The organism is Hymenobacter sp. BT559, from assembly GCF_017571525.1.
GTDB lineage: Bacteria > Bacteroidota > Bacteroidia > Cytophagales > Hymenobacteraceae > Hymenobacter > Hymenobacter ginsengisoli.
The window spans coordinates 1-115,343 of sequence record NZ_JAGETY010000009.1 but is presented as its reverse complement, the minus strand read 5'-3'; the positions used below and the strand labels follow the sequence as shown (position 1 = coordinate 115,343).

The following is a 115,343-nucleotide window of genomic DNA, read 5'->3' as shown; positions in this document are numbered from 1 at the left end:
AACGACCAAGCCGCCTATCGCGGGCACCACAATGACCCACAGGCCCAGGTGGTTATCGGCGGGGCTATGGTAAGCCAGGGAGGCTTCCCCGTGAAAAACGAGGTTGGTAACCAGGTTAATCAAATAAACCAATGCCCGCGCTACTACGCTGATACTGAGGGCCACCAACACCGCCAGCGCCGAAATGCGAATCAACCGCTGCTTGTTGGGTGCCACCCGCGGCCGCACGCCGTCGTCGGCTAGGGTAGCATCAAGAGATGGCGCAATGGGTATGCCCGTGTGGACTAGGGTAGGATGTCGCATAACACAAAAGTCTACGTAAGCCCAGTACTTAAAGATGAAGACCACTTGATTGACTGCACTAAGCGGCACCTTGCTCGTAGCAGCACCGGCAGATAATGAATCGGTTAACCATTAAATAGTTTCGGGCACGTGCACCGTGCCGGCCCACTCGCGCAGCGGCCGGCCCTGGCGCCCACTGTGCTGCGCCTGAATCTCGGCCACGATGGCGAGGGCAATTTCCTCGGGCGTTTCGCTGCCCAGGTCCAGGCCGATGGGGCTGTGCAGGCGCTCGCGCAAGTGCTGCACGTGCGCCGCCGGAAACGTATCCAGCTCATCGAGCAGGCGCTGGGCCTTGAGGCGCGGGCCGAGCAGGCCGATGTAGGGCGCCGGCGAGGCAAGCAGCGTTTGCAGCGCGGCTAGGTCATAGGCGTAGTTGTGGCTGAGTAGCACGTGGTAGGCCAGCGGGTCGGGCGTCTGGGTTTCCAGCTCGGCCACGGGCACGATGCGCACCGCCGCGGCTTCGGGGAAGCGGAGGGGGGTAGCGAGGTTGGGCCGACCATCGACCACGGTAATGTGCCAGCCCAGCGAGGCGGCCAGGTGCACCAGCGGCTGGGCATCGTTGCCGGCGCCGTACACCACCAGGCGCAGCGGCGGCACCAGCACCTCCAGCGAGGCCCGCACCGTGCCGGCCGCGGTTTCAATATCCAGAATCTGAGACTGCCGCCCGGCCAGTGCGGCACGCGCAGCCTCGGCTAGCGGCGCCGCCAGCAGGGGCGTGCCCCGCACTATCCCCGTTTCGGAAAGCAATACGCGCTGCCCCACGGCGGCTTTCAGGCCGCCGGCATCGGTGGCAAACACGGTAGCCAATACGGCCGGTGTGGGGTGCTGGGCAAAGCCGCGAAGCAGCTCCAGAGGGTTATCGGGGTTAGTAAAATCCAGCGGCTCCAGCAGGATGCGTACTACGCCCTGGCAGCCGGGGCCGAGGCCGTGGCGCGGGTCGTCCTCGTCGCGGGTGTCGTAGGTAACCAGCGCCGGCTCGCCCTGAAAAATGGCCCGCCGCGCCCGCTGCCGGGCATCGCCCTCCAGGCAGCCGCCGCTGATGGCGCCGGTTAGCTCGCCGTCTTCCGTCACCAGCATGCGGGCGCCGGGGCGGCGGTAGGCCGAGCCCAGCACTTCGACCACGGTGGCCAACGCGCAAGGGCGGCGGGTGGCGCGGTGCTGGTCGTAGGCTAGGAAGAGGCGTTGTAGTTCGGTCATGGTAAGGATGCGTCAGCTCGGCAGTACGCCCAGTGCCTGGGCGGAGTTATAGCAACCGCTTACCAGGGAGGGCGGTTCCGGGCTGCTAGCGCGCAAGACGGAGCCCGGCGCATATATTAGGGCCTACCCCCTCCTTTTTGCCCCAAGCGCCTTAACCGGCGCCGGGTGGGGTATCAGCCCTGCCCAATTTACCACGCTATGAGCGCCGCCATTCCCGTTTATCCCTTAGCTGCCCTCACCGAACCTGCGGCAAAGCCGGCGGAGATTTTCTTCCTTGGCCCGCAATCCGCGCCAACTCAGCTGCCCATCGAGCTGCCGTACCGCAGCAACTACTACAAAATCGGCATCTGCCTGCGCGGCCACGCCAGCCTCAAAGTCAACCTCGATACCTATGATATTGGGCCCGGCTCGCTCATGCTGCTGTCGCCGTACGTTATCAAGCAGTGGCCGTTTATGTCGGCCGACATGGAAGCGTTCAGCATCTTCTTTACCAAGGAGTTTATCACGGCCAACAGCAGCCTGAACCTGGATACGTTTGCGTTTTTTGAGCGCGATGCCCGGCACGTGCTGCCGCTGCCGCCCGCGCAGGCCGCGAGTATCACGGCCCTGCTGCGGGCCATCGAGCAGAAGTACGACGCCCCGCACGCCTACCGCGAGGAAATTTTGAAGAGCCTCATCCACATTCTGCTGCACGAAACCGCACCCATCTACAGTGTGCAGCACGTGTCGTCGAATGCCAGCCAGACCCGGAGCCAGCTCATTGCCGCCGAGTTCAAAAAGCTGGTCAACAGCCACTACGCTACCCAGCGCAGCCTGGCCTTCTATGCCGATAAGCTGTGCATCACCCCCAAGCACCTGGCCGAAACCGTGAAGGAAGCCACGGGCAAGCGGGCCCTGGAGTGGCTGGCCGAGGCCGTACTGCTGGAGGCCCACGTGCTGCTGCAAAACCCGGCCCTGACCATTGCCCAGATTGCAGATACCCTGCATTTTGCCGACCAGTCCACGTTCGGGCGGTTTTTCCGGAAGGGTACCGGTGCCTCGCCGGCCACCTACCGCCAGCGCTGTAGCAGCGGTGAGGTAGCGCGGACTTTCAGTCCGCAAGTTGGCCACACCTCCCCACTCGCGGACTGAAAGTCCGCGCTACCTCACCGCACTTTGGCCCAATGTTGCCGCAGTTTCGCCTTGTTGCCCAAGGGCCAGCCGCCCGAGCTTTGCCCTATGAAAATCATCGTAACAGGTTCCCTGGGGAACATCAGCAAGCCCCTCGCCACTGAGCTGGTGCAGCAGGGCCACGCGGTCACGGTCATCAGCAGCCAGCCCGACCGGCAGCCCGCCATCGAAGCGCTAGGGGCCACTGCCGCCATCGGTTCGCTGGACGACGCCGATTTCCTGGCTGCCACCTTCGCGGGCGCCGATGCCGTGTACACCATGGTGCCGCCCAGCTATGGCGAGCTTGATTCGCGCGCCTATTTCCAGCGCATTGGCCGCAACTATGCGCAGGCTATTCAGCAGGCAGGGGTAGGGCGGGTGGTGCAGCTCAGCAGCTGGGGCGCGCACCGCGACCACGGCACCGGTGGCATTCTCGGCTCGCACGACGTAGAAGAAATCCTGGCAGCCGTGCCGGGCCTCGCGCTCACGCACCTACGCCCTACCTCATTCCTTACCAACTACTACGGCTTCGTGGGCATGATAAAAGGTGCCGGTTTCCTGGGGGCCAACTGCGCCGGCAATTATCGGGTAGCGCTGGTGCACCCTCGCGACATTGCCGCCGCGGCTACTGAGGAACTTACCAAACCTGCCACTGCCGGCCGCATCATCCGCTACGTAGCCAGCGACGAGCGCACCCAGGACGAAGTGGCGCACGCGCTAGGGGCCGCCATAGGCCGGCCCGACCTGCGCTGGGTCGCCTTCTCCGACGAGCAGATGCGGGAAAACCTCCTCAAAAATGGCCTACCCCCCAGCACGGCAGCCGATGTTGTGGATATCTATGCCAGCATGAACAGCGGTGCCCTAGCTGAGGACTACGAGCAGCACAAACCCGCCTTAGGTAAGGTAAAGCTGGAAGATTTTGCCAAGGAGTTCGCGGCGGCTTTTCAGAGCGATAGCCAACGATAAGTGTACTGCCCTGGCGGGGGTGAGGCGCCCATGCTAGGGCAATAAATAGCAACTTATGAAACCAAAAGCGCCCCGCACCTAATCAGATGCGGGGCGCTTTTTAGAGTCGCTACATACGTTAAAACCAGGTAGCTAAATGGCATCCAGCCCCGGCAAGCTGAGCAACTCCGCGGCGCGGCGCGCTACGGTTTTGACACTGGCCACGTCCGGGCCGGTGATGGTCAGGTGACCCATCTTGCGGCCTGCGCGCGCTTCTAGCTTGCCGTATAAATGCAGGTGCGTGCCTGGCAAACGCAGCACGGCGTACCAGTTCGGCTCCTGCGGCTGGCCGTGGGCGTCAAACCACACGTCGCCCAGCAGATTGAGCATGATGGCCGGCGAATGCTGGCGCGGCTGCGGCAAGGGTAAGCCCGCCATGGCATAGACTTGCAGGTCAAATTGCGACGCGTCGCAGGCGTCTATGGTATAGTGACCGCTGTTGTGCGGGCGCGGGGCCATCTCGTTGACTACCAGGCCGCCGTGCTCGCTACCATCGGCGACCACAAAAAACTCGACGCACAGTACCCCGACATAGCCGATGTGCTGCGCAATGGCCACGGCCGCCTCGCGGGCCCTAGTGGCCAGGGCTAGGGGCATCGTGCCTTCATAGGCGTGGGTCACGGCCAAAATGCCCTCTACGTGCACGTTGCGCTGCGGGGCGAAGCTGACGACCTGTGCGTCCCAACCGCGCGCCACCAGTACCGAGCACTCGGCGGTGAGCGGCAGCATCTTTTCCAGCACGCAGGCCACACCGCCCAGCTCCGCCCAGGCGGCGGCCAGCTCGGCGGCAGTCTTTATGCGGACCTGGCCCTTGCCATCGTAGCCCATGCGCGCCGTTTTCAGGATGCCGGGCAGCAAATCTGTCCGCTCGGCCTGGACGGCCTGTAGCTGGGCCGGCGTTTCAATCACCGCATAGGGCGCGCAGGTCACCCCCGACACCTCGGCGCAGGCGGCGAAGTGGGCTTTCTCCGCAATGCGGTTTTGGGCAATGCTTACCACGGCCGCACTTGGCGCTACACGGCGAACTTGCGCCAGCGTGCGTAGCACCTGGGCCGGCACATTTTCAAACTCGGTGGTGATAGCCTGGCACAGCTGGGCCAGCTGCGCCAGCCCGGCCGGGTCGTCGTAGTCGGTCTGGATGTGGTGGTGGCTCACTAGTCCGGCTGGGCTTTGGGCGTCGGGCTCCAGCACGGCGGTGAAGTACCCCAGGCGCTGGGCGGCATGCACAAACATCCGGCCCAATTGGCCGCCCCCCACTACGCCGAGCGTGGCTCGCTGACCCGCGGGGTCTACACTGCCGGGAAAAATCGGGGTCATGGCTGTAACGTGACTATCGGCGCTCATACGGGCAGGGTCATGGCGCGGGCAGCCTCCGTTTGGGCGGCGCGAAACGCCTGCAACTTGGTCGCTAACTCTGGGTCGTGCAAGGCCAGCAGGCTGACCGCGAACAGCGCGGCATTGGCCGCCCCAGCGGTGCCAATCGCAAAAGTGGCTACTGGTATTCCTTTGGGCATTTGCACGATGCTGTGCAGCGAATCTACCCCTTGCAAATGGCGACTGGCCACCGGCACCCCTAGCACGGGCACCGTGGTTTTGGCGGCGAGCATGCCCGGCAGGTGGGCGGCCCCGCCCGCGCCGGCGATGATGGCCTGCAAACCGCGCGGGCCAGCCTGTTCGGCATACGCAAACAAGTCGTCGGGCATGCGGTGGGCCGACACTACACGCGCTTCGTGGGCCACGCCAAAATCCGCGAGAATTTGCACGGCGTGCTGCATGGTGTCCCAGTCGCTGCTGGAGCCCATGACTACGCCAACCAATGGCTGGCCTGGGGTAGCACTAGGGCTGGGAGCGTCGGAGGTAGAAGGGATACTCATGGTAAGTTTTATCGTAATGGGCAGGGTAGCCTTAAGTGGTCAAAAACGGGATTTTGGATGTGCGCGCGGGATAAAGCCCGCATAAGAGCAGCTTGCTGCTGAGTTACATATCATCCCGCTAGGGCAACGGGCACTTGCTGGGAAGCCCGTCACTACGGCCACAAAGTTACTGTGACAGCACAGGCGGCATCCTAAAAATCGGGGCCAATCCTGAAAAAGACAGGTTATAACTCGGACTCCCTGAAGGAGGTTAAGGATTAGATTAAACAAGAAAGCGCCCCGCAGCCAATCGGCTACGAGGCGCTTTTGCATTCAACTTAATCGAAGCTTACAACAGCTTGTCACTCGTCAGGGGCAACTCACGGACGCGCTTGCCGGTGGCGTGGTACACAGCGTTGGCAATGGCGGCGGCTACGCCCAGCATCCCGATTTCACCGACGCCTTTGACGCCGATGGGGCTAGCAATGTCGTCCTGTTCTTCCACAAAAATCACGTCAATTTTGTGGATGTCGGCGTTTACCGGAATGTGGTACTCGGCATAGTTGTGGTTCATGAAGCGGCCGAGCTCGTTGTTGAGGTAGGTTTCCTCCATCAGCGCCATGCTCAGGCCCCACACCGTGCCGCCCAGCACTTGGCTGCGGGCCGTTTTGGGGTTCATAATGCGGCCGGCGGCCACGGCATTTACCACGCGCGTCACGTGGATGGTGCCCAGGTCTTCGTCCACCTTCACCTCCACAAACACCGCGTTGTGCGAGTGCATGGAGTACTTCAGCATGTTGATGGGATTGGGGCCGGCTTTGCCGTCCGCCTCAATCTTCTCTTCGCCGCTGGCAGCCAGAATGTCGGCAATGGCCACCGAGCGGGTGATATCCTCGTTGGCGCGGATGTAGCCGTCCACGAACTGCGCATCCTCGAAGTCAACGCCGGCTAGGGGCGAGTTATCCATTTTCTGGGCTAGCTTGAGCAGTTTCTTGCCTATTCCCTGGCAAGCGTCCTTCACGGCCGCGCCCACCGAGTTGGCCGTCCAGGAGCCGCCTTGCACGGGGGCGGCAGGCATATTGGTATCGCCGAGGTTGAAGGTGACCTGCTTCATGGGCAGCCCCAGGGTCTGAGCGGCCATTTGGGTCATAATCACGTAGGTGCCAGCGCCTTGGTCGTTGGTAGCGCTGCTCACGGTGAGGTGGCCATCGGCCGATAGCACGGCTTTGGCGGCGGCTTTCTGCATGGAGGCATCCCAACAGCCGGCGGCCACGCCCCAGCCTACCAGCTGGTTGCCGTCGCGCATCGAGCGGGGCTCGGGGTTGCGCTGGTCCCAGCCAAAGCGGGCAGCCCCTTCGTGGAGGCAGTCGTCGAGGCGCTTGCTGGTGAAGGGCTTGTTTTCAATGGGGTCTTCGTAGCTGTAATTGCGCAGCCGGAAATCGAGCGGGTCGACATTGGCAGCGTAGGCCATTTCGTCGATAGCGCTTTCAAGGGCAAATGAGCCCGTGGCGGCACCCGGCGCCCGCATATCGAGCGGCGAGTACACATCGAGCTTGGCTAGCTGGTAGTCGAAGTTGGTGTTGGGGGAGGGGTAGAGCACGCCCGCCCAGTTTACTATCGTTTCGGTATAGTTCTCGAATTGCGAGGTTTCGTGCAAAGCCTTGTGCTCCAGAGCCTGAATCTGCCCTAGGTCGTCGGTAGCCAGGCGCAGCTTTTGCAGCGTGTGGGGCCGGTGGCCAAAGCTGAACATCTGCGTGCGCGTCATCACAACCCGTATTGAGTGCTTGAGCTCCAGGGCAGCCATCACGGCCAGAAATACCTGGTACTGCGGCCGCAGCCCCGAGCCAAAACCGCCCCCTGTAAATTTGGAGATAACCCGTGCTTCGTCGGTGCTCAGGCTGAAAATCTTCATCAGATACTGCTGCACGTTGGGCGCACCCTGGGTCTTGTCGTAGATTTTCATCTTCTTGCCATCGCCCAGCCAGTCTACGGTGGTGGCAAACATCTCCATTGGGTTCTGATGCTGCGCGCGGTGGATATACTCCCCCGCTATTTTGTGCGGGGCCTCCTGGTAGGCCTTATCCATATCGCCCTTAGGCTTAGGCGGGGGCATAAAGCCCGTTTTGCCCCTAGGCGCGTCGTAGGCTTCGCCAATAGAAGCCTCTAAGTCAGTGTTATGCTTTTCTACGTCATACTCAATGCGGAGCACCGAAGCGGCGTAGCGGGCTAGCTCGAAAGTATCGGCCACCACCAGCGCTACCGGTTGCAGGCTAAATAAGATTTCGGGCTCGTGCAATGGGCGGAAGGGCGAGCCGCCGGGGGCCACATCGTCCTTGTAATTGCGGTCGAACCAGGCTAGCGAGGGTACATTCTCGTGCGAGAAAATGTGTTGTACGCCCGGAATAGCCAGCACCTCATCGGCGTGGATTTTGGTGATTTTACCCTTGGCGATGGGGCTGCTCACGATGTAGCCGTACCACAGCGGGCCGGTCACACCAAACTCGGCCGCGTATTTGGCCGCGCCGCTCACTTTGGCCGGGCCATCGGTGCGGCTGATAGGTTTGCCAAGCACGTCGCTGTCGAGGCGCACGGTAGGCGGGGTAGCAATAGTTTGCGACATAGCAGCTTACGGATTAGAATTTAAAAACACATTCGGGTTCACTACTTGGCTCATCTCAGTGGCTTGCTTGAGCGCCCGCACAATGGCGCGCTTGCCCAGCTCAATCTTAAACGAGTTGTGCAGCGAGTCTTCACCGTAGCCCTTGGCCTCAGCAAATACCTTGGCGGCCACCTGGCGGAACAAGTCGGGCGAGGCCGTTTGGCCTTCCAGCATCTTCTCGGCCTCCTGGTCGCGCCAGGGCTTGTGGGCCACGCCACCCAGGGCAAAGCGGGCCTTTTCGATGGTGTTGCCGTTCATCTTCAGCCCCACGGCCACGCTCACTAGCGCAAACGCGTAGCTGCTGCGGTCGCGCAGCTTGAGGTAGGTGAAGTGGTCGGCGTAGCCTTCTTCGGGCAGGTCGATGGCCGTTACCAACTCGCCCGGCTTCAGGGTGTTGTCCTTTTCAGGATGGTCGCCGGGCAGGCGGTGGTAGTCTTCAAATTTGATGGTGCGCTCGCCATCGGGGCCTTGCACCCGCACCACGGCTTCGAGGGCGGCTAGGGCCACGCACATATCTGAAGGGTGGGTAGCAATGCAGCTTTCACTGGTGCCCAGCACGCCGCACACCCGGTTGGGGCCGGTGAGGGCCGAGCAGCCGCTGCCGGGCTCGCGCTTGTTGCAGGGCGTGGCCAGGTCGTAGAAGTAGTAGCAGCGAGTGCGCTGGTTGAGGTTGCCGCCGTTGGTAGCCACGTTGCGCAGCTGCGGCGTGGCCCCGGCCAAGATGGTCTGGCTCAGCAGCGGGTAGCGCTTTTCTACCTCGGGGTGCCAGGCGGTGTCGGCGTTGGTGGCTAGGGCCCCCAGGCGCAGGCCACCATCGGGCAGGCTCGTGATATCAGTAAGCGGCAGCAGGCCCAGGCTGGTGAGGTGGGTAGGCCGCTCAAGATTATACTTCATCAAGTCCACGAGGTTGGTGCCGCCGCCTAGGTAGGCTGCGCCGTCATGGCTGGTCAGGTCGCGCACGGCCTCATCAGTGGCCGTGGCTTGGGTGAGGGTGAAACTATTCATAAGGAGCGAAGGCTAAGAGTTATTCGGCCGAGCTGGCTTTGGTAGGCGCCACCGGAATGGTGATGAGCACGCCGTTATCGACCACAACATTGCCGTCGTGCAGCACTTCCATCACCGCCGACAAGATGTTGGTGTAAGCGCCGCAGCGGCAGAGGTTGCCGCTCATGTGCTCGCGCACCTCGTCTTCGGTCTTGCAGCGGCCCTCGTTGATGAGGCCCTGCGCCGAGCAAATCTGGCCCGGCGTGCAGTAGCCACACTGGAAAGCATCGTGGTCTACAAACGCCTGTTGCAGCGGCGAGAGATTGTCCTCCGCCCCTAAGCCCTCAATAGTTTGAATTTTCTTGCCTTGGTACACCGTAGCCAGGGCCAAGCACGAGTTAATGCGCTTGCCATCAACGAGCACGGTGCAAGCACCGCACTGGCCGTGGTCGCAGCCTTTTTTGGTGCCAGTCAGGTTCAGGTACTCGCGCAGGGCGTCGAGCAGGCTGGTCCAGGGTGCAATCTGGATGGTATGGTCTTCGCCGTTGACGTTGAGCGTCACGGCTTGGGCCGGCACCACGTGCGGCGCCGCTTTGTCCAGGGGCTCTTGGATGAAAGTTTGACTCATAGGTCAGTAAAGAAAAAAATAGTGATAAACGCTAGCTAATCAGGCGGCCAGTAGCTGGTAGGGTAGCTTAACGTCCTACGGCCGAGTATGGGCTTGCGATGTTTTTACTTAATCTAAATAGCCTGCCGAGGTAATTCTTCGAATAGCTGAGCCTTTGAGAATCAAGCTATCGGGACATTCTGAGGACTAGCGCTGCGCCAATAAAAAAAGCTTGCTCTCGGCAATTGTCAGGCTAATTCGCTGTATGCGAGCGGATATAGCGGTCCCGTCTAGGCCGATTGGGCGTTCCAGCTCGGCGATGCTGCCACCATGATTTTGCGTTGGGGCTAGCACAAGCCGGGCGGCGGCCATTACCTTTGCAGCACGCTCCGGCACCGGGGCTCTTATCCAGAAAGGCGGAGGGACAGGCCCGACGATGCCTTAGCAACCAGCAGCCATGCGAAGGTGCTAATTCCTGTTTCGAGATGCGGCCCCGGCCAGGTTTCGGAAGCAGATAAGTTATGAGAGGTAAGGCGGCCCTAGCGACCGCGTGGCTCTTCTGACTTGTCGGAAGGGCTTTTTTATGCCCTTTCGGTGAGGAGTTTTTGGATGGAGTGCGGGTGGTGCAGCGGGTTTTAACTGCTTATCCAGTACTTTTTTCTATGACTCGTACCGACCTCAACATTGGTCTTTTCGGCTTTGGCGTAGTGGGCCAGGGCCTGCACGCGGTGCTAGCCCGCACGCCCGGCCTGCGCGCGCGCATCGGCCGCATTGCCGTCAAAAACCGTGGCAAGGCGCGTTCGCTGCCCGCCGAGGTATTTACCTATGATAAGAACGACTTGCTGAGCGACCCTGGCCTGACGGTGATAGTGGAGCTCATTGACGACGCCGACGAGGCGTATCTTATTGTGAAAGAGGCGCTGCTGCGCGGCAAAGCCGTGGTAACGGCTAACAAGAAGATGCTCGCCGAGCATTTGCCCGAGCTGATTGAGATTCAGCAAACTACCGGCACGCCGCTGCTCTACGAGTCGGCGGCCTGCGCTAGCCTGCCGGTTATTCGCAACCTGGAAGAATACTACGATACCGACCTGCTCGAATCGGTAGAAGGCATCGTGAACGGCTCGACCAATTATATCCTCACGGCCATGCACCGCGATGCCCAGCCCTACGCCGCGGCCCTGGCTAGGGCTCAGGAATTGGGTTTTGCCGAAAGCGACCCGGCCCTCGACGTAGAAGGCCTCGACGCCCGCAACAAGCTGGTGCTGCTGCTGGCCCATGCGTTTGGCGCCGTGGTGGCCCCCGCCGAGCTGCTGGCGGTGGGCATCACGAGCATTAGCGAACTGGCTACGGCTTATGCCCGCGAACAGGGCCTGATAATCAAGCTGGTAGCCGAGGCGCGCCGGCTGCCGGGCGGCGGGTTGGCAGCGGCCGTGCTGCCCACGCTGGTGCGCCCCGGCCACGAGCTGGCGCAGGTGCACGATGAGTTCAATGGCCTCATCACCCAGAGCACGTTTGCCGACCGGCAGTTTTTTCTGGGGCGCGGCGCGGGTGCTTTCCCCACGGCGTCGGCGGTGCTCAGCGATTTATCGGCGCTCACCTACGGCTACCGCTATGCTTATAAGAAAATTCACCAGAATGCCCACCTGGTGCTGGCGCCCGACGCCGCTGAGGTAGACGTGCTCGTGACTTTCGACGACGCGAGCGGTGCGCCCGACCGTGCCGACTTTGTGGCCGTGCACCAGGAGTTTCGGTCGGCGCAGCGCGGCAATTACCTCACCGGCACCATCGGGCTGGGGCAGCTGGCGCGGGCTAGCTGGCTGCGGGCGCCGGGCGTGTGCGTAGTGCGGCTGGCTAGCCCCCTGCGGGCGGCCGTAGCCGTGCCAGCCGCCCTGGAAGAAGCTGCTGTGGCCTAGCTCCTCACGTTCTACATTTGAGCATGACTCCTTCTTTCGATTCTCCTATCGGGGCCGGGCTGCTGGCCTACGGCATGTCGGGCAAGCTTTTTCACGCGCCATTTCTGGTAGCGCACCCGGGCTTTGCACTGCGCGCGGTGGTTGAGCGCACCCAACAGCGCATGACCGCCGACTACCCCGGCATTCGCAGCTACCCGAGCACCGAGGCGCTGCTGGCCGACCCCGCCATCGAGCTGGTGGTAGTGAACACGCCCAACGACACGCACCACGACCTGGCGCGCCAGGCGCTGCTGGCCGGCAAGCACGTGCTGGTCGAGAAGCCCGTAGCCACCACCGTAGCCCAGTGGCAGGAGCTAACTGCTCTGGCCCGGCAGCAGGACCGCCAGCTGCTAGGCTACCAAAACCGCCGCTGGGACACCGACTTCGGCGCCGTGCGCCGGGTGGTAGCGAGCGGCCAGCTAGGCCAGCTTATCGAGGCACATTTCCGCTTCGACCGCTTTCGGCCGGCGCTGCATACCAAGGTGTTTAAGGAGGATGGCCGCCCCGGCTCGGGCGTGCTCTACGACCTAGGGCCGCACTTGCTCGACCAGGTTATCAGCCTGTTTGGCCGCCCGCTGTCGTTTGAGAAAACGGTGGGCTGCTACCGCGCGGGCTCGCAGGTCGATGATTTTTTTACGTACCGGCTGAGCTTTCCGCAGGGCCTGCACGTGTGGGTAACGTCGAGCCTGCTCGTGGCCGACCCTGGCCCGGCGTTTGTTGTGCACGGCACCCAGGGTAGCTACCAAAAAGAACGCACCGACCCGCAGGAAGCTCAGCTGCTAGCTGGCCTCAAGCCCACCGACCCCGCCTATGGCCGCGAGCAGCCCGGCCAGGAAGGACGCCTCGTGGTGGCCGACCCGGCCAGCCCTGGCCAAGTGCTGGCCCCGCAGGCCGACGAGGCCGCCCCGGCTACTTATATGGACTTGTTTGAGGCTGTATATCAAGATATTCGCCACGGACAGCCCTATCCCATTCGCGCAGAAGAGCTGACTTGGCAGCTAGAGCTGCTCAATGCTGAGCCCACCCGCTAGGGCGGAAACTTCAGGCTGCGCGCGCAAAAGGCGGGCTAGCCGATAGGAAATCTATCGGCTAGCCCGCCTTTTTTAGAGAAGCACCTAGCTAGCCAGCAGGTCGGCGTATTGCTGGTGGTGGCGCTGCACGTAGCCACTCATAAACTCGCAACTGGTGCGCACCTTCAAATGCTGCTGGCGGGCGTAGGCCAGGCCGGCCTGGGCCAGCTCGTCGGCTACGCCCTGGCCGCGCTGACTTTCGGGTACATAGGTGTGCACAAAATCAATGACGCCGGCGGCGGGCAATGAGTAGGCCAGCTCGGCCTGCTGGTCGGCCGGGCCAATGATAAATTCTTGATTTGCAGTGTCGTGCTGAACAGTCATGCGAATAGGGGAGGAGATAAAGAGCCGAAGTGGCGCCCTAGTGTACGTAAGCACACCGAAAAATGCGGCTTCAAAAAGCTACTACCAGCAACGCGAACCCGCAAACTACAGTAAACACCACCGCTGCCGGGCTAGCCCCGCGGCTTTCCCGAACTTCTTTTCTTCCCTCCCATGAGCACTACTCCAGGTTCTGATTCGGCCGACAACGACCAACTACCCGCCGGCCAGCGCCAGCGCGCCCAAGACGCTCACCTGAACCCCAACGAACCCGCCCGAGATGCCGAAGCCGGCACCCCGGCCTACGGGAACTTTGGCAAGCCCGGCGACAAGGAAGCCGCTTCGGCCCCGGCTGCTACCAGCACCAGCCGCAACGACGGCAGCCACGACAACCCCGACGAGTTCAGCGAGTTTAACAAGCCCGACCAGCACGTAGCCGCTCAGCCCAACGGTGAGCCCGAGTCTACGAGCACCGGCCCGCAGCGCGGCCACGTGACCCAAAATCAGGACCCTGCCGCCGTGCGCGATGCCCAGCACGCCGATACCGACGCGCAGCGCGCCGCCTGGTCGGACGATGACCCGCGCTATGCGGGCGGCAAGCAGCAAGCTACCTGGCAGGAAAATAACGATAAAGAACATTCTAAAAGCTAACACCTTATGGCTACTGCACCCCAAGCCGCGCCCGGCAACAACGATACTGACAAGGCAGCTGCCACGGCTACTACCGATGCCCTAGCCGACGCCTCTAACAACGCCCGCACCGAAACCGAAAAGGAATCGGATAGCTTTCTCGACCGCGAAACGGCTGGCCAGGTATTCGACGAAAACGACAGCGGCCAGCAAATGGCCGACCAGATGGACGACTCGATGCGCTCCGAGATGCAGGCGCCTACCGGCTCGGCCCCGCCTTCGGCCGAAAACGTGCCCGATGAGTTGGTGCGCCCTAGCGAAGCCAATTTTACGCTGCCCGAAACCCAGCACCAAGGCAAAACCCTGACCGCTGACGGCGACGAATAAGCTGACTTACTTCTTAGGAAAAGCCCGTGACCAAAAGGTAACGGGCTTTTTTATGCAGTTTGGGGCAAGCTGGCATCAGCTAGAGCATGCTGCCATTTCGCCGTTTCCCCTTAAGTCAGGTACTACCCTCGTGGTGGATGGTGCCGTGGTTTATGCTGCTGCTAGGCTTTTGCAGCACCCTATTTCCTGAGTTCGAAATACGCAGCTCGTCAGGCATTCAGTGGCCAATACACGATGGGGGCCTATGCACAGGTGGTATCATGCAGCTAACTATGCCTGCATGGAAACCAGTTGCTGAGTCAAGCCACTTTCGCTATTCCCAAAACCTATCTAGCATGCCGCAGGCTGAACTCGACAAAATCAGGCGCTGGCAAACGGTAGATTTTACAGGTAATGGAATTACTGATTTTATTGGTCTTGATAATACCCAGCAGTACCTGTGTGCGTTAGGGAATGATAGTTGCCGTGAAGCAGGAATACGCCTTAGATTCCATCACCAAGCCCGCTATGCTTGCTTTATGGAAGTGCTGTATAACGTCTGGGCTAAAAACGTATGGTATTGGCTTGACGTTCACCGTGAACCCATGGTGCTGTATATCGTAACCCCTCCCTTTCAGTCTCTGCCATACTATTAGTAGCTCTATCCTTGCCTGCCCTCACACCCGCCCTTCGCCGCGCCCTTTTCGACCTGCCGCAGAAAGAAAAAGACCAACTGCTAGCCCGCCTCGTGGCCCAGGATGCGGTGCTTACCGAGCAGCTGGCCTACCGCCTGCTCGAAGGCCCCGATGCTCTCGAAGCCCGCCGCGCCGCCCTGCGCCAGCAGGTCGATGACCCCGTGCGTGGCTACCACCAAACGCCTAACGACCTGCTGGTTATCCTGCGACAGCTGCAAGCCCGGCTAGCCTACCACGCCCGCATTACCGAAGATGCCTTTGGGGAAGTGGAGCTGAGCCTGCGGCTGTTGGCCAATGTGTTTGTGCATCAGCCGGGGCTAGTGGCGCGGCTGCACGGGCCTACGCAGCCGCTGCTTCAGCACCTGGTGCGCCGTGCCCAGCAGGCCCTCAAGCAGGCCTCAACCCTGCATCCCGACTACCACCTGGAGTTGGCTGCCGCCGCCAACGCGGTGCTGGCGGGGCTGTTTGCCTCGGGGGCCGCGCCGCTGGCTCGCGAGGCCGGCTTGCCGGCCAGCGTGGCGCACTGGGGCTAGCCAGGCAGTAGTTAAGGGAGCTGCAACTTGGAAAATTTCAAAAAGGGCTCCGATAGAAGAAGTAACGATTTGAAGGGAATTTTAAAGCTTTAGAAAAGCGTCCTTTCTCGCAAGAGGAGGGCCGCTTTCTTTCGTGAGCAAGGCTAGCGGAAGCCGTATCTTTACCCGTAATCCTATTTCTGTGTGTTGACTATGAGAGTACTTTATACGTTGCTATGGGTATGTGGCTGCCTGCTGGCCCTGCCGGGGCTAGCTGCGCCACCCACCATTCCGGGCCGGCTGGTGCTGAAGCTGCGCGAGGCGGCCGGCCCGCCTGCGGCCAGCTTGGTGGTGCTGCGCCCGGCCTTGACGGCGCTGCACGCTACCGGCTTGGTGCAAAAATTTCCTGCTAGCCAGCTCCCGAGCATCGAGCAGCCCGGCAGCGTCGACCTGCGCCAGGTGTATGAGCTTGCCGTACCGGCTGGCCTTTCGCTGGCCAAGGCGCGGGCATGGCTACTGGCCACCGGCGTGGTAGAGTACGTGGAGCCGCTCTATATCCGGGAGCCGCTCTACCAGCCCAACGACCCGCTGGCCGATTCTACCGCCCCCGGTAACCAGTACCATTTGCGCCTGACGCAGGCTTACCGCGCCTGGGATTTTACGAAGGGCGATACCAGCATCGTGATTGGCATGACGGATACGGGTATCCGCTATTCTCACGAGGACTTGGTGCGACAGGTAAAGTATAACTACGCCGACCCCCTCAACGGCAAGGACGATGACGGCGATGGCTACGTAGATAATTTCCGGGGCTGGGACTTTTCAAACAACAACAATGACCCGATGTATGAGGATTACACGGGACATGGCACGCAGTCGTCGAGCATTGCAGCGGGGCAGGCTGATAATGGCAAGGGCTTGGCCGGGGTGGGCTTTCGGAGTAAATTTTTGCCCTTGCAGATATTTCCGGGTACTACGACAGGCTCATTTGCGGGCTACGAGGCCATTGTGTACGCGGCCGACCACGGCTGCCGGGTCATTAATATGTCGTGGGGCGGGGCCGGGGGCTACTCCCGCTTTGAGCAGGATGTGTGCACCTACGCCGCCGTAAACCGCGATGCCGTGCTGGTGGCTGCTGCCGGCAACACGCCCGCCGACCTGCTATTTTACCCCGCTTCCTACGACCACGTGCTGTCGGTGTCGGCCACCGATGCCACCGATGCGAAAGCCAGCTTTGCTACTTATAGCCGTCGCATTGACCTCGTAGCGCCGGGCGTCAACATTGTCATTGCCTACGGCCGGCCCACCGTCACCGCCGCTGGCCCGCCCGATGCCGATTATTGGCGGGGCTCGGGCACCTCATTTGCCGCGCCGCAGGTGGCGGGCGCGGCGGCGCTGGTGCGGGCCCGCTTTCCGCAGCTCAATGCCGAGCAGGTATTGGCCCAACTGCGCCGCACGGCCGATGGCAGTATTTACGCTCTGCCTGCTAATACCAGCTACCAAGGCTATCTGGGCACCGGCCGCCTCAACGTGGCGCGGGCCGTGGCTGGCATCAGCCAGCGCGAGGCGCGGGTAGTGCGCAGTGCCTTCAGCCCGCCGGCACCCGCCGGCTACGCGCCCGGCGACACCATCCGGCTAGCCACCACGGTGCGCAACCTGCTGCTGCCCGTGATGGGCCTGACGGTGACGGTGCGCTCGCTTTCGCCCTACCTCACGGTGCGCCAGGGCACGTTTGCGGTCGGCAACCTCAATACGCTCTCGGAAGCCAGCAACGATGCTGCTCCCTTTCGGCTAGCCGTGGCAAGCGCAGTGCCGCTCAACACGACTGCCACGCTCAATTATCACGTAGTGGGCGATAATGGCTATGTATCGGACCAGTACGTAGACGTGCAGCTCAACCCCGACTACGTGCAGCTCGACGCCGGCGACATCAGTGTGAGCCTCACCAGCCGGGGCAACCTGGCCTACGACGACCCGACCGCCGCCGTGGGCCGGGGCCTGAGCTACCGCGGCAGCACCCCGCTGCTCAGCGAGGGAGGGCTGCTGCTGGCTACCTCGCCCACCCGCGTGGCCGACCACCTGCGGGCTGGCCCCGGCACGGTGCGGCAGGCGTTTTTTACCGTGGCCCAGGTGCGGCGGCTAGCCCCTGGCCCCCGCGCCGACCAGGAGGCGCACGGTGTATTTCGCGACTCGCTGCCCGGCTCTAAGCTGCCCCGCTCGGTGGGGGTGCGCGTGCGCCAGCGGGGCCAGAGCTGGGCTAGCCCGGCCACCCGCCGCAACGTCATTCTCCTCGATTACTCGCTGCGTAACCTCACTGCCGATACGCTCAAGCCCTTGTACGCTGGTTTATTTACCGACTGGGACCTGCCCGGCGATGCCACCCGCAACGTGGCCCGGTGGGACTCCGTCAACCGTGTGGGCTACGCCTACGACCCCGTAGCCCCGCGCTTTTATGCCGGCGTGCAGGTGCTGGGACCGCGCCCGGCGGGCAGCTACGCCATCGATAATAATGCGCCTGTCGGCACACCCATCTACCTCGGCGACGGCTTCGAGCCCGCCGAAAAATACCTGGCTCTAAGCGGCGGCTTCGGCCGGGCACATCGTCAGGTCGGCACCGATACGCAGGGAACCGATGTATCGCAGGTGGTAAGCACTGTGGTGCCCCGGCTAGCCCCCGGCGACTCGGCCACCGTGGCATTTGCTCTGCTGGTAGCCCCCACGCTAGCCGAGCTGCAAGCTGCTGCGCAGGCCGCCGCAGCCACGTATCAGCAGCAGGTGCTGGCCGAGCTGGCCACGGTGGAGTGGCAGGTATTTCCTAACCCCACCGCCGGACGTTTCTACGTGGCGCTTCCTGCCAGCATGGGGGCAGCCACGGTGCAGCTCCTGAATACGTTAGGACAAACGATGAGTACAGTGGCATTGCCCCCGAACGGCGGCGAAGTTAGCCTGGACGGTTTAGCGCGCGGGGTGTACATCCTGCGCGTGGTTGGCACGAAACTGTCGCGGCGGATAATTCGCAACTAGCTGCCTAGCAAAAGAAAAGTCCCGCTTCTGGTGAGAAGCGGGACTTTTCTTTTGCTGATGCCGTCAATTACATCGACGAGCGCATGGCGGCGCTATCGCGCATCATGCCTTTTTTGTGCATGCCTTTGTGGTGCATCTTCATGCCATCACCGTCCATTTTCATGTCGCCTTTGCGGGGCTTAGTGGTGGCTTTCATGCTGTTGCCTTCGTTGTCGCGGCCCTTTACTTTCATTTTGCCATCGTCGGCAACTTTGGTTTTTACCGTCATACCATCGGCCGTCGTGATAGTCTTATCGCCGCCGTCTTTGGTCTTGGTGGTCGGGGTCGTTTGCGCCAGTACCGAGGTAGCGGCCAGCAGGCCGAGTACCGCCGTGAACAGAGTCTTTTTCATAATCAGAAAGAATACAAGGTGTAGACGCTATACGGCGAGCCGCGGGGTGAGGGTTATGCAAGCGGCGGGCTAGGGCCGACGGTTCACCGCATTCAGGTCTTCGAAGGCCGACTTAAGGCGCGCCACAAAGGTTTTTTCGCCTTCGCGCAGCCACACGCGCGGGTCGTAATACTTCTTGTTGGGCGAGTCGGGGCCGCTAGGGTTGCCAATCTGGCCTTGCAGGTAGCCCTCGTTCTTCACGTAGTAGTTCTTGATGCCTTCCCAGAACGCCCACTGCAGGTCGGTGTCGATGTTCATTTTGATGGCACCGTAGCCGATAGCCTCGCGGATTTCCTCCTGCGAAGAGCCCGAGCCGCCGTGGAACACGAAGTCGATGGGCAGCTCGGCCTCAATATTGTGCTTGGTGCGCAGGTGCTCCTGCGAGTTGTGCAAAATCTTGGGCTGCAGCTTCACGTTGCCGGGCTTGTACACGCCGTGTACGTTGCCGAAAGCCGCCGCGATGGTAAAGCGCGGGCTGATTTCGCTGAGCTGCTCGTAGGCGTAAGCTACTTCCTCGGGCTGGGTGTAGAGCTTCGACGAGTCCACGTCGGAGTTGTCTACGCCGTCTTCCTCGCCGCCGGTCACGCCGAGCTCGATTTCGAGCGTCATGCCGATTTTGGCCATGCGCTTGAGGTATTCCTTGCAGATTTCGATGTTCTCTTCAATCGGCTCTTCCGACAGGTCGAGCATGTGCGAGCTGAACAGCGGCTGGCCGTGCTGGGCGTAGTATTTCTCGCCAGCGTCGAGCAGGCCGTCAATCCAGGGCAGCAGCTTTTTAGCGGCGTGGTCGGTGTGCAAAATCACGGGCACACCGTAGGCTTCAGCCATGAGGTGCACGTGGTGGGCACCCGAAATGCCGCCCGCGATGCTCGCCTGCTGCTTGTCGTTGGGCAGGCCCTTGCCGGCAAAAAACTGCGCGCCGCCGTTCGAGAACTGAATGATAACCGGCGAATTGAGGTCGCGGGCGGCTTCGAGCACGGCATTCACGGTGTCGGTGCCGGTCACGTTCACGGCGGGCAGGGCGTAGCCGTGGGTTTTGGCGTGTTGGAAGAGGGCCTGCACTTCGTCGCCGTGCAGCACGCCGGCACGCAGGCCGGTGAGAGTGGAATTTGCCATGAGTAAATAAGGCGAAGCGACAGGCTCCGCGCCCGCAAAGAAAACAGCTATCGGGTGGTTTTGATAGGAATAAGGCCCTGGCCCCCGAAAAACCCGCGCTAGCCCTATTTCCAGGTCACGGCCAGCGGCGAGGCCAGGCGCTGGGCAAATTCGGCCAGGTAGGCGTCCCAGGCGGCGGCCGAAGCAAACTGCCCGCTCTTCTGCCAGCCAAAGCCGGCGTAGAAAATGGCGGTGCCCTGCTGCGGCTTAGTTACCATGTACAGCTGGTTTTGGTCTTTTTCGGCGCTGCGGTGGTCTTGGTAATCAGTCAGGTAGCTAGGGGCTACGACCACGCCGGTGCCCAAGTACGAGTCGTCGATTTTCTCCCAGTAGCGGCACCAGCCGGCGGGGCGGTCGGCCTTCACCTCGCCTTTGGCCTCGTGCAGGGTCAGGCCGATGGTGCAGTTGGGTAGGGGCTTGTTGGCCGCAATGTGCTCTTCGTAGCGGGTCAGGTTCGAGCCCAGGTCGAGGCTGATGATTTTCTTCTCCGTTACCTGGCGGCCGTTGGCATCCCAGGGGGCGTAGGTCAACTCAAACACAGTGCGGATGGGCCCGGTAGCCAGCACTTTATAGCTGGTAAAGTTGCGCGAGGTGTAAAGCTTGCCGCCATCGAGCACGCCGGTGCCACCCACGCCGCGGCTGCTCCCCACGTGGTAGGGGTCGTAGCCCTCGCCGGTGTCGGTGTGGTAGGCAAAGGGCTTTTCGTGCACGTGGCGGCCATACCACTTGTCAATGATGGGGTACGACACGCGCTTCAGCCAGCAGTCCATGCCGCTGCTGAGCGTACCGGCGGGGTCTTTTTTGTCGTAGAGCTCCTGGGCATTGGGGCCGTAGGTACGGAAAGCCACGCGGTCGTTTTCCCAGGCAAAGTCGTCGGTGCGCTCGGGCACGAAGCGGGCGAAGGTGGTGAGGGGGCTAGCCGGCACGGCCTCGGTGCCAGCCGCTACCGTAAAGGTCAGGGTGGCGCTGGCCGGCACATCGGTTTGAAACAGCAGCTCGTCGGGCTTACCGTCGCCGTTGTTGTCTAGTAGCTGGCTCACCAGCAGCTTGTTGGCTTTTGCTTCGTGCACGCGCAGGCTAGCCGGCGCCAGCCCGCGCACGGCCGCGGACAGCTGGGCTAGGGGCAGGCTGATGGTTTCGGCCGGGCGCGCCAGCTTGAGCTTGTTGCGCACGGTGATAGTAGCGGTGGGGGCAGGCGCCAGCGCGGCACCCAGCCCGAGCGCCGCCAGGGGCAGGGCAAACAGGAACGGTTTCATCAGCAGAGCAGGCTAGCGCAAGTCGGCCAGGGCCACGGCATCCATGTCGGTATACTCCAGGTTTTCGCCGGCCATGCCCCAGATGAAGGCGTAGGCGCTGGTGCCGCAGCCCGTGTGGATGGACCACGGCGGCGAGAGGATGGCCTGCTCGTTGCTCACCCACAGCGGGCGCGTCTCGCTAGGCTCGCCCAACATGTGCAGCACGTGCTGGCCCTGGGGCAGGTTGAAGTAGAGGTAAGCCTCCATGCGCCGGTCGTGCACGTGGCTAGGCATGGTGTTCCACACCGAGCCGGGCTTGAGCTGCGTGAGGCCCATCACGAGCTGGCAACTGGCAATGCCTTCATTGAAGATGTACTTGTAGATGGTGCGCTGGTTGGCCGTTTCGAGGGTGCCCATTTCCACGGGCGTGGCTTCGGCCTGGGTGCGCAGGGTGGTGGGGTATTCTTTATGCGCCGGCGCCGAGAGCAGGTAGAACTTAGCGGGGCTAGCCGCATCCACACTGCGAAACTCGACCTGCTGGCTGCCCCGGCCTACGTAGAGGCAGTCTTGCAAGCCGAGCGCGTAAGTAGTGCCATCGACCACGATTTCGCCCGCGCCGCCTACGTTCAGGGCGCCCAGCTCGCGGCGCTCCAGGAAGTAAGTGGCCTTGAGGCTGCCGGGGTTAGGCAGGGCTAGGCCGGCTTCGGTGGGCATCGCGCCCCCGACAATCATACGGTCGTAGTGCGTGTACGTCAGCTCGATAGCGCCGGGCGTAAAAATATTCTCAATCAGGAAGTGCTGGCGCAGGCCGGCCGTATCGAGGCCGGCCGTTTCGCGCGGGCCGATGGCAAAGCGTTGGGTCATTTTTCAGTGAACAGTTAATAGTGAATAGTGAGCAGTTTTTCAGAAGTCGCAGGAACCGGACTGTTCACTGCTAACTGCTTTTAGCGGCCCATCCAGCCACCATCAACGGTGAGGATGGTGCCGTGCACGTAGTCGCTGGCCGCCGAGGCCAGGAATACGGTGGGGCCTTTAAAGTCGGCGGGCTCGCCCCAGCGCCCGGCCGGAATGCGAGCCAGGATGCTGGCCGAGCGGTCGGCGTCCTGGCGCAGGGCCTGGGTGTTATCGGTGGCGATGTAGCCCGGGGCAATGGCGTTCACGTTCACCCCGCGCCCGGCCCACTCATTGGCCAGGGCCTTTACCAGGGAGCCGATGGCGCCCTTGCTAGCCGCGTAGCCCGGCACGTTGATGCCCCCCTGAAAGGTGAGCAGCGAGGCCGTAAAGATGATTTTGCCCGCGCCCTGCGCTAGCATCCGACCGCCCACGGCGCGAGCTAGCCGAAATGGGCTGTCGAGATTAATACTCAGCACGGCGTCCCAGTCTTCATCAGTATGCTCGGCAGCCGGCGCGCGGCGGATGGTGCCAGCATTGTTAATCAGTATGTCAATACGCTCAAAGTCGGCTAAAACGCGCTGCGTAAACCCGTCGGCGCTGGTGCGGTCGCTGAAATCGGCCTGGTAGGCGTGAAACTGCCGGCCCAGCGCCCGCACCTGGCGGCCGGTGTCGCCGCCATCGGCCGCCATGCTGGCCGATACGCCGATGATATCGGCGCCGGCCTCGGCCAGCCCCAGGGCCATGCCTTGGCCAATACCGCGGTTAGCACCCGTGACAAGGGCTAGCCGGCCGGATAAATCAAATAAAGACTGCATTCGTGAAAAATAAGCTACTGATTTACAGCGCGTGGTCGGTGTGCACATCCTGGCCCGACCAGATGCGGCGCGCCGTCCAGTCTTGCGCCGGGCTCGCCCAGAACGCGTGCGTGGCCGGCAGGCCCAGCGGCAAAAACGCCGCCGTGCACAAATAAAGGCTACCCGTCGAGATATACGTTTCGCCGATGCCCGGCTGGTGGCCGCACAGGCCAATCTGGAGCCAGCCCTGTCCATCAAAGGTGCCCGGTGCTTCGAGGGTGCGCCGGATTACGGCCGTGAGGGCGCTACGCACCTGCCCGGCCGGCAGCCCCTCGGGTAGCAGCCCCTGCAACGTGCACTGCGCCAGGTGCTGAAACGCGCCGCAGCGGTAAGCCAGCGAGCGGCCAAAGGCGGCAAATGAGCCATCGGGCGCTACCAGGCGCTCCTGCACGGCCGCGTAGCGCCGGGCGCGGGTGCGCAGGGTTTCGAGCAGCTCGGGGCGCTCCTTGTTGGCGGCTACCAAGGTGCCTACCACATCTAGCAGCATCGGCTGAATGACGTAGCTGTTATAGTAATCCCAGTGAAAATCAGGCCCATCACCGTAGACACCGTCGCCCTTGTACCAGGTTTGATGCTCCCGAATGGCGTAGTCCATCCGCATAAGGTCGCCGCTGCCGGTAAACTTCAGCAAAGCGGCCTCGATAATGGCGCTGAACAAGAGCCAGTTGCTATACACTGGCTTGATAACCCGGGTGCTTTGCAGGGCCTGCACCAGCTGGGTCTGGGTAGCGGCGGGCAGCTTCTCCCAGAGCTGGCTAGGGGCACGCAGCAGCGCATGGGCCAGAAATGCCGCATCCACCACCGGCTGGCCGCCCCGGGTGAAGTTCAGAAAGTCAGCATCTTGCGGATTGACGGCGTGGGCAAGAGCCTGGCGGGCCTGCTCGGCGGCGCGCTGCTGCCGGGCGGCCTCATCGGCCGGCGGGTCTTTTAGCTCCAGCCAGGGAGCTAGCCCGGTGAGGGTGCGGCCCAGAGCTTCGAGGTGCGTCACGGCGCGGCGGCCTTCCTGCTGGCCAGCAGCAGCTTCGACGGGCATGGCGGCTTTGAGCCGGCCGGCGGCGGCATTGCTGAGCACCGGCTCGGCCACGCGCAGCAGGGTGGCTAGCCAGTAGGCGCGGTCGTTGGTGGGGCGGGCAGGCGCAGGCGCTGCGTCGGGGGGGCTAGCCGCGGCCCAGCCGCTGGCCGGCACGGCCAGCGCCGATAAGCCAGTGGCCGCGCGGCCCACAAAATGGCGGCGGTTCATGCGCGCTTAGGGCTTGAGCTTGATGACCTCGGAGCCGGCCAGCAGGTAGGCGCCGGTGCCGTACACCTCCCAGCTGTCGGCCGAAAAGTCACGGCGCGGGTCGGCCCCGATGGGCTGCACCCAGCCCACGCGGCCTTCGTCCGACACGCACTTATTCAGCGCCACCCAGGCCCGCTGCACCACCGGCAGGTAAGTGACTTTATCCAAAATGCCCTGGTTGATGCCCCAGGCCATGGCGTAGCAGTCGAAGCCCGAGCCCGAGGCCTCGCCGCCGGGGTAGGCGGCGGGGTCGAGCAGGCTGCTGCGCCACAGCCCGTCGGGCTGCTGCAGCTCGATGAGCCGGGCGCTCATTTCCTTGTACAGATTGACGTAAAAAGGCCGCGTGGGGTGGCTAGCCGGCAACTCTTGCAGTATCTGCACCAGGCCGCCCATCACCCAGCCATTGCCCCGGCTCCAAAAAATAGGCTGGCCATTGCTTTCCTTTTTGCCCTCGCCCTGGGCATTCAGGAGGTACGAAGCATCGCGCGAAAACAGGTGCTGCTGGTGGTTGAAGAGGCGCTTATACGTTTGCTGATACAGCGTGTCGCTGAAGGTCAGCAGCTGCGGCTGCTTTTCAATCATGCCCAGCTTCACGAGCACGGGCGGACCCATAAACAGGGCGTCGCACCACCACCACGTAATGCCGTGGGCCGCCACCTCGGGGCCGGGCACCGTGCGCAGCTTTTCCACCACGGCCAGGGTCGGCTCTATCATGCGGCGGTCCTTTTTGAGCCGGTAGAGGTTGAGGTAGGTCTGGCAGATGACAATGTCGTCGGCATGGTCGTAGCGCTTGTCGGGCTGCCACTGCGTGCGGTTGCCCATCGCCATGAGCGAGTCCAAGATGAGCTTCGACTTGGTGGTTTGGTACGCGGCAAACACGCCCGAGTAGAAGGCGCCGTTGGTCCAGTCCGTGACTTTGTGCCGGGGGTGGGCTAGCTGCCAGCGCGTGGTTTTGAGCAGCTGGGCCTTGATGAATTTGGGCTTGAAATAAGCGGCATCGGCCGAAGCCGATTGGGCGCGTGCGGTGGGGCCAAAGCCGGCCGCTAGCAGCAGGCCGCCGAGCAGCCACGTAGTCCGGAGAGAGCGGAGCATACCAGAGAAGGGGTGGGAAATAAAGACCAATGCCCGGCGGGCAGGCCTGTAGATTACGACCGCAATAGTAGCAGCCCAAGCCTGTTTGGGCCGGGGGTATTTCCGCGCAATAGCGGGGCGGTTTTCACCAGGTAGGTACCCTGGTGCAGTGGAGGCCTGGCGAAAGTGGTTGACTAAAAGAAGGTTGCATGGAATAAATGCGTCGGGCTGCACACAACCTGACGTTCTTATTAACGGCTTGTCAACAGCCTCCGCAGCTAGGCATCAAGTGCCCGCGCTTCGCTGGTGGCCGCCAGGCTGGCCCGATGCTGCCGGGCATAGTCGGAAGGCGTGAGGTTGTAGATTTTCTGAAACGCCTTGCGGAAATACTTGGCGTCCTCGATGCCCACTTCGAAGGCTACTTCCGACACGCGCAAGGTGGTTTGAGCCAAGAGCTGGGCCGCACGCTTGAGGCGCACATCGCGGATAAACTCGACCGCCGTTTGGCCCGTGATGCTCTTGATGCGGCGGTAGAAAACCGACTGGCTCATGGCCATTTCGCGCACCAGCACCTGCACGCTGAACTCGGAGTCGCCGAGGTGCTTTTCGACCACCCCCATAGCCTGCTCCAAAAACTCGCGGTCGGCATCGGCCACTACTATCTCGGTGGGCTGCAGCAAGATGTGGCGCTGGTAAAACTCATGCAGCTTGCGCCGGTTGCGCAGCAGGCCCTCGGCCTTGGCTTGCAGGCGGGCCGGGTTGAAGGGCTTGCTCAGGTAGTCGTCGGCGCCCATGCCCAGGCCTTCCAGCTCGTGGGTTTCGGCGGTGCGGGCCGTGAGCAGCAGCACCGGAATGTGAGCCGTTTTAGGGTGCTGCTTGATTTTCTGGCACAGCTCCAGGCCATCGGAGCGCGGCATCATCACGTCGGAGATAATGAGGTCAGGCAGTTGGGCCAGGGCCGCCGCCCAGCCCACTAGGCCATCTTCGGCGGTCAGCACCTCGTAGTCGGCCTCAAAAATCTGGCGCAGGTACTCGCGCACCTCGTCGTTGTCTTCTACTACCAGCAGGCGCGGCGGGCCGGCCGGGGCAGGGCTAGCCGCCGAGTCATCGGCCTCGGCCAGCAGCAGGTCGTCGGGCAGGAAGCTGGCCTCCGCGCCAGCGCCAAGCTCTTCAGGTTGAATATCTTCGGGCTGCAGGTGCTGCTGGCCGAAGGGCAGGCGCAGCTCGAAGGTGGTGCCCACGCCCGGCGCGCTCACCACCGTGAGCTGGCCGCCGTGGCGCTGGGCAAACTGCCGGGCCAGCGCCAGCCCGATGCCGGTGCCGCTCATGCGCAGGGTGTTGGTGTGTGAGGCCTGGTAGTAGGGGTCAAAAATGCGCTCCAGCTCGTGCGGCTGAATACCCACGCCGGTATCGCTCACGCTGATTTTTAAGTAATTACCGGTCAGCTGCCCGCCCTGGTACACCGCCTCGTCGTCGGCATTGCCGATAACGGTGGCCCCTAGCTCGACCCGGCCCCGGTCGCCCACATACTTGAAGGCATTGGCCAGCAGGTTGGACAGGATAATTTCGAGCTTGCTGCGGTCGAAGTAGAGGCGCACCGGCTCGGCGGGCAGGTCGAGCACGTAGGCTACGCCGCGCTCCTGGGCCTTGAGTCGAAACATGCCGTAGAGCTCGCTAAGGAAGCGCCCGGCGTCGCCAAAGCTGGCCCGCAGCGGCACGTGGCCACTCTCCACCTTCCGAAAATCGAGCAGCTGGTTTACCAGGTCGAGCAGCTTGCGCGCCTGCTGGTGCATGAGCCGCACCTTGCCGCGCAAGTCGGGCACGGGGCCGGGGCTGCGCATAATGTCCTCCATCGGCCCTAGTATCAGGGTCAAGGGCGTGCGCAGCTCGTGGCTCACGTTGGTGAAAAAGCCCAGCTTGAGGCCGGTCAGCTCCTTCTCTTTCTCGGTTTGAAACTGCTCGAGCACCAGCTTGTTTTTGAGCTCCTGCTGGGTTATCTCAAAGCGCCGGTAGAGGATAATACCCCCTAGCAACACGCTGGCGTAGAGTAAATAAGCCCAGCCCGTCTTGTGCCACGGCGCCAGCACCTCAAAGGTCATGCTGGCGGGCTTCGCCGACCATACGCCCTCGCCGTTGCTGGCCTTCACGCGCAGGGTGTAGTGGCCGGGCGGCAGGTTGGCAAAGCTGGCGGTGCGCTGGCCGGGCGCCGGGTACACCCAGCTTTGGTTGTAGCCTTCCAGCTGGTAGGCGTAGCGGTTTTTCTGCGGGTTGGCGTAGTTCAGGCCTACAAACTCGACCGAAAAGTCATTCTCTGAAGGCTTGATGGTGACGGTTTGGGGCTGCGAGAGGGGGCTAGCCAGCACTACCCGGCCATTGAAGGGCTGGCCCACCGCCACCGGCTGGTTGGCAATGCGCAGGCCCGTGAGCTGCACCACCGGCGCATAAGGATTGGGCTGAATGGCCGAAGGCTGGAAGTAGCTGATGCCATTGATGCCGCCGAAGTAGAGCGTGCCATCGGCCCCGCGCGCCGCGGCCCCAATCTTAAACGCATTGCTTTGCAGGCCGTCGGCCACGTCGTAGCGTAGGTACTGGCGGGTGCGGGGCGTGAAGCGGTAGAGGCCCGTGCCGCCAATCCAGAGGTTGCCAGCATCGTCAGAAAGCAGGCTTTCGGCGTCGCTTTCGGGCAGATAGTCCTGGTAGCTGCGCAGGGTTTCGTGGCCCTGGGCATCGGTGCTGAGCTGGTGCAGCCCCCCGCCGATGGTGCCAATCCAGAGATTTTGCTGGCGGTCGAGCAGCAGGGGCCAGGTGTAGTTCACGCGCAGGCTATTGGCCGCCCCGGGCTCGTAGCGGTACTGGTGCAGCAGGCGCAGCGAGTCGGGCGTTACGCGCAGCTTCAGCAGGCCGGCATTGGTAGTGCTGGCCCACAGCACGTCGCGCTGCGCATCGACTAGCAGGAAGGTGAAATTGTTGGTAGGCAGGTTAGTATGTTGCATATCATACGCCCCTAGCAGCTTGCCGTCGAGACTCAGGCGCAGCAGTCCCTGGTCGAAGGTGGCGACCCAGAGCGTACCGTAGCGGTCTTCAGCCAGGCGCTCAATGCTCACCTTGCGCAGGCTCCGGCCGCCGGGCAGCTGGTCGTAGGTAGTGAGCTGCTCGTGGCCGGGCCGGCGTGAGAGGCGCACTAGGCCCCGGCCCCGGGTGCCAAACCACAGCGCGCCGTTGTGGGTCTGGCAAATAGCCGACACGTCGACGCCGCGCGCCACTCCGTTTTCCTTCTGGTTCAGGTAGTTACGATACGCCTGGCGGGTAAGGTCATAGGCCGATACGCCGTTGCGGGTACCGAGCCACAGCGTGTTGGTGGCCTCCTCCTTATACACGGCATTGATGTAGTTATTAGGCAGTGTGGCCTGGCCGCTCTGCTGGCGGCGCAGCCGGCCAAAGGGCTTTTGGTGCAAGTCTACTTTATTGAGGCCGCCCGCCGAGGCGCATAGCCACATCACCTGGGTGCGGTCTTCAAAAATCTGGTGCACCCGCTCCGAGTTGATGCTAAACAGCTCGCCATCTTTGGGCAGCAGCAGGGTAGGGGCAGCGCGCAGCGGCGGGGCGGTGCCCGTCACGGCCCCCGCTTCCCACACATACAGCCCGTAGATAGTGCCCACCCACAGCCGACCAAACGAGTCGAGCCGCAGGGCTTGCAGCTGCGGGTAGGTCTGAGCCTGCGGGTGGGCAGTGAGCTCGCGCACGGTGCGGCGGTTGGCCGCGCTCACCCAGAATACCTGCTGGTCGCTGCCAATCCAGAGGTCGCCGCGCCGGTCGAGGTGCAGCGCCCGCACCGGTGCCACAAAGGCCGTAGACTCGGCCACCAGGCCATCGGGGTGCACCACGCACAGGCCGAAGCTGTAGGTGCCCACCCAGATGTTGCCTTCGGCATCGGGCACCAGACTCGTTATATTGGGGCTAGCGCCGCCAGCCTGGCTAGCCAGGCGCACTTGGCGCAGGTCGGCTAGGGCCCCTTGCGCATCAAAGCTGAGCCGAAACAAGCCGGCCCGGGTGGTGCCCACCCACAGGTGGCCCTGGGCATCGGTGGTGAGGGCCGCCACGCTTTGGGTGGCGAGCAGCCGCAGCAGGGGCCTAGCTGCGGCTGGGGCCGGCTGGCTGGCCAGCAGCACAAGGCGGTCGGTGGCAGCATCGTAGCGCCCTAGGCCGCTGCGCTCGGTGCCCACCCACAGGCGGCCGTCGGGGGCGGCGTGCAGCACCTTGATGCGGTTGCCCGACACCCCGTTGGTATTAATGGGCAGCCAGTACTGCTTCAGCTCGTAGCCGTCGTAGCGGTCGAGGCCGTGGTTAGTGCCCACCCAGATAAAGCCGGCGCGGTCCTGGGCCACGGCCATGGCATCGCTGTGGCTCAGGCCCTGGTCTACGGTAAGGTGCTCGAAGCGGAAGTCGCTGGGCGCCGCGTCCTGCGCCTGGGCTAGCAGCGTCAGGCAGGCCAGCAGCCAGCTCAATAAAAGCCGATGAGAGAGAAAGGAAGGCATGGGTGGGAGCGCGGCCAGCCCGGCCAGCCGGGTTGGTTGCCCTAAACTACAACGGCCGCGGGCAGCAAGTTAAGCGGCCCGCGGACTAGGGCGGGTAGCCCGGCCGCCGCTCAATCTGCCCCCCCCTTTTGCCGAAAACACCCCTACCGCCGCCTGGCAGGCCCCGATAGCTTTGTCAAACTGTTGCGGATTCCCGTATCGGGTCAGGCATCGGCCAGGCAGTTAGTCTGCGCCAAGCCCGGCCGGTTTCAGCTCCGCTTTTTCACCTCCTATTCCTTTTCTCGTGCGGTCAGTTAGTGCCCTGCTACTAGCGCTGTCATTGGGCGGCCACCCGGCTCCCTCACCCCAGCACACCTTTGCCCTGGGCCGCGACCAGTTTTTGCTCGACGGCAAGCCTGTGCAGCTGATATCGGGCGAATTGCACTACCCGCGCATTCCGCGTGAGGCGTGGCGCAGCCGCCTCAAAATGGCCAAGGCGATGGGGCTGAATACCATCGGCACCTACGTGTTCTGGAACGTGCACGAGCCCCAGCCGGGCCAGTACGATTTCACGGGGAATAACGACGTGGCGGCCTTCGTGAAGATGGCTCAGGAGGAAGGCTTGTGGGTGATTTTGCGCCCCAGCCCCTACGTGTGCGCCGAGTGGGAGTTTGGCGGCTACCCCTACTGGCTGCAAAACGTGCCCGGCCTGAAAGTGCGCAGCCAGGAGCCCCAGTACGTGGCCGCCTATACTCGCTACCTGCAGGCCGTGGGCAAGCAGCTCGCCCCGCTGCAAGTCAACCACGGCGGCCCCATCCTCATGGTGCAGGTTGAGAATGAATACGGCAGCTATGGCGCTGACAAACAGTACCTGGCGCTCAATAAAAAACTCTTCGAGCAAGCCGGCTTCGATGGCCTGCTCTATACCTGCGACCCCGCGCCCGATGTGGCCAAGGGGCACTTGCCCGGCCTGCTGCCCGCCGTCAACGGCCTCGACAAGCCGGCCGAGGTGCGCAAAATAGTGCAAGCCAACCACGACGGCCAGGGGCCCTATTACATCGCCGAGTGGTACCCGGCGTGGTTTGACTGGTGGGGTGCCCCGCACCACACCGTGCCCGCCGCCCAGTACGCCGCCCCGCTCGACTCAGTGCTCAAGGCCGGGCTGTCGATAAACATGTACATGTTTCACGGCGGCACCACGCGGGGCTTTATGAACGGGGCCAATTACAAGGGCCCCAAAACTGACTATGAGCCTCAAGTCAGCAGCTACGACTACGACGCCCCGCTCGACGAAGCCGGCAACCCCACGGCCAAGTTCCGGGCCTTCCGCGAGGTGATTGCTAAATATCGGCCGGCTGGCGCGCCGCCCTTGCCGCCCGTGCCCGCTGCCAAGCCCAGCATGGCGCTGCCGGCTATGCAGCTGACGCGTGCGGCTAACCTATTCGACCGCCTGCCTGCCCCCGTGGCCAGCCAGCAGCCGCGCACCTTCGAGCAGCTCAAGCAGGCCTACGGCTTCGTGCTCTACCGCACTACCGTGGCCGGGGGCGGCGAGAAAACCCTGAAGCTGCGCGACCTGCGCGACTACGCCGTGGTGCTGGTCAATGGCCGCCGCGTGGGCACCCTCGACCGACGCCTGCGCCAGGACAGCCTGCGACTGGCCCTGCCCGCCGGGCGCGTGCAGCTCGACCTGCTGGTCGAAAACCTGGGCCGCATCAACTATGGTGAGTACCTGCTCCAGAACAACAAAGGCATCACCAAAAGCGTGACGCTGGGCGGCCAGCAGCTCACCGGCTGGCAGCACTACGGCCTGCCCTTCGACCAGGCTCCGGCCGTGGCCAAGGCTAGCGCCGCCGCGCCAAGCGCCGCCAGCGGCCCGGTGCTGCGGGCCGCCACCTTCACGCTAAGTCAGCCAGCCGATACCTACCTCGATATGCGGCAGTGGGGCAAGGGCGTGGTGTGGGTGAATGGCCATAACCTGGGCCGCTACTGGGCTATTGGCCCGCAGCAAACCCTTTACGTGCCGGCCGAGTGGCTTAAGAAAGGCCAGAATGAGGTGATGGTGCTTGAGCTGCTCAGGCCCCAGCAACGCACCCTAGCCGGCCTCGACCATCCCATCCTGAGCGAGCTGCAGCCAGCCCACAAACCAAGCAACTAGCGATGAAAAAGCCCCTTCTCCTCGGCGTGCTGCTGGCAGTGGCTAGCCTCGCACAGGCGCAGCAGCGCACGGCCTTCGAGCCCGGCAACGTGTGGCCCGACAACCACGGCACCCACCTCAACGCCCACGGCGCCGGGGCGCTCTACGACCACGGCCGCTACTACCTGTTTGGCGAGCACAAAATAGCTGGCCGCGCCGGCAACAGCGCCCAGGTGGGCGTGCACTGCTACTCCTCTAAAGACCTCTACAACTGGCAGGATGAGGGCATTGCCCTGGCCGTGGCGCCCGCCGGCTCGGGCTCCGAAATTGAGAAGGGCTGCGTGCTGGAGCGCCCCAAGGTGGTGTTCAATAAAAAGACCGGCCAGTACGTGATGTGGTTTCACCTCGAGCTGAAGGGCCAGGGCTACGCCGCCGCCCGCACTGCCGTGGCCGTGAGCAGTAAGGCCACCGGGCCCTACCGCTACGTGCGCTCGTACCGGCCCGGCGCCGGCCAGTGGCCGCTAGGGTATCAGGAGGGCTGGAAGCAGCCCCAGCCCGGCGAGGCCGCCCTAAAGTGGTGGACGCCCGAGTGGCGCACGGCCGTGGCGCAGGGCCTGTTTGTGCGGCGCGACTTCGACAAGGGCCAGATGGCCCGCGACATGACCATCTTCGTCGATGACGATGGCAAGGCCTACCACGTTGCTTCCTCCGAGGAAAACCTGACCCTGCACCTGGCCGAGCTGACGGATGACTACCAGGGCTTTACCGGTAAGTGGGCCACCATTGCGCCGGCTGGGCACAACGAGGCGCCCGCCCTGTGCAAGCGCGGCGGCAAGTACTACCTCATTACCTCGGGCTGCACCGGCTGGGCACCCAACGCGGCCCGCTCGTTTGTGGCTAGCTTCATCTGGGGGCCGTGGCAACAGCTCGGCAACCCCGCTACCGGCGCCGATGCCGATTCGACTTACCACTCGCAGAGCACCTACATTTTGCCCGTAGCCGGTAAGAAAGATGCCTTCATTTTTATGGCCGACCGCTGGACGCCCAGCAACCCCATCGACGGCGGCTACATCTGGCTGCCCCTCAGCTTTGAGGGCGACCAGCCGCGCCTGCGCTGGGCCGACCGCTGGACCCTCGGCGTGTTTGACCAGCCGAAGTCCGGCGCAGCGCAGTAGGCAAGTGTGTAAGGTCAAGCTTATGATTCATAAGAATTTGTGAAATTACAGAGCATGAGTTGAGCAATAAAAGGTTGAAACCACCCCCTTTTTTATCTAAAATGACCCGTTGTTTATTTTCGACGAGCCACTACTTTTGAATCGCTCCGCACAGGTCTTGCCGGGTGATAAAATCCCGGCTTTTTACTTGTGGGCAGCGCTGAATTTCTCGGGCGTAACGGTCGGCTTTGTTGAAGCAGCTACGTTCTTGCACTACCTTTTTTCTCCCACCCAGGCTGCTTCTGTAGCCATTTTTTTTCTCTATGCAGGCAAAGTCTATACTCCTGTACGGGGCCTTGTTGCCACTGTCGGTGGCGCCAGTTCCCGGCATCGCACGCGCCACTTGGGCACCGCGCGCACTAGAACTGCCCACTGCCGAGGGCACCATCACGGGCACCGTGCTCGATGAAAAAGGCGCTGGCCTACCCGGCGTGACGGTGGTGCTGAAAGGCACTTCCTTTGGTACCTCAACTGATGCCGACGGCAAATTCACCCTCCGCATCCCCGACGGTACCGTTACCCCCACGCTCGTCATTTCGTCGGTGGGCTATGTAAAGCAGGAAATTCCGGTGGGCGGGCGCACTAACCTCACCGTGAACCTGGTGCAAAATACCCAGGACCTCAACGAGGTGGTGGTAGTAGGCTACGGCACCCAAAAGCGCTCCGACGTCACGGGCTCCGTAGTGTCGGTGCCGCAAGACCGCTTGGAGAAAATTCCGGTGTCGAACGTGGCGCAGGCGCTTGCCGGCTCGGTGGCGGGCGTCAATATTGTGACGGGCTCGGCGGTACCGGGGTCGCAGCCCAGCATTCAGGTGCGGGGCGTACGCTCGATTACGGCCAGCACCGACCCCTACATCATCGTGGACGGGCTCCCGTTTCCGGGCAACCTCAACGACATTAACTCCAACGACATTGGCTCGATTGAGATTTTGAAGGACGCCAGCTCGACGGCCATTTACGGCACGCGCGGCTCCAACGGGGTAATTCTGATAACCACTAAGCGCGGAAAAACTGGCAAGCCCGAAATTCGCTACAATGGCTATGGGGGGCCCGAATACTTGGTGCAGCGCCTGCACCCGCTCGACGGCCCAGCCTACGCCCAGAAGTACTTGGACTTTGCCGCTCAGCGCGGCTTCACGCCCACCCAGCCCCTACCTAACGCTAGCGAGGTGGCTAACCTGCAAGCGGGCAAAACGGTGGACTGGATAAAGGAAATTGGGCAGCAGGGTTCCATCCAGGACCATAACCTGTCTATTTCGGGGGGCACCGATAACGTGAAGTACTTCGTGTCGGGCGAGTTTTTCAAGCAGCAGGGCACCGTTAAGGGCTTCAATTTTCAGCGCATCAGCCTGCGCTCCAATATCGACGCCACCATCACCCCGTGGCTGCGCATCGGCACCTCGTCTTTCTTCTCCACCAACAACGACAACGGCGGCCGGGCCAGCCTCACACTGGCGCAGGTAGTAAGCCCCTACGGCAACGAGTATAACGCCGACGGCACCTACGCCATCTATCCCGAAACGCCGGAGCTGTTTTATACCAACCCGCTGCTGCCCGTGACCACGACCCGCGAAAGCCGGGTGAACCAGCTCACCGGCACGGGCTACGCCGAAGTGGCCCCTACCTTCCTGAGCGGGCTCAAGTACCGCCTGAACGCCTCGTACTCGTACCGGCCCTATCGCTATGCCTACTACCAGGGCCGGCCCTACGGCGACCTTTACGGCACGGCGCAGCTCACCAACGATGAGCGGATGAACTACACCATCGAGAACATTCTGAGCTATAACAAGGACTTTGGCAAGCACCACTTTGATGCAGTAGCGCTCTACAGCGCCCAGCAAAACACCTTCTTCACGACTACCGAAAACGGCCGGGGCTTCATCAACGACCAGACGGCATTCAACAACATCGGCTCGGGCTCGATTACGCCCACCATCAGCTCGTACAGCGAGCGTCGGGGGCTGCTTTCGCAGATGGTCCGCGTGAACTACAACTACGATAGCCGCTACCTACTTACCCTGACGGCCCGCCGCGATGGCTCGTCGGTATTCGGCGCTAATACCGATAAATACAATGTTTTCCCCTCGTTTGCGCTGGGTTGGAACGTGGCCAACGAAGAGTTTCTCAAGAACAACTCGCTGCTGAACGTGCTGAAGCTGCGCTTTTCGTACGGTATCACCGGCAACGAAGGTATTAATCCCTATCAGACCATTACGGGCCTGGCTCAGCTGCAGTACGCCTACGCGGGCGTGACGTCGACGGGCCTGCGGGCCAACGTGCTCGGCAATGCCAACCTGAAGTGGGAACAGACGGGTAGCACCAACTACGCCATTGATTTTGGCATCCTGAAAAACCGTATTACGGGTACGGTAGAGTACTACGACGCCAAAACCAGCAACCTGCTGCTCAACCGCCAGATTCCGATTATTACAGGCTACGGCTCTATTCTGGACAACGTAGGTTCAGTGCACAACCAGGGCATTGAGGTGGCCCTGACCACGGCCAACCTGCAGCTAGCCAACTTCACCTGGGAAACCACGCTGAATTTTTCGGCCGTGCGCAACCGCGTGACGCAGATATACGGCACCGGTGGCGATGACATCGGCAACAACCTGTTTATAGGCAAGCCGCTGCGGGGCGTGTACGACTACGTGAAAACCGGCGTGTGGCAGGTGGGCGAAGATGCCAGCGCGCTAGACCCCGGCGCTAAGCCCGGCGACCTGAAGTTTGCCGACCTCAACGGCGACGGCAAAATCACGAGCCTCGACCGCCAGTACCTGGGTTCAAACCTGCCCGACTGGCAAGGTGGCATCACCAATACGTTCACGTATAAAGGCTTGAGCCTACGGGTATTCTTCCAGACTGTACAGGGCGTGTTGCGGCGCAACGACAACCTAAACATTCTCGACTTGGGCGGCCGCGCTAACCTGGTGCAGGAAGTAGGCTACTGGACGCCCCAGAACATGAGCCAGGACCGCCCCGGCCTCAACTACACCAACCCCCGCGGCTACCGCTACCCCAGTAACGGCAGCTTTACGCGCCTCAAGGACGTGACGCTGAATTACAGCTTTCCGGCCGCGTTGACCGAGAAAATGCACCTGGGCAACCTGTCGGTGTACGTGAGTGGGCGCAACCTCTACACTTGGACACCCTGGGTAGGCTGGGACCCCGAGCAGAACTATGCCGTTGGTAGTGGCGCTGGCGACGTCAACAGCAATGGTGGCATTGTCAACTTCCCCAACGTGCGCACCATCGTAGCTGGCCTCAACATCAGCCTGCGCTAACTCCTTCCTCCCACCCGACTTATTGATTTGATTATGAAACGTATCGTATTAGCTGTTGTGGGCCTGCTGGGCACCGCGCAGCTACTTAGCTCGTGTAAGAAAGACTACCTGAACGAAACGCCGCCGTCGCTCTACGCGCCCCAGACGGTGCTCATTGATTCGCTGGGCTTTGAGGCCGCCATGGGCGGCTTGCAGTCGGTGGTGCGCGAGCAGTACACGACCGATGCGCCGGGCCAGGGCCTGCTGGGGGTAATGCAGGAAGGCACCGACGTGTGCATTCCGGGCCAGGTGCAGGGCGCCGAAGTGCCCTATTACAACTACAACCTGCTCAACTCGCAGGACGGTGCCGCTGCCTACTGGTGGGGCTGGGCTTACCGCACCATCAACAACGCTAACCAGATTATTGCGGGGGCGGCCGCCGCGCCGGCCTCGCTGCGCCAGGGCTACAAGAACCGTATTTCAGCCGAGGCCCGCTTCTACCGCGCCTACGCCTACGACTTTCTGGCCACGCTCTGGGGCGACGTACCGCTGATTGACGCGCCCCTGACTTCACCGCGCACCGACTTCACTCGTGCGCCAGTGGCTACAGTCAACGACTTTATCGTGAGCGACCTGACTACGGCTATTCCCAGCATGTTCAATGCCAATAAGGCAGCCTCGGGACGCATTGCGCAGGGCGCGGCCCAGCAGCTGCTGGGGCAGGTATACCTGCGCATGGGCAAGAATGACCTGGCCCAGGCACAACTTCAAAACGTTATCAACAGCGGGTTATATAAGCTGATATCGGCTCGCTACGGCGTGCGCGCCAGCCAGCCAGGCGACTACTTCTCCGATATGTTTATCGTGGGTAACCAGCGCCGCAACCAGGGCAATACCGAGCTTATCTGGGGTATCGAGCAGCAGTTGCTGGTACCCGGCGGTGAAACCGTCGCCCAGCAGCGCCGCATGTGGGTGCCGGGCTACTACAATATCAAAGGCATGGTCATCGCCGACTCGATGGGGGGGCGCGGCCTCGGGCGGATGCGTCTCAGCAATTGGGTCGACTATCAGCTGTACCCACCCAAGGAAACGGACGACATGCGTAACTCGCGATACAATCTCCACCGCCGCTTCTACTACAATGACCCCGCGCAAACGGCCCTCTACGGCAAGCGCGTGACCGGGCTGAAGGGCACCGATACTATCTACTTCATCACGCCCTACACCACCAAGTGGAACCAGTATAACCCGGCCGATGCCTTCGGCTACGGTACCATCAAAGACTTGACCATGATGCGCCTGGGCGAAACCTACCTGCTGCTGGCCGAGGCGCAGTTCAAGCAAGGCAACACGGCCGGCGCTGCCGCCAGCATCAACGTGCTGCGCACCCGCGCCAAGGCCGCGCAGGTCACGGCCAGCCAGATTGACCTCAACTTTATCCTCGACGAGCGCGTGCGCGAATTGATAGGGGAGGAGCAGCGCCGCCTCACGCTTATGCGCACCGGCACGCTTGTCGAGCGCACCCTGCGCCTGAACGGGGCCTCGGTGCAGGGCCTCACTACCAAGAACCTGCTGCTGCCCATTCCGCAAACTTCTATCGACCTCAATACCAACGGCAACCTGACTCAGAACCCCGGCTACTAGCCGCTAGGGGAGGTGAGGGCAAAGACCGGGGCCTGTTTGTGGGAAAGGCAGGTTCCGGTTCTTTTGCTGTCAGATGAGTCCATAATTCACGGGGTGGTATGCCAGGCCGAATGACTAAATACTACGCATTGCTCGCCAGCTTGCTGCTGGCGAATACGTCGGGCTGGGCACAGTCGTACCAGCGCACTTCTCAAGGTCTCAAGGCTAGCCTTGAGACCTTTGACGTTGAAATTCGGTTTTACAGCCCCCAAATAGTGCGGGTGCTGAAAACGCCCAAGGGTGGCCCGCCGCGCCTGGCTAGCCTGTCGGTAATCAAAGAGCCCCAGGCTACCGCGCTCACCCTAGCCAGCACCGATAGCACCGTGACGCTGACCAGCCAGGCGCTGCGCGTGCGCCTGGGGTTGCGCCGGGGCAATGTGGCCATCGACCAAGCCGCCGGTGCCCCGCTGTTGCACGAAACCCGGGCGGCCATCCGCTTTAGACCCAACCAGGGCCCCGATGCCGGTACTTACGCCGTGCGGCAGGCCTTCCGGCTAGCCCCCGACGAGGTGATTTACGGCCTGGGGCAGCAGCAAAACGGCAAGCTTAACCAGCGCGGCCAGCGGGTGCGGCTAGCGCAGCACAACACGAGCGTGGCCATTCCCTTCTTCCAGTCGGCGAAGGGCTACGGCATTTTCTGGGACAATTACTCGCCCACCACCTTTGCCGATACGCTGCAGGAAACGTCGTTTGCATCGGAGGTGGGCCGCGCGGCCGACTACTACGTGCTGTATGGCGGCACCACCGATGGCGTGGTGGCCCAGCTGCGCGAGCTCACCGGCCAGGCCCCGCTCATGCCGCTGTGGGTGTACGGCTTCAGCCAGTCGCGCGAGCGCTACAAGACGCAGGTGGAACTGGTAGATGTGGTGAAGCGCTACCGGGCGCTAGGGGTGCCCCTGGACGGCATTGTGCAGGACTGGCAGTACTGGGGCAAGGACGACAACTGGAACGCCATGAGCTTTGACCCCGCCACCTTCCCGCGGCCGCAGCAGATGGTAGACTCGGTACACTTGCTCAAGGCCCACCTGTTTATTGTGGCCTGGCCCGGCTTCGCCCCCAAAACGCCGCAGTACCAGGAGTTTGCGAGCAAGAACATGCTCCTGAACTTTGATACCTGGCCGCCCGGTGCCAACACCAAGCCCTACGACGTGTACAACCCGGCGGCGCGCGCTATCTACTGGCGCTACCTCAACAAGGGTATCTTCTCCCTGGGGCCCGATGCCTGGTGGCTCGACTCGACCGAGCCGGACCACATCAACGAAAAGCCCACGGACTTCGACCAGCCCACCCACCTGGGCACCTACCGCAGCGTGCAGAATGCCTTCCCACTGCAGCACGTGCGTGGCGTGTACGAGCACCAGCGCGCCACCTCCGAGGCCAAGCGCGTGATGCTGCTCACGCGCTCGGCCTTTGCCGGGCAGCAGCGCTACGGCTCCAATACCTGGAGTGGCGACGTAGGCTCGAGCTTCGAAACGCTGAAAAAGCAGGTGCCCGCGGCGCTTAACTTCTCGCTCACCGGCCTGCCTTATTGGAACGCCGACATCGGTGGTTTCTTCGCCGGCTCATTCAAAAAGGATGGCGGGGCCAAGAACCCAGCCTTCCAGGAGCTGTACGTGCGCTGGATGCAGTTTGCGACCTTCACGCCCATGATGCGCTCGCACGGCACCGACATTCCGCGCGAGATATACCAGTTTGGCCAGCGCGGCGACTGGGCCTTCGATGTGCAGGAGCAGTTTATCAACCTGCGCTACCGCCTGCTGCCCTACCTCTACGGCACGGCCTGGCAGGTTACGAGCCACGGCGGCTCCATTATGCGGCCGCTGGCGGCAGCGTTTGGGCGCGATAGGGCTAGCCTCGACCAGTCCGGCGAGTTTTTGTTTGGGCAGTCATTTCTGGTGGCACCCGTCACGGAAGCGGGCACCAAAACCAAGTCAGTGTACCTGCCAGCCGGCGCCACTTGGTATGACTTCTGGACCGGCCAACGGCTCACCGGGGGCCAGACGGTGGCCCGCGCGTGCCCCATTGAGCTGCTGCCGGTGTATGTGCGTGCCGGGGCCATCGTGCCCTGGGGCCCCAAGGTGCAGTACGCCGGCGAGAAGAAGTGGGACCATCTGGAAATCAGGGTATACCCCGGCGCCAACGGCGAGTTTACGCTGTATGAGGATGAGGGCGACAGCTACCGCTACGAGAAGGGCGCCCGCAGCGAAATCACTTTCCGCTGGGACGATGCCAAGCGCCAGCTCACCATCCAGAACCGCCAGGGCAGCTTCCCCGGCATGCTGGCGCGCCGCACCTTCCGCCTGGCCCTAGCCGGCCCCCAAAACGGTGCGGGCGTGGCGCCGGCTAAGGTGGTGAAAGCAGTGTCTTACGCAAGTAAACAACTAGTTGTCAAGTTGTAGCCAGCCCTGCCCACTGCTGCTCAACGCCGGCCTTAGTGCAAGAAGGAGCGGACTAATGGCCCTTAGCCCGATGGTGCTGGTGCGATTACCTCACCCTCACCTGCTACGCAACATGCTCGCAAGCACAAACGGCATTGGGTGACAGTGAGACGCGACTAGGGCACTGGCTTCGCTAAAACTAATTAAAAGCAATTTATCCCTAGCGCTCCTGCTTAGCCAGTCGGGCCGTTGCGGATTCGTCAATCATTCTACACTTCGTGCGCACTTCCCCCTTTTTCCCACCCGCGGCTGCCGTGCTGCTCGCCGCCCTGGCCCTAGGTTCAGCCCGCGCTCAAACGCCCGCTACGCCCTACTTCGATACGCACGTGGGCCCGCCGGCCACGAAGCTGCCGCTCTTCGAGGTCCAGCGCCCCGACAAAAAGCTGAGCCCATTCACGGGCATGACGCGCCGGCACTGGCAGGATGCTGCCCGCTACCTGCTCGGCGGCGCCTTCAGCTACGTGCACGCCCTCGACGACCCCATGCAGTTTCCGAAGCAGCCGGGCAAGACCTATCCGCGCACCGCTAGCCAGGTGCCCACCGAGAAGCTCGAAGGCCTGTGCCGCACGCTGTTTATGGCCGCGCCGCTGCTCAAAGAAGACCCTAGCCTGACCCTGAACGGCGTGAAAGTAGGCGACTACTACCGCCACCAGCTGGTGCAGCTCGTCAACCCGGCCAGCCCGAGCTTCATCCAGCCCCGCGCCAAGGATGGCGGCCCTAGCCAGAACCTGGTAGAGTTTGGCGGGCTGAGCGTGGCGCTGTTTGCGGCGCCCGAAATCTTGTGGGACCCGCTGCCCCAGGCTACCAAAGATGCCCTGGCCGCCACCATGCTCAGCTACGGCGATGGCCCCACCGTGCCCCAAAACTGGCGCTACTTCAACATCTTCATTCTCAGCTTCTACAAAAGTCGCGGCTACCAGGTAAACGAAAAGCTGATGGAAGAATACCTCCAGAAGCAGCTCGGCCACTACCACGGCGAGGGCTGGTACGACGACGCGCCCACCTTCGACTACTACAGCATGTGGGCCTTCCAGATGTACGGCCGGGTGTGGAGCGAGTACTTTGGGCGCCAACACTATCCGCAGATAGCTGCCCAGCTCGCTGCCAACTTCGCCCCACTCAAAAACAATTACCCCTACCAGTTTGGGCGCGATGGCAGCATGCTTATGTGGGGCCGCAGCATCACCTATCGCTTTGGGGCGGTGGTGCCTTTTCCGCTGATGGGGCTGCAGCCCGACCCTAGCGTGAACTACGGCTGGATGCGCCGCATTGCCTCCGGCGCGCTGCTGCAGTTCCTGCAAAACCCCGATTTCTTGCAGGATAATATCCCCAACCTGGGCTTCTATGGGCACTTCGAGCCCGCCTTGCAAGCTTACAGCTGCCGGGGCAGCGTGTTTTGGATGGGCAAGGCCTTCCTGGGGCTGCTGGTGCCGGCCGACAATCCGTTCTGGACGGCCACCGAAAACGAGGGGCCGTGGGCCAGTGCGTTCAAGCCCGGCACGGTAGTAAACAAGTTTGAGCCCGGCCCCAACATCCTCGTCACCGACTACCCCAACAGCGGCGCGGCCGAGCTGCGCGACGCCCCGCACCAGCCCGCCAGCGATGCCAACCGCGGCAACGAGAACTACAACCGCCTGAGCTACAACACCGCTTTTCCGTGGCAGGCCGACGGCCCCAACGGCGAGGTGGCCATGAGCTACGTCTTTAAAAACCAGGCCGGTAAGTGGGAGCCGCTACGCTTCTACAACTTCAAAAAGTATGAAGACGGCGTGTACTACCGCGACGCCACCGTGGAAAGTACCCCCGGCCTGAAGCTGCGTCTGTCCGAAATGCCGCTGCCCAACGGCATCCTGCGCGTAGACCAGAACGCGAGCACCGAGGCCACGGCGGTGCGGCTAGGCCACTACGCCCTGCCCAACCTCACGGGTACCATCCGGCGCAGCACCCGGCGGGTGCAGGGCCACGAAGTGCGCCTCCTCGACAACGGGACTTACCAGCTCGCCCTGGTGCCCCTGGCGGGCTGGGACCACACCGAGGCCGTGGATGCTACCGACCTAAACCCCGTGAAGCCCAGCAGCACCGTGCTCGACGCCGTGAGCAGCACTGCGCCCACCAATAAGCTGTTTGCCACGCTCTTGCTCTGGAAAAAATCGGGCGAGAAGTGGACTGACGCCGAATTGGTACCGGTGCGTCAGCTAGCCCCCGCAGCCGATGGTAGCGTGGCAGTGACCCTGGCCGACGGCAGCCGCAAGCTGCTGAAATTTGAGCAGTAGCACTTGAGCCGCCGAAGGCAATTGCGATGACCCTAGCGGCGGACTACCAGTGGTAGCGCTGAGGCATCAAGCTCGCTTAAAGCTGAGAATGGGGCTGATTACCAGATATATTGCTTGAGCGAACTTGTGCGAAGAAGTATTTGCTAGCCCCAGCCCCGAACTACTAAGAGTATAAGCCGCCGTGTCGTCTGGCCGGCTCACCCTGATAATTGACCCTTTTCCCACCCTTCTGGCTTACTGTATGAATCGTCGCAACGTGCTGAAAAACTTGGCCCTGGCAGCCCCCGCTGCCTGGTTGCCCAGTGTGGTGGCCGGTCAAAATTGGTCGCCGCTGGCGCCACCTCCCGCCGGGTCTTTCCAGCCTACCTGGGAATCGTTGAGCGGCTACCAGGTGCCTGAGTGGTTTCGCGATGCCAAGTTTGGGCTGTGGGCGCACTGGGGGCCGCAGTGCCAACCCGAGCACGGCGACTGGTATGCCCGCAACATGTACCGGGAAGGCAGCGACCAGTACAAATTTCACGTTGAGAAATACGGCCATCCATCCAAGTTTGGCTTCAAAGATGTTATCAATACTTGGCGGGCCGAAAACTGGAATCCCGACGAGCTGCTAGCCTTCTACAAGCAGGCAGGAGCCAAATACTTCGTGGCCCTGGCTAACCACCACGACAACCTCGACCTCTACCAAAGCCAGCACCAGCCTTGGAACGCCACCCGCGTCGGGCCCAAAAAAGACCTGGTAGGCGGCTGGGCCCGGGCGGCCCGCAAGCAGGGGCTGCGCTTTGGCGTGAGCGTGCACGCCGCCCATGCCTGGAGCTGGTACGAGCCAGCCCAGGGCACCGATAAAACCGGCCCGCTGGCCGGGGTGCCTTATGATGGACGGCTGACTGCCGCCCAGGGCCGCGGCCAGTGGTGGCAGGGCTACGACCCGCAGGCACTTTATGCGCAAAGCCACGCGCGGGGTGCTAAAAATATTGATAACGGGCTGGCGCAGTGGAACTGGGGCGAGGGCATGGTGCCGCCCGACAAGGAGTACTGCGAGAAGTTTTACCGGCGCACCGCCGAACTCATTGACCGCTACGAGCCCGACTTGGTGTACTACGACGACACGGCGCTGCCGCTGTGGCCCGTCAGCGACGTGGGTCTGCGCCTGACGGCCGAGCAGTATAATGCCAGCATGCGCCGCCACGGCGGCCGCAACGAGGCCGTGGTCACGGGCAAGGTGTTGACCGAGCCGCAGCGCCACTGCATGGTCTGGGATATTGAGCGGGGGCAAAGCGCGCACATCGAGCCGCTGCCTTGGCAAACCTGCACGTGCCTAGGCGACTGGCACTACGACCGCCGCATCTACGACCGGCACGGCTATAAGAGCGCCCAAACGGTAGTGCATACCCTGGTAGACGTGGTGAGCAAAAACGGTAACCTGCTGCTGAGCGTGCCCGTGCGCGGCAACGGCACCATCGACGAGCAGGAGCGAGCCATTGTGCAAAGCATCGGTACCTGGCTGGCGGCCAATGGCGAGAGCATTTACGGCACCCGGCCTTGGCAGGTGCTGGGCGAGGGCCCGGCCCTGGCCAGCAGCGCCGAGCTGTCGGCGCAGGGCTTCAACGAGGGCAAAGGCAAACCCTTTGGCGCTCAGGATATCCGTTTTGCGGTGAAAGGCAATGTGCTCTACGCCACGGCGCTAGGCTGGCCCACCGATGGGCAGCTGCTCATTGCTACGCTAGCCGCGGGTAGCCCGCAGCGGCCGCAGCCCGTGCGCCGCGTCGAGCTGCTCGGCCACGCCGGCCCACCCCTCACGTTCGAGCGCACGGCCCAGGGCCTGCGGGTGCAGCTACCGGCCCAGGCTCCGGCGGCCGGGTTGGCTTATGCCTTTCGCATCACGTAGGGGCTAGCGCGGCTTATAACCAAGTGCTTAAGCAACGCATAGTTGAGCACCTGTTGGTGGGACACCTGTTTGGCGGCATTCCGGACCCGCTACCGGTGCGGGTCGCGCACCCGTGCTGGTAGCGCGGCTTTTGTTGGAAACAGATGCACAATCGATTGTGCAATGATGCTACTTTTGCCCGTACCATGCAGAGCGCTCGCTATCGGCTTGCGTTTTCTCGTGGCTGCTAGGGCTGCGCGCATCGGCACAGCCCTAGCAGCCACATCTAGGCAATCCTGACTTCATCTTCTACCACTTTTCCATGCCCACCCCATTTCTGCGTCGCGCGGCGCTGGCCGCTGCCTGTGCGGCCCCGCTGCTAGCCTCCGCCCAAACCATCCAGCTAACTGTGCAGCCCGGCGACCCTAAACTTGTGGTAAGCAAGCACATTCAGGGGCAATTTGCCGAGCACCTGGGGCGCTGCATCTACGGCGGCTTCTGGGTAGACCCTAGCCTGCCCGTGCCCAAGCAAGGCCGTATTCGCATGGATATAGTGCAGGCCCTGCAGAAGATTCACGTGCCCAACCTACGCTGGCCCGGCGGCTGCTTTGCCGATACCTATCACTGGCACGATGGGGTAGGCCCCACCGCCCAGCGCCCCAAAATGTTGAATCTGTGGTGGGGCAACACCCTGGAAGACAATAGCTTCGGTACCCACGAATTTCTGGAGCTGTGCCAGTTGCTGGGCACCGAGCCCTACCTAGCGGCCAATGTGGGCAGCGGCACGGTGCAGGAAATGTCGAACTGGATGGAGTACCTCAACTCCAACGAGGATACGCCCATGGTGCTGGAGCGCCGCAAAAATGGCCACCCCGAGCCCTACCACGTGAGCTGGTGGGGAATTGGCAACGAAAGCTGGGGCTGCGGCGGCAACATGACGCCCGACTACTACACCAGCGTGTACAAGCGCTACGCCACCTTCGCCCACGACTACCCCGGCACCAAGCTCAGGCGCATTGTGAGCGGGGCCAATGGCGACGATGCGAACTGGACCGAGACGTGCATGAAAAACATCCCGCTCAACCAGATGTGGGGCCTCACCCTGCACCAGTACACGCTGCCCACCGGCAGCTGGAGCGGCAGCAAGGGCAAAGCCACCGGCTTTGGCGAGCAGGAGTACTTCAATACCCTGCGCAACGCCTTGAAAATGGACGCCATAGTAGCCAAGCACGCGGCCATTATGGACAAGTATGACAAGGACAAGAAGGTGGCCCTGCTGGTAGATGAGTGGGGCGTGTGGACCGATGTGGAGCCTGGCACCAACCCGGGGTTCCTTTATCAGCAAAATTCGCTGCGCGATGCCCTAGTGGCCGGCACCACCCTCAACATCTTCAATAATCACTGCGACCGGGTAAAGGGTGCCAACCTGGCCCAGGCCGTAAACGTGCTGCAGGCCCTGGTGCTGACCGACAAGGAGAAGATGCTGCTCACGCCCACCTACCACGTGTTCGACCTCTACCAGGTGCACCAGGATGCCGAGTACCTGCCCCTGCAGTTCGCTAGCCCCGACTATGGGCTCGGCAGCGAGAAAATCCCGGCCCTGAACGCTTCGGCTTCTAAGGATAAGAACGGGGCCGTGCACATCTCGCTTGTGAACCTCGACCCGCACAAGGCCCTGACCATCGAAACCGCCTTGCCCGGCGTGAGCTGGAAAACCGTGACCGGCCGGGTGTTGACTTCGGCCAACGTGAGCGATTACAATACCTTCGAGAAGCCCGACAACATCAAGCTGGCCGCTTTTACCGGGGCCAAAAAGCATGGCGACAAGCTAGCCATAGCCCTGCCGCCCAAGTCGGTGGTCGTGCTAGAGCTGAAGTAACTGCTAGTTAAGAGCGTGTTTGAAAATTTATAGAGACCGTCATGCTGAGCCTGTCGAAGCATCTCTACCGCTTCGTTAGAGTTACTACCCCTAGCGGTCCGGTAGAAATGCTTCGACAGGCTCAGCATGACGGTCTAAATTCAAGAAGTGAGCTGGCTAGCTGGCTCACTCTTTTTTTACGTCGGGCTACGGCGTGAATTTACCCCCTTTTTCGGGCAAAATGCCCCCTGCGGGCCTAGCCGAACTGAGGTAGTATTGCGGCTGTATTTAAGTGACCCTAGCGCCGCTAGCCTGCCTTTTCCCGCCCGCATATGTTCGTTGCCCGATTTCTTGCCCTAGGCCTGCTGGCCGCCGGCTCGGTGGCCGCCCAGGCGCCTGACCCCGTCGAGTGGCAAAACCCCCAGCTTACCCAGCAGGGCCAGGAAGTGCCCCGCGCCAGCTTCCAGCTCTACGAGCGCCCGGCCGATGTAGCCGCCGATGACTACGCCCGCTCGCCGTGGTACCAGAGCCTGAACGGTACCTGGAAATTCAACTACGTAGACCGGCCCGCCGACCGGCCGCTCACGTTTTTCGAGCCGGGCTTCGACGATGCGGCCTGGAAAACCATTCAGGTGCCCAGCAACTGGGAAGTGCAGGGCTTTGGGATTCCAATTTACACCAACATCACCTACCCGTTTCCGCGCAACCAGCCCAACATTGACCCCAAGTACAACCCGGTGGGCACCTACCGGCGCAGCTTCACGGTGCCGGCCGGCTGGGGTGGGAGGGAAGTGCTGCTGCATTTCGGCTCCATCTCGGGCTGTGCCTTCGTGTATGTAAATGGCCAGCGCGTGGGCTTGAGCAAGGCAGCGAAGTCGCCAGCCGAGTTTGACATTACCAAGTATCTCAAGCCGGGCCCTAACCAGCTGGCGGTGCAGGTAATGCGCTGGCACGATGGCTCGTACCTCGAAGACCAGGATTTCTGGCGTCTCTCGGGCCTCGACCGCGCCGTGTACCTGACCAGCCTGCCCCAGCAGACTATCTGGGATTTCTTCGCGCACGCCGACCTCGACCCAAGCTACAAAAACGGCCAGTTCAGCGCCGAAGTCACGCTGCGCCGCTTTGGCGCCGCCGCGTCCGCCGCGCGCCTCACGGCCGAGGTGCTTGACCCCAGCGGCCGGCCCGTGTGGCAGCAGGCGCAGGCAGTGCTGGCGGGCGGTGGCGCCACGCAGGAAATAAAATTTGCTGGCACCTTACCCAAGGTGCGCGCCTGGAGCGCCGAAATACCCACGCTCTACCAACTGCGCCTGACTCTGGCCGACGCACAAGGCAAAGCCCTGGCCCTGACCGGGACCAAGCTGGGCTTCCGCAAGGTCGAGATTAAGAATGCCCAGCTGCTGGTGAATGGCCGGCCGGTAGAGGTGCATGGCGTGAACCGCCACGAGCTGGAGCCTACCACGGGCCGCGTGGTCACGGATGCCATGATGCGCCGCGACCTGGAGCTGATGCGCCAGCATAATATCAACGCCATTCGCAGCTGCCACTACCCCGACGATGAGCGCTGGCTGCGGCTGTGCGACGAGCTGGGCTTTTACCTGGTCGATGAGGCCAATATTGAAACCCACGGCTACGGCGCCGAGCTGCAGGGCTGGTTCGATAAAACTAAGCACCCGGCCTATCTGCCCGAGTGGAAAGCTGCCCACCGCGACCGCATCAGCCGGCTGCTGGAGCGCGACAAAAACCACCCAAGCGTCATTATCTGGAGCATGGGCAACGAGTGCGGCAACGGCCCGGTGTTCCACGAGGCCTATACCTGGCTCAAACAGCGCGACCCGAGCCGCCCGGTGCAGTTTGAGCAGGCCGGCGAAGACGTGGATACCGATATTGTGTGCCCCATGTACCCCGGCATCGAGTCGATGCGCCGCTACGCCGAAGCCACCGACAAAACACGCCCCTTCATCATGTGCGAGTATTCGCACGCGATGGGCAATAGCTCGGGCAACTTTCAGGAGTACTGGGATATAATCAGGGCGCACCCGCACATGCAGGGTGGCTTTATCTGGGACTGGGTAGACCAGGGCCTAGCGACCCAAACCGCCGATGGCCGCCGCTTCTTTGCCTACGGCGGCGACCTGGGCGGCTACCACCTGCAAAACGACGAGAACTTCTGCGCCAACGGCCTGGTGGCTGCCGACCGCACCCCGCACCCCGGCCTGCTCGAAGTGAAGAAGGTGTATCAGGATATCCGCTTTAGCGCTACCCAGCCTGCTGCCGGGCGCATCACGGTGCTCAATGGCTTCTCCTTCCGCGATTTAGCCGGCTATGCCTTTCACTGGGAGTTATTGAAAAATGGCACCCTGGTAAAGTCCGCCGACGTGGCCGTGGGCCCGCTAGGCCCCGGCCAGCGCAAGGAAGTAAAGCTGCCGCTGCCCGCCTTCAAAACCGAGCCCGGCGCCGAGTACGTGCTCAATGTGTTTGCCCGCACCCGCGCGGCTGCTCCGCTGCTGCCGGCCGGCCATGAGGTGGCCCGCGAGCAGTGGGTACTTACGCCAGCCGCTACCACCTTCGCTGCCGCGGCTAGCCCCGCTGGCACCCTGGATGTGAAGCGCGAGGGCGACCGCCTGACCTGGACGGCCGGCACCGTGCACGGCGAGTTCGATACCAAGCGGGGCCGCCTAGTAGACTATCGCCGGGGCGAGCAGCGCCTGCCCGGTGGCGTGCCCGAGCCCTACTTCTGGCGCGCGCCCACCGACAATGACTTCGGCAACGGCATGCCCCAGAGCCTGGGCGTGTGGCGCACCGCCCACGCCAACCGCCCCGTGCAGCGCGTGGTAGTAGGTGAGCAGTCGGTCGCCGGCCTGCCCATCACGGTCGAGTACCTGCTCGCCGACCTGGGCGTGCCCTACACCGTGGCCTACCTGGTGCAGCCCGATGGCGCCGTGCGCATTACGGCCAGCATTGACTTGGCCGGCAAGCGGCTGCCCGAGCTGCCGCGCTTCGGCATGCGCATGGAAGTGCCCCGCACCTTTGACCAGCTGCACTACTACGGCCGTGGCCCGCAGGAAAACTACTCGGACCGGAATACCGCGGCCCTGCTGGGCGTGTACCAGGACTCGGTGCGGCGCGAGTTTCCGGATACCTACATCCGGCCCCAGGAGTATGGCTACCACACCGATATGCGCTGGCTAACGCTCACCGATGCCACCGGCCACGGCCTGCGCGTGGAGGCTGCCGGCCAGCCGCTGTGTTTCAGTGCCCTGCCTTTTCGCACCGAAGACCTCGACCCTGGCCTGAGCAAAAAGCAGCAGCACCCCACCGACCTCAAGCCCCGCGGCCAAACCTGGCTGCACCTTGACCTGGCCCAGCGTGGCGTGGGCGGCGACAACAGCTGGGGCGCCTTACCTCACGAGCCCTACTGCCTGCTAGCCCCGCAGTACAGCTACAGCTATATCTTGCGGCTGGTCGATGGCTCCGCGCCCGCCCCGGCCGCCAATTAGTCCGTGTCTACTATGCTTCGCTCGCTCCTTTTTTCAAGTTTTTTACTAGGATTAATCTTGCCGAGTGCCCCGGCGGCCTTCGCCCAAACGGCCGTGCCCATCGGCCTGGGCTGGGCCAAAAACAACGTGAATGGCGCCGTCTTTCGCAAAAACTCGGTGGTGAGCCTAGGCCGCGACCAGTACGTGGCCTACTACGACTCGGCGGGCTACGTGACCCTAGCCAAGCGCCGCCTGCCAGCCGGGTCGTGGCAGGTGCAACGCACGCAGTACCAAGGCAATGTGAAGGATGCCCACAACATCATCAGCCTGATGGTAGATGGCGCGGGCTACCTGCATCTGTCGTTTGACCACCACAACAACCCGCTGCACTACTGCCGCAGCACGGCGCCGGGCGTGCTCATGCTAGGCCCCCTTGAGCCCATGACCGGCCAACAGGAGCAGAAAGTGAGTTATCCCGAGTTTTACCGCTTTCCCTCAGGCGACTTGCTGTTTCTGTATCGCGACGGTGGCTCGGGCAACGGCAACCTGGTGCTGAACCGCTACGAGGTGAAAACCCGGCGCTGGACGCGCCTGCACGACGTGCTCATCGACGGGCAAGGCCAGCGCAATGCCTACTGGCAGGCCTGCCTCGATGCCCGGGGCACCATCCACGTGGCCTGGGTGTGGCGCGAAAGCCCCAACGTGGCCTCCAACCACGACATGGCCTACGCCCGCTCTGCCGACGGCGGCCGCACCTGGCAAAAGAGCACCGGCGCTAGCTATCAGCTGCCCATCACCAAAGCCACGGCCGAGTACGCGGCCCGTATTCCGCAAAACAGTGAGCTAATAAACCAAACCAGCATTACGACCGATGCCCAGGGCACGCCCTACATTGCCACCTACTGGCGGCCCCAGGGCACGCAGGTGCCACAATATCAGCTCATTTACCTGGCCGGAAAAAGCTGGAAGACCACCCAGGTAAGCCAGCGCACCACGGCCTTTAGTCTGAGCGGTACGGGCACGAAGAAAATTCCGATTTCGCGCCCGCAGCTGCTGGTAACCAGTGCCAAAGGCCACCCCGCTGCTTACCTGCTCTTCCGCGATGCCGAGCGCCACGACCGCGCCTCGGTGCTGAGCTGCCCCGACCTGAGCCGGCCGCAGTGGTCGGCCGCCGACCTTACGGCTAGCCCCGTCGGCAACTGGGAGCCTAGCTACGATACCGAGCGCTGGAAAAACGAGCAGGTGCTGAGCCTGTTTGTGCAGCGCACCGGCCAGGGCGACGGCGAAACCCTCGAAAACCTACCCGCGCAGCCCGTGCGGGTGCTTGACTGGCGGCCCGGCCAGCCAGTGCGGCCGGCCACTTCGGGCGCCCTGCCTACGAGGCGCCCGACCGGCGCGACGGCTCCTAGCCCCGCGCCCACCGCTGGAGGCTACCGCTTGGTGTGGGCCGACGAGTTCAACCAAGCCGGCCGGCCCGACCCGCAGAACTGGGGCTACGAAAACGGCTTCGTGCGCAACCACGAGGTGCAGTGGTACCAGCCCGCCAATGCACGCTGCGAAAAGGGCCTGCTCGTCATCGAGGCCAGGAGGGAGTCGAGCCCCAACCCCGGGTATAAGCCCGGCGCCCCCGATTGGAGAGCCAGCCGCCCCACCATCGACTACACCTCGGCTAGCCTTAACACCCAGGGTAAGCACCAGTGGCAATACGGACGCTTTGAGATGCGCGCCCGCATCCCAACTCACTCGGGCATGTGGCCCGACTTCTGGACCCTGGGCGTCGGGAAAGAGTGGCCCTCCGGCGGCGAAATTGACATAATGGAATACTATCGCGGGAAGGTACTGGCCAACGTGGCCTCGGGCACGGCTCAGCCCTACACGCCCAAGTGGCATAGTGAAACCAAGCCCCTGACGAGCTTCAAGGACCCCGCATGGGCTGGCAAATTCCACGTCTGGCGCATGGATTGGGATACCGAGGCCATCCGCCTCTACCTAGATAATGAGCTACTTAACGAAACACCGCTCGGCCAAACCGAAAACCAGGACGGCACCGGTTTCAACCCCATGCGGCAGCCGCACTACCTGCTGCTCAACTTGGCGCTGGGTGGCGACAATGGCGGACCAATCGAGCCCGGGGGCCTGCCCGCTCGCTTCGAAATCGACTACGTGCGCGTGTACCAGCGCTAGCCCCTCGGGCCACGATGCAGAAGCAGCCACCCGAGGGGCTAGCGCAGCGAGACGGGCAGCCGCCACGGCGAGCGGCCTGGCATCAGGTACCTATTAATTGGCAGGAATCAGCACTGCGGGGGCTACTTGCCCGTGCGCGGGTTTGCTGTCGCGCAGCATCTTTTTGCCCAGCGCTTCGGTGTTTTTTACCACTTTAGGGCCCTTATAAGTGGTAGCGCGCCGGTTGGCAGTAGCGCGTGCGGTAGCCGCTTTATCCTTGGTATTGACTGGATTGGCCGTGACTTTGGGCAGCCCTTGGGCCTGAGCCGTCACTAGGAGCGCCGACAGGGCCAGGGCACCGGCAGGTAGAAGAAAAGCTTTCATAAAGTTGGGCTACCACGTAAGTGATGAGTGACGCTGCAAAAGGAAAGAAGCGCAGAACGATAACTACGAACAGCCTAAGCCGGTAGTTGGGCTGCTGCCGCTGAGGTGCGGGTAGGCTATACAAAACCACCCTAGCTGGAACCGTGCTAAATCAGGATGGCTAGGCAGGCTCAGAACTGCACTAACGTGTACTGTACAGCAATTAAGTGATTAATAAACAAACGTATAGTATACATCACCCGAAGCCGCACACGCGAGCAGGAGTCAAGCGGCCTGGCCGATAGTTGTACACAAGGAGCTATAAAGCAAAACTGGTACCCTGAATAATAAAAAAGCCCTTCCTGCGAGCAGGAAGGGCTTTTTAGTGGTCTCGTTAGGAATCGAACCTAAATCTAGAGCTTCGGAGGCTCCTATACTATCCGTTGTACTACGAGACCCGGTGCAGGGCTGCAAAAGTAGCTACAAAAGCGGGCGCGGCCAAACCCGAATGGCTATTTTGGCTAGGCCCAACACAACCCTATAAGGCAAAAATCGGTTAGCTTACCCTGAACCTGCTAATTTCCCTTTCCACATGGACTCTACTAAAAAGACTCTTTACACGGCCGATGCGACAGCTGTAGGCGGCCGCAGCGGCCACGTGCGTTCGGCCACCGGCATCATCGACCTCGACATGTCGGTGCCCGAAGGCCTCGGCGGCAAAAAAGGCGCTACCAATCCCGAAGAACTGTTTGCGGCGGGCTACTCGTCGTGCTTTCAGCAGGCGCTGCTGGTAATTGCGCAGCGGGCCGGCGACCGGCTCGACCCCGGTACGGAGGTAAAATGCTCGGTAACGCTGTTCCAGGAAGGCGAGGGTTATGGCTTAAGCGCCGTGCTCGATGTAGACCTGAAAGCCTTTGACCGCGATAAAACCATTCAGATGGTGCGCGAAGCCCATAAAATCTGCCCCTATTCGGTGGGCACGCGCGGCAACATGGAAGTAGAGCTGAAAGTGCAAGGCGAAACCGTGCCCGTGCAGGCCAAAGAAAATGCGGGCGTAGCCGAGGGCAAGTAGCCCCAGGCCATCGCCAACGCAAAAAGGCTCATCTGGTAAGCAGATGGGCCTTTTTGTGTTAATAATATCCCTGACGCCCATTTGGCTCGTGCTACCCTGGCTTGGCGTTATGAATAAACCAGTAAGTCTACCGGGGCCGCCTACCCCTGGCTAATGAGCGGGGCGGCCCATACCTTTTGCGTGGCGGCATGCGTAAGAAGCCCGTTACCTTTGAGGTAGGCTGCCACCAGCAGCATTTGTTTACTTATGATGAAAAAAATACTTTTAGTGCTGGGTGCCGCCATTGCACTCACCTCCTGCCGCGAAGCCGGAACTGCCGTGCAAAGCCACCCCTCTGCCACGGGCACCGCCGATGCCAAGGTATTGCGCTTCGATACCACGTTTTTTAAAACGAGCGGCGCACGCACCTACGCCCATACCTACACCGGCAAAATGCTGGTGGGGCAGACCAAGAAAGTGGTAGTGCCCGTGCAGATTAACTGGACCACCGTAGAGCAGGCCGGTTGCCCCCAGGTGGCCGCCGTGCAGGTATATCAGCTCAATGGCAACGACCGCCGCACCAGCCTCATGGCTAGGGCCATGCGTGATGCCGTGTGCAAGCCCGGCCCGCAGCCAGCCGGGGCCACCCAGCCTGCCGGCAGCTCCCCGGCCTACGCCGGGGCCGCCTACCTCAAGCTGATTGGCGAGTCGCGCGAAATTCACCGTACTACTTCGGTCACCTTTACGCTCAATGGGCTAGGCTACCACGACACCCTCGATGGGGACTCGGCTGCTACCAGCACCGTGCAATAGAAGAACACTGCTACACGCAAAAAGCCCCGGCTGGTCGGCAGCCGGGGCTTTTTGCGTGAGATTCTGTGGCTAGTTCAAGTAAATGCGGTGCGTAAGCTCGAAGCGGTGCGGTGCGAAGGCGTTATAGTAAGGCGCCGGACCGTCGAACGTGAGCACGTGCACCAGCGGAATCCCTTCGAGGCGGCTTTCCACTACCCGCACGGGGTAAACTTCGCCCACGGTGGGCCAGTCGCCGCCGTGGTTGGCCGGCCGGTTGTCGGCATCGACGCAACGGGCGTAATCGAGGTAGGGGGCCGCCGTAGTGGCTTCGGCCAGGGTGTAGCTAGCAACTTCCATAGGGCAAAGATATGGTTTGCAGATAAATACGCAGCCGGTGGGTTATAGTTGAGCCGGGCTACTAGGTAAAGATAGATGACCTAACACGGCAATACCCGAAGAAGTTTAGCCAATACCAGCCCTCAATGCATTACCGAGCTAGTATAAGGCACAAAGCTTTAGGACTGCCGACAGTAGCAGGCAGCCCTAGCGCACTCAGCTAAAGCCCAGCACCGGGTGCGGCTGATAGGGTTCTTCCAGCCGCTTTATTTCATCGGCTGAGAGCTTTACATCTACGGCGGCTACCGCGTCTTCGAGGTGGCCAGGCTTGCTAGCCCCCACAATGGGCGCCGTAATGACAGGTTTACTCAACATCCAGGCTAGCGCAATTTGGGCGTTGGGCAGGCCGCGCTCCTTGGCAATTTCCGTCACGCGGTCGGCCACCGCAAAGTCATCGTCGCGGCCATACAGGCTCTTGCCGAAGGCGTCGGTTTTGGCGCGCTCGGTTTCGTTGCGCTCTTTGCCACGGCCGCCCGTGAGCAGGCCCCTAGCCAGTGGCGACCACGGAATAACCCCGATGCCTTGGTCCTGGCACAGCGGCAGCATCTCGCGCTCCTCCTCGCGGTATACGAGGTTGTAGTGCGGCTGCATGCTCACGAAGCGCGTCCAGTTGTGCTTATCAGCCAGGTACAGCGCTTGGGCAAACTGCCAGCTAAACATGCTGCTAGCCCCGATGTAGCGCGCCTTGCCGGCCTTTACCACGTCGTGCAGCGCCTCTAGCGTCTCTTCAATGGGCGTGTTGTAGTCCCAGCGGTGAATCTGGTAGAGGTCCACGTAGTCGGTGCCGAGGCGCTTGAGGCTGGCGTCAATGGCACTCATAATATGCTTGCGCGACAAGCCTTTGTCATTCTGCCCCGGCCCCATGGGGTTAAAAACCTTGGTGGCCAGCACCACTTCGTCGCGCTTGGCAAAGTCGTGCAGGGCGCGGCCTACCACTTCCTCGCTGGCCCCGTTGCTATACACGTCGGCGGTGTCGAAGAAGTTGATGCCCAGCTCCAGAGCCTTTTGAATGAAGGGCCGGCTAGCCTCCTCCTCGAGGGCCCAGGGCCAGCGCTCGGTGGGCGTGCCGTAGGTCATGGTGCCCAGGCAAATTTTGGAAACCTGCAAGCCAGTGTTTCCCAAGCGGGTAAATTCCATTGTGGAAAAGGGTAGGAAGTGAAATAGTTAAAAAACGTTTGTCAACAGGACAGACGGGGAATTGCGTAGTAAACCGAAAAAGCCCGCCTGGGTTACCAGACGGGCTTTTCAAACTACTCGTGGCTAGGGTGCCTTACGACATTGCCAGCACTTCTTTCACGCGGGCGGCGGCGTCCTTCAGCAGGGTAGCCGAGTACACTTTCAGGCCACTCTCGTCGATGATGCGGGCGCCTTCCTCAGCGTTGGTGCCTTGCAGGCGCACGATGATGGGCACGCGGATATCGCCGATTTTCTTGTAGGCTTCTACCACACCATTCGCCACGCGGTCGCAACGAACGATGCCGCCGAAGATGTTGATGAGGATGGCCTTCACGTTCGGGTCCTTCAGGATGATGCGGAAGCCAGCCTCAACCGTTTGGGCGTTGGCTCCACCCCCTACGTCGAGGAAGTTGGCGGGCTCGCCACCCGAAAGCTTGATGATGTCCATGGTCGCCATGGCTAGGCCGGCGCCGTTTACCATGCAGCCCACGTTGCCGTCGAGCTTCACATAGTTCAGGTTGCTTTCGCTAGCCTCTACTTCCAGCGGGTCTTCCTCGTTGAGGTCGCGCAGGGCTACGAAGTCTTTGTGGCGGTAGAGGGCGTTGTCGTCCAGGGTCACCTTGGCGTCTACGGCCAGGATTTTGTTGTCCGACGTTTTCAACACCGGGTTAATCTCGAACATGGCCGAGTCCGTCTCGTCGTAGGCCTTGTAGAGGGCTGTCACGAACTTTACCATCTCCTTAAAGGCATCGCCCGAGAGGCCGAGGCCGAAGGCGATTTTGCGGGCCTGGAAGCCTTGCAGGCCCACGGCGGGGTCTACAAACTCCTTCAGGATTTTGTCGGGGTGCGACTCGGCCACCTCCTCGATGTCCATGCCGCCCTCGGTGGTGTAAATGATAACGTTCTTGCCGCTGGTGCGGTCGAGCAATACGCTCATGTAGTACTCCTTGGTGGGGCTTTCGCCGGGGTAGTACACGTCCTGGGCGATGAGCACCTTATGCACCTTGCGGCCTTCGGCGCCCGTCTGCTTGGTTACGAGTTGCATGCCGATAATCTGGCCGGCGATGTCTTTTACCTGCTCCAGGTTTTTGGCGAGCTTCACTCCGCCGCCCTTGCCCCGGCCGCCGGCATGAATCTGGGCCTTAATAACGTACCAGCTGGTGCCGGTTTGCTCGGTGAGCTTTTTTGCGGCTTCTACGGCTTCTTCGGCAGTGTCGGCCGTGAGGCCTTCCTGCACGCGCACGCCGTACTTCTTCAGGATTTCCTTGCCTTGATACTCGTGAATATTCATCGGAGGGGGTAGGGGTGGAGTTTTTTGCTGGCGCGAAGGTAGGGCCGGGATGCCGCTTGTCATTGCGAGCGCAACGCAGTAGCGTGCGGCAATCTTTCCTTGTCGCTAGAAATAATACCCCTAGCAGCAAGGAAAGAGTAGCTTTCGCTATCCTTGGGTTGCCGCGCGCTACTGCGTTGTGCTCGCAATGACATACGTAGTACCCAACGCCCGGCCGGCTTTGCGCGTAGCTTTGCCCTAGTACTATACTGTTTTCCTTCATTCGCTTTGCTGCAAGCCATTAACCTCCGTAAAAGCTACAATTCGCTGGAAGTGCTTAAAGGCATCGACCTTACCATTCAGCGCGCCGAAATCGTGAGTATCGTGGGGTCGTCGGGGGCGGGCAAAAGCACGCTGCTGCACATCCTGGGCACCCTAGACAACCCCGACTCGGGCGAGGTGCTCTTCGATGGGCAGTCGGTCACGAGCCTGGGGCGCACTTCGCTGGCCAAGTTTCGCAATCGCCACATCGGCTTCGTATTCCAGTTTCACAACCTGCTGCCGGAGTTTACAGCCATCGAAAACGTGTGCCTGCCGGCCTACCTGGCCGACCGCTCCGAGAAAGAGGTGCGAGTACGCGCCCGCGAGTTGCTAGGCCTGCTCAACCTCGACCACCGCGTCGACCACAAGCCCAGCGAGATGAGCGGTGGCGAGCAGCAGCGCGTGTCGGTGGCCCGCGCCCTTATCAACTCGCCCGAAATCATTTTCGCCGACGAGCCCAGCGGCAACCTCGACTCGAAGAACGCCCAGGAACTGCACGAGTTGTTTTTCTGGCTGCGCAAGGAGTTCGGGCAGACGTTCGTCATCGTGACGCATAATGACACCCTGGCCCAGATGGCCGACCGCACTATTGTGATGCGCGACGGCCATATTCTGGAAGAGTAGGGCTAGCAAATAAGCAGGTAGCCACTGTTTAAAAGAACGTCATGCTGCGCTTGCCGAAGCATCTCTATCGCGCCGCCAAGGTTGTTCGGTAGAGATGCTTCGGCAAGCGCAGCATGACGTTCTTTTTGCTTGTTTTTAGCAAAACGGGCAGCGCTAAGCCAATTGGAAAATCGACCTGTCGGAAATAATTTTTAAATACTACTTAAAGTGTCTGATAATCAGAGATAAAATTTACTAAAAAAATTGGCTTTCGTGGCACTATCTTTGGCCTAGGGTAGTTTGATATTCGTACTACAGAACGATAACCGGCCGCTGGCCACCCCAACCATGACCGAAGTCACCAAAGCCCCGAAAGAAGCTACCGCCAAGAAAGTTGCCTCGCGTGCCGAGAGCTACGACATTGCGAAGTCGGACGAGACGTTTGACCTGGCCAAGGACTTGGCTAAATTCATCAAAGAGAACAAGCTCACCACGAATGTGCAGGGCAAAGAGTTTGTGAACGTGGAAGGCTGGCAGTATGCTGGCTCACGCTTGGGCATCGTGCCCATCGTGGAGCACGTCATCAACCTCAGCAATGAGCAGGAGTTGAAGTATCAAGCTAAAGTGACGCTGTTTGACCTGCGCCACGGCACCACGGTAGGCGCTGGCTTCGCCATCTGCTCGAATAAGGAGAGCGGCAAGAAGTTCTACCAGGAGTTTGCCATTGCCAGCATGGCCCAGACCCGGGCTATCGGTAAGGCTTACCGCAACATCCTGGCCTGGATTATCCGCGCTGCTGGCTACGAGCCCACGCCCGCTGAAGAGATGGAGTATAGCGGCAATGTGCCCGCTCCTGCTGTGGCCCCGGCCGTAGTTGCTGAGCCTGCCCCCGTGATGCGCGCCGTAACCACGGCTCCCGCCGCGCCAGTTGAGGCTCCTGCTGCCGAAGCTGCTCCTGCCGCTCCCGTGCAATATGCTACGGCTAGCCAGAAGGAAGAAATCATCCGTCTGCTGAACCATCCGCTCATCACGCGCCAAGAGAAAACGAAGATGTTGCTCAACATCAATCGCCTCGACGAGGAGCGCGCTACGCAGGCCATCGCCAAGCTGCGCAAGGCCATCGAGGACCGCGAAGGCACTACGGCCGTAGCCGCCTAAGTATTCGCCAAGAAGTAGTTATAAGCCCGGTGCCGCAAGGTGCCGGGCTTTTTTGTCTGAACCACGGATTAAACGGATTTTTCGGATTACTCGGATTTTGTGGACGCAGCCAGAGAATCGTCCACAAAATCCGAGTAATCCGGAAAATCCGTTTAATCCGTGGTTCAGACAGGGCAGCCGTAATTTTGCTTTATGTCCCTCGCGCCCGCTGTTCCCCTAACCGCCGACCCGCTAGCCCTGCTGCGCCAGTATTGGGGACATCAGGCGTTTCGGCCGGGGCAGCAGGAAATAATAGAAGCCGTACTAGCTGGGCACGACGCGCTAGCCCTGCTTCCCACCGGGGGCGGCAAAAGCGTCTGCTTTCAGGTGCCGGCACTGGCCCGGCCGGGGCTGTGTGTAGTCGTTACGCCACTTATTGCCCTCATGCGCGACCAGGTCGAAAACCTGCGCAAGCGGGGCCTCAAAGCCGAGGCCGTGTACGCGGGCATGAGCCACCAGGAAATTGACCAGGCGCTGGATAACTGCGTGTACGGCCGCGAAGTGAAGTTCTTGTACGTCAGCCCCGAGCGCCTATTAACTGACCTTTTTCGGGCCAGGGTGGCGCGCATGAGCGTGGGCCTGCTGGCCATTGATGAGGCGCACTGCCTCTCGCAGTGGGGCTACGATTTTCGGCCGCCCTACCTGCGCATTGCCGAGCTGCGGGCGCTGCTGCCCGAGGTGCCGTGTATTGCCCTTACCGCCACGGCCACCGGTCAAGTGCGCCAGGATATAGTCGAGAAGCTTAGCTTCCGGCCCGGATATGGCATTTTCACACAGAGCTTTGCTAGGCCCAAGCTTTCGTACTCGGTGCTGCAAACCGAGGATAAGCAACGCCGCTTGCTGGAGGTGCTGCGTGGGGTGGGGCCGGGCAAAACCGGGATAGTGTATGCCCGCACGCGCCGCCAGGCCGAGGACACGGCCGCTTGGCTAAGCCAGCAGAAGCTGCCGGCGGCCGCGTATCATGCCGGGCTTGCCGCCGAGCAGCGCACTCGCATTCAGCAAGATTGGCTAGCCGATAAAACGCGCATTATTGTGGCTACTAATGCCTTTGGGATGGGTATCGATAAGCCTGACGTGCGGGTAGTAGCTCACCTCGACGCGCCCGCTACCCTCGAAGCCTACTACCAGGAGGCCGGCAGGGCCGGGCGCGATGGCCTCTACGCCTTCGCCGTGCTGCTCAGCGGCCCGGCCGATGCCGATAGCCTGCGCCGGCAGGCCCAGCTAGCTCACCCGCCGCCCGATGTGGTGCGGCGCGTGTACCAAGCGCTGGCCAACTACTCGCGCACGGCCGTGGGTGGCGGCGAGCTGGTGGCATTTGACTTCGACCTAGGGGCCTTTGCCGAGACCTATCGTCTCAAAGCTGTTGATGCTCACCACGCACTCAAGATGCTGGAGCAGCAAGGCTTCGTGCAGCTCACCGAGGCCGTGAACCAGCCCGCCAGGGTGCAGCTCATTAGCAATCAGCACGATTTATATCAGTTTCAAGTCGCCAATGCCCAGCACGACCAACTCATTAAGGCACTGCTGCGGCTGTATGGCGGCGAGTTGTTCGTAGCGTTTCAGGGTATTTCGGAGAGTGCGCTAGCCCGGCATTTGCGCCAAAGCACCACCGATGTGGTGCGCCAGCTGCGCTACCTGCACAGCACCGGCGTGCTCCACTACCAGCCCCGGCGCGAGCTGCCGCAGGCGCTGTTTCTCACGCCGCGCTACGACGCCGCGCAGTTGCCGCTCGATGAGCGCCGCCTCAAGGCTGCCAAGCAGCTCACCGAGCACCAGACGAAGGCCGTTATCGACTACGCAGCCAGCACTACGCACTGCCGTCAGCAGCAGCTGCTAGACTACTTCGCCGAGCCCGATGCGCCGGCCTGCGGCGTGTGCGACGTGTGCCTGGCCCGCAAAAAAGCCCGGCAAGCGCCCGAAAGCACCGCCGGGCTCCAAGCCGGATTGCTCGAATTGCTACGAGCCGCGCCACTGCTGCCACGCCAGGTAGTGGCCCGCTACCCCACCGCCGAGGCTTCAGCCGTGACGGCCGCCCTGCGGGGCCTGGTAGAGCTGGGCCGGCTAGTTTACGCCGCCGATGGCCGGCTGGGGGTTAAGTAGCGCGCAGCTTCTGCTGCGTGCTACTTTGCCTGGTAGGCCGTAATACCGCCTTCCAGGTTGCGCACGTTGGTGAAGCCTTGCTGGGTAAGGAAAGCTTTAGCGGCTGAGGAGCGGGTGCCGCTCTTGCAGTGTACGATAACTTCCTGGTCTTTCAGGTCTTCCAGGTCGTCGAGCTGCTGGGGCAGGTTGCCGAGCGGAATGTTCTGGCTGCCGCTGATGCGGGATTCCTCAAACTCCCAGGGCTCGCGCACGTCGATGATGGTGGGCGTTTCGCCGGCTTGCTGGCGCTGGTGCAGTTCGGAAGCAGTGATGTCGGGCATAAGCTTTTAGACGTTAAAGGTGAGCCGGCGGCTGGCTACTCTACCACGAGGCGGCGGGTAGCCAGGCTGCCATCGGGCAAAGTTAGCTGCACCATATACATGCCGGCGGCCAGACTAGTTGGCAAGTGCAGGGTAGGCTGGCCAGCCTCGGCGGCGGGCTGCTGCCATACCGGGCGGCCTAGCACGTCGAGCACCGTGGCGCGACGGAAGGTGGGGCCGCTCACGGCCACGGCCGTGCCGCGCGGGCTCGGGTTGGGGTAAAGGCTAAACTGAGCGCTGGTAGCCTGCTGAGCTTGGGTAGCCAGCACGATGTTGTTGTTCATCACGGCACGCATCATGATGGTGCCGGCTGTCGAGAGCGTGGGCTGCGACCACGTACTCTGGTTGTTGAAAAACAAGGTCGGGGCCGTCGAGGCATTATTTAAATCGAAGCCATAAGGCAAAAACTGCCCATTCGAAGCCTGTCCGTAGCCGATATAAAACCGCCCCGATACGGGTACCGGCGTCGAAAATTTCACGTCGAAAAACACTTGCCCGGTTTTAGGCAAGGGGTTGGGTATTATGGTTGTTGAGGTGGCTAGCGGTACATCGGCAGGCTGGCCTTTGTTGTCGGCCCACACGGCCACCGTCACCGAGCGGCTCTGAAAGTTTTCGCCGCCCTGCGCCAGCGGAATGTTGTTGAAAATAGGGGCTAGCTGAATGCGCTGCACCTGGTCGCCCTTGGCCGCTGTGATGGGGTAGGCGTAGTACGATAGGGGCCCGGTGCTCTGGGCCGGAAGGGTTAGAAACGACTCGGCTGTGCCGTCGTCAAAGGCATAGTAATCAGCCAACTCTAGGTCGCGGTAGGTAGTGTCGTTGGGCAGCGTGAGCGGGTTGGTTTCGTTGGTTTGCAGGGCTAACGTGTAACGGTAGCGGCTGGTGGTGCTGGTTGCTGGCAGGGGCGCCGTGCGCGCATCGCCGCTGATAACTACCTGCCGCGCCCCGGCCAGCAGCGGCTGGCTGCCCGTTACCCAGGTGCCGCCAAAGCCGCCGCTTGTGAGCTCGCGCACCGTGCCCAGCCAGTTAATAGGCGTTGGGTTTCCACTGGGCAACAGGTTATTGACCGTGGCCGTCAGGGCCGGGTTGAGGGGGCTAGTGGCGCTGGCCGCGTACTGCCACACCGGCATAGCCGTATAGTTTTGGAGCGGGCTGCTCAGGCCGCGGCTGGTAGCAATGTCTTGAAAGATGGTATCATTCGCCGCGCGGTTGGCATTCAGATAAATATAATCCAGGCCAAACGCGTCGCGGCTCGATGCCTGATTGCCCGCCGCCCGAAACCGGAACCGGAAGCCGCTGTGGTAGTAGCTGGCCTTGTCGAGCGGAAAAATCTTTTGCCAAAACCGGGTCGTTTTGCCCTCGGCATTGTAGGTCCAGATGGTATTCCAGCGGCCCACATTGTCCAAAAATTCCAGCGTGAGATACACCGGGGCGCCGCTGCTGCTCGCCACCGGCGCCCCCACCAGCGTGCCTGCCTGCCAGGCATAGCTAAGATACAGGTTGTTAGCCAGTGAGTAGGCGCTCAGGTCGATGGGCTGCGAGGTGAGCGTATCGGTAGCGCTGTAGAGCGAGGCCGTACCAGGCGCGTAGGGCTGCCCATTGGCCCGCAGGCCATCGAGGGTGGCGGTGCCGCGCGTGAGCGGCTCGCGGGCGAGGCGGTTGCTTACGTAGGCCCCGCCACCGCCGTAGTGCTGCGTCAGGCCGCTGCCGTCCGGATAATTGGTGGTAGCCGGCTGCCAGCGCTGGGAGCTAGGCTGGCCATCGAGGGGGGAGGTGAAGTCTTCAAAAAACGGCAGCCCTAGCGCGGCTGTGCGCAGCGTGGCCGTGGCCGCCGGCCGGGCCGTAGCAGTCGTCCGGCTAGGGTCGGCCGCCAGCGGCTGGGGCGTAAGCACGAGTGGCGTAGTCTGCGCCTGAGCCACGAGGCTCAGCAGCAAGGCCGGCAACCCTAGCAAGCGGAATAGTTGATTCATAAACAGCTTATTTATAATATAATAGCGAGGCAGGCTGCCCAGTCAGACCGCTGAAAGCCGTCTGGCCGGTCGGCTCGCTGCCTTATTAGCTTCTAGTACAAAAAAACGTCTGTCATTGCTACGAAGCACGTGCAATGACAGACGTTTTTCTACGCTAAAATATTACTCTGCTATCCACAAATCGACGAGCTGACCCATGCGGATGGTAGCGCCCGGCGCTGCCACCGGCCGCTGACGCACCACGGTGCCGGGCATCTGGCCGGTTTCGGCGGGCTGTTTAAATACTTCGCCTACTTCGAGGTGCTGGCCGGCTAGCAGCGTGCGGGCTTCATCCTCCGGCATATTCACGAGGTTGGGTATTGCAAACTCGGTGTTGCCGAGGCCATCACCTACTTCCAGGTCTACCTTGGTGCCTTTGGCGATGGGTGCGCCAGCCGCTATCTCCTTGCCGCCCACCAACTGCTTGAGTACAGCGTCTTTGGCCACGTTGGGCACCAGCTTTATCTGGCCGATGGTGAGGTCGTAGCTGGCCAGGATAAGCTGGGCGTTTTTCACTGAGCCATCGGTCAGCTTCGGCATTTTGATGACCGGCGGGCGGCGCATGGCCACCGAAATGTAGATTTTGCGGTCCTGCTTTACCTTCTCACCAGGGGCAGGCTCCTGGGTCAGCACCGTGAGGGGGCGCGTGCCGGGCGCGTAGCTGCTGTCGTCCACGAAGTACGCCAGATTACGCTCGTCGAGGTAATTCTCCAGCTCGGCCACGTTCATGCCCGTTATTTTGGGCACTACAATGGTTTCGCCGTGGTGCGTGGTGATGGGAAGGTACACGTAGAAGAAGCCCAGCACCAGCGCCACGCCCAGCGCCACAATCAGCGCCAGGTGCTTGAAGACGTCGAACCAAGTATCGGATTTAAAGAAGGACATTTTTACTAAGGAAGTGCTTAAGGCAAACTGTCATTGCGAGCTTGCGAAGCAATCTTTCCTTGTCGTTGGTATCGTTAGGAATACTACCCCTAGCGGAAAGGAAAGATTGCTTCGCAAGCTCGCAATGACAGACGATTATAGATTAAGAGATGGTGGTTGCCTTTTCCTGCCGGGCCTTGCCAAAGTCCAGAATCCGGTCGATGAATTGGTAGGGCGTGTAGCCCGCTAGGGCCGTTTGGTGGAAGATGCAGGTAGCGGGCGTCATGCCAGGCAAGGAATTGACCTCAATAATAAGCACTTCAATGGCGCCCGACTGCCGCACGCGCACAAAGGCGTCGATGCGGGCGTAGCCCTCGATATGCAAAATCTCGGCCACCTGGCGCAGCACCCGCTTCACTTCATCGGAGATGCGCTGGCGCTCGGCTGGGTCCTGAGCGTAGCGGGCTGGGGTGATATTCTGCCCTTCGCCGGCCAAAAATTTCTCTTCCAAACTCAGTACCTCGCCAGTGGCTAGTGCCTCGCTAGCCTCGAAAACCTCGATTTGCAGCTGGCCTTGTGCGTCGTACGAAGTCAGCAGCCCGCCCGTGATTTCCAGAAACTTAGCCGCGCCGTCGGGGCCGATAAGGGTTTCCACCAAAAAGGCATCCTTCTGCGGAAACTCCTCTTTGAAGCCCAGGTGCAGTACCTCGGCCGGGCCCACGAGCAGCGGCTCGTCGCGCCGGAAAATCTGCTCGCTGAAAGCAGCCAACTCGGCGCGATTCTTAATCTTTTTCACCGCCGACGAGCAGCCGTCGTCGGCTGGCTTGGCGATGAAGGGGTAGCCAAACTGATTTTCGAGCTCCTGGTAGAAGCGCTCGGGGTCGGCGGCCCATTCCAGGCGCTGAGCCATGCGGTGGTCGGCCACACGTAGGCCAGCCTCGCGCAGGCGGCGGTTGGTTTCGAACTTGTTGATGGTCACGGCCGAGCTGGCCGCGCCCGAGCCGTTGTAGGGCAGACCAAATTTCTCTAGCTGCTGCTGCAAGGCGCCATCCTCGCCGGGCCGGCCGTGCAGGGCAATAAACACCTCATCGACCCGCTCCGCTAGCTCCTCGAACGAGATGCGGCGCGGCGCGGCCACCGGCTGCCCGGCGTAGGTGCCGGTGATGCCGCTGGCCTCCTGCCGGATGCGGGCCAGCACCGGGTGGCTGGCCTCGCCGGCCTCGGCGTGCTCGATTTTCTCGCGAATATCGTCCGCGTTATCCTTGAGCATCACGTTGATGGGTAGCTCGTAGAGACGGAATTCCTCGCTGTTCCCGGCCAGAAAAACCGGCACCGGCCGGTACTTCACCGACGACGACAGCTTCTCGTAGATGTTGCGCCCGCTCTCCACCGAAATGTGCCGCTCGGAGGAATAGCCGCCCATTATCACGGCCACCCGGATGCGGTCGTCCTGCACCTGCTGGCGCGACCGAATGCCGGCGTCCAGCGTGGCTAGGGCCGCGCCGAGCTGCACGGGCTTCATCCCGTTGCGCCGCCGCGCGTTCAGCGAGGTGCGGATAATATAAGTCAGGAACTGGCTGGGGTTCAGCCCAATCTCGGCCGCTTGGTGGAAGAAGAACGACGCCGGCAGCATCCCGCTCGTGGTATTCGGGTCGTTGAGGAAGATGGTGCCATCGGCCTGAATAAAGCCATCGAGGCGAGCATACACCTCGAAGCCGAAGGTGGCGAACATGTTCTGCGCCTCCTGCCGGATGCGCTCGATATCGGCCTCGGGCAGGTCGATGGGCGTCACCTTGCGGGCTAGCCCCGGCAGGTACTTGGCACGGTAGTCGAAAACTTCGGTGCCCTTCACAATCTCGGTGGGAGGGAGGGCTAGCGGGGCACCGTTAGCATCTTCCACCACGATGCACGAAAACTCGCGGCCGGCCACGAAGCTCTCGATGAGAACTTGGGTTTCGCCAGTAGTGCTCTGAATCAAGACGTTGTCGGCCTGCTCGAACGCAGTAGCGAGTGCCTCCAACAACGCTTCAGGGTGGTTGATGGCCGGCCCGCCGTTGAGCGTTACGGGTAGGGCAATACCTTCCCGAATATCAGCTAATTGGCGTACCCAGGCGCGCTGGCCTTCTTCGTCCAGCTTGGCCCACTCGGCTTTGGTAAGTGTGCGGCGAAACAGCGCGCGGTCTACGGCGGCGCTGAACACCGCCGGGTCTTCCTCGCGCACAATGCTGATGCCGATGCTGCTGCCCTGGCGCGGGGCCTTCAGCACCAGCGGCAGGCCTAGCTCGCGGCCCAGCATCGAAAGCAGCGCATCCGGGTCGGCGGTGGCCCAGTCGGCGGCGGTAAGCACGTAGAAGTCGGGCGTGGGCAAGCCGGTGGCTTTCAGCAGCTTCTTTTGCGCGATTTTATCAATGCCGAAGGCCGAGGGCAGAATGCCGGAGCCCGAGTACGGAATACCCACCCACTCCAGCAGACCCTGAATGGCGCCATCCTCGCCGCCCGGCCCGTGCAGAGCCAGGAAGGCAAAGTCCATGAGCTTAGGCAGCTCGCTAGCCTCGACCTGGCGGCCTACGTGGCCGATAAGCTCTGTGAGGGCCTCCGGGCTGAGCTCGCCCAAGCTTTCGAGGTACACCTGCCAGGGGTGGCGGGTGGCGGGCAGGGCAGCCACGGGCGGGTAAAAATCGCGGATGGTGCCCTTGTAGAGGTACTGCCAGTCGAGCAGGATGAAGTGCCCCTGGCTATCCACAAAAATGGGGACGGGCTGAAACAGGCCCTTGTCCAGATTATCAAAAACGGTGCGCCCGCCGGCGAAGGAAATCTCCCGCTCACGCGAGGTGCCACCAAAGAAAATGCCGATTCTCATCATACTAGGTGCAAAGGTACGGCGGCGGACAATGGCTGAATGGGCGAATGAGTGAATGGCTGAATGACGGCCAAAGGCCCGGTTCATGCATTCGCTCACTACCAGTTGCTACTTTGCGCGGCCAAACCCGTACAGCGACGGTAGGCCATTCACTCATTTACCCATTCGCTCATTTACTCATTGCTCCCGTGAACACCCTCGCCAACTACAACTTCGCCGGCCACCGCGCCGTGGTGCGCGTCGATTTCAACGTGCCGCTCGATAAAGACCTGCACATCACCGACGACACCCGCATCCGGGCCGCTACGCCCACTATCCAGAAAATTCTTAACGATGGTGGCTCGGTGGTGCTGCTCTCGCACCTGGGCCGGCCCAAGGGCGGCTACGAAAAGAAATACTCGCTCGAAAGCCTGCGCCAGCGCTTGCAGCAAGAGTATGGCCGCGAGGTAATCTGGGGTGGCGACGTGCTCAGCGACGAGGCCCTGGCCGCCTCGCAGGCCCTGCAGCCCGGCCAGGTGCTACTGCTCGACAACGTGCGCTTTCACCCCGAGGAAGAGGCTGGCAATGAAGCCTTTGCACAGCGGCTAGCCCGCCTCGGCGATGTGTACGTGAACGATGCCTTCGGGGCCGCGCACCGCCGCCACGCCTCCACGGCCGTGATGGCGCAGTACTTCGCGCCCGAAAACCGGGTGGGCGGCTACCTGCTGCAAGGCGAGCTCGACAATGCCCAGAAGGTGCTCGAAAACCCCATCCGGCCCTTTACGGCCATTATGGGCGGGGCCAAGATTTCTGATAAAATCCTCATTATCGAGCAGTTGCTGGATAAGGTTGATAATCTGCTCATCGGCGGCGGCATGGCCTACACCTTTGCCGTGGCCGAGGGCGGCACGGTAGGCAGCTCGCTGCTCGAAGCCGACAAAGTAGAGCTAGCCAAGAGCCTCATTGAGAAGGCAAAAGCTAAAGGGGTAAATTTGGTGCTGCCCGGCGATAGCCTCATCGCCAATAAGTTTGCCAACGATGCCGACGTAGACGTAGCTTCCAACCTGTCTATTCCGACCGGCTGGATGGGCCTCGACCTCGGTCCTGATGCCCGCGAGCAGTTTGCCGGCATCATTCAAGACTCTAAAACCATTCTCTGGAACGGCCCGATGGGCGTGTTTGAGATGAGTAACTTCTCGCTGGGCACCGAGTACGTGGCCCGCGCCATTGCCGAGGCTACTGAGGCGGGCGCCTACTCGCTCATCGGCGGCGGCGACTCGGCGGCGGCCGTGCAGCAGCTCGGCTACGGCGACCGCGTGAGCTACATCAGCACCGGCGGCGGCGCTTTGCTGGAGTTTATGGAAGGCAAGGAACTGCCCGGCGTGAAGGCGCTCGGCTAGCTGGCAAATTCAGTTCGGATGGTCAGTAAGTCTGAACCACGGATTCGAGCGGATTTTTCGGATTACGCGGATTTTGTGGACGCAACTGCTAAAATGTGAAAAAGGCCATCCGTCAGGATGGCCTTTTTTGTAAATGGTACTAAAAGCGGGCGTCCACAAAATCCGTGTAATCCGAAAAATCCGCTCGAATCCGTGGTTTAGGCGGCCTTTTTCTCGAGCGAGCTCAGCAGCTCATCGGCAGCTTTTTCGATGTCGTGGTAGCCTTGCTGGGCGGCGCGCTCCTTGGCAGCAATGAGGCCATCGCGGTGCACAGTTTTGAAGTCGCCGTAGGGGAATTTGTAGCGGCCCTTGTTGTCCTCGCTCTGGCTTTTGTCTTCGCCGAGGTGCCACTTGGCGTACTCGTCGATTTCGTGCTTTTTCAGGAAGGCATTTTCCTCGGTCGAGCCGGGGTTATGCTGACCCCAGTGGCCTTCGTCGTTCTTGATTTTGCCGTTCTTAATCAAGTCTTTGGCAAAGGTGACGGCAGCTTTATTCAGCGTTATGCTCATGGCGGAAGGTGGAAAAGGTACTTCCGCAGTACGCACGAGGTTAGCCGTTAGGTTATGGCTGGGCTTATTCTTAAAGGAGGAATCAGGAGTGCAGCACTTAGCCTTAAGGTAGTATTTCAGCTGCCTCAGAGCTAAGCACCTTCTTCTCACTACTTAATTAACATACGGCGCTTCCAGTTTCTGGCCCATGCTCTTAAAGCCCCGGCCGGGCAGGCGGCCGGTGAGGCGCGTGGCCAGGGCCTGCGCCTCGGGGGTGTCGAGCACCGCCAATTCGTGCAGCCAGGCTAGGCGGCGCAGCTGCGGCTCGATAAGGCCTAGCGGATTGATGGGCGCATACTCGCGGCGCAGGTAGCCTTTGGCGTGGGTTTCTACCTCCTGGATAAAGGCGCGGAGCTTACGGCGGTCGCGCGGGTGGTCGGCGAGGGCCACGCGCAGGTTGGCGGTTTTCACAATGGCTTGGTGCCACCAGTTTTGCCAGGCATACAGCACCACCAGCCCTAGCCCGGCCAGGGCGCTGACTACATACACCCAAAAGTTTTCGGGCAGCACGGTGTGGCCGGGCCGGTAGTGGTTCAGGGCCTGAATAATCAACCAGCCGCCTACCGTGATAAGTAGCCCCAGGCGCTGGGTGGGCAGGGCGTTGCGGTACTCTAGGTGGATAGGCAATACCTCCTCGTAAGAAATCTCGACGGCGATATCTACCTGCCCGCGGCCATCGCGCTGGCTCACAAACAGCCCATCCTGGCGCAGCGCAAACTGCGTGGAGCGGGTAACCTGACTTTGCTGAAACTGCATAAACTACGTATCCTACCCAAAAATACGCCCCTCGGGCAGCATCGCCAGCGGCGACGACGAGAAGCACAATACAAACAGCCCTACCATAACCCAGCCCAGTACACGGCGGCCGGGGCTCAGGGGGCGGTCGTCGGGTGCGCTCGGGTGGTAAATGCCTGAGAGCCGCCCTAGCAGCAGCCCAAATACCAGCCAGCCCGGCTGGCCCAACGTACCCGGCCAAGCTGTGGCCACGCCAATCTGGGCCAGCCACACCACGGCCGCCACTGCCAGCCCCCAGCTGCGCCGGGGCAGGATGCGCCAGAACACCGTGCCCAGGTACAGCGCGTAGGGCACGCCGCCGTACAGCCAGGTTTGCCAGCCGCTGCGCACCGAGAAGATGCCGAGCCCAGCGTAGAAAATGAACGCCACAAACAGCCCCGCCGACAGCCGCCCGGCCCGGCGTGGCCCTAGCAGGCCGTAGAGAATGTGCCCGCCATCGAGCTGGCCGATGGGCAGCAGGTTGAGGGCCGTAAAGAACAGGCTGAACTCGCCAGCCACCAGCAGCGGGTAGCGCAATAGCAGGTTGGGCGGCGGCAGGCGGTGCGGGTCGGCAAAGGCGGCTTCGAGCCAGCGGTAGAGCAGCGGCTGGGTCAGCGTGAACTCGGGCGCCGGGTAGCGGGCCAGGCTGCGGGTAGTCACGAGCAGGTACTCGGCCTGGTCGGGCAGGGTGTGAAAGCCGTAGATGAGCAGCGGCACCGCCACCAGCAGCCCCGCCAGCGGTCCGGCCAGCCCGATATCAAAAAACTCGCGCCGCGAAAATATCCGTTCCTTTATCCGAATAACCGCTCCAAACGTGCCCAGCCCAAACGGCATCGGCAAAAAATACGGCAGCGAGGTGCGCACGCGGTTGTAGCGCGCCGTGAAGTAATGCCCGAATTCGTGCACCGCCAGCACTCCTACAAAGGGCCCCGCATAGAGGGCACCCCACCGTAGCTGGGCCAGCCGCTCGGCCGCCGGGAGCTCGAATACATCGAGCGCCAGCCAGTCTACGGGCCCACTGCGCACCAGCTGCACGCCCGCTAGGGTAGTGGTAATAAGCGTGGCCAGCAGCAGCCCCAGGTGCAGGGCGTAGCGATACGCCGGCCGCATCGGCGGCCGCTCGTAGCGCCGAAACAGACGCTGCGCCCAGGCCCGGCGGGCGGGGGCGGGCTCGGCCACGGCGGGCCAGCTTAGCAGCGGCTCATCGGGGCGGGGCTCAGGCAGTGGGGGCAGGGGGTTCAGGGTATTCGCGGGGAAAAATGCGCAGGGCCTCGGGCAGCGCGGTGGTGAGGGTGAGGGGCGGGGCCAGGTGCAGCACCCGCAGCCCCAGGCGGCGAGCCGTGGCAATGTGCTGCGGACTGTCTTCAATGAATAACGTGTCGGCGGGCTGCCAGTTCATTTCGCGCAGGGCGTAGTGAAATATCTCCTCGCCCGGCTTGCGATAGCCAACCTCCTGCGAATAAAACACGCGGTCGAGGCAATCGGCTATGCCGTTTTTAAACCCGTATTGGTGGGCTAGCCGGCGGTTTACTTCCGCAATGTGCAGCTGGTTGGTGTTGGAGAGCAGCGCCGTTTGGTGTCCTTGCTGGCGCAGCTCACCAATGAGGGCTAGCCGCTCGGCCGGCACGTCGAGCAGCAGGGCGTTCCAGGCATCGTCAATCTGGACATCGGTGGCGTCGAGGTCGTAGAGTTGCCGCAGCCCGTCCCGGAACGCGGCGGGCGAAACGCGGCCGGTTTCAAGCTGGTCGAACAGCTCGGCCTGGCTGGCCTGGCTGTACTCGGCCGCCTGCCCGCTGCGGCTCAGGCGGCGAAAGGCCTCGGGGGTACGGGCGTAGTCGATGTCGATGATGACGCCGCCAAAATCAAAAAGTAGGTTGGGAAGCATGCGGTAAAGCAGGAGTACGAGCCAGTATTTGAGTAGCTGCCCCCAAAGGTCGGGCTCAAAAGATGCCGCGTGCCCGTTAATTCCACAGCCTATTTAGCAGTGCTGATGTAACTTTACGGCGTCAGCAGCCCTCGGGCGCCGGCACCGGGCCTATAGCTCAATCGGTTAGAGCAGCTGACTCATAATCAGCAGGTCCTTGGTTCGATTCCAAGTGGGCCCACGAAAACGGCCTTTACAGCAATGTAAAGGCCGTTTTTTGTTTATTCATCAGACCGGACATCCAGTTCGGAATTCTGATAATTTCCGTCATTATTGAAATGCACAATTTTGGGAACAGGCTGGTATATAGCAGATTGGCATTGCCTCTGCTATAAAAATAGCCGCTCCTGCTCAGCTTGCTCAGTACTTATCCGCCGCGTTGGCCGTTGAAGCCGCCGCGCCCGCGCCGCTCTCCGCCACCGCTAGGGCCATCTTCATTGGTTGGCAGCATACTAGCCGGGCGGATGTTATAAGTGAACATCAGCATGAGGTAGCGCTGCAGCACCGTGGTTTGCACGTCCGACACGTAGGCCACGCTCACGTTGCGCTGGATAGCGCGGTTTTGGCCCAGCAAATCGAAGGCATAAAGCTTGATTTCGCCACGCTGGCCCTCAAAAATCTTTTTGCCCAGGCTGGCGTTCCAGAGCAGGTAGTTTTGGTTGTAGGCGTTGCTCAGACCCCGGTACAGCTGGTGGGCCACATCAGACTGAATGCTTATGCCCGGCCCCACTATCCAGCTCAGCCGCAGGTGCGACGACTGGCTGAAGTAACGGCTGTCGAGGCGGGTGTTGAGCGTGTTCACGACGTAGCTCTGGGTCGAGTTGGAAGACAGTGTAAAGTCCAAGCGCTCACTGATATTACTGCTCAGTGTGAGGCCCGCCGTCAGGGAAGGGGTGCGCGAATAGTTCAGGCCTTGGTTCACCAGGCCGGGGTTCTGGCTGTAGCCTGCTCCCGCATTAGCATTGAGGTTGAGCTTGGCCCCTAGTATTGGCCGGCCGTAGCTGGCTTGGGTACGCAGCGTGTACTCGTTGGAAAGGTTGGTGGACTGCGTGAGCTGCCCCCCGGCGGGAAGGTGAGCTACTTGGTCGGTGCCGGCGGGTATCACGAGGGTGTCGCGGGCGGCCACGATAGTGCGATTGGCAATCGGATTCTGGGTAAACGAGCCCGTGAGCAAGGCAAAGAAGCTACCCTTTCTCTCCGGATTGGAGGCTGTGTAACGAGTCGTGAGGCTATGCTGGTACTCCTGGCGCAGCGCCGGGTTGCCGATAGTTAACTGCAAGGGGTTGGAGTTATTCACCACGGCCTGCAACTGATTGAGACTCGGCGCGCTGGTGTTCGTCCGGTAAAGGACGCGCAGGTTGTGGGTGCGGTCGAGGAGGTACCTGAACGTAGCCTGGGGCAGCACATTCACGAAGGTGTAGCGCACGGGCTGGGCCACCGGAAAGGTTTGGTCGCCGCGCAGCTGGGCCACCTGGCCGCTCACGCCCACCGAAGCCTGCACCTTGCGGGTATTATAGCGGTAGCTTAAGCCGCCGCCCTGGGTTAAGTAGTGGTTGCTGAATACGTTGGTGAGGGCCGTGTCCAGCCGCGAGTAGTCACCGGCTTGAAAATCAAAGGTGCGTTTATTGGAATTATTTGGCGCGTAGCTGAGCGAGTAAGTGGCTTGCGCCTGGCTGTGCAGGCCCAGCGGCTCGGTATGGGCTAGGGTGGCGCCTAAGGTGCCGCTGTGCTGCGTGAGGTCGGCGCGCTGGTTTAGGTTGGCGGTGGTGCTGGTGGTGCGCAGCAGGGTGGTGCCGCTGCGGTCGTTGAGCGAGCCCGTGAGGGTAAGGGAAATGGTGCGGCCGGGCCGCGTGCCCAGGCGGCGGCGCAGCAGCAGGTCGCCGCTAGGGTTAAAGCTTTGGTTATCGGTAGTATACTGGGTATTGATGGAGCTAAGCGGCGTGCCATCGCGGGAAGTCAGGCCCGCCAGGGTTCGATTGGTCTTGTTCTGCTGCCACGCTAGGGCTGGCCGAAACAGCACGGAGGTAGCCGAGTCAATTTTATGCTCGAAGCGTAGGTTGGCCCGGTGGCTATAGGTGAGGCTGCCCGAAGCGGCGGTCTCCTGGTAAAGCGTGCCGATGACGAACTGCCGGTTGGTCGTGGTGCTAAGCGTGTTGTTCGACCGGTTGAAGAAGTAGCTGCCCGTGAGTTCGGTCGCCTTTTTGTTCCACGAGTTGGAATAGTTGAGGCCGCCCGCGTGCGTCGTGCTGATGCCCCCTGAGTTGCCGGAAGCCCCTAGCAAGTCGGCATTGCCAAAGTTCTGCTCGTTCACGTTGTTGCTCTGGGTCAGCACCGTAACGCGGCGATTGTCGTGGAAATCATTGAGGTTGAGGCTAGCCCGGTAACGAGCACCTTTGGTAGCCGCGCTGCTGCTAGGTCCCGCGCCGCCTACCGCCCGCCCAAACTGCCCGTTGTGAAACTGCGGCTTAGTAATGATATTCAGCGTCTTCTGCGTGCTACCATCTTTGAAGCCCGAAAACTTGCTTTGCTCGCTCTGCTGGTCAAAAATCTCGACCCGGTCGATGGCATCGGCGGGCAGGTTTTTGAGGGCCGCGTCGGGGTCGGTGCCGAAAAAAGGCTTGCCATCTACGAGCACCTGGGCCACGTTTTCGCCCTGCGCTTGGGTCTTGCCGTCGGGCCCCACCTGAATGCCCGGCATCTTGGTAATGAGGTCGCCGGCCGTCGCATCCGGGTTCACCTTGAAGGCCTTGGCGTTGAGGCTGATAGTGTCGCCGTTCTGGCTTTGCTGTGCTGCCCGGGCAGTTACAACCACCGTTTTCAAGGCTATCCCATCTGCAGCCAGCTTAATAGTGCCCAAGCTGACGCTTGCCCTGTTGGCTGGCACCGTAACAGGCTGACGCTGGTCTTTATACCCTACAAAAGAAGCCAGAAATATATAGCGCCCCGGCGCCACGCCGCTCAGCTCAAAGCCGCCATCTACGGCCACCGCCGTGCCGGTGCGCACCGAGTCGGGCAGGTGAATGAGGATGGCGTTGGCGCCCACGAGTGGGCTCTGGTCTTTGGCATCGCGCACGGTGCCGCGCACGGTGCTCTGAGCCGCCGCACTGAGCGCTAGCAGCCAGGCCAGGACCGCAAAAAACAAAAGCCGCATAGGTGGAGCAGATTAGCGCACGGCGAGGCCTAGGGCGCGATGTCAGCCGATACTAGTTGCCCCGAATAGCGCGGGTGCAAAATCAGGCTATTTCAACGATGGCCTTGATAACCCCGGCTGCCGGGTTGAGCCAGTTAGCAAATTCAGCCTTCAAGTCGTCGAAGGCAGCCCGGTGCGTGATGTAAGTAGTAGGTTTCACCAGGCCTTGCTTCATCGACTCAATGACGTGCTCGAAGTCGGCGCGGGTGGCGTTGCGGCTGCTCATCAGCGTGGCCTCGCGCTTGTGAAACTCGGGGTGCGAGAAGCTGATATCACCCTTTTGCAAGCCCACCAGCACGAAGCGCCCGCCGTGCGCCAGGTACTGAAAGGCATTGACAATGGCTTTCTGGCTGCCGGTGGCGTCGATGACCACCGTTGGCATGTCGCCGCCCGTGATAGCCGCCAGCTGCTCGTGCACGTCGGGGGCTAGGGCGTTGAGGGTGCGCGCCACGCCGAGAGTTTCCCGGCAAAAAGCCAGGCGCTGCTCATTGATATCCAGGGCAATAACCTGGCCGCCCGCGATGCGGGCAAACTCCATGACGCCCAGGCCAATGGGTCCGGCGCCCACTACCAGCACCCACTCGCCGGGCTGCACCTGGGCCCGGCGCACGCCGTGGGCCCCGATGGCCAGCGGCTCGACCAAGGCCAGCTCGTCGTAGCTGAGGCCCTGGCCGTGCACCAGCAGCCGGGCGGGCACGGCCAGTAGCTCGGCCATGCCGCCATCGACGTGCACGCCGCACACCTGCATGTGCGCGCAGCAATTGGGCTTGCCCGCGCGGCAGGCCACGCAGTGCCCGCAGTCGAAATACGGAATAAACGTCACCGCCTCGCCGGGCGCAAAGCCGGGCGCGCCGCCCGCATCTACCAGTTCGCCCGCCAGCTCGTGGCCTAGCACGCGCGGGTAGCTAAAGAACGGCTGCGTGCCCTCAAAGGCGTGTAAATCGGTGCCGCAGATGCCGATGCGCCGGATGCGCAGCAGCGCCTGGCCGGCCGTCGGCACGGGCGCAGGGCGAGTGTGGTAGGCAAACTGGCCCGGCTCGGTGCAGACTAGGGTATTCATGGAAAAAGAGGAGATGAAGGGGGTAGGGCCGGGAAGCAGTGCCCGCGCTAGGCGTTGGCCAAGGCGCGGTCGAGGTGCACGTAGCCGCCATCCACGTGAATGATTTGGCCGGTAGTGTGGCTGGAACGGGCCGAGAGCAGGAAGGCGGTGGTATTGGCCAGCTCCTCGGCGGTGGTCATGCGGTTGCCCAAGGGGATTTTGCTGGTGATTTCGCGCAGCTTCTCCTCCGGGTGGGGGAGGGTTTGCAGCCAGGCCGCGTAGGCGGGCGTCCAGCTTTCGGCCACCATCACGGCATTTACCCGAATGCCATATTTGAGCAGCTCCACGGCCCACTCGCGGGTGAGGGCGTTGCGCCCGCCGTTGGCGGCCGCGTAGGCCGAGGTGTTGCCCTGGCCGGTTTCGGCTGTTTTGGAGGTGATGTTGACGATGGCGCCCTGCGATTTTTTGAGCTCGGGCAGGGCGTGGTGGGCCATGAGGTAGTAGTGCACCACGTTGCGGTGCAGGCTCCGCATGAAGCCTTCGTAGGTGCCGTTTTCCAGCCCTACCCCGTCATTCACGCCGGCATTGTTCACTAGGCCATCGATGCGGCCGAAGTGCGCCACCACGGCCTGCACGGCGGAGGCGCACTCGGCAGGTTCGGCCAGCTCGGCGGCTACGGCCCAGGCCCGGCCGCCCGCTGCCTCAATGGCAGCTACGGCTTGCTGGTTATCGGCCAGGTTGCGGCCCACGATGACCGGAATGGCGCCTTCCTGCGCCAGTACCTGGCAGATGCCCTCGCCGATACCCTTGGCCCCGCCCGTGACGATAATCACCTTATCCTGAAGCTGTAAATCCATTTTACGTAGTTGGTTATTAAGTATTATGCAGTGGCTAAGCCGTAGAAACGCTCCGCATTGCCGCCCCAAAACTGGACCTGCTCGCTGGCCGACAGGCGGGCTACATAGTCGGCTACTAAGGCATGCAGGCGGTCGTAGCCGCCGGCCACGTTGCACACCGGCCAGTCGGAGCCAAACAGGACGCGGCTAGGCCCAAAGGCTTCGAACACCACGTCGAGATAAGGCTCAAAGTCCTGGGGCTGCCAGTGCTGCCAGTCGGCTTCGGTTACCAGGCCCGAGACTTTACACAGCACGTTTTCGTGGGCGGCCAGGGCCTGTAAATCGCGCCACCAAGGCTCAATTTCGCCAATCTTGATGAGCGGCTTGGCAATGTGGTCGAGCACAAAGGGCTGCCTATCGAAACAGGCGGCTAGCTCGGCGGCGTAGCTTAATTGGTCGGGCAGCACCAATAAGTCGTAAGTAAATCCATGCGCATAAAGTGCCCCGAGCCCACGTTTAAAGTCCGGTCGCAGCATCAGCGCCCGGTCGGCTTCGCCTTGCAGCACGTGCCGAAAGCCTTTCAGCTTCTCAAACTGGCTGTAGTGGGCTAGCCGCTCCCAAATAGTGCCGGCCTGCAAATCGACCCAGCCCACTACCCCCTTGATAAAGTCGTACTCGGCCGCCAGGCCCAGCAGGAAATCAGTTTCGTGCTCCGACTGGCTGGCCTGCACCGCCACGCAGCCCGCTAGGCCGTGCCTGGCCAAGAGGGGCGCCAAATCGGGGGGGAGGAAGTCGCGCCGGATGGCCGCCATATTGGGCGTTATCCAGGCGTCGCGCACCGGGTCGAAGTGCCAGAAATGTTGGTGCGCGTCAATGCGAGCCATACGCTTTCACTACTTGGCGCGAAGTGCCCAGCCCGTCGATGCCTAGCTCTACCACGTCGCCGGGCTTGAGGTAAATAGGTGGCTTAAAGCCCAGCCCTACCCCCGCCGGCGTACCCGTCGAGATGATGTCGCCGGGCAGCAGGGTCATGAACTGGCTGAGGTAGGAAACGAGAAACGGCACCTTGAAAATGAGGTTGGCGGTGGTGCCATCCTGCATCAGCTGCCCGTTCACCGTCAGCCACAGGCGCAGGTTGTCCAGGTCGCCCAGCTCGTCGGGCGTCGCCAGAAAAGGGCCGACGGGCGCAAACGTGTCGCAGCCCTTGCCCTTGTCCCAGGTGCCACTGCGCTCCAGCTGAAACTCGCGCTCGCTCACGTCGTTGTGCAAGACGTAGCCGGCGATATACTCGTGGGCATCAGCCTCCTCTACATACGAAGCCCGCTTGCCGATAACCACTGCCAACTCCACTTCCCAATCCGTTTTTACCGAATTTTTAGGAATGATAATGTCATCGTTGGGCCCCACGTAGGCCGTGGTCGATTTCATGAAAAGTACCGGTTCGGCGGGCGGGGTAGCCCCGGTTTCGCGGGCGTGGTCGGCGTAGTTGAGGCCAATGCACAGGATTTTGGAGGGCCGCGCTACGGGTGGCCCCAGGCGCTGACCCTCGGCTAGGGGGGGGAGAGTCCCAGCGTTCGCCTGCACAAAGTCGGCCAGCCGCCGCAAGCCGTCGGTAGCAAAAAACTCCTCAGTATAGTCTTGGCCAAAGGCCGACGCGTCGTAGTACTGGTCGTGGAGCACAACGCCCGGCTTTTCCTGGCCCGGCTGGCCGTAGCGGATGAGTTTCATATCAGGAAGTAAGTAGCAGTAAGAAAGCTTCTTATGAATCAGGTGTTTAATTTGATAAAGCCGCCGTCGAGGGGGTAGTCGCAGCCGGTAATGAAGCCGGCTTGGTCGGAGCAGAGAAACAACGCCAGGGCGGCTACTTCGTCGGGTTGGCCCATGCGGCCGATGGGCTGGCTAGCCGACAGCTTGGCAAAAATCTCGTCTTCGCGGCCGGCGTAGTTTTTCGCAATAAAGCCATCGACGAAGGGCGTGTGCACGCGGGCCGGCGAGATGCTATTGCAGCGAATGCCGGCGGCCAGGTAGTCGCGGGCTACCGAAAGCGTCATGGCGAAGATGGCACCCTTGCTCATGGAGTAGGCAAAGCGGTCGGTGAGGCCCACGTGCGCCGCAATGGAAGCCATATTGATGATGGCCCCGCCGCCCTGCGCCTTCATGAGGGGCACGGCCGCGAAAAGGCAGTTGTAAGCGCCCTTCACATTGACCTGGTACACCCGCTCGAAGTCGGCCTCACTGGTGGTTTCGACGGTGCCAACGTGGGCAATGCCCGCATTGTTGACCAGAATATCGACCCGGCCGATGGCCTGAAAAGCCGCTACTACGGCGGCCTGCTGGCTCACATCGGCGGCGTGCACGTGGGCTAGGCCGCCGGCCTGGGCTATTTCGGCGGCAACGGCCTGCCCGGCTTCGGCACTCAGCTCTAGGAGGTGCAGGATGGCGCCCTGGCGGGCAAAAAGCAGGGCAATGGCGCGGCCAATGCCACTGCCGCCGCCCGTAACGACGGCGTGTTTCCCGGTTAAGCTAAACATACGTTGCGATAATGCAATAGGGGTAGGGACAAAATAAGTGAGGCGCTAGGCCCCATACGCTAGTGCGCCGCCAACCCGAAGCGAGTGGCGGCGCACCAAGTTAAAAGTAGAACCAGGTAAGCACGTGAAAGACGACTGGTAGCTATTGCAGCGGGTCGAAGGCGCCGCCCCAGGTATTGTTTTGCACCAGCTTGGGGTTGTTGTCGATGGCCAGCTGCGGAATGGGGAAAAAGTAGTACTGCGGCAGCCAGTTGAGGTCCTTGGTATCCAGGTACGTGGCGGAGGAGGTGAAATCCAGGGTGAAGTAGTTGGTGTATACCTGGTCCAGGTTCAGGTTGTCGCGGGTGGTAGCAAAATCAGCAGGCACGCCCGTGCTTTTCAAGGTGATAAGCAGCTTGTGGCGGCGCTTGTTGGGAAGTGCGTTGAGCGCGCTCTCCACCCTTTTCCAGCGGCGCAGGTCCCAGAAGCGCTTGCCTTCAAACGCAAGCTCAATCTGCCGCTCATACAGGATGGCATCAAACAGCTGGGCGCGGCTCAGGCCGGCTTGCAGGCCGTAGTTGCCATCGGTGCCCGCTTCGATGCCGGCGCGCTTCCGAATGGCCTTGAGCTGGTCCATGGCCACACTCAGGTTGTTGGTGCCGCAGGCGGTTTCGGCCAGGTTCAGCAGCACCTCGGCGTAGCGAATCTCAATCCAGTCGGTGCCCGAATACTGCGCGTTGGCCACGGCTACGTTGGGGTCCACGGCCTTGCGGGTGTAGAAGCCGGTCTTGCTAGCCGTCGTTTCCGTGGGTTTGGTGCCCACGTAGTACGTCCACAGCTTAAAGCTGCTGTTGCCGTTCAGGGGCCAGGTGCAGCCGTTGTACGCAATGGTTTTGTCGAAGCGCGGGTCGCGGTTTTTGTAAAACAGCTGGTCGGTGTAGGTGTATTTGGTAGAGGCGCCGGGCTTCTTGCCATCCAGCATCGGGAAGGCCTTCACCATTTCCCAGCAAGGCTGGTAAGAGCCGCCGCCAGTGCCCGTGTAGGAGGGGCGGGCCGAGTTGTCGTAGCCGTTGCTCTTCGACACGTTGGTGCCCGTTGAGGTATTATAGCCCGTCACGAGTACCGATTCCGGGTTGTTTACTTCCTGAAACCAGAGCTGGTCGAAGGACGAGTTCAGCCCGAAGCCGCTGGCCGTGAGCAGCGACACAGCCTGCTGGCTGGCGGCGTAGGCCGCCTGCCACTTGCTCATATCATCGGTGGGGTTAAACTGGGGGCTAGCGGCGGTTAGCAGCACGCGGGCCTTGAAGGCCGCGGCTGCCCCCCTGGTAATGCGGCCCCAGTCGCTGGAAGAAGTCCACTTGCCGGGCAGCACGGCGATAGCCGAGTCGAGGTCGCCCACGATGGCCTTGTATGTGTCGGCCGTCGAGTTGCGGGGTAGGAAGTCGTTGGCGCGGGCGTCGGGGCCCACGGCGTTGAGTGGCGTAAAGCTCAGTGGAACCCCGCCATACACACGCACCAGGTCGAAGTAGCGAAAAGCCCGGAAGAACTGGGCCTGCGCCCGCAGCCGGTTTTTGGTGCCCTGCGGCAGCGAGCCATTCTTCACATCCAGCAAGAACTGATTGATGGTCCGCAGCTTACCGTAGTTGTTGTTCGGGGCCAGGGCCGTACCAAAGTCGCCCACGTCGTTTACCTGCACCTGCCCATCCACGTAGATGTTGTCACCATACGATTCGTCGGCGAGGGTAGCGGGGTTCACCGAGCCGATACCGGAGCCGGTCTGGCCGCCCCAGGTGGGCAGGTTTTGGTCGTAGATGTAGTTGAGGTTGAGGTTGACCAGCGTCGAGTCGGAATAAATCAGGCTGCCGTTGATGGCGCTCAGGTTTTCTTTATCCAGCACCTTGCTGCAGCTGCCTAGGGCCAGGCCTGCGCCAATAGCCACTGCCAGGAGATATACTGATTTCATGGGAAGGGGTGGGAAAAGAAGTTACAGACTCACGTTGATTCCCAGCGACAAATTGCGAATGGTGGGGTAGGCGTCGAACGCGCCCGAGTACGTCTTATAGCTGTAAGGATTGTAGAAGTTCAGGGGGTTTACAGCCACGAAGAAGACGTTCATGTTGCTGATGTGCAGCGGCGCGAGGAAGGCCGCTGGCAGCGCATAAGAAATGTTGGCGTTGCGGATACCGGCCGAGAATGAGTTGCGGAACCAGAAAGCCGACGTGTAGCTGTTGGTACCTTGGTTGGCCGAGGCGTAGTAGGGGCTAGGGTAGGCCGCATTCGGATTATCGGGCGTCCAGTGGTCGGCCCAGAACGCGGGCCGATTGATAGTGGCCGTGGCCGCCGCCCGTGCCGACGCCTCTACCGTGGCCTGGCCACCATACGAGAGGCCCATCGTGGCCGAAATCGTGAACGACTTGTAGGTGATGCTGGGGTTGAAACCCACTGCGTAGTGGTTGCTCGACTTCGGCGTCAGGTAGTCCTGGTCGGCATCAGTAATGATGCCGTCCGGGGCAGCGTAGGTGCCATCGGCCTGCTTGGGGCCGCGCACGTCGTCGTAGACTAGCATACCGAGGGCCGGCTTCACACCCGCGATGGTATAGTTCGGATGGGCCGCGTTGAAGGCATCGAGGTCGGCCTGCGTGCGCAGGAAGCCCGCGTAGTGGTAGCCAAATACGCCCTGGTCGCTCGACTGGCCGGTGGGGTCAAGGTAGGTGTTAATCTGACCTTTGGGCACATCTATCAGAATTTGCTTATTGTCGCTCCACGTAAAGAAGGTATTCAGACGGAACGACCAGTCTTTAGTGATGCGGTTGTTGTAGCCCAGCGATACCTCGTAGCCAAAGCCATTTACCGACGCATAGTTCTCCGAAGGCAGCGTGGCACCTACTACCAGCGGCACGGCGCTGGTAATCTGCGTGAGCATGTTGTAGCGGTGGTCGTAAAACGCATCGGCTGTCAACGAGACACGGCCATCGAAGAAGCGTGCGTCGATACCCACGTTATACTTGGTGTCGGCGTCCCAGCGGGCGTAGGGGTTAGCCATGGCGTTGTTGGGCGTAATAACGAGCGGTCGGTCGCCATTGCCACCCAATACCGCGCCCTTGCCCAGCTGAATAGCATAGCTGGTGAGGTAGTTGTACGGCCTGGTGGCATCGCCACCGAGCGCGCCTATCGAGCCGCGAACTTTCAGGAAGCTCACCGCCGGGATATTGTCGTGGAAGAAGGGCTCTTCGGAGATAACCCAGCCCACCGACAGCGACGGGAACAGCCCCCAGCGATATTGAGGTGCGAAGTTGGTGCTGGCATCGTAGCGCACGGCCAGCTCAGCGAGGTACTTGTTGGCGTAGCTGTAGTTGATGCGGCCAGCGTAGGAGAGAAGGCCCGTTTCGGTCTGGCTTTCGGTGCTGGTCTGGGTGCCGGTGGCGAAGTTCATGTTGTCGAGCCCGCCCACAATCACACTTTCTATCGAGCCAGCTACCATGTCGGTGTAGGTTTCCGACTGTTCGAAGAAGCCCAGCGCCGAAATCTGGTGCTTGCCAAACTCGCGGTTGTACGTCAGGTAGCCGTTGAGCTGGTAGCTGTTGTAGTTCAGCGGATTGATGCGCACGATGTCACCGTTTTTGATGGGCGTCACGCCGAGCACATCGCCGCCGAAAATGTGCTTGTGGTCGCCGAGCATCGAAAACCGGTACGTGTTGTAGTACGTGCCAAACTGCTTGCCAAAGGTGTTGTCAATGGTTTTGCTGAACAGCAGCCGCGCCTGCAAGCCCTTGATGACCGGAATATCGTAGGTGATATTGGCCGTCAGGTTTAGGCCCGTGTACTTGGTATCGTTGTAATTGCCAGTAGCTTGGGCAGCAAAAAAATTGGTAGCCTCAATGGTGTTGGAGTTAGCCGTCGACGTCAGAATGGGCAGGCCATTGACGTAGGGCGGGTTAAACTCCGACGCGTAGAGCAGGCTGCGCATGTCGTTTTCCACGTTCTCGCCGCCCTGCTTCAGGTAGTAGTTGTGCTTATTAAACAAGCTGCCGCTGAACGAGAGCGAGGCCGTTAGGCCCTTGGTCACCTTCACATCGGTGCTGGCCCGGTAAGTCCACTTATCAGAAGAGGTATTATTAAAGTTGGAGTTCTGAAAGTTGTAGGAGAAGCCCGCGAAATAGGTTACCCGGTCCGAGCCACCGCTCATGTTTAGCGCATGGCGCGTTTGCAGCGCCGGCTTCCAGGCCATGCGCAGCCAGTCGGTATTGTGGTCGGCAAAGTACGCCAGCTCATCGGGGGTATAAATGGAGGCGTCGGTCAGCGGCTTGCCCGCCGCTGTGTTCAGGTCGTTGAGGTAGGTAGCCTGCTGCAAGCCGGTCATCATCTTGGGCAGCTGGGCCGCGTCGGCGACGCCGGCCGAGCCATTGTAGCTGAACCTAGGAGCCCCTAGCTGGCCCCGCTTGGTCGTGATGACTACCACGCCCTGGTTGGCCCGCGCGCCGTAGATAGCGGCTGCGGCATCTTTGAGCACGGAAATGGCCTGCACTTCCGACTGGTCGAGCAGGTTAAAGTCATCCTGCGTACGCACCACGTTGTCAATCACGTAGAGCGGCTGCGTGGTGCCGCCGTCTTTCGACAGCAGGCTAGGGTTGCGTACCGTAATCAGGCCGGGTTCGCCGGGGCGGCCGGTACCACCGCTCACGCTCACGCCCGGCAGCTGCCCCTGAATAGTGGCGGATAGCGTGCTGGATGGCAGGTTCTGAATGGCATTCATGTCCACCGAAGCCACGGCGCCCGTCAGGTGCGCCTTGGTTTGGGTGCCGTAGCCTACCACCACTACCTCGTCGAGGGAGGCATTGTCCTCCTGCATCTGCACTTCTATGGTGCTACGGCCTTTTACTTCTACTTCCTGGGTCTTGAAGCCGATAGAGCTGATTATCAACACCTCATTGCCAGTCGGCAGGTTGAAGTGGAATATGCCACTGGCGTCGCTGGCCGTGCCGGTTTTCGTGCCCCGGATGATGATAGTCGCACCTGGTAGCGGGTTGCCCTTGGTGTCGACCACCTTGCCCTGAAAGGCAACTCGAATGCCCGACGGGGCCGCTGGCGCAGTAAGGCCGGCCGCCAGGCCAGACTGAGCCCCTAGCAGGGTGCTGCTCAGCAGCAGGGCGCAAGCCAAGCGAGTAGGCGTAGCGCCAGCCAACGGCAGGTGCTGATGTAAAAAGTGGGCCATAGCAGTTTGGTGGGTGAAACTGAGAAACTAAAGAGAAGCGAGAAAAGGCTAGTGGGCGGCCGACTCGGCCTTGCGGGCGGCCAGGCGGGCCTGCCAGTCTTTGCCGGCCTGGTTCATATCGATGCCGGCGGCCGAGAGATAATTGTTGATGCGGCCCTTATACTTGCCAAACCAAGCGTGTTTTTCTTGCGAGGTGCCGGCATCCATGGCGTGTTCGCGGGCTTCGGTGAGCCAGGCTTGCATCTGGGTTTTTTGCGCGGCAGTGAGCGTGGGCAGCATATCCTCATAAGCCGCCATTGTGATGGGCAATACGTTGTAAGTCATGCCATTCTTCACCTGGTCTACCTGGGCGGGCGTGAGCTGGTGGCCTAGCTGGCGCAGGTACTTGCCGTGCAGCTTGTCGAGCGCCGCGGTGGTTTTTTCCTCTACCTGTTTGGCTTCGGCCGCCGTTTTCTCGTCCTGCGGCTTGGCTTTGAGGGCGGCTAGCTGGGCTTTGCGCGCCTCGTGCACCTCGCTGAGCTGCCGATACTGCCCGGCAATCAGGTCACGCACTTTGGGGGCTTTATCGGCCGGTAAGGTACCAAGAGTAGCCACAATTTTGTCGGCCCGCTCAGTAATGGCGCGGGTGTAGGCGGCCTCTTTCGCTTCAGTAGCTGGGGCCTGCTGGGCCAGGCTAGGAGTCGCGCTAGCCAGCACGGGTAGGGCGGCTACTAACAGGCTTCGAACAACAGTAAACATGCGTGGCAAGTGGTTGAAACAGGTAAAGAGTTTACCAGCTAATACACCACGAATTTCCCGCGCTTATCACCTAGCTATCTGCATGTTTTTAACAAGTTATTGTAGAAAATTATCATCAAAAAAACATCTAATACTGTGAGTTACCAAGCCACCTTAGCCAAGCCCAATTTGCAGGTTATTCCCTTGGTAGCCCTCCAGTTGTATGCGTGTGAGCGCTTGGAGGCTCACGCTCGCGCCTAAGTACCCTAATTAGGAATAGCCACTTGGTCGTTTGTGGTAATATCCTACGCTATCCTCCCCTAGCTGCGCAGGCTAACTTGTTTGAAAAATTGATTTTAAATAGGCCGCGTTAGCCCCAAAATTCTTCTTCACATTGCGCGGGTCAGCCGCATCGCGCGAGCGCTCGATTACGAGCCAGCCCTGCCAGCCCATCTCGGCGAGTGTTTGCTTCACTCTCAGCATATCGAGGCGCGGGTTGTTTTGCAGCCACACGCCATCCTCGTCGGTGGCGTGAATCTGGCAGATGCGCTTGCGGCCCAGCGTGCGCAGCTCCGCGCATAGGTCGCGGCCTTCCTTAAGTGGGTTCGAGAAGTTAAAGTAAATCTGGATGTGCTTCGAGTTTACGTCGCGCAGCAGGGCCACGTCGCCGGCCGCGTCGAGCGCGGTTTCGATGCCCACTACTACCCCCGCTTGCTGGGCCATTTTGCCCACTACCCGCAGCCGCTCCACAATGGCAGGGCGTAGCTCGGGGTTCTTGCGCAGGTCGCCCTGGGTGCCGAGCGGCAGGAAGGCCACCTTCACGCCGAGTGCTCGCATCGTGTCAAAGCAGTCCTGCACCATACGCTGGTACGTGGGCCGCGTGGCAAACGACTGCGCGTAAAATCCCGTCATGGCCAGCGAGCAAATGCTCAGGTTCAGCTCCTTAGCCTTGTCGATAAACTGCTGGCGCACCTCGGGCTTGGCAAGCTGGTTGTCGAAGGTTTCGCGCTGGCCCAGGCCGCCCATATCCACCTCCACGCCATCGGCCCCAATGTCTTTGGTAAGCTGCAGCGCCCCGAGCTTCTGGCGCTTCAAAATCATTAAATCGACGACCGCAATCTTGTACGTCAGCTTTTTGGCGCGCGCGCCGGCCGCAGCCGGGAGCAGCAGGCTAGCCAGCAGCAGCGAGCCGGCGCCCAAAAAGTCGCGCCGGGATAGGGCCTCGTGGTTCATCGGGAGGGGAGGTAGGAAGTGAAAAATGAGGGCTAGCAGCAGCGAGCTACTGAGGCTTCGGCGCTGGTTTCTCGGTTTCGGGCCAGCTGTCCGTCCGAAACGGCCTAGCCGGCAGCCCGTCGGCCGAAAACAGGTTGGGTTGCGCCGCCTCGTCCCAGCCAAAGCGCACCGCCACCGGATACGCCACCCCGGCCGCCGACACCAGCACCTTATTGCCCTGCACGCGCGCCTGGGCGGGCACAAATACCCGGTTGGCCCCGGCAATAGCAAAGTCCGTGAGGGGCTGGCCGTTGTGGCTGCGGAGCTGGGTGCCGGGCGCAAAAAGCACGGTAGCCACCGGGCCTTTTATCGTCAGGCGGTGGTAGGTTGGCGCAGTCGCCACCCCCGCTTGGTGGTAGGTGCCGGCCAGGGCTAGCAGCGCCAGGCGGCGGCCGATTTCCCACTTGTAGGGCGGGTGAATGTCGTCGAGCTTCGTGACCAGGTCGGTCGTCACAATGGCGCCGGTGTGGGGCAGGGCCAATACGGCTTCCTGCGCCTCACGAAAGCGAGGCAAGGTTTCTTTGGTCAGGGCGGCGTTGGCCTTCGACTCAGAGTATTTGAAGGGGGCTAGCTCGACGTAGTAGAACGGCAAATCGGCGTCGTGCCAGGCCGTGCGCCAGCTGGTTATCAGCAGGCGCATCTTTTGGGTGTAGGCAGTAGACTCGGCCAAAAAGCAGTTGCTTTCGCCCTGGTACCACAAAAAGCCACGCAGCGTGAGCGGCACTAGCGGCCGGATCATGGGCTCGTAGAATTTGCCTGGCTCGCCCGACACCGCCTGGCCCGCAAACGCCCGGTCTTGCCCAAACGCGTCGGCCGCAATCCAGGGCTCGATGCGGCTGCCCGGCACCGACGATGCCACCATGCCCACCGGCACGCCCAGCTTCTGGCGCAGCTCCTTGGCGAAGAAATACGCCGCCGCCGAAAACATGCGTAGCGCCGAATCCTGGGCCACGCTCCAGCCCCGATGCAGCGAGTCGGGATGCACCAGTTCCTTGCGATTCACCAAAAAAATGCGAATATTAGGGTCGTGCGCGCGTTTTAGCTCGCTCAGCGCGGTGGTGTCGGCGCCGGGCGGTAGGGTCACTTTGCTGCTCTTGCGCATGGTGTACTCCATATTTGACTGCCCCGAGCACAGCCACACCTCGCCCACCAAAATGTTGTGCAGGCGAATCGTATTCGTGCCGCTAATCACCAGCTCGGCCGGCGTGGCATTGGCCGCGAGCGGCTGCAATACCACCTGCCAGTGGCCCGCCGCGTCGGCCACGGTGCGCGGGCTTTGGCCGGCAAACTGCACCGTGATGGCCTCGCCCGCCGCGGCCGTGCCCCAAATGGCCACCGGCTTGTCGCGCTGCAGCACCATGTTGTGCCCTAGCACGCGGGGCAGCACTACCCTGGCTTGAGCTTGGAATGCGGCTAGCAACAAGGTCAGCCCGGCCGCTAGGCCCGATTTTAGGCGGGTGCTGCTCATTTTCGCTCTAGCCAAAGTACTTCTGTCTCATCGCCCTGCTTGGCTAGCGTCGCCGTTTGGCCGCCCTTCACGGTCTCTTTCGTGGCCGCCAGCGCCCCGGTTTTGGGGTTGATGCGCTGCACTGTAAACGTGCCACTCAGGCCCGATAAATCGAGCGGCGCCGCGCTTTCGCGGTACACCAGCAGGCTGGTTTTGCCGTTGCTGAGGGCCCATTGCCCAGCGGGCTTACCCGGCAGCTCGGTCGGCAACATGCCCGCCACGGCCGCCGCGAAGAGCGCATCGGCCACGCGGGGCACGCTAGCCAGCGAGCCCCCCGCCAGCAGCACCGCCCAGCCAAACGCGTCGGCGCCATCGGCCGAGTACAGCACTGCTTTCTCGGGAAATTGCTGGCGGTACTCGCGCACGGCCCGGTACACTTGCTCAAACGAGCTGCGCTTGGGGTTCAGCAGGCGTGCGTGCTGGCGCGGGGCCAGGTTTTGGCCGCCGGCCGGGGCGTAGGCCGTGCCGTTGAACTGGTAATGCCAGTAATTGATGTCAATGACATCGACTACGCTAGCCCGCGCTGCATCCGCCAGGATGGCGTCTTGCACATCCTTGGTAGTGCTCAGGGCAATGAGCGGGTGCTGGCCGGTTTCGGTTTCCCATTCCTTAATGGTGTCGAGCCAGAACTGCACGAAGGCCAGCGGCCCCGTAAACTCGGCCCCAATGAGGTGAATCACGCCCGATTTGCCGGTGAAGTTGTTGAGGCACTGCCGAATGTAGGCGCGGTGCAAGGGCCGCCGCACCGGGTCGTTCACGTCGTAAAACTGCTCGGCCAGGAAAATGCGCTTGTCGCCGGCGTAGGGCGGCGGCTCCGGAAAGCCGGTGTTGTTCACATTATTGACCGGGCGCCACGGAAAGTCGGCGTAGTGCGCCCCCGCCTCGATGATGTTGTGCTGGAAATAGTGCTCGTGCAGCAGCACCAGGCCTTTTTGGTCGGCCAGGTCGGCAAACTGCGCCAGCCGGCCCCAGTACCACTTGTTGTACTTCGTGAGGTCGTAGCGGCTCAGGCCATCCCAGGCCTGCCCGGTGCCGCTGCGGGCAAAAGGCAGCTCGTAGAACGGCGCCCACGTTTCGCCATCCATGCGCCGGATGCGCTCGTGGTCGTCGCGGCGGCGCTCGTACCACAGGCCGTAGTTGTGGCTTAGCGCCACCACGTTGCCGGCCCGCAGCGAGTCGGTCATCGTGGCAAGGTCGTCGGTCAGGCCGCAGCCGGTGAAGCCCGGTACAAAGCGCGTGACGTGCGCTTTGGCCCCCGCCAGGCCGTAGGGGCGGGCGCTGCCGTTCCACCAGGGTACCTCCTGGTGGCGGCCTAGCACCAGCGCATCGCCGCGCACCACCACCCCATGCACCAGCCGCAGGGCGGGCGCGTAGGCGGGGCTAGGGGGCGTTTTCACGCCCAGCTTATCAATAGTGGGTGCCGAAGTCTGGGTAGGAAGGGGCTGGCGAGTGGCTGCCGCGTCGATGAGGGCCGAGAGGGTAGGCGCGGGGCTGACGGACAGCCGGGTAAGCTCTTGGGCCACGGCAACTTTCGGGCTGCTTGATGCCTCGGTGGGCACCGGCAGTAAGATGGCCCGCGCCTTGGCGGCGTCGCCTACCCGGTCGATGAGCTGCGCGTAGTACAGGCTGCGCGGGCTGATGTTCTCGTTCGATTGGTCCCAGTGGCCATTGCCGCCAAACTGCGCCCAGGTGCCAAACGCCCAGTTTTGGGCCGTGGGCGGGCGGTAGCAGTCCACGCGGGCGGCGGTGCATTGCCACAGCACGCTGTTGGCCACGGCCCAGCCGGCGCCCTGGCCGTCCTGCTCACGGTTGCCAAAGCGCAGCGCCTGGCCGTATTCCTTGATGATGTCAAACAGCACGCCCGAAGCCCAGCTATCGATGCCGCCGCTAAAGCTGAGCGCCTGCTCGGCCTCGCACTGCACGAAGGCATTGGGGCCGGCAGCGCAGTAGCCCACCGCAAAGTCGTGGTAGCCCTGCTCGGCATACAGCCGCTGAAACAGCGTTTGCGAGCCTAGGGTGTAAAACGTATTGCGCCGCTCGTTGCCGATTTCTGACACCGGCTCCGTCGAGCGGCAGTCTTCCACCGTGAGGCGGCGCACCGTGGCGTGGGCCAGCACCGCCGAGCCCGCAAAGTGCCGAAATGCCACCTGGCGCACCCAGGCATCCTGGGCGTTTTGGAGGTCGATGGCTACCCAGCGGTGGTTTTCGTCTTTGGGGTTGCTGGCATCGGTGGTCGATTCCATACGCAGATTTTCTACCCCCACCTGCGTAAGTAAACCCGGCCAGGTGGCGCGCGCCACGGTGCCGCCACCGTAGGCCTGGTCGAGGGCCGTAGTCAGGGGTGCGTCGAGGGTAAGGCCGTTCGCGTCGATGGCTACCACTTGCCGGTCCCAGCTGATGTCGCGCTGGCCCGGCTTCCAGCCCAGCGCCGACAAGCCGCCGCCGAAGGTTTCCATGCCGAGCGCCTTTATCCAGGCGGCCGTGCTGGGGCGCCGCACGACAACCCGGTCGCCTACCTTAAAAGCGGTGGGGCTAGCCACGCGCACGGTGCGGGCATTGACGGGCACGTAGCGGTCGGAAATGGGTTGGGCGGCCTCCAGGCGGCGGTCGTCGCGGCCGCTGACAGTGAGCAGGTGGTCGCGGCTAAAGCCGGTGCCGCGCAGCGTAGTGCCGCCATCGGCCATGCCACTGCCCCGCAGCACCACGCCCGAAGCGCGAATAAAGAGCCGGCCCGCTACCTCGTGGGTGCCCGGCGCCAGCAGCACGGCACCGCGCAGCCCGTCTTTGCCCAGCGGCAGCCGGGCCACGTAGTCGAGCGCGGCCTGAATGCGCGCCGTGGCGTCGCCCGCCTGCGCGGGCACCGTCACCTTGATAACGGCGGTCGGAATTGCCACCTCGCCCGCCCGATAGCCGCAGTACGAAAAATCGGGCACCCGATTGCCCAGCGAATCGGGCGCGTACACCAGCCGGCCCTGAGCATCGACCGCGACGGGTGGTTGAATCTTAACCGGCGGCTTTTTACCCTGCGCTACCACACTGGTTGGCGCACCGGCCAGCGCCAGCAGCGTAAGCAAAGCAGCGAAAGGAGGCAATTGGGGCACGGGGGTGGGGTAGGAAAGCGAAGAACGACAACGAAAGCCCGCGGGCTTATTTGCGCGACAGCGTTTTGGCCGTGGTAGTCTTGGGCGCGCTGGCTTTGGGAGGTTGCACCGTAGCTAGGGGCACCAGGCTGTTCAGATACACCTCAATGTTGGTGTAGCCGTCAGCGGTTTTAGCCAGGCTGGCGTCGGCGGCACTGTTGGGGTTCAGGCCGTGCTGCTTTTCGTAGGCATCGGGCATGCCGTCCTTGTCGATATCCTGGTAGGGCTTGCCGGCATACGTGGGGTAGCCGCCCACCTGCACGGGGTCGGTAATGATGCCTTTCTTGTACGAATCGATGGGTAGGCGGCGGTGCTCAAACTGCGTAGTGGGCAGGGGCACGTTTTCCTTGTAGGCGATTTTGCCGGTGCGCACCTGCGTTATCACCCGCGTATCGACGGGGTCGCGGTGGGGAAGGGTAGCGCCGGCGTTGTCGAGCACGTAGGCATAGGCTTTTTCGGTCGGGATGATGCTCACGTTAGTGGGCATAGGCAGGGGTTTGTCCACCTTCATGTCGGCCATGTACTGGCCGGCATCGGGCATTTCTTCGACTTGCACGCCGCCGTCCCAGTTGTTTTTAGTCACCTTGTCGTTGCCGGCCACGATGTTGCCGTGCACGTACGCCCGGCCGTACACCTGGTATTTGAGCTTGCTGCGGCCCGACTCGGGCTTGAGAATGCGGTGGCCGATGTTGGCGTCTACGGGCGTTTGGGGGCCGGGCTTGTAGTAGTTGTTGATGATGTTGTAGAGGGCGCGGTAGTCGCCGCCATCGGTCGAGCGGTGTACCCAGTTGAAGACCACGTTATTAACAAAGTTAAACACGCCGTTCCAGCCAATCGAGGGGTTGCGGCCCGCGTTGTCGGCCCACAGGTTGCGCAAAAACGTGCAGTTTTCGCCCCCTAGCGTGCTGCCAAACGCGTGGTTCCAGGTGTCGAGCGACTCTGAGAAAATCGAGTTTTGGATAGTGATGTTCACCGTGCCCAGCTTCTGCTCCGGAATGCCCGTGCTGTCGTTGTACATGTGGCGGTACATCGACATGTTTTCATCGAGGCCCCAGCTCGCCGACACGTGGTCAATCATGATGTTGCCCACCGGGTTGCCCCCGATGGCATCGTCGCGCCGGCCCACGTTGGTTTCGCCCCGCCGAAAGCGCATGTACCGCACTATCACGTCGTGGGTATTAATCCAGACCGACTCGCCGGCCACGCAAATGCCGTCGCCTGGCGCGCTCTGGCCCGCAATGGTGATGTAGGGCGCCCGAATAATGAGCGGGCTTTTGAGGTGAATAATACCCGCTACGTTGAACACCACGGTGCGGGCGCCGCCCTGCTCGCAGGCTTCGCGCAGGGTGCCAGGCCCCCGGTCGGCGAGGCTCGTGACCACGATAACCCTACCCCCACGCCCGCCGAAGGTGAACGCCCCGCCACCCTCGGCCCCCGGAAACGCCGGAATAGAGGCCTGCGGTAAATCAATGGGCCGGGCCGCCCACGGAATGTAGGGCTTGCCGTGCTGGGCTTCCTTCTTAATAATAGGGTAGGCCTTGTTCCAGGCAATGTCCGACTGGCGGCGCTCTGCGGCCATCAGCTCATCGCTGGCTTTTTGCACGTCGGCCGGTATTTTGGGGTATTGGGCGTGTGCCAGCTGCGGCAGGGCCGCTACCAATGCCAGCGTGCCTAAAGAAGCAAGGTTCTTAGTTATCATAAGTCGGGTGGGGATTTGACAAAGCGAAATAAGCTGGTGGAAATGACTGCTACCTATACCATTTTTTCGTGCCTGTGTAGGATGTTAGCATCTGACTATGCCCGGCTGAATGGGGTCCTTGCTCGCTATGGCAACATGCTACAAGAGCCAGAGAAGATGCTATAGGTGGCCCGCGTGCCCTCCCGGTACTTTTGGCACACATTATAGTGCCTTTTTTAGCCCCTACCCCCACCCGCGCCGCCCATGAGCCTGAGCGTATGGAAGCACTTCGTGGCGAGCTGTTTGTTGCTGCTAGGCCTGCTGCCCGCAGCCAACGCCCTAGCCAAGCCATCACCCACTCTCCGCTCGGCCCGCACCATCGTGCTGCCCCTGCATGCCCACCCCCGCCTGCGCTACGGGGCCGACCGCCTGGCCGCCGCCCTGCGGGCCGCTGGCTACCCAGTGCAGATAGTGCAGCAAGATAAGCTGCTCCGTAAAAAGGGCCTGATAGTAGTGGGGCGGCCCGGCGACGTACTGCTGCGACAAGCCGCTGCGGCCTGGCCCGCACCGTCTACCCCCGCGCCCGGCAAGGAAGGTTTTGTCCTGACTTCGGCTCCTGATGAGGCCATCGTGGTGCGGGGCACCGACAACTCGGGCGCGCTCTACGGCTGCCTGGAGCTGGCCGAACAAGTAAAGGCCCAGGGCAAAATCACCGACAACCTGCACCTCGCCGACCAGCCCGAAATGGTGATGCGCGGCGCCTGCATCGGGGTGCAGAAGCCAACGTACCTGCCCGGCCGCACCGTGTACGAGTACCCGTACACGCCCGAAACGTTTCCGTGGCTTTACGATAAGGCGTTGTGGGTGAAGTATCTGGATATGCTGGCGGATAACCGGATGAACTCGCTCTATCTCTGGAACGGGCACCCCTTCGCCTCGCTGGTGCGGCTCAAAGACTACCCCTTCGCCGTGGAAGTGGACGACGCCACCTTCAAGAAAAACGAGGAGCTGTACCGCTTCCTCGCTGAAGAGGCTGACAAGCGCGGCATCTGGGTGATTCAGATGTTTTACAACATCATCGTTTCCAAGCCTTTCGCCGAGCATTACAACATCAAAACCCAGGACCGCGCTAGGCCCATTGTGCCGCTCATTGCCGACTACACGCGAAAGTCTATCGCGGCTTTTGTTGAGAAATATCCCAATGTGGGCCTGCTCATCACGCTGGGCGAGGCGATGGAAAGCGCTGGCCAGGACGATGTGGATTGGTTTACCAAAACCATCATCCCCGGCGTGCAGGACGGCCTGAAAGCGTTGGGTAAAACGGAGCAGCCGCCCATCGTGCTGCGCGCCCACGACACCGACGCTCCCCGCGTGATGGCCGCCGCGCTGCCGCTGTATAAGAACTTGTACACGATGGCCAAGTACAACGGCGAGGCCCTGACCACCTATACGCCGCGCGGCACCTGGGCCGCGCTGCACCGCAAGCTGAGCGCCATCGGCACGGTGCAGATTGAGAACGTACACCTGATGTCGAACCTGGAGCCATTCCGCTATGGCTCAGCCGATTTTATTCAGAAATCGGTGCAGGCCATGCACGGCGCCTACGGCGCCAACGGCCTGCACCTCTACCCCGAGGCTTCGTACTGGGACTGGCCCTACAGCGCCGACAATGTGCCCGGCCGCGAGCTGGAGCTCAGCCGCGACTGGCTCTGGTATGCCGAGTGGAGCCGCTACGCCTGGCGTGCCGACCGCCCCCGCCCGGCCGAAATTGACTATTGGGGCCAGCGCTTGGCCACGCAGTTTGGCTGCGACGCGGCCGCCGGCAAGCAAATACTCAAAGCCTACGAGCAGTCGGGCGAAATAGCGCCCAAGCTGCTGCGCCGCTACGGCATCACCGATGGCAACCGCCAAACGCTGACCCTGGGGATGCTGATGAACCAGCTCATCGACCCCAAGCGCTATGGGCTGTTTACGCTGCTGTATGAGTCGGAATCGCCAGAAGGTGAGATGATTATCGAGTATGCGGAGAAAGAAGCAAAAGGGGAGAAGCACGTGGGCGAGACACCGCCGCAAGTAGCTGCCGAAGTAGTGGCCCACGGGCAAAAAGCGGTGGCCGCTATCGAGCAAGCCGCGCCGGGCGTCACGCAGAACAAAGACGAGTTTGCGCGGCTCAAAAACGATATGTATTGCTACGACGCGCTGGCCAATTTCTACGCCGAAAAGGCGCAGGCTGCGCTGCTCACCTTGCGCTACAAGTACTCGCACAAAGTAGCCGACCTGGAGCAGGCCGTACCCTACTTGCAGCGTAGCGTGGCCGCCTGGCAGACGCTGACGAAGCTGACGAAGGACACCTATTTGTACGCCAACAGCATGCAAACGGCGCAGCGCAAAATTCCGATGCGCGGCGTGGACGGCACCTATAAAACGTGGGTGGAAATGCTGCCGGTCTATCAGAAGGAACTAGCCAATTTTCAGCATAATATCGACTCACTCAAAGCCGTAAAGAGTGTTCCCGTCGCCCAAAAAGCTGCCGCGTTGCGCAATGTTTCGGTTACGCTGCTGACCAAGGGCATTACGTCGTACACCGCTGCCGTCGGTCAATCAGCTTTTGCCGATACTACGGCAGCCATCACCGCGCTAGCGCCGGAGCTGGCGGGTCTGAAAGGCCTGCGTTTCAGCAAGGTGCAGCAGGTAGCGCAGGGCACTGAAATTCGCTTCGCCACTACCAAGCCGGTGCAGCTGCTAGTAGGCTTTTTTAACCAAAAAAGCCCGCGCTATTTGCCCACGCCTACCCTCGAAATCGACGCCAGTGCCAACGATTATGGGCAGGCTGATAGCAAGATTTCCAATGCCATAGCCATAGTCGGCATGCCGCCCGTGAACGTGCATACCTATTCCTTCAAGCCTGGCACGCACACGCTGAATCTGGCGCGGGGTGCGTGCGTGATGCTGGGCTTTGTGGAGGCTAGCCAGCCGGTGCCGACCTACAACGCGGGCCTGGGTAGCGCGGGCGGCGCGGGCAAAGAAATTGATTGGTTGTTTGAGTAAGATGTTGCGCGGACATTGAAATCCGCGACTGCACGCCTAGAATACCACACTACCCCAACGCGGACTTCGGAGGCCGCGCCATTGCTCGCTCATGAATCCCACCCGTTTCGTCTTTGCGCTAGCCCTGCTTGGTGCCGCCCCGGCCGCCAACCCTGTACTTAGTTCCGAACTGCTGCGCACCAGCGTGGCTCGCTTCAATGAGCTGGATAAGGAAGACGTTATCAACCTGATACCTAACGCGGAAGCGGCTGACTGGCTGGCCCGTGAGGTGCCGCTGTTTGAGTGCCCCGACTCGGCCATCCAGCAGGCGTATTACTACCGGTGGTGGGCTTTCCGCAAGCACCTCAAGCAGACGCCCGACGGCTACGTGTTCACCGAATTCATCACCCCGATGAAGCACGCCGGGCCGTATAATACCATCAGCAGTGCCCTAGGGCACCATCTCAACGAGGCACGCTGGCTGCACGACCCCAAGTACGTAGAGCAGTACACGAAATTCTGGCTGGAGGCCAAGCAGCCGCAGGTAAATGCCAAGCTGCACAGCTTCAGCAGCTGGCTGCCCAGTGCGGTGTATAGCCTATACGAAGTCACTGATAACAAGCCGTTTGTGCAGGAGCTGCTGCCCGCGCTCAATGCCGATTATCGGCAGTGGGAAAAGGAGCGCAAGCTGCCCAGCGGCCTCTTTTGGCAGTACGACGTGAAGGATGCGATGGAAGAATCCATCAGCGGCGGGCGCAAGGAGCAGAACGTGCGCCCCACCATCAACAGCTACATGTATGGCAATGCTAAAGCGCTAGCCGCCATGTACAAGCTGACCAAAAACGACAGCCTCGAGCGCAAATACGCCCAGAAAGCCAAGCAGCTCCGGGCCGACGTGCAAAAAACGCTGTGGGACCCCAAAACGGACTTCTTCAAGGTGCAGTACGCCAAAGGCGGCCTGTGCGAGGCGCGGGAAGAGCTAGGCTACATTCCATGGTATTTTGACCTGCCCGCCGACAAGCCGCAGTACGCCAGGCAGTGGAGGCAGCTCACCGACGAAGGCGGCTTTAAAGCGCCCTGGGGCATCACCACGGCCGAGCGCCGGGCGCCCGGCTTCCGTACCCACGGCTCGGGCCACGGCTGCGAGTGGGATGGTGCCGTGTGGCCTTACGCCACTACACAAACGTTGAAGGGGCTAGCCAATCTGCTCACCGACTACAAAAACCACGGCACCATGACGCCGCAGGTGTACTACGACGAGCTGCACAAATACGCGATGTCGTTTCGCAAAAATGGCGTGCCCTACCTGGGGGAGTATCAGGATGAAAAAAACGGCGAATGGCTGAAAGGTGACAATCCGCGCAGCAGCTACTACAACCATTCGGGCTTCGCCGACCTGATAATCACGGGCCTAGTGGGCTTAAAGCCGCGCCCCGATAATGTAGTCGAAGTGTTCCCGCTGGTGCCCACCGGGCAGTGGGACTACTTCTGCCTCGACCAGGTGCGCTACCACGGCAAAATGCTCACGGTGCTGTGGGACAAAACCGGGCAGAAATACGGCAAAGGCCAGGGCCTGCGCGTGCTGGCCGATGGAAAGGAAATTGCCCACGCCGATGAGCTAAAAAAAGTAACGGCTAAGCTGCCCGGCTAATCATCATGAAACATAGTATCTGCGCAGCTGTACTTCTGCTCTTTCTGGTCTTCACTGCCCGCGCCCAGGACCCTTACTACAACGTGCTGAAATACGGCGCGCGCAACGACAGCACGAAGCTTTCTACCGCGGCCATCACCAAGGCCATTGCCGCGGCCAGCAAGGCGGGCGGCGGCACAGTGTATTTCCCAGCGGGTAAGTACCTTACCGGTCCCATCCACCTCAAGAGCAACATCACCATCGAGATAGGCGCGGGCGCGGTGCTGTACTTCAGCACCAACTTCGACGACTACATGCCTTTCGTAACCACCCGCTACGAGGGCATCGACATCAGGGGATTCTCACCGCTTTTTTACGCTTACAAGGCCGAGAACATCACCATTCGAGGCCGGGGCATCATCGACGGGCAAGGCAAGAAGTGGTGGGATTTTGCCGAAGGCGAATCGCGCCGTAAGGACGACTCGAAGTGGCAGATGGAGTTCCGCCGCCAGAATGCTCAGGTGCTGGCCGACCTCAAGCCCGACGTGCCCGGTGTGATGACACGCGGCTTTCTGCGGCCGCCGTTCATCCAGCCCATGTATTGCAAGAACGTGCTGGTCGAAGGCATTACCATTCGCAACTCGCCCTTCTGGACGGTGAACCCCGAGTTCTGCGAAAACGTGACGGTAACGGGCGTCACGATTAACAACCCCAAATCGCCTAATACGGACGGCATCAATCCCGAGTCGTGCCGCTACGTGCACATCTCGAACTGCCACATTAGCGTCGGCGACGACTGCATCACCATCAAGTCGGGCAAGGTCAAGGCGGGCCGCAAAATGAACATGCCGGCCGAAAACTACACTATCACCAACTGCACCATGCTGGCCGGGCACGGGGGGGTAGTGATAGGCTCGGAGATGTCGGGCGGGGTAAAGAAAATCGCCATCAGCAACTGCATTTTCGACGGCACCGACCGGGGCATTCGCATCAAGACGGCGCGCGGCCGTGGCGGCGTAGTCGAGGATATCCGGGTCGATAACGTGGTGATGAAGAACATCCGCGAGCAGATGATAGTGCTTGACATGCAGTATGATAAAACCACGCCCGAGCCGGTGACTGAGCGCACGCCGCGCTTCCGCAACATTCATTTCAGCAACATCACGGCCGAAGGCAACCAGGCTGGCATGCTGAATGGCCTCAGCGAAATGCCCATCGAAAACGTCACGTTCAGCAACCTCAACTTCGACGCCAAGCAGGGCTTCACGGTGCGAGAATCGCGCAACATTGCCTTCCACAACGTGCAGGTAAACTGCACCGCCGGCCCAGCTGTGCGCACCGAAAACGTGAAGCAGCTCTGGCTCGATGGCGTGCGGGGTACCGCCGTAGCCGCGCCGCTGCTAGAGCTGATGAATACGGAGGATGCGTTCGTGTACAACTGCTTTCCGGCTGTTGGTGCCGAAAATTTTTTGAAGGTTAAAGGCGCGCAGACCCGACATATTGTATTGCAAAACAATAATTTGAAGTCAGTAAAGCTGCCCGTGAGCCGCGATACGGACGTGGTGGAGGCAGAGGTTGGGCCGTAGCGCGGACTTTTAGTCCGCGAGTAACTACTGCCTAATCATGACCGCACCCTCGCGGACTGAAAGTCCGCGCTACCTCCCATGTCCCACCTACGTCATTACCTTTTCCCGCTGCTTATCTGCCTGCTGGCGGGCCGCTGCCTGGCGCAGTCGCAGCCCTTGAAGCTGTGGTACACCAAGCCCGCTGAGAAGTGGACCGATGCGCTGCCCCTGGGCAACGGCCGGCTCGGCGCGATGGTGTATGGGGGGGTAGGGCAGGAACATATTCAGTTCAACGAAGCCACCCTCTGGACTGGCCGGCCGCGCAACTGCAACCGCCCGGGCGCTGCGCAATACCTGCCGCAAATCCGCCAGCTGCTGGCCGAAGGCAAGCAGGCCGAAGCCGAGGCGCTGGCCGAGCAACATTTCATGGGCCTGCAGGACCACGAAGAAGGCTACGAGGCCGCCCAGGCCGCCTGGCTCCAGCGGGTGCGGGCCATGAGCGTAGCCCAGGCCACGGACCCTAGCCATAGCTGGAAGCCACTAGCCATCCCTACCCCCAACGGCTGGGAAAGCGCCGGCCTCAATGGTTTGGATGGCGCCGTGTGGTTTAAAACATTTTTTAACCTGCCCACCGCCTGGGTTGGCAAAGACCTGACACTGAGTCTGGGCCGTATTCGGGACCAGGATTTTACTTACGTGAACGGCACCCAGATTGGCACTGATGAAGGCATCAGCAAAAAGCGGCGCTACAAGTTGCCAGCCAGCGCCTTGCGGCCGGGGCGCAATGAGGTAGCCATTCAGGTGCTCAACTTCTACGACAAGGGGGGGCTGATTGGGGTGAAGGAAAAACAGCCCGTGTTTGTGGTGTATCCCGAGGGTGCCGACCCAGGCACGGGGGTAGCGCTTAGCCCCGCCTGGCAGTATTGGGTGCAGGATGCTAACCCACCATTATTTCCCAGCTATCAGGCGTCGTACCAACCGTTTGGAGATTTATGGCTCGATGTGGCGGGCACCGGCGCGGTGACGGACTACCGCCGCGAGCTGGACCTTACGCAAGCAGTAGCGCGGACTACCTACACGCAGGGCGGGGTGAAGTTTGTGCGGGAGTACTTATCCAGCGCGCCAGCCCAAGCCTTGGTGTGCCACCTAACGGCCAATGTCAAGGGTAAAATAAGCTTTACTGCCCGCTTCGAAAGCCCACACCAGCAAGCCAAAATCTACCGCGTAGACGACCACACGCTAGCCCTGTCGGTGCAGGTGCGCGATGGCGTGTTGCGCGGTGTGAGCTACCTGCGCGTGACCATCAAAGGCGGCAAGCTGACGGTGACGGATAAGCTGATTCAGCTTGCCAACGCGGATGAAGCCACGCTTTGCCTGACTGCGGCCACCAATTATAAGAGCTACCAAGATGTGAGCGGCCAGCCTGAAAAGCTGGCAGCACAGGCGCTAAGCCAAAGCCAAGGCAAGGCGTACGAAGCCCTGAAAACGGCACATATGAGCGATTACCAGGCGCTGTTCAGCAGCTTCGCCGTGGACCTGGGCCACAGCGCCAATGAGCAGTTGCCAACCGACCAACGCATTCTGAAATTCAGCCCTAGCGCCGACCCGGCGCTGCTGGCGCTGTACCTCCAATACGGACGCTACCTGCTCATCTCATCGTCGCGGGCGGGCGGGCTGCCGGCCAATTTGCAAGGTATCTGGAACGAGTCGCTGACGCCTTCCTGGGGCAGTAAGTACACGACCAACATCAACCTGGAAATGAACTACTGGCCGGCCGAAGTGCTGAACCTCTCGGCCTGCACTGCGCCGCTGGTGCAGTTTGTCGATGAGGCTGCCCAGGCCGGCCAGGCCACCGCCAAAACCAACTACAATGCCCCCGGCTGGGTACTGCACCACAACACCGACATCTGGCGCGGCACGGCGCCCATCAATGCTTCAAATCACGGCATCTGGGTGACGGGTGCGGCGTGGCTGTGCCAGCCACTTTGGGAGCATTACCAGTTCACGCAAGACCAGGCGTTTCTGCGCCAGCAGTACCCGGTATTGAAGTCGGCTGCCGAGTTCTACCTGAGCTTTTTGATTAAAGACGCGCGCACCGGCTGGCTTATTAGCTCGCCTTCCAACTCGCCCGAGCACGGCGGCCTAGTGGCTGGCCCTACCATGGACCACCAGCTTATTCGGGAGCTGTTTAAGACCACGGCCGAGGCAGCTAATGTGCTAGGCATTGACGCTGATTTACAGAAGGAATTAACGACTAAAGCAAGCCAAATAGCCCCGAACCAAATCGGCCAGCACGGCCAGTTGCAGGAGTGGCTCGAAGACAAGGATGACCCGACGGATACGCACCGCCACCAGTCGCACCTGTGGGGCGTGTTTCCCGGCACCGACATTACCTGGGCCGAGCCCAAGCTGATGCAGGCGGCGCGTACCTCTCTCATGCAGCGCGGCGACGGCGGCACCGGCTGGAGCCTGGCTTGGAAAGTGAACCTCTGGGCGCGCTTCCGCGATGGCGACCATGCCTTGCGTATTCTCCAAAACCTACTAGCCCCCGCCGAAAACGGCAGTGGTCCCGAACAAGGCGGGGTGTACCACAACTTGTTCGACGCCCACCCGCCGTTTCAGATTGACGGCAACTTCGGCGGGGCGGCTGGCATGGGCGAAATGCTGCTGCAAAGCCAGAATGGCTCGCTCGATTTGCTACCTGCCCTACCCACTGCCTGGCCTGCCGGCGACGTGCGCGGCCTGCGTGCCCGCGGCGGCTTCGTAGTGAATATGCGCTGGCAGCAAGGCCAGCTCGCCGGGGTAGAAGTGCGGTCGGAGGCCGGCCGCGAATGCACCTTGCGCTACGGCGACAAGCAGCAGGTTTTTAAAACAAAGCCCGGCCAGACCTATCGACTATCGAAGGAACTCCAGCTGCTGTAACAGATGAAAAGCATACGTTTCCTGGTTTTCTTGTTGTTCCAAGCGCTCCTCACGGTGCCAATCTTATCCCTAGCCCAAGGTCCCAGGGCCACCGTGGCCCTAGCGGAGGGCTGGCGCACCGTGGCCGACGACAAAAATCCGCAGGCTTTTGCGGGCTTTGAGCAACCTGCTTTCGACGATAAAGCCTGGCAAACCGTGGCCGTGCCCCACAATTGGGACGCCTACGAGGGCTACCGACGCCTGCGCCACGGCAACCGCCACGGCTACGCCTGGTACCGCAAAACCTTCACAACCAGCCCTAGTCGCAAGGATGCGCGCTACTTCCTGTTTTTTGAGGGGGTAGGGTCTTATGCCACGGTGTGGCTCAATGGCCAGAAGCTGGGCTTCCACGCGGGGGGGCGCACCACCTTCACTCTGGATGCCACTGTAGCCCTGCGCCCCGCCGGCCAGCCCAACGTGCTGGCGGTGCGGGCCGACCACCACGCCGGCATTCAGGATTTACCGTGGGTGTGCGGCGGCTGCTCCGAGGAGCGCGGCTTTTCGGAAGGCTCGCAGCCGATGGGCATTTTCCGGCCGGTGTCCTTGGTCATGACCAATCCGGTGCGGGTTGAGCCGTTCGGGGTGCACGTCTGGGCCGATTCCAGCCTTTCTGCGCAGGCGGCCCGCTTGAATGTCGATACGGAAGTAAAAAACTACGGCTCGCAGCCACAAACCGTGACGGTAACCAGCCAGCTGCTGGACCGCCAAGGCCGCGTGGTGGCTCAGAAGGAAACGAAGCAAAAGCTAGGGGTGGGGGCCGCAGTGCAGCTCCGGCAGCCGTTGCCGACGCTCAGCCAGCCGCACCTTTGGTCGCTGGCCGACCCGTATTTATACCGCCTTGTGACGCGTGTTCAGGCTAAAGGCCAACTGGTAGACGAGCAGATAACGCCCTACGGCATCCGCTGGATAAGCTGGCCAATCGGCCGGGCGGCCGTAGCCGGGCAGAAGCAGTTTTTGCTGAATGGCCAGCCGGTGTTCATCAATGGCATTGCCGAATACGAGCACTTGCTGGGCCAAAGCCACGCCTTTGGCGCTGAGCAAATTCGCACCCGCGTGGCCATGGTGAAAGCCGCCGGCTTCAATGCCTTTCGCGATGCGCACCAGCCGCACAACCTGCGCTACCAGGCCAACTGGGACTCGCTAGGCGTGCTGTGGTGGCCGCAGCTGGCGGCGCACGTCTGGTACGACACTCCCGCATTCCGCGCCAACTTCAAGGCCCTGCTCACCGACTGGGTGAAGGAGCGGCGCAATAGCCCGTCGGTCGTGCTCTGGGGCTTGGAAAATGAAAGCACCCTACCCGCCGATTTTGCCCGCGAGTGCACCGCTCTCATCCGGCAGCTCGACCCGACAGCCTCGCGCGAGCGCAAAGTCACGACCTGCAACGGCGGCCAGGGCACCGACTGGGACGTGCCCCAAAACTGGACCGGCACCTACGGCGGCGCCCCGCAAGCCTACGCTGCCGACGTGGCCCGCCAGGTGCTCATCGGCGAGTACGGCGCCTGGCGTACCCTCGACCTGCACACCGAGGGCGGCTTCAAAACCGGCGGCCTCCTGAGCGAGGACCGCATGACCCAACTTATGGAATTGAAAGTGCGCCTGGCCGAGTCGGCGAAAGACCGCACGGCAGGCCAGTTTTTTTGGCTGCTTACCTCGCACGACAACCCCGGCCGGGTGCAGGGCGGCGAAGGTGAGCGCGAGCTAGACCGCATTGGCCCAGTTAATTACAAAGGCCTGCTGACGCCATGGGAGGAGCCGACGGATGCCTTCTATATGTTTCGGGCCAACTACGCCCCGAAGGCCACCGAGCCGATGGTGTACCTCGCCTCGCACACCTGGCCCGACCGCTGGCTGACGCCCGGCCGCAAAGACAGCATTACGGTGTACTCTAATTGCGACGAGGTCGAGCTGTTCAACGATGTAAACGCCGCCTCGCTGGGCCGGAAGGCGCGCGGCGGCATCGGCACGCACTTTCAGTGGGATGGCGTAGACATTAAGTATAACGTGCTCTACGCCGTGGGCTACGTGGGTGGTAGGGCGGTGGCCCACGACTATATCGTATTGCACCACCTGTCCGCCGCCCCGCATTTTGCTGATTTCCTGGCCGATGCGAAGCCCCTCATAGCGCCGCAGCTGCAGCTGAACTACTTGTACCGGGTGAACTGCGGCGGCCCCGCCTACACCGACCAGCAGGGCAGCACCTGGCTAGCCGACCAGCCGCGCACCAGCTCCGCCACCTGGGGCTCCGAGTCGTGGACGCAGGACTTTCCGGGCTTGTCGCCATTCTTCGCTAGCCAGCGGCGCACCCACGACCCCATCAAGGGCACCACCGACTGGTCCTTGTTTCAGGATTTTCGCTATGGGCGCGAGAAACTGCGCTATGCCTTCCCGGTGCCTGATGGTGAGTATGCGGTGGAACTATATTTCGTGGAGCCCTGGCTGGGCACGGGTGGCGGCCTCGACTGCACCGGCTGGCGCCAGTTTGACGTAGCCATCAACGGCCAAACGCTACTTAAGAACCTCGACATCTGGAAGGAGGCCGGCCACGACCAGGCCTTGAAAAAGACGGTGAACGTGCGCGTCACCGGAGGCCAGCTCGTTGTGTCGTTTCCGCACATCGCGTCGGGTCAGGCGCTTATTTCAGCTATCGCCATTGCCAGCACCGATGCGAATGCTACCCCGGCGCCCGCGCCGCAACCCATCATAACTGCCCTGCATGTGGGCAACCATCCTACGGCTGCCCTATGGTCGGCCCAGACCTGGCTTGATACGGGCAACCACGTTTATTCCAACAGTTCGGCAGCGTTTAGCGCCTTGCCGTCAGTGTTGTTTGGTGCCGAGTGGCTGCAAGCGCCGTTGGTGGCAACTAGTACTTCACCTTCAGCAGCGCAGCTGAATACTATCCGGACGCCTACCCTCCCTAAAACGCCCGAAGCACCCGCCACCTTCGCTGTATCGACGGCCGCCGATGTGTACGTGGCCCTTGATGCGCGGCTGAGCACCCACCCCGCTTGGTTGCGCGAGTACGAAGACACCAAAACGACGCTCGAAATCAACGATGCGGGGAGCCAACAGTTTCGGGTGTATCGGCACCACTTCGCGGCGGGCGCTACGGTCGCGCTGGGGCCAAACGCACCTAATGTGCTGCCCTACATCGTGGCCGTGAGCCGCGCCACCACCATCGAGCCAGCTTATGACCTCAAGCCCACCACGGGCTACAAGCCCGCCACGGCGCGGCTCAGCGGCCCCGGCATGGTGAAAGAAACGGTCAACACCAAGGAAAGCATCACCTTCAAAGAGGCGAAGGGTGGCGCCCTGGAGTGGACAATAGGGGTAGGGGTAGCCGACACCTACTCGCTAACGTTTCGCTACGCCAACCCGCTAGCCCGGCCGCTGGCGGGCAAGCTCACCATCACGGGGGCCGACGGCAAGCTGCTCATCAAAGAGGAGGTAGTGGAGCTGCTGCCTTCCAAGCCGGGCAAGTGGAACTACCTCACCAGCTCGACCGGCACCATGATTAATGCGGGCAGCTACCACATCCGGCTTAGCGCCGTGGATGCGGCCGGCCTCAGCGTATCGGGCCTCGACGTACAATAAGTCACTCACGACACGCGGGCGCCAGGAGGTTACCAATAAGTATAGGTAAATTCTATCCTATTCAGTGCCCTGCTATAGCTACGGGCTGCGCAAACGCCAAGATGCTACAATAGGAAGGGAAAATCATATACCACGCCGCTAGCCCCCGTAAATAAGTTTGCTATGGAATAGCTCCCCTCCGAATTGGCGAAGATTCGCAGCATTTTGGCAATTATTGTCTCATGAACAACCTGCGAATTCTAGACCTTCTCATCATCGGGCTCTACTTGGTAGCCATGATAGGGGTAGGGGTGTACTTCTCCCGCAAAAACCGTAATCCTGAACAGTATTCCAGCGCCTCCGGCCAGATTCCGGGCTGGGCTATTGGGCTCAGTATTTACGCTACTTTTCTCAGCAGCAACACGTTTTTGGGCGTGCCAGGCAAGGCATTTGGCACCAACTGGAACGCCCTGGTTTTTAGCATTTCGATGCCCCTAGCGGCGTGGGTGGCGGCGCGCTACTTCGTGCCTTTTTACCGCGCCACGGGCGAAATCTCAGCCTATACTCACCTCGAAAAACGCTTTGGCAGCTGGGCGCGCACCTACGCCGTGGTGTGCTTTCTGCTGACGCAACTGGCCCGCATTGGGTCCATATTTTTCGGCATTGCGCTTACGTTGCAGGCGCTCACCGGCTTTTCGATGGAGATGATAATGCTCATTACGGGTATTTCTATCATTATCTATACCGTGCTGGGCGGCATTGAGGCTGTTATCTGGACGGAAGTAGTGCAGGGCATTATCAAAACGGCGGGCGCGCTGCTCATTTTGTACTTAGTAGTCAGCAATCTGCCCGGTGGCCTGGCCAAAGTCGTCGCCATCGGGCAGCACGACCATAAGTTTAGCCTCGGGGGCTTTGCGCCCGATTTTACGCAGTCCACGTTTTGGGTGGTGCTGCTCTACGGGTTCTTCATCAACCTCAACAACTTTGGGGTCGACCAAAACTACGTGCAGCGCTACCACACGGCTACTTCGGCGCAGCAAGCAGCCAAGTCCATCTGGCTGTGTGTGCAGGTGTATTTGCCAGCGTCGTTACTGTTTTTTGTTATTGGGTCGGCGCTGTACGCTTACTATCAGGTTCATCCCGAGCTGATTGAGGCCGTAAAGCTAAAGGTAGCGGCCGAGCGCCTGCCTCTCTCCGCCAGCGCCGCGCAGCTTGCTCAGGCTGCCGCGCAGCTGCAGCCCGCCGACTACGGCGACAAGGTGATGCCGCATTTCATCGTCACCAAAGTGCCGCCAGGGTTCGTGGGGCTGCTGGTGTCGGCCATCTTATCGGCCGCCATGAGCACCATCAGCTCGGGCATGAATGCCTCCGCTACGGTATTCGTAGCCGATATCTACCAGCGCTACATGAAGCCCGACCTCGACGGCCGGCAAATGATGCGGGTGCTGCACCTGGGCACCGTGGTGGTGGGCCTGCTAGGCATGGGTACCGGCATTGCCATGATAGGCGTGAAAAGCGTGCTCGACGTGTGGTGGGAGCTGTCGGGCATCTTCGCAGCGGGTATGCTGGGCTTGTTTCTACTAGCCGTGGTTAGCCGCCAAACCCGCAACCACGAGGCCCTAGCCGCCACCATGATTGGTGTGCTGGTCATTCTCTGGATGACCTTCTCGCCCAATCTGCCCGCCAGCCTCGCCATGCTGCGTAATCCACTGCACAAGAGTATGATAATCGTGGTGGGTACGCTCACTATTTTCCTGCTTGGCTTGCTTTTCACGCGTCTGCGCCGGCAGCGGCGAGCGCGGGCCGTGGCCCCCCTTTCTACTGAACTTAAATCGGCCTAGCCGCTAGCCCCTTGGCCGTCGGGCTGCCAGCATCGGCCCCCTCCTCGCCCCAACTTTCCTGACCATATAGTCTATGAGAAATTCTGCCAAGGGATTTATCCCAGTTATGCTTATGCCCTTTCAAAACGATGGGCAAATTGACTATCCGGCGCTTACCCGCCTGACGGAGATGTACTTAGAGGCCGGCGCGGCTGGCTTGTTCGCCAATTGCCTCTCCAGCGAGATGTTCGAGCTAAGTGCCGCCGAACGCCTGCAAAGCATTCGCCACGTGGTGCAGGTAGCGGGGGGCGCGGTGCCGGTGGTAGCTACCGGCACCTTTGCCGGCACCCTCAACGAGCAGGCCGATTTTGTGAAGAAGGTATACGATGCCGGCACGGATGCGGTGATAGTTATCACCGGCCTGCTAGCTGCCGAACAGGAATCTGATTCCGTTTTCGAAGAACGTATTTTTCGGCTGCTCGACTGGACGCCGGGCATTCCGCTGGGTTTCTATGAATGTCCTGAACCCTACAAGCGTTTGCTTTCGGCCGGGCAGCTAGGGCAGTTCGTATCCACTGGCCGTGTTACTTATCACAAGGATACCTGCCTGGACATCAATCAGGTAAAAGCCAAAATAGCCGCGGCTGCGGGCCATCCATTTGGCCTGTACGATGCCTATATGGGCCACGCTGTAGAGTCGCTGCGAGCGGGTGCCGCTGGGCTCTCCTGCATTCAAGGCAATTTCTTCCCCGAACTCATCGTGTGGTTGTGCAATAACTACAATAACCCGCAGGTAGCCAGCGAAGTAAATGAAGTGCAGCAATTTTTTATTAAGAATATGCACGTCATGCACAATGTCTACCCCACGGTTGCCAAATACTCGCTCAAGCAGCGCGGGATAGATATTTCCACTTTCACCCGCCGCAAAGTGGGTGATTTTTCGGGCAGCATCCGGCACAGCGTAGAGACACTTTGTGGCGACTACAATACCCTGAGCCGCACGCTGGAACTGGTTTAGAAAGGGTGATTCTTTTCGCAAGAGCTAGTAGGAAGTAAGCACCTCCAAATACGGCATAAATAGGCCGTTCGAGCGCAATTACTTCCTGTTGCCTCTTGCTAGGGGTGCCTTACTACACGGCGGGTTCCGACGCCGACGCTATGCTGCTATCGCTAATTCCTTGTAGCTGCGCAGGTATTTACGCTTGTATTCCAAAGGCGTCACCTTCGTGATTTTTTTGAAGTGCCGGTAGAAGTTCGACACGTTGTTGAAGCCGCACTCGAAGCAGATTACTTCCGTCAACAGCTTGTCTTCGATAAGCAGGCGGCAAGCCTGGCTGATGCGAATTTCGATGAGAAAATCGTAGTAGGTTTTCTTGGTTATCAGCTTGAAGTACCGGCAGAACGATGTGACGCTCAGGTTGCTGATAGAAGCTACTTCTTCCAGCGTGATTTCCTTCTTATAGTTCGACAGCGTGTAGTTGCACACCTTGTTGATGCGCTGCACGTCCGATTCATTCGACTGCTTGAAAGCGTGGTGCTCCGCAGCAATTGCTTGAATCTCTGACGTTTCAGAAAGAATTTTTAGAATGGAGAGGAAGATGATAATGCGGTCGAGGTCAGTGGCTTGCACCGCGGCGCGCATCAGCGGCTCCAGGCGGGCTTGGGCTTCGCCGCTGATGCGCAAGCCGCTCTTCGCTTTCTCAAACAGCTTAGGAATCAGATACGCTTCGGGCAAGCCTAATAGGTAACGGCCCAGGCACTCGGGCAGAAACTGAATAACGATGGCCTCAACCTGCAAGTCCGGATTGCCCTGAAAGTACTCCTCGTTGCAGCGCCAGGTGTGGGGTAGGTTGGCCCCTAGCAAGATGATTTCGCCGGCCGAAAAATTGCTGATGTTGTCGCCCACCAAGCGCACGCCCTCGCCCCGAATAACGTAGTGTAGCTCCAGCTCGGGGTGGTAGTGCCAGGTAGTACCAAAGTTAGGCTTCCGGTCGTGCCGGATGCTAAAAGAACTTTGCATGCTAACGGGAACCTTGTGAAACTGCGCTTTCATGGGAGAGAGAAAAAGGGTGGGAATGGAAAATAAGAGGCAGTGAAGTAGGCGTATTCTAGGATGTTATCTTATGCTTTTCGGTAGTTAGAAGGGTAGGGAAGGCCATAAGCCAGTTTTTAAGTCCTCACCAATGTGGCGAGTTTTTTTTTCTCTACTCTCCTGTGGTCTACTGCTTGCCACTGCACAGGCTTTATTTTAGAAATGCTAGCACGAAGCACAGCCTAGCGATAAAGCTATGACAATTAGCCCACGCAACTCCCCATTTACAAGGCTATGGTAACATCCTATACTAACTAGGTAATAAGCGGGAGCGAGCCAATTTTAAGAACTGGGATATTTGTTACGCTGCTTTTGCCCCCAGACTATGGAGGCAAAGGCTTGCAATCACTTATTTAGCAGTTAGCAGCAAGCCGTGGTTCCCGTGCATTCCAACGAAGTTCTTCTCCTTGCCAGCGGCGATTTGCGCCTGGCCGCCAATCAAAAGTGCTGGCCCGCCCAGCAGGCAATGGAAGCCCAGCTTACTGCCGCCCTCGCCCGGCAGGGCTGGACGGTGCGCCGCGCCCACGCCTACGACCCCGTGAAGCAGCATGGCTTCCTCGACTCGCAGCGCATGGGGATAGAAGTGTTTCGCGGCATCGACCCGCAGCAGCCGCTCATCGTGGCCGAGAGTGTGTGGCAGTATTCGCACCACGTGCTGGCTGGCCTCACCACCCACCAAGGGCCCATTCTGACGGTGGCCAACTGGAGCGGGCAGTGGCCCGGCCTAGTGGGCATGCTGAACCTAAACGGTTGCCTGACCAAGGCTGGGGTGCCCTACAGCACGCTGTGGAGCGAGGATTTTACCGATGCCTTCTTTGAAAAGGGGTTGCGCCAGTGGCTGCGCGATGGCACTGTTACGCAGGATGAAAGCCACGTAAAAGCCTTTGGCGATAGCTCGCTGTCGATGGTAGAAGAGCACGCCGGCCGTGCCTTCGGCCGGCGCTTCCGCCAGCAAAAGGCCATTATGGGCGTGTTTGACGAGGGCTGCATGGGCATGTACAATGCCATCGTGCCCGATGAGCTGCTGCACGCCACCGGTGTATTTAAGGAGCGCCTTAGCCAATCGACACTCTACGCAGCCATGCGCGAGGTGAGTGCTGCCGACGCGCAGCAAGTCCTTGACTGGCTGCTGGCTAAGGGGATGAAATTCAACTGGGGCACCGACGACGCGACCCAGCTCACGAAAGACCAGACGTTGAAGCAGTGCCAGATGTATATCGCGGCCGTGCGCCTGGCTGCAGATTTTGGCTGCGATACTATCGGCATTCAGTACCAGCAGGGGCTCAAAGACTTGGTGCCGGCTAGCGACCTGGTGGAAGGCCTCCTAAATAACACCGACCGCCCACCCGTGTACTCGGCCACTACCGGCGAGGAGCTGTACGCAGGCCAGGCCCTGCCCCACTTCAACGAAGTAGACGAGTGTGCAGGCCTCGATGCGCTGCTCACGTATCGCCTCTGGAACGAGCTGGGCATGAGCGGCGAAACCACGCTGCACGATATCCGCTGGGGCCAGGCCTACGACACGGGCGACGGCGAGGAATTTGTGTGGGTATTCCTGATTTCGGGAGCCGCGCCACCGGCCCACTTCATCGACGGCTACGCGGGGGCTAGCAGCGAGCGGCAGACGCCTATGTATTTTCGTCTGGGCGGCGGCACCCTGCGCGGCGTCAGCCGGCCGGGCGCTATCGTTTGGAGCCGCATCTATGTGCTGAACAACAAACTGCATTGCGACCTAGGCGTGGGCGAAGTAGTGGCCCTACCCCCCGCCGAAACCCAACGCCGCTGGCAAGAAACCACGCCCGAGTGGCCCATTATGCACGCCGTGCTCGGCGGTGTGAGCCGCGACCAGCTCATGGCCCGCCACAAGGCCAACCACATTCAGGTAGTGTATGCGCCTTACGCCGCCAAGGCCCACCAGGCCTGCCGCATCAAAGCGGCCGCTTTGGCCGAGCTAGGGGTAGAAGTGCATTTCTGCGGCGATGTGAAAGGCCTTGGGGCCGACGCCGTGCCTGCCGACCAAGCCGCCGTGCTAACGGCTTAGCGAATCTGCCCCGTGGTGGCGCTGACCCCGTCCAGCCAGCGCAGGGTCAACCTCATTTTCTGCAACGACGGGTCGGGCCCTTGCCCCGCTCCCTACCCCATTGGTTTCTCATGACTAAGCACTACGCTTTACTTGCCCTCTTATTCGCCTCGGCTTATGCCGCCCCAGCCGCCCGAGCCCAGTATCCCAAGATTCCGCCGGAGGTGCAGGCCAAAGCCGATGCCGCCCTGGCCGACGCCGAAAAGCGCTCGGACGAAGCCTGGCAAAAGGCCCTGCCAATCGTCGAAAAGGAAGCTAAAGCCGGCAAGCCCTACATTCCGTGGGCCGCCAAACCCAGCGACCTGCCCCAGTCCAGCCGCCTGGCTTTTCCGGGTGCGGAAGGCGGCGGGGCGCACGTCTTTGGTGGGCAGGGGGGGAGGGTGCTCGTAGTAAAGAGCCTGGCCGACAGCGGCACGGGCACCTTGCGCGATGCCCTGGAGCAGGGCGGCGCCCGCATCATCGTGTTCAACGTCGCGGGTATTATTAAGCTGCAAAGCCCTATTATTATTCGGGCACCCTACGTCACCATTGCGGGCCAAACCGCGCCCGGCGACGGCATTTGCGTGGCCGGCGAGTCGGTATGGATTAATACCCACGACGTGGTGGTGCGCTACCTGCGCTTCCGGCGCGGGGCCACCGACGTAGCGCGCCGCGACGATGGGCTAGGGGGTAACCCGGTGGGCAACATCATGATTGACCACGTGTCGGCGAGCTGGGGCCTCGATGAGAACATGTCCATTTACCGGCACGTGTACCACAACCCCGAAACCGGCAAGGCCGACAAGCTGCCCACGGTGAATGTGACCATTCAGAATTCCATTTTCTCGGAAGGGCTCGATACCTATAACCACGCCTTCGGCAGCACGATTGGGGGCTTGAACAGCTTGTTTACCCGCAACTTGTGGGCAAATAATATTGCCCGCAACCCGTCGGTGGGCATGTATGGCGATTTCAACTTCGTGAACAACGTGGTATTCAACTGGTGGAATCGCTCGGCCGATGGCGGCGACAACCACTCGGAGTACAACTTCGTGAACAACTACTACAAGCCCGGTCCCATCACGCCGGCAGGCGAGCCCATTAGCTACCGCATTCTGAAGCCCGAATCGGGCCGCGATAAAGACCAAAAAAACCTATTTGGCAAAGCGTACGTGGCCGGCAACGTCGTAGCGGGCAATGAGAAAGTAACGCAGGATAACTGGGCCGGCGGCGTGCAGGTGGAAGGCCAGCCCGGCGAGGCAAAAATCATTGCTGAAATCAAGACGGACAAGCCCTTTACCATTCCCAGCATGGGCACTGTGCTTCCGGCCAACGACGCCTACCAGTACGTGCTGGCCAATGTGGGCTGCACGCTGCCCAAGCGCGATGCCGTGGATGCCCGCATTGTGCAGGATGTGCGCACGGGCCAGATTACCTACGCCAAAAATGCCCAGCCCGCCGCCCCTAGCCCCTATATCAAGCGGCGCCTGCCGGCCGATTCTTATAAGCAAGGCATCATCGTAGACCCCGCGCAGGTGGGTGGCTACCCCACTTATGCAGGCAAGCCCTACACTGACGCCGACAACGATGGCCTGCCCGACACCTGGGAAACGGCCCACGGCCTGAACCCCAAAAATGCCGCCGACGCCACGCTGGACCGCGATAAAGACGGCTACGCCAACATTGAGGAATACCTGAACAGCGTAGTGCCGCTGCAAAACGTGCACCCGCTTGCCGGAAAAGCCAAATCGTAGCGTGGACTATTAGTCCGCAACTAACACTGCCTACTCCCGTGCGGACTAAAAGTCCGCGCTACCCCCATGAGTAAACGCGCGTCACTTTCTCTCCTTCTGCTGCTGGCGCTAGTCGCGTGGGTGCCCACCGCATCAACCGGCCAACTCAAAGTATCGCCCAATGGCCGCTACCTGATGACGGCCAGTGGCCAGCCCTTCTTCTGGCTGGGCGATACCGGCTGGCTGTTATTCAATAAGTTGAAGCGCGAAGAAGCTGAAACCTACCTCGAAGACCGCCGCAAAAAAGGCTTCAATGTCATTCAGGTGATGGTGCTGCACCAAGTGCCCAGCGTGAACGTGTACGGCGACTCGGCCCTGATTCATGGCAACGTGGCCCGGCCGCTTACTACCCCCGGCACCTCGCCCACTGATGCGGCCCAGTACGACTTCTGGGACCACATCGATTACATCGTAGACCTGGCCGCCAAAAAAGGGCTCTATATGGGCCTGGTGCCCGTATGGGGTACTAATGTGAAGGGCGGCAAAGTGAATCAGGCGCAAGCCAAAACGTACGCCACCTTCCTGGCCGAGCGGTATAAGAACCGCCCCAACATCATCTGGCTAAATGGTGGCGATATCGCGGGCAGCGACTCGATGCAAGTCTGGAAAACTATTGGCGCTACGCTGAAAGCAGTAGACCCGAACCACCTAGAAACCTACCACCCGCGCGGGCGCACGCAGTCCTCCGACTGGTTCCACAACGAAAAGTGGCTGGATTTCAACATGTACCAGTCGGGCCACCAGCGCTATGAGCAGGACACGGCACGGAAAGAAAAGAACCACTACGGCCCCGACAACTGGCGCTACCAGCAGGCCGATTACGCCCTGAAACCCGTCAAGCCCTCTCTCGACGGCGAGCCTTCTTACGAAGGCATTCCGCAGGGCCTGCACGACATTACGCAGCCCCGCTGGACCGCTGCCGACGTGCGCCGCTACGGCTACTGGTCGGTGTTTGCGGGCGCGTTCGGCTACACCTACGGCCAAAACTCGGTGATGCAGATGCACAGCAGCTTCGACAAAGGCAGCGCCTATGGCTCTACTGAGCTGTGGTCGTCGGCGATAAATGCGCCCGGTGCAGCCCAGATGCAGTATTTGAAGCAGCTGATGCTCTCGCGGCCCTACTTCGAGCGTGTACCCGACCAGTCGCTGATTGCGGGGGGGGTAGGGGAGAAGTACAACCGGCTAGCCGCTACGCGGGGCAAGAATTACGCCTTCATCTACACCTACAACGGGCGGAATATGCCGGTGCAGCTAGGCAAAATTGCGGGTACCAAAGTCAAAGCCTCGTGGTACAACCCCCGCGATGGTAAAACCACCGCCCTGGGCACTTTCCCCAACAAAGGCACGCACGAATTCAACCCGCCGGGGGAGCAGAAGGACGGTAATGATTGGGTGTTGGTTCTGGACGGTGTGTAGTGAAAACAAGTAAAACAGAACGTCATGCTCATCTGGCGTCCGCTTGTCGAAGCATCTCTATCGTTCCACCCCTTCTCTGTACTTGGGTTGCTTCCAGTTTTTCGGTGCTGTTGGGTTTTT

At 61.4% G+C, this 115,343-nt stretch carries 77 protein-coding genes, 2 tRNA genes and 1 riboswitch (1 of these 80 running past the window's edge); of the genes, 36 read left to right on the top strand and 43 right to left on the bottom strand.

Annotation, left to right across the window (positions count from 1 at the left end; genetic code table 11):
* A protein-coding gene (locus J4D99_RS13675; protein WP_208132284.1) for a chloride channel protein crosses the window boundary here: on the bottom strand, positions 1–303 show its 5' end (the start). It extends 1,575 nt beyond the left edge of the window; 303 of the gene's 1,878 nt are visible here — the first part of the coding sequence; the start codon lies at positions 301–303; its stop codon lies beyond the left edge, outside the window.
* Positions 304–414: 111 nt separating this feature from the next.
* Positions 415–1,539 (bottom strand): XdhC family protein, encoded by a 1,125-nt coding sequence (locus tag J4D99_RS13670; protein WP_208132283.1) that lies wholly within the window; start codon positions 1,537–1,539, stop codon positions 415–417.
* A gap of 198 nt (positions 1,540–1,737) precedes the next feature.
* Here J4D99_RS13670 and J4D99_RS13665 point away from each other — a divergent pair, with 198 nt between their 5' ends.
* Together J4D99_RS13665 and J4D99_RS13660 are read left to right on the top strand one after the other, a co-directional pair.
* Complete coding sequence (locus J4D99_RS13665) at positions 1,738–2,670, top strand: AraC family transcriptional regulator (RefSeq protein ID WP_208132282.1); 933 nt, start codon at positions 1,738–1,740, stop codon at positions 2,668–2,670.
* An 87-nt stretch (positions 2,671–2,757) separates the two neighbouring features.
* Positions 2,758–3,654, top strand: a complete 897-nt coding sequence (locus J4D99_RS13660) for an NAD(P)H-binding protein (RefSeq protein WP_208132281.1) — start codon at positions 2,758–2,760, stop codon at positions 3,652–3,654.
* Positions 3,655–3,786: 132 nt separating this feature from the next.
* Here J4D99_RS13660 and J4D99_RS13655 read toward each other — a convergent pair whose 3' ends face one another.
* The 5 genes from J4D99_RS13655 to J4D99_RS13635 all read right to left on the bottom strand — a co-directional run bounded on the left by J4D99_RS13655 (position 3,787) and on the right by J4D99_RS13635 (position 9,817).
* The gene (locus J4D99_RS13655) at positions 3,787–5,010 is read right to left on the bottom strand and encodes a 5-(carboxyamino)imidazole ribonucleotide synthase (protein ID WP_208132280.1); all 1,224 of its coding nucleotides are present in this window, start codon (positions 5,008–5,010) and stop codon (positions 3,787–3,789) included.
* A gap of 23 nt (positions 5,011–5,033) precedes the next feature.
* A complete protein-coding gene (gene purE, locus J4D99_RS13650; RefSeq protein WP_208132279.1) occupies positions 5,034–5,567 on the bottom strand; it encodes a 5-(carboxyamino)imidazole ribonucleotide mutase in 534 nt (177 codons plus the stop codon).
* A gap of 328 nt (positions 5,568–5,895) precedes the next feature.
* A complete protein-coding gene (locus tag J4D99_RS13645; protein WP_208132278.1) occupies positions 5,896–8,166 on the bottom strand; it encodes a xanthine dehydrogenase family protein molybdopterin-binding subunit in 2,271 nt (756 codons plus the stop codon).
* 6 nt (positions 8,167–8,172) lie between these two features.
* The gene (locus J4D99_RS13640; protein WP_208132277.1) at positions 8,173–9,210 is read right to left on the bottom strand and encodes an FAD binding domain-containing protein; all 1,038 of its coding nucleotides are present in this window, start codon (positions 9,208–9,210) and stop codon (positions 8,173–8,175) included.
* Positions 9,211–9,229: 19 nt separating this feature from the next.
* Entirely contained in the window at positions 9,230–9,817 is a 588-nt protein-coding gene (locus tag J4D99_RS13635; RefSeq protein WP_208132276.1) for a (2Fe-2S)-binding protein, read from the bottom strand.
* Between the two features lie 380 nt (positions 9,818–10,197).
* Positions 10,198–10,317: riboswitch (SAM riboswitch) on the top strand.
* Positions 10,318–10,458: 141 nt separating this feature from the next.
* Between J4D99_RS13635 and J4D99_RS13630 the strand changes: the two genes are divergently transcribed.
* Both J4D99_RS13630 and J4D99_RS13625 read left to right on the top strand, forming a co-directional pair.
* Positions 10,459–11,709: a homoserine dehydrogenase gene (locus tag J4D99_RS13630; protein ID WP_208132275.1), complete on the top strand. Its 1,251-nt coding sequence runs from the start codon at positions 10,459–10,461 to the stop codon at positions 11,707–11,709.
* Positions 11,710–11,732: 23 nt separating this feature from the next.
* The gene (locus J4D99_RS13625; RefSeq protein ID WP_208132274.1) at positions 11,733–12,779 is read left to right on the top strand and encodes a Gfo/Idh/MocA family oxidoreductase; all 1,047 of its coding nucleotides are present in this window, start codon (positions 11,733–11,735) and stop codon (positions 12,777–12,779) included.
* A gap of 84 nt (positions 12,780–12,863) precedes the next feature.
* Here the strand turns inward: J4D99_RS13625 and J4D99_RS13620 are convergent, their stop codons facing one another.
* The gene (locus J4D99_RS13620; protein WP_208132273.1) at positions 12,864–13,142 is read right to left on the bottom strand and encodes a GNAT family N-acetyltransferase; all 279 of its coding nucleotides are present in this window, start codon (positions 13,140–13,142) and stop codon (positions 12,864–12,866) included.
* A gap of 171 nt (positions 13,143–13,313) precedes the next feature.
* Here J4D99_RS13620 and J4D99_RS13615 point away from each other — a divergent pair, with 171 nt between their 5' ends.
* The 5 genes from J4D99_RS13615 (at position 13,314) to J4D99_RS13595 (ending at position 18,366) form a co-directional block, all read left to right on the top strand.
* Complete coding sequence (locus J4D99_RS13615; RefSeq protein WP_208132272.1) at positions 13,314–13,790, top strand: hypothetical protein; 477 nt, start codon at positions 13,314–13,316, stop codon at positions 13,788–13,790.
* Positions 13,791–13,796: 6 nt separating this feature from the next.
* On the top strand, positions 13,797–14,156 hold the full coding sequence (locus J4D99_RS13610; RefSeq protein WP_208132271.1) for a hypothetical protein: 360 nt from the start codon (positions 13,797–13,799) through the stop codon (positions 14,154–14,156).
* A 272-nt stretch (positions 14,157–14,428) separates the two neighbouring features.
* Positions 14,429–14,791 carry a hypothetical protein gene (locus J4D99_RS13605; RefSeq protein WP_208132270.1) on the top strand — a complete coding sequence of 121 codons (363 nt, stop codon included), beginning with the start codon at positions 14,429–14,431 and terminating at the stop codon, positions 14,789–14,791.
* Positions 14,792–14,802: 11 nt separating this feature from the next.
* Positions 14,803–15,363, top strand: coding sequence for a hypothetical protein (locus J4D99_RS13600; protein ID WP_208132269.1), 561 nt, complete (start codon positions 14,803–14,805; stop codon positions 15,361–15,363).
* A gap of 192 nt (positions 15,364–15,555) precedes the next feature.
* On the top strand, positions 15,556–18,366 hold the full coding sequence (locus tag J4D99_RS13595) for a S8 family peptidase (protein WP_208132268.1): 2,811 nt from the start codon (positions 15,556–15,558) through the stop codon (positions 18,364–18,366).
* A 67-nt stretch (positions 18,367–18,433) separates the two neighbouring features.
* On the opposite strand, the gene J4D99_RS13590 is transcribed toward J4D99_RS13595, so the two are convergent.
* The 8 genes from J4D99_RS13590 to J4D99_RS13555 form a co-directional block, all read right to left on the bottom strand.
* The gene (locus tag J4D99_RS13590) at positions 18,434–18,757 is read right to left on the bottom strand and encodes a PepSY domain-containing protein (RefSeq protein WP_208132267.1); all 324 of its coding nucleotides are present in this window, start codon (positions 18,755–18,757) and stop codon (positions 18,434–18,436) included.
* Between the two features lie 69 nt (positions 18,758–18,826).
* A complete protein-coding gene (gene fbaA, locus J4D99_RS13585) occupies positions 18,827–19,912 on the bottom strand; it encodes a class II fructose-bisphosphate aldolase (RefSeq protein WP_208132266.1) in 1,086 nt (361 codons plus the stop codon).
* Between the two features lie 104 nt (positions 19,913–20,016).
* Positions 20,017–21,207 carry a BT3233 family polysaccharide utilization protein gene (locus tag J4D99_RS13580; RefSeq protein WP_208132265.1) on the bottom strand — a complete coding sequence of 397 codons (1,191 nt, stop codon included), beginning with the start codon at positions 21,205–21,207 and terminating at the stop codon, positions 20,017–20,019.
* Positions 21,208–21,219: 12 nt separating this feature from the next.
* A complete protein-coding gene (kduI, locus tag J4D99_RS13575) occupies positions 21,220–22,050 on the bottom strand; it encodes a 5-dehydro-4-deoxy-D-glucuronate isomerase (RefSeq protein WP_208132264.1) in 831 nt (276 codons plus the stop codon).
* A gap of 80 nt (positions 22,051–22,130) precedes the next feature.
* Positions 22,131–22,895 (bottom strand): 2-dehydro-3-deoxy-D-gluconate 5-dehydrogenase KduD, encoded by a 765-nt coding sequence (gene kduD, locus J4D99_RS13570; protein ID WP_208132263.1) that lies wholly within the window; start codon positions 22,893–22,895, stop codon positions 22,131–22,133.
* A gap of 22 nt (positions 22,896–22,917) precedes the next feature.
* The gene (locus tag J4D99_RS13565) at positions 22,918–24,174 is read right to left on the bottom strand and encodes a DUF2264 domain-containing protein (RefSeq protein WP_208132262.1); all 1,257 of its coding nucleotides are present in this window, start codon (positions 24,172–24,174) and stop codon (positions 22,918–22,920) included.
* Positions 24,175–24,180: 6 nt separating this feature from the next.
* Positions 24,181–25,305 (bottom strand): glycoside hydrolase family 88/105 protein, encoded by a 1,125-nt coding sequence (locus tag J4D99_RS13560; protein ID WP_208132261.1) that lies wholly within the window; start codon positions 25,303–25,305, stop codon positions 24,181–24,183.
* Positions 25,306–25,562: 257 nt separating this feature from the next.
* The gene (locus tag J4D99_RS13555; RefSeq protein WP_208132260.1) at positions 25,563–29,819 is read right to left on the bottom strand and encodes a hybrid sensor histidine kinase/response regulator transcription factor; all 4,257 of its coding nucleotides are present in this window, start codon (positions 29,817–29,819) and stop codon (positions 25,563–25,565) included.
* A gap of 283 nt (positions 29,820–30,102) precedes the next feature.
* On the opposite strand from J4D99_RS13555, the gene J4D99_RS13550 reads away from it, so the two are divergent.
* From J4D99_RS13550 to J4D99_RS22225, 10 genes are all read left to right on the top strand, one after another.
* Positions 30,103–31,953, top strand: coding sequence for a beta-galactosidase (locus J4D99_RS13550; RefSeq protein ID WP_208132259.1), 1,851 nt, complete (start codon positions 30,103–30,105; stop codon positions 31,951–31,953).
* A 2-nt stretch (positions 31,954–31,955) separates the two neighbouring features.
* Positions 31,956–33,107 (top strand): glycoside hydrolase family 43 protein, encoded by a 1,152-nt coding sequence (locus J4D99_RS13545; protein WP_208132258.1) that lies wholly within the window; start codon positions 31,956–31,958, stop codon positions 33,105–33,107.
* A 302-nt stretch (positions 33,108–33,409) separates the two neighbouring features.
* The gene (locus J4D99_RS13540) at positions 33,410–36,430 is read left to right on the top strand and encodes a SusC/RagA family TonB-linked outer membrane protein (protein WP_208132257.1); all 3,021 of its coding nucleotides are present in this window, start codon (positions 33,410–33,412) and stop codon (positions 36,428–36,430) included.
* A 33-nt stretch (positions 36,431–36,463) separates the two neighbouring features.
* A complete protein-coding gene (locus J4D99_RS13535) occupies positions 36,464–38,053 on the top strand; it encodes a RagB/SusD family nutrient uptake outer membrane protein (RefSeq protein ID WP_208132256.1) in 1,590 nt (529 codons plus the stop codon).
* A 110-nt stretch (positions 38,054–38,163) separates the two neighbouring features.
* Complete coding sequence (locus tag J4D99_RS13530; RefSeq protein ID WP_208132255.1) at positions 38,164–40,491, top strand: glycoside hydrolase family 31 protein; 2,328 nt, start codon at positions 38,164–38,166, stop codon at positions 40,489–40,491.
* A 257-nt stretch (positions 40,492–40,748) separates the two neighbouring features.
* The gene (locus tag J4D99_RS13525) at positions 40,749–42,803 is read left to right on the top strand and encodes a DUF2264 domain-containing protein (protein ID WP_208132254.1); all 2,055 of its coding nucleotides are present in this window, start codon (positions 40,749–40,751) and stop codon (positions 42,801–42,803) included.
* Positions 42,804–43,044: 241 nt separating this feature from the next.
* Positions 43,045–44,688 (top strand): alpha-L-fucosidase, encoded by a 1,644-nt coding sequence (locus J4D99_RS13520; RefSeq protein ID WP_208132253.1) that lies wholly within the window; start codon positions 43,045–43,047, stop codon positions 44,686–44,688.
* Positions 44,689–44,989: 301 nt separating this feature from the next.
* Positions 44,990–46,546 carry an alpha-N-arabinofuranosidase gene (locus J4D99_RS13515; RefSeq protein ID WP_208132252.1) on the top strand — a complete coding sequence of 519 codons (1,557 nt, stop codon included), beginning with the start codon at positions 44,990–44,992 and terminating at the stop codon, positions 46,544–46,546.
* Positions 46,547–46,857: 311 nt separating this feature from the next.
* On the top strand, positions 46,858–50,022 hold the full coding sequence (lacZ, locus tag J4D99_RS13510) for a beta-galactosidase, LacZ type (protein WP_208132251.1): 3,165 nt from the start codon (positions 46,858–46,860) through the stop codon (positions 50,020–50,022).
* Positions 50,023–50,079: 57 nt separating this feature from the next.
* A complete protein-coding gene (locus J4D99_RS22225; protein WP_208132250.1) occupies positions 50,080–52,185 on the top strand; it encodes a BNR-4 repeat-containing protein in 2,106 nt (701 codons plus the stop codon).
* Positions 52,186–52,278: 93 nt separating this feature from the next.
* Here the strand turns inward: J4D99_RS22225 and J4D99_RS13500 are convergent, their stop codons facing one another.
* The gene (locus tag J4D99_RS13500) at positions 52,279–52,548 is read right to left on the bottom strand and encodes a hypothetical protein (protein WP_208132249.1); all 270 of its coding nucleotides are present in this window, start codon (positions 52,546–52,548) and stop codon (positions 52,279–52,281) included.
* Positions 52,549–52,913: 365 nt separating this feature from the next.
* Positions 52,914–52,985, bottom strand: a tRNA-Arg gene (locus tag J4D99_RS13495).
* Positions 52,986–53,119: 134 nt separating this feature from the next.
* On the opposite strand from J4D99_RS13495, the gene J4D99_RS13490 reads away from it, so the two are divergent.
* Positions 53,120–53,599: an organic hydroperoxide resistance protein gene (locus J4D99_RS13490; RefSeq protein WP_208132248.1), complete on the top strand. Its 480-nt coding sequence runs from the start codon at positions 53,120–53,122 to the stop codon at positions 53,597–53,599.
* Between the two features lie 249 nt (positions 53,600–53,848).
* Positions 53,849–54,391: a membrane lipoprotein lipid attachment site-containing protein gene (locus J4D99_RS13485; protein ID WP_208132247.1), complete on the top strand. Its 543-nt coding sequence runs from the start codon at positions 53,849–53,851 to the stop codon at positions 54,389–54,391.
* Between the two features lie 69 nt (positions 54,392–54,460).
* Here the strand turns inward: J4D99_RS13485 and J4D99_RS13480 are convergent, their stop codons facing one another.
* The 3 genes from J4D99_RS13480 to sucC form a co-directional block, all read right to left on the bottom strand.
* Positions 54,461–54,727 carry a hypothetical protein gene (locus tag J4D99_RS13480; protein WP_208132246.1) on the bottom strand — a complete coding sequence of 89 codons (267 nt, stop codon included), beginning with the start codon at positions 54,725–54,727 and terminating at the stop codon, positions 54,461–54,463.
* A 195-nt stretch (positions 54,728–54,922) separates the two neighbouring features.
* Entirely contained in the window at positions 54,923–55,903 is a 981-nt protein-coding gene (locus tag J4D99_RS13475; protein WP_208132245.1) for an aldo/keto reductase, read from the bottom strand.
* 133 nt (positions 55,904–56,036) lie between these two features.
* A complete protein-coding gene (gene sucC / locus J4D99_RS13470) occupies positions 56,037–57,233 on the bottom strand; it encodes an ADP-forming succinate--CoA ligase subunit beta (protein ID WP_208132244.1) in 1,197 nt (398 codons plus the stop codon).
* A 267-nt stretch (positions 57,234–57,500) separates the two neighbouring features.
* Between sucC and J4D99_RS13465 the strand changes: the two genes are divergently transcribed.
* The 3 genes from J4D99_RS13465 (at position 57,501) to J4D99_RS13455 (ending at position 61,433) form a co-directional block, all read left to right on the top strand.
* The gene (locus J4D99_RS13465) at positions 57,501–58,157 is read left to right on the top strand and encodes an ABC transporter ATP-binding protein (protein ID WP_173110825.1); all 657 of its coding nucleotides are present in this window, start codon (positions 57,501–57,503) and stop codon (positions 58,155–58,157) included.
* A 279-nt stretch (positions 58,158–58,436) separates the two neighbouring features.
* Complete coding sequence (locus J4D99_RS13460) at positions 58,437–59,294, top strand: hypothetical protein (protein ID WP_236018660.1); 858 nt, start codon at positions 58,437–58,439, stop codon at positions 59,292–59,294.
* 192 nt (positions 59,295–59,486) lie between these two features.
* The gene (locus J4D99_RS13455) at positions 59,487–61,433 is read left to right on the top strand and encodes a RecQ family ATP-dependent DNA helicase (RefSeq protein WP_208132243.1); all 1,947 of its coding nucleotides are present in this window, start codon (positions 59,487–59,489) and stop codon (positions 61,431–61,433) included.
* Positions 61,434–61,453: 20 nt separating this feature from the next.
* Here J4D99_RS13455 and J4D99_RS13450 read toward each other — a convergent pair whose 3' ends face one another.
* The 4 genes from J4D99_RS13450 to J4D99_RS13435 all read right to left on the bottom strand — a co-directional run bounded on the left by J4D99_RS13450 (position 61,454) and on the right by J4D99_RS13435 (position 67,525).
* Positions 61,454–61,753: a rhodanese-like domain-containing protein gene (locus J4D99_RS13450; protein WP_208132242.1), complete on the bottom strand. Its 300-nt coding sequence runs from the start codon at positions 61,751–61,753 to the stop codon at positions 61,454–61,456.
* Between the two features lie 35 nt (positions 61,754–61,788).
* A complete protein-coding gene (locus J4D99_RS13445; RefSeq protein ID WP_208132241.1) occupies positions 61,789–63,759 on the bottom strand; it encodes a T9SS type A sorting domain-containing protein in 1,971 nt (656 codons plus the stop codon).
* 162 nt (positions 63,760–63,921) lie between these two features.
* The gene (locus J4D99_RS13440) at positions 63,922–64,683 is read right to left on the bottom strand and encodes a PASTA domain-containing protein (protein ID WP_208132240.1); all 762 of its coding nucleotides are present in this window, start codon (positions 64,681–64,683) and stop codon (positions 63,922–63,924) included.
* 142 nt (positions 64,684–64,825) lie between these two features.
* The gene (locus J4D99_RS13435) at positions 64,826–67,525 is read right to left on the bottom strand and encodes a D-alanine--D-alanine ligase family protein (protein ID WP_345229151.1); all 2,700 of its coding nucleotides are present in this window, start codon (positions 67,523–67,525) and stop codon (positions 64,826–64,828) included.
* A gap of 185 nt (positions 67,526–67,710) precedes the next feature.
* Between J4D99_RS13435 and J4D99_RS13430 the strand changes: the two genes are divergently transcribed.
* Positions 67,711–68,901, top strand: a complete 1,191-nt coding sequence (locus J4D99_RS13430; RefSeq protein ID WP_309509585.1) for a phosphoglycerate kinase — start codon at positions 67,711–67,713, stop codon at positions 68,899–68,901.
* Between the two features lie 197 nt (positions 68,902–69,098).
* On the opposite strand, the gene J4D99_RS13425 is transcribed toward J4D99_RS13430, so the two are convergent.
* From J4D99_RS13425 to J4D99_RS13410, 4 genes are all read right to left on the bottom strand, one after another.
* Positions 69,099–69,449, bottom strand: a complete 351-nt coding sequence (locus J4D99_RS13425) for a hypothetical protein (RefSeq protein ID WP_208132238.1) — start codon at positions 69,447–69,449, stop codon at positions 69,099–69,101.
* A gap of 153 nt (positions 69,450–69,602) precedes the next feature.
* Positions 69,603–70,244, bottom strand: a complete 642-nt coding sequence (locus tag J4D99_RS13420; RefSeq protein WP_208132237.1) for a hypothetical protein — start codon at positions 70,242–70,244, stop codon at positions 69,603–69,605.
* Positions 70,245–70,256: 12 nt separating this feature from the next.
* Positions 70,257–71,441 (bottom strand): site-2 protease family protein, encoded by a 1,185-nt coding sequence (locus tag J4D99_RS13415; protein WP_208132236.1) that lies wholly within the window; start codon positions 71,439–71,441, stop codon positions 70,257–70,259.
* Positions 71,442–71,478: 37 nt separating this feature from the next.
* Complete coding sequence (locus J4D99_RS13410; protein WP_208132235.1) at positions 71,479–72,147, bottom strand: HAD family hydrolase; 669 nt, start codon at positions 72,145–72,147, stop codon at positions 71,479–71,481.
* Positions 72,148–72,293: 146 nt separating this feature from the next.
* On the opposite strand from J4D99_RS13410, the gene J4D99_RS13405 reads away from it, so the two are divergent.
* A tRNA-Ile gene (locus J4D99_RS13405) sits at positions 72,294–72,367 on the top strand.
* A 186-nt stretch (positions 72,368–72,553) separates the two neighbouring features.
* Here the strand turns inward: J4D99_RS13405 and J4D99_RS13400 are convergent.
* The 13 genes from J4D99_RS13400 to J4D99_RS13340 all read right to left on the bottom strand — a co-directional run bounded on the left by J4D99_RS13400 (position 72,554) and on the right by J4D99_RS13340 (position 93,308).
* Positions 72,554–75,337, bottom strand: coding sequence for a TonB-dependent receptor (locus tag J4D99_RS13400; RefSeq protein WP_208132234.1), 2,784 nt, complete (start codon positions 75,335–75,337; stop codon positions 72,554–72,556).
* 82 nt (positions 75,338–75,419) lie between these two features.
* Positions 75,420–76,436 carry a zinc-binding alcohol dehydrogenase family protein gene (locus J4D99_RS13395; RefSeq protein ID WP_208132233.1) on the bottom strand — a complete coding sequence of 339 codons (1,017 nt, stop codon included), beginning with the start codon at positions 76,434–76,436 and terminating at the stop codon, positions 75,420–75,422.
* A gap of 47 nt (positions 76,437–76,483) precedes the next feature.
* Positions 76,484–77,272: an L-fucose dehydrogenase gene (locus tag J4D99_RS13390; protein WP_208132232.1), complete on the bottom strand. Its 789-nt coding sequence runs from the start codon at positions 77,270–77,272 to the stop codon at positions 76,484–76,486.
* 23 nt (positions 77,273–77,295) lie between these two features.
* Positions 77,296–78,135 carry an amidohydrolase family protein gene (locus tag J4D99_RS13385; protein WP_208132231.1) on the bottom strand — a complete coding sequence of 280 codons (840 nt, stop codon included), beginning with the start codon at positions 78,133–78,135 and terminating at the stop codon, positions 77,296–77,298.
* The gene (locus J4D99_RS13380) at positions 78,122–78,979 is read right to left on the bottom strand and encodes a fumarylacetoacetate hydrolase family protein (RefSeq protein ID WP_208132230.1); all 858 of its coding nucleotides are present in this window, start codon (positions 78,977–78,979) and stop codon (positions 78,122–78,124) included. Before J4D99_RS13380 ends, J4D99_RS13385 begins: the two co-directional genes overlap by 14 nt.
* A 38-nt stretch (positions 78,980–79,017) precedes the next feature.
* Positions 79,018–79,782 carry an SDR family NAD(P)-dependent oxidoreductase gene (locus tag J4D99_RS13375; RefSeq protein WP_208132229.1) on the bottom strand — a complete coding sequence of 255 codons (765 nt, stop codon included), beginning with the start codon at positions 79,780–79,782 and terminating at the stop codon, positions 79,018–79,020.
* A gap of 142 nt (positions 79,783–79,924) precedes the next feature.
* Positions 79,925–81,724 carry a RagB/SusD family nutrient uptake outer membrane protein gene (locus J4D99_RS13370; RefSeq protein WP_208132228.1) on the bottom strand — a complete coding sequence of 600 codons (1,800 nt, stop codon included), beginning with the start codon at positions 81,722–81,724 and terminating at the stop codon, positions 79,925–79,927.
* A 21-nt stretch (positions 81,725–81,745) separates the two neighbouring features.
* Positions 81,746–84,973, bottom strand: coding sequence for a SusC/RagA family TonB-linked outer membrane protein (locus tag J4D99_RS13365; protein WP_208132227.1), 3,228 nt, complete (start codon positions 84,971–84,973; stop codon positions 81,746–81,748).
* Between the two features lie 48 nt (positions 84,974–85,021).
* Positions 85,022–85,711 carry a DUF3826 domain-containing protein gene (locus J4D99_RS13360; RefSeq protein ID WP_208132226.1) on the bottom strand — a complete coding sequence of 230 codons (690 nt, stop codon included), beginning with the start codon at positions 85,709–85,711 and terminating at the stop codon, positions 85,022–85,024.
* Positions 85,712–86,023: 312 nt separating this feature from the next.
* Complete coding sequence (locus tag J4D99_RS13355) at positions 86,024–86,923, bottom strand: sugar phosphate isomerase/epimerase family protein (RefSeq protein WP_208132225.1); 900 nt, start codon at positions 86,921–86,923, stop codon at positions 86,024–86,026.
* A 46-nt stretch (positions 86,924–86,969) separates the two neighbouring features.
* Positions 86,970–88,430 carry a sialate O-acetylesterase gene (locus J4D99_RS13350; RefSeq protein ID WP_208132224.1) on the bottom strand — a complete coding sequence of 487 codons (1,461 nt, stop codon included), beginning with the start codon at positions 88,428–88,430 and terminating at the stop codon, positions 86,970–86,972.
* A complete protein-coding gene (locus J4D99_RS13345) occupies positions 88,427–91,543 on the bottom strand; it encodes a DUF6298 domain-containing protein (RefSeq protein WP_208132223.1) in 3,117 nt (1,038 codons plus the stop codon). Before J4D99_RS13345 ends, J4D99_RS13350 begins: the two co-directional genes overlap by 4 nt.
* Positions 91,544–91,616: 73 nt before the next feature.
* A complete protein-coding gene (locus tag J4D99_RS13340) occupies positions 91,617–93,308 on the bottom strand; it encodes a pectate lyase family protein (RefSeq protein ID WP_236018659.1) in 1,692 nt (563 codons plus the stop codon).
* 243 nt (positions 93,309–93,551) lie between these two features.
* On the opposite strand from J4D99_RS13340, the gene J4D99_RS13335 reads away from it, so the two are divergent.
* The 7 genes from J4D99_RS13335 to J4D99_RS13305 all read left to right on the top strand — a co-directional run bounded on the left by J4D99_RS13335 (position 93,552) and on the right by J4D99_RS13305 (position 108,881).
* Positions 93,552–96,335: an alpha-d-galacturonidase gene (locus J4D99_RS13335; protein ID WP_208132222.1), complete on the top strand. Its 2,784-nt coding sequence runs from the start codon at positions 93,552–93,554 to the stop codon at positions 96,333–96,335.
* A 91-nt stretch (positions 96,336–96,426) separates the two neighbouring features.
* Positions 96,427–97,965, top strand: a complete 1,539-nt coding sequence (locus tag J4D99_RS13330) for an MGH1-like glycoside hydrolase domain-containing protein (RefSeq protein WP_208132221.1) — start codon at positions 96,427–96,429, stop codon at positions 97,963–97,965.
* 5 nt (positions 97,966–97,970) lie between these two features.
* Positions 97,971–99,530, top strand: coding sequence for a glycoside hydrolase family 28 protein (locus J4D99_RS13325; RefSeq protein ID WP_208132220.1), 1,560 nt, complete (start codon positions 97,971–97,973; stop codon positions 99,528–99,530).
* A 78-nt stretch (positions 99,531–99,608) separates the two neighbouring features.
* Positions 99,609–102,431, top strand: a complete 2,823-nt coding sequence (locus tag J4D99_RS13320) for a glycoside hydrolase family 95 protein (protein WP_208132219.1) — start codon at positions 99,609–99,611, stop codon at positions 102,429–102,431.
* Positions 102,432–102,485: 54 nt separating this feature from the next.
* Positions 102,486–106,064 (top strand): malectin domain-containing carbohydrate-binding protein, encoded by a 3,579-nt coding sequence (locus J4D99_RS13315; protein ID WP_208132218.1) that lies wholly within the window; start codon positions 102,486–102,488, stop codon positions 106,062–106,064.
* A 221-nt stretch (positions 106,065–106,285) separates the two neighbouring features.
* The gene (locus J4D99_RS13310) at positions 106,286–107,884 is read left to right on the top strand and encodes a sodium:solute symporter family protein (RefSeq protein WP_208132217.1); all 1,599 of its coding nucleotides are present in this window, start codon (positions 106,286–106,288) and stop codon (positions 107,882–107,884) included.
* A gap of 73 nt (positions 107,885–107,957) precedes the next feature.
* Positions 107,958–108,881: a dihydrodipicolinate synthase family protein gene (locus J4D99_RS13305; protein ID WP_208132216.1), complete on the top strand. Its 924-nt coding sequence runs from the start codon at positions 107,958–107,960 to the stop codon at positions 108,879–108,881.
* A gap of 138 nt (positions 108,882–109,019) precedes the next feature.
* Here the strand turns inward: J4D99_RS13305 and J4D99_RS13300 are convergent, their stop codons facing one another.
* Positions 109,020–109,883: an AraC family transcriptional regulator gene (locus J4D99_RS13300; RefSeq protein ID WP_236018656.1), complete on the bottom strand. Its 864-nt coding sequence runs from the start codon at positions 109,881–109,883 to the stop codon at positions 109,020–109,022.
* 454 nt (positions 109,884–110,337) lie between these two features.
* Between J4D99_RS13300 and J4D99_RS13295 the strand changes: the two genes are divergently transcribed.
* From J4D99_RS13295 to J4D99_RS13285, 3 genes are all read left to right on the top strand, one after another.
* The gene (locus J4D99_RS13295; protein ID WP_208132214.1) at positions 110,338–111,996 is read left to right on the top strand and encodes a fucose isomerase; all 1,659 of its coding nucleotides are present in this window, start codon (positions 110,338–110,340) and stop codon (positions 111,994–111,996) included.
* Positions 111,997–112,106: 110 nt separating this feature from the next.
* Positions 112,107–113,768 carry a pectate lyase family protein gene (locus J4D99_RS13290; RefSeq protein ID WP_208132213.1) on the top strand — a complete coding sequence of 554 codons (1,662 nt, stop codon included), beginning with the start codon at positions 112,107–112,109 and terminating at the stop codon, positions 113,766–113,768.
* 66 nt (positions 113,769–113,834) lie between these two features.
* Positions 113,835–115,223: a glycoside hydrolase family 140 protein gene (locus tag J4D99_RS13285; protein WP_208132212.1), complete on the top strand. Its 1,389-nt coding sequence runs from the start codon at positions 113,835–113,837 to the stop codon at positions 115,221–115,223.
* The last annotated feature ends 120 nt before the right edge of the window (positions 115,224–115,343 follow it).

Excerpts from the sequence above, each read along its gene's own strand:
- J4D99_RS13670 (WP_208132283.1), bottom strand. The coding sequence starts at position 1,539 with ATGACCGAACTACAACGCCTCTTCCTAGCCTACGACCAGCACCGCGCC.
- J4D99_RS13665 (WP_208132282.1), top strand. The coding sequence starts at position 1,738 with ATGAGCGCCGCCATTCCCGTTTATCCCTTAGCTGCCCTCACCGAACCT.
- J4D99_RS13660 (WP_208132281.1), top strand. The coding sequence starts at position 2,758 with ATGAAAATCATCGTAACAGGTTCCCTGGGGAACATCAGCAAGCCCCTC.
- J4D99_RS13655 (WP_208132280.1), bottom strand. The coding sequence starts at position 5,010 with ATGACCCCGATTTTTCCCGGCAGTGTAGACCCCGCGGGTCAGCGAGCC.
- purE (WP_208132279.1), bottom strand. The coding sequence starts at position 5,567 with ATGAGTATCCCTTCTACCTCCGACGCTCCCAGCCCTAGTGCTACCCCA.
- J4D99_RS13645 (WP_208132278.1), bottom strand. The coding sequence starts at position 8,166 with ATGTCGCAAACTATTGCTACCCCGCCTACCGTGCGCCTCGACAGCGAC.
- J4D99_RS13640 (WP_208132277.1), bottom strand. The coding sequence starts at position 9,210 with ATGAATAGTTTCACCCTCACCCAAGCCACGGCCACTGATGAGGCCGTG.
- J4D99_RS13635 (WP_208132276.1), bottom strand. The coding sequence starts at position 9,817 with ATGAGTCAAACTTTCATCCAAGAGCCCCTGGACAAAGCGGCGCCGCAC.
- J4D99_RS13630 (WP_208132275.1), top strand. The coding sequence starts at position 10,459 with ATGACTCGTACCGACCTCAACATTGGTCTTTTCGGCTTTGGCGTAGTG.
- J4D99_RS13625 (WP_208132274.1), top strand. The coding sequence starts at position 11,733 with ATGACTCCTTCTTTCGATTCTCCTATCGGGGCCGGGCTGCTGGCCTAC.
- J4D99_RS13620 (WP_208132273.1), bottom strand. The coding sequence starts at position 13,142 with ATGACTGTTCAGCACGACACTGCAAATCAAGAATTTATCATTGGCCCG.
- J4D99_RS13615 (WP_208132272.1), top strand. The coding sequence starts at position 13,314 with ATGAGCACTACTCCAGGTTCTGATTCGGCCGACAACGACCAACTACCC.
- J4D99_RS13610 (WP_208132271.1), top strand. The coding sequence starts at position 13,797 with ATGGCTACTGCACCCCAAGCCGCGCCCGGCAACAACGATACTGACAAG.
- J4D99_RS13605 (WP_208132270.1), top strand. The coding sequence starts at position 14,429 with ATGCCTGCATGGAAACCAGTTGCTGAGTCAAGCCACTTTCGCTATTCC.
- J4D99_RS13595 (WP_208132268.1), top strand. The coding sequence starts at position 15,556 with ATGAGAGTACTTTATACGTTGCTATGGGTATGTGGCTGCCTGCTGGCC.
- J4D99_RS13590 (WP_208132267.1), bottom strand. The coding sequence starts at position 18,757 with ATGAAAAAGACTCTGTTCACGGCGGTACTCGGCCTGCTGGCCGCTACC.
- fbaA (WP_208132266.1), bottom strand. The coding sequence starts at position 19,912 with ATGGCAAATTCCACTCTCACCGGCCTGCGTGCCGGCGTGCTGCACGGC.
- J4D99_RS13580 (WP_208132265.1), bottom strand. The coding sequence starts at position 21,207 with ATGAAACCGTTCCTGTTTGCCCTGCCCCTGGCGGCGCTCGGGCTGGGT.
- kduI (WP_208132264.1), bottom strand. The coding sequence starts at position 22,050 with ATGACCCAACGCTTTGCCATCGGCCCGCGCGAAACGGCCGGCCTCGAT.
- kduD (WP_208132263.1), bottom strand. The coding sequence starts at position 22,895 with ATGCAGTCTTTATTTGATTTATCCGGCCGGCTAGCCCTTGTCACGGGT.
- J4D99_RS13565 (WP_208132262.1), bottom strand. The coding sequence starts at position 24,174 with ATGAACCGCCGCCATTTTGTGGGCCGCGCGGCCACTGGCTTATCGGCG.
- J4D99_RS13560 (WP_208132261.1), bottom strand. The coding sequence starts at position 25,305 with ATGCTCCGCTCTCTCCGGACTACGTGGCTGCTCGGCGGCCTGCTGCTA.
- J4D99_RS13555 (WP_208132260.1), bottom strand. The coding sequence starts at position 29,819 with ATGCCTTCCTTTCTCTCTCATCGGCTTTTATTGAGCTGGCTGCTGGCC.
- J4D99_RS13545 (WP_208132258.1), top strand. The coding sequence starts at position 31,956 with ATGAAAAAGCCCCTTCTCCTCGGCGTGCTGCTGGCAGTGGCTAGCCTC.
- J4D99_RS13540 (WP_208132257.1), top strand. The coding sequence starts at position 33,410 with ATGCAGGCAAAGTCTATACTCCTGTACGGGGCCTTGTTGCCACTGTCG.
- J4D99_RS13535 (WP_208132256.1), top strand. The coding sequence starts at position 36,464 with ATGAAACGTATCGTATTAGCTGTTGTGGGCCTGCTGGGCACCGCGCAG.
- J4D99_RS13530 (WP_208132255.1), top strand. The coding sequence starts at position 38,164 with ATGACTAAATACTACGCATTGCTCGCCAGCTTGCTGCTGGCGAATACG.
- J4D99_RS13520 (WP_208132253.1), top strand. The coding sequence starts at position 43,045 with ATGAATCGTCGCAACGTGCTGAAAAACTTGGCCCTGGCAGCCCCCGCT.
- J4D99_RS13515 (WP_208132252.1), top strand. The coding sequence starts at position 44,990 with ATGCCCACCCCATTTCTGCGTCGCGCGGCGCTGGCCGCTGCCTGTGCG.
- lacZ (WP_208132251.1), top strand. The coding sequence starts at position 46,858 with ATGTTCGTTGCCCGATTTCTTGCCCTAGGCCTGCTGGCCGCCGGCTCG.
- J4D99_RS13500 (WP_208132249.1), bottom strand. The coding sequence starts at position 52,548 with ATGAAAGCTTTTCTTCTACCTGCCGGTGCCCTGGCCCTGTCGGCGCTC.
- J4D99_RS13490 (WP_208132248.1), top strand. The coding sequence starts at position 53,120 with ATGGACTCTACTAAAAAGACTCTTTACACGGCCGATGCGACAGCTGTA.
- J4D99_RS13485 (WP_208132247.1), top strand. The coding sequence starts at position 53,849 with ATGAAAAAAATACTTTTAGTGCTGGGTGCCGCCATTGCACTCACCTCC.
- J4D99_RS13480 (WP_208132246.1), bottom strand. The coding sequence starts at position 54,727 with ATGGAAGTTGCTAGCTACACCCTGGCCGAAGCCACTACGGCGGCCCCC.
- J4D99_RS13475 (WP_208132245.1), bottom strand. The coding sequence starts at position 55,903 with ATGGAATTTACCCGCTTGGGAAACACTGGCTTGCAGGTTTCCAAAATT.
- sucC (WP_208132244.1), bottom strand. The coding sequence starts at position 57,233 with ATGAATATTCACGAGTATCAAGGCAAGGAAATCCTGAAGAAGTACGGC.
- J4D99_RS13455 (WP_208132243.1), top strand. The coding sequence starts at position 59,487 with ATGTCCCTCGCGCCCGCTGTTCCCCTAACCGCCGACCCGCTAGCCCTG.
- J4D99_RS13450 (WP_208132242.1), bottom strand. The coding sequence starts at position 61,753 with ATGCCCGACATCACTGCTTCCGAACTGCACCAGCGCCAGCAAGCCGGC.
- J4D99_RS13445 (WP_208132241.1), bottom strand. The coding sequence starts at position 63,759 with ATGAATCAACTATTCCGCTTGCTAGGGTTGCCGGCCTTGCTGCTGAGC.
- J4D99_RS13440 (WP_208132240.1), bottom strand. The coding sequence starts at position 64,683 with ATGTCCTTCTTTAAATCCGATACTTGGTTCGACGTCTTCAAGCACCTG.
- J4D99_RS13435 (WP_345229151.1), bottom strand. The coding sequence starts at position 67,525 with ATGATGAGAATCGGCATTTTCTTTGGTGGCACCTCGCGTGAGCGGGAG.
- J4D99_RS13425 (WP_208132238.1), bottom strand. The coding sequence starts at position 69,449 with ATGAGCATAACGCTGAATAAAGCTGCCGTCACCTTTGCCAAAGACTTG.
- J4D99_RS13420 (WP_208132237.1), bottom strand. The coding sequence starts at position 70,244 with ATGCAGTTTCAGCAAAGTCAGGTTACCCGCTCCACGCAGTTTGCGCTG.
- J4D99_RS13410 (WP_208132235.1), bottom strand. The coding sequence starts at position 72,147 with ATGCTTCCCAACCTACTTTTTGATTTTGGCGGCGTCATCATCGACATC.
- J4D99_RS13400 (WP_208132234.1), bottom strand. The coding sequence starts at position 75,337 with ATGCGGCTTTTGTTTTTTGCGGTCCTGGCCTGGCTGCTAGCGCTCAGT.
- J4D99_RS13395 (WP_208132233.1), bottom strand. The coding sequence starts at position 76,436 with ATGAATACCCTAGTCTGCACCGAGCCGGGCCAGTTTGCCTACCACACT.
- J4D99_RS13390 (WP_208132232.1), bottom strand. The coding sequence starts at position 77,272 with ATGGATTTACAGCTTCAGGATAAGGTGATTATCGTCACGGGCGGGGCC.
- J4D99_RS13385 (WP_208132231.1), bottom strand. The coding sequence starts at position 78,135 with ATGGCTCGCATTGACGCGCACCAACATTTCTGGCACTTCGACCCGGTG.
- J4D99_RS13380 (WP_208132230.1), bottom strand. The coding sequence starts at position 78,979 with ATGAAACTCATCCGCTACGGCCAGCCGGGCCAGGAAAAGCCGGGCGTT.
- J4D99_RS13375 (WP_208132229.1), bottom strand. The coding sequence starts at position 79,782 with ATGTTTAGCTTAACCGGGAAACACGCCGTCGTTACGGGCGGCGGCAGT.
- J4D99_RS13370 (WP_208132228.1), bottom strand. The coding sequence starts at position 81,724 with ATGAAATCAGTATATCTCCTGGCAGTGGCTATTGGCGCAGGCCTGGCC.
- J4D99_RS13365 (WP_208132227.1), bottom strand. The coding sequence starts at position 84,973 with ATGGCCCACTTTTTACATCAGCACCTGCCGTTGGCTGGCGCTACGCCT.
- J4D99_RS13360 (WP_208132226.1), bottom strand. The coding sequence starts at position 85,711 with ATGTTTACTGTTGTTCGAAGCCTGTTAGTAGCCGCCCTACCCGTGCTG.
- J4D99_RS13355 (WP_208132225.1), bottom strand. The coding sequence starts at position 86,923 with ATGAACCACGAGGCCCTATCCCGGCGCGACTTTTTGGGCGCCGGCTCG.
- J4D99_RS13350 (WP_208132224.1), bottom strand. The coding sequence starts at position 88,430 with ATGAGCAGCACCCGCCTAAAATCGGGCCTAGCGGCCGGGCTGACCTTG.
- J4D99_RS13340 (WP_236018659.1), bottom strand. The coding sequence starts at position 93,308 with ATGATAACTAAGAACCTTGCTTCTTTAGGCACGCTGGCATTGGTAGCG.
- J4D99_RS13335 (WP_208132222.1), top strand. The coding sequence starts at position 93,552 with ATGAGCCTGAGCGTATGGAAGCACTTCGTGGCGAGCTGTTTGTTGCTG.
- J4D99_RS13330 (WP_208132221.1), top strand. The coding sequence starts at position 96,427 with ATGAATCCCACCCGTTTCGTCTTTGCGCTAGCCCTGCTTGGTGCCGCC.
- J4D99_RS13325 (WP_208132220.1), top strand. The coding sequence starts at position 97,971 with ATGAAACATAGTATCTGCGCAGCTGTACTTCTGCTCTTTCTGGTCTTC.
- J4D99_RS13320 (WP_208132219.1), top strand. The coding sequence starts at position 99,609 with ATGTCCCACCTACGTCATTACCTTTTCCCGCTGCTTATCTGCCTGCTG.
- J4D99_RS13310 (WP_208132217.1), top strand. The coding sequence starts at position 106,286 with ATGAACAACCTGCGAATTCTAGACCTTCTCATCATCGGGCTCTACTTG.
- J4D99_RS13305 (WP_208132216.1), top strand. The coding sequence starts at position 107,958 with ATGAGAAATTCTGCCAAGGGATTTATCCCAGTTATGCTTATGCCCTTT.
- J4D99_RS13300 (WP_236018656.1), bottom strand. The coding sequence starts at position 109,883 with ATGCAAAGTTCTTTTAGCATCCGGCACGACCGGAAGCCTAACTTTGGT.
- J4D99_RS13290 (WP_208132213.1), top strand. The coding sequence starts at position 112,107 with ATGACTAAGCACTACGCTTTACTTGCCCTCTTATTCGCCTCGGCTTAT.
- J4D99_RS13285 (WP_208132212.1), top strand. The coding sequence starts at position 113,835 with ATGAGTAAACGCGCGTCACTTTCTCTCCTTCTGCTGCTGGCGCTAGTC.